Below are 113,181 nucleotides of genomic sequence, written 5' to 3' on the forward strand. Positions count from 1 at the left end.
GCGTGGCGATCCTGCCTGCGGCCGTGCCGAAGTCCATGTCGGTTACCAGGTAGCTGCCGCATTGCGGCAGCACGGTGGCGGTGGCGCTGAAGGGGAACGCGTTGCTGGCACTCTTGCGATTGGTGGCGGTCGCGTCGGTGCAGCTGCCCGGCATGGTCGGGGTCCCGAGCAATACCTCGTTGTAGGCGTAGGTCAGGGTCACGTTGCCGGTGTTGAAGGCGCTGCTGTAGCTGCCGGTGGCCAGTGTCTGGTTGGCCGGCACCTGCCCGTAGACCGTGGTGGTGACGCTGCCGCTGCCGCCCAGCAACGGCGCGGCGTAGCTCAACTGCAGGTCCTGTGCGGGCGGCGAGCCACCCTGCAGCAGCCCCCACGGCACTTGGCGGGCGGCATCGGTGTACAGCTGGAACGCCAAGGTGTCTGCGTTGGCGTTGGTCATCTGCCGGGTCGGTAGCACCGCGGTGGAGGCGCTGCCGCTGCCGATGCCCACGCACAGGCGCACCCGCACATTGGCCAGCAGGGTCAATCCGCCGGTGGTGCAGGTGATGGTCACGCCCATGTTGGCTGGCGTGGCCGAAGCGGCCATGTTGCTGATGTTGCCAAAGGCCACCGCCGACGCGGTGGCGGTGCAGGTGGTGTTCGCGCGTGCACTGCCAGGCCAGGCCAGCAGCACCAGCATCACCAGCACGCCGAGCCACGCCGCGCGGGTCAAGGTGACCCCGGTGCGGCCAGCGGCACGCAGATCACCGGACCCAGGCGCGGGATCGCGCCGGTGGCGGTCACCACCGGCAGGCTGACCCGCAGTTGGCACGGGCCTTCCGGCGTGGTCACCTGCAAGCGGCCATCGGCCGGCAGGTCCTGCAGGTACACCGCACCGTCATAGCCGACCAGCGCCTCACCCTGCTGTCCGAAGCGGACCACGCTGCCGACCGGCAAGGCGGCGCCGGCGCTGTCCTGCGCAACGAACTGCACGGCACGGCTGCGACGCAGGCCGAAGCTGACCCCCAATCCGGCACCCTGGCGGGGCGTGACCCAATCGTCGACCCGCTCGGCGGCGATGTCCGCCGGCAGCCCCATGGTGTCGATCGACAGCCGGTTGCGCTGCCAGGACAACAGCGGGCTGACCAGCAGCAGGCCGTTGCGGTCGGTGACGCCGATTTCGCGGTTTTCCAGGCGTACCGGCACCCCGGCGATGCCGCCGGTGGACACCACCGCGAACGCGTCATTGACTTCGCGCGCGGCAAACACGTGGCCGCCCATCCAGACCAGCGCCCCGCCTGCGTTGGCATAGCCATAGGTGCTGTCGCCCTCGTGCACCGCGCCCACGGAGTAGCGCCCTGTAGGGGTCAGCCAGCCGGCCTCGGCCAGCCCACCGGTGCCACGGTCGCCCTGCCGGGCCTGCACGCGCCAGCCCATGCCATTGCCGCCGCCGTCGCCGGGTACCGGCTGTGACACGTCCACGCTGTACAGCGGTTCGCTGCCGTTGCGCTGCGCGCCCACGCTGGCCTGGCGGTTGTTGCCCAGAGTGGCGGCAAGGGAGACGTAGAGGCTGCGGTCGCTGCTGTCGCCCAGGTTCTGGTTGGCCGATACATACGCCGACCAGCGCTGGGCGAAGGTGCGCGACCAGAACAGGCTGGCATAGCGGTCATCCTGGCCATCCGGCTGGCGCAGCCGCAGGTAACTGGCACTGACCGCGCCGAACCGCTCCAGGCTGACCCCGAAGGTGGCCTGTTCGGTGATGTCCGGCGGCAGGCTGTCCTGCAGGGCGCCCAGGTCGCGGTAGTCGCCGTGGCTGCGTCGGCTCAGCAGGTTCACGTTGAACCGGCGGTTGTTCCAGTTGTAGCCGACCGAATACTGGCCACCCCGCAGGTCCCCGTACTGGCTGCGTGCATAGGCGGCGGTCAGCACGCCCGCGCGGCCCGCCAGCCAACCGCCCCCGATGCCGGCCTGGCGCAGGCCGCCTCCGGCTTCGGCGTGCGCTTCGGCAGTGAACCGGTCAGTGACGCCGTGGCGCCAGGTGGCGCTGGCCAGGGTCCGGTCATCGTAGGCGAACGAGCGCACACCGTAGTCTTCGCGCAGCTGCCCCACGCCCACCGACCAGTCGGTCAACCCGCGTGCCAACAGCTGCTGGGTGCCGTAGAAATCGAAATCGACCGTGCGGCTGCGGCCGAATGCATCGGTGATGACCACCTGTGCGGTACCCATGCCGCTGATGCCGGGCTGGGTGGCCAGTTGGAACGGCCCCACCGGCACCTCGCCGCTGTACTGGCGCAACCCGTCCACGTACAGCTCCACGTTGGAAGGCACCACCGCCTGGCCGAGGAAGCTCGGCGTGGGCGACAGCACCCGATAGGGCTGCAGGCCGTAGTTGCGTCCTATCTGGATGCCGCCCATCCGCACCGGTCGGCTCCAGTCCAGGAAGCCGCTGTAGAAGTCGCCGACGTCCAGGCTGACCGCCTGTTCGGGGAAATCCAGCGTCCAGCGCGTATCCAGCCGCACGCTTTCACTGCGCCAGCGGCGCCCATCGCCATCCTGGAAGCGGCGCTGCAGCGAGAGGTTGGACAGCGTGCCGCGACCCACGCCGAACACCCGCAGTTCCGAGGTGAGCGCCAGGCTGGACTGGTTTTGGACATGGGTGGCGTACAGATCGTAGTTGAGCAGCACGCCGGGCGAGGCGCTGGCGTGGGGGAGGTCGTTGGCCCGGGCGCCGATGGTGGCGGTGGGCAGGTCCAACTGGTCCAGCGGGGCATCGATGGCCAGGGTCTGCATGCGCGCGTCGTAGCGCACCTGCACGCCGACCAGCTGGTCCAGATAGACCGGCACCTCGCCCCGGGCAGGGAAGCCCAGCTGGCGCAACACCTGGGGCAAGGCCTGCAGGCGGCCGCGCTGGTCGATGAAGGGCAGCAGGCCACGCGACGCCTGGTTCAGGGTGACTTCCAGGTACAGCGACTGGCTGGCGGTAAGCGGGGTCGGCGGTGGCAGCATCGCATCGGGCATCGCGCCGGCGGCGACCACGTCCGCCGCCTGGGCGCTGATCGGCGCGAGCCCGAGCAGGATGCGCACGGCCGCCTCAGCGAGCCGGTGGCGTCGCGGGCAGCGCGGTCTGTGCCGGTTCGCCATTGATCTTCGCCGAGAACGTGGCTGCCTCGGGCAACGAAGCGGTGTCCAGATTCCAGTGCATCACCTGGCCGGGCAGCACGTAGCCGACCAGCCCGGGGCGCAGGATACGCGGGCGCTGCGGGTCGCCGATGGCCACGTCGGCCAGCTGCGCATAGCCATCGCCTTCGTTGCGCACCTCAAGCCCCGGAACGCCGTCGGGCATCGGCAGCGCGCGGGCGGCCAGCCGCGGCTTCAGGGCATCGGCATTGGCCGGCTGCAGGAACAAGGGCACCGAGTAGCGCAACACGAACTGCATGCCGCGCGCATCCGGGTCCAGCCGTGGCAGTTCATCCACCACCACGCGGTAAGCCTGCTGGGCGGCGCCCGCGTTGGGGGCCATGCGCACCAGCCGTACCAGCTGCTGCTGACCCGCGGCGAGATCATGCACCGGTGGGCTGGGCTGGATGTCCCGGGTTTCCACCAGCTGGTCCTCGCCACCGGCCTGCTGCCAGCCAAACACCCGGATCTGCACCTTCATCGGCGCGGTACCGGTGTTGGTCAGCCAAAGGGCCTCGCTGGTCTGCGCGGGGCGCAGCTCCAAGCGGGTCGGCGCTACCTGGAGGCTGGCGGAGATGGCTGCGAAGGGAAACATCAGCGCGCACAGGGCCTGCAGGCCGATGGAGGCCCATCGGCGCTTGGTCTGGGTCATCACGGTCACCTTCTTCAGTAGGTGATCGTGGCGGTGACCGTATCCAGATAGGAACCGGCTGCTGCGTTGTTCACGCTCGGGTTGAGCACCCGGCCGTAGACGTTGTAGGGCTGCGGGGCACCGTTGCCCACCGCTGCCACGGTGTTGGTGGCAGTGGTCGCACCCCACACGTTGGTGCGTCCGGCGTCCTGGTAGAGCTGGTAGCCGACGAAGTTGTTGGTGGTCACCGCCGCATCGGTATGCCGCATCCGGCGCGTGGTCACGTCACCGGCGGTCGCGGCATTGCTGCCCGCGTTCAGCGCGATGGAGTAGGGGGTCAGTGCCGAGCACTGGGCGGTGATGGTGCCCTGAGCCAGTACAGGGGCGGTGGCAGTGGACGCAACCGTGCCGAAATCGATGTCGGTCGGCGCCGCGGCGGCGATCGTGCAGGATGTGGTGATGGCGATGCGGACGTTGAAGGTCACGCTGTCCTGCGCGAAGGCAGGGGCGGCCGCGGTGGCCAGGCAGAGCGTCAGGCCGCACAGGGCCAGACGGCGGGAACTACGTGTAGAGCGCATGGGCGGGATCTCCTTGGACCCTTCAGGGTCCTGAACCGAAACGATGCAGTCGAACGCGTTGTTACACGACGTTTATAAAGGCAAAACCGTGGTCAGAGGGTGAGGGGTGGCCGACCGCCGTCACATTTTTCGTTGTCAGGTCCTCGCCCGACCCTCAACCCGCGCTGTCGCGGATGAAACGAACCCGTTCAGCATCGGGCCCGGATCGGCGATAATGGCGGACATGAGCGTAAATCTGAAAACCCCCCAGGAAATCGAGCTGATGCGCGAGGCCGGGCGACTGGCCAGCGAAGTGCTGGACATCGTCACGCCCTTCGTCAAGCCCGGTGTCACCACCGAAGAGCTGGACCGCATCTGCCACGACCACATCGTCAACGTGCAGAAGACGATCCCCGCCAACGTCGGTTACCGCGGCTTCCCCAAGAGCGTATGCACGTCGGTCAACAACGTGATCTGCCATGGCATCCCCAGCGAGGCCAAGGTGCTCAAGGACGGCGACATCGTCAACATCGACGTCACCGTGATCAAGGACGGCTGGCACGGAGACACCAGCCGCATGTATTACGTGGGCACGCCGTCGGTGATGGCCAAGCGCCTGGTCGATGCGACCTATGAAGCGATGTGGCGCGGCATCCGTGCGGTCAAGCCGGGCGCCACCCTGGGCGATATCGGCCATGCCATCCAGAGCTACGCCGAAAGCGAGCGCTTCAGCGTGGTGCGCGAGTACTGCGGCCATGGCATCGGCAAGGTCTACCACGATGAACCGCAGGTGGTGCATTACGGCCGCCCGGGGCAGGGCCTGGTGCTGCAGCCGGGCATGACCTTCACCATCGAACCGATGATCAACGAGGGCACCCGCTACAACAAGGTGCTGCCGGACGGCTGGACCGTGGTCACCAAGGATCGCAAGTTGTCGGCGCAGTGGGAGCACATGATCGCGGTCACCGAGACCGGCGTGGACGTGCTGACCCTCTCGCCGGGCGAATCGCAGGTCGCTTGACGATGCTGCCGGCGGGTTCGTTGCTGGACACGCCGGCTTCGTCGGTGCCCGATGCCGAATGGGCTGCCGCGGCGCGCCAGGCGCTGCAGCAGGCCGACGCGCGCCTGCACCGCCGCTTCGACCAGGGCGACCGGATCGAGCGCCTGCTGGCACTGCGTGCACGTGCCGCCGATCACCTGATCCGGCTCGCCTGGCAGCGCTGCATGCCGGCCGGGCAAGGCCTTTCGTTGTTTGCCGTGGGCGGTTACGGTCGCGGCGAACTGTTCCCGCATTCGGACATCGACGTGCTGGTGCTGGGCGAAACCTCGGCCCAGCACGCCGCCGAAGCCGGGCTCTCGCGCTTGTTCGCGCTGCTGTGGGATTGCGGCCTGCCGGTCAGCCATGCGGTGCGCTCGCTGCAGCAATGCCGCGACGCCGCTGCTGACCAGACCGTACTCACCGCGCTGATCGAAGCACGTCCGCTGGTTACCGCAGACGGCGCGCGGGGTGCCCTGCGCCAGGCCACCGATGATGGATCGCTGTGGCCGCCGCGTGCCTTCTTCCAGGCCAAACTGGAGGAACTGCGCACGCGGCATGCCCGCTTCGGCGATACCGCTGACAACCTGGAGCCGGACCTGAAGGATGGCCCCGGCGGGCTGCGCGATCTCAATACGCTGGGCTGGATGGCGCTGCGTGCCTTCGGCGTGCGCGAACTGGAAGCGCTGGTCGGCCTGGGCCACCTGGGCGCCGATGAAGCAGTGGCACTGCAGCGCGAGCGCGCGGTGCTGGCCGGGCTGCGCTATGGACTGCATCTGGTCGCCGGACGTCCCGAAGAACGATTGCGCTTTGATTACCAGAAGACCCTGGCCGCACGGCTGGGGTTTGAAGACGACGCGGAAAGCCTGGGCGTCGAGAAAATGATGCAGGGCTTCTACCGCGCCGCATCGGTGGTCCGGCGGATCAGCGACCGGCTGCTGCAGCGCTTTGAAGAACAGTTCGATGGCGAGGCGGTGCCCGAACCGCTGACGGTCGGCTTCTCGCTGCGCCGGGGGTATCTGGCAGCCAATGATGCGGAGTGGCCGCGCGGGGAGATTGGCGAGGTCTTCGCCCTGTTTTCCAGCTGGGCCAACAATCCGCAGGTCCGCGGGCTGCATTCGCTCACCGCGCGCGCGCTGGCCGAAGCATTGCCGCAGCTGCCCGGATACGAGCAGGCCTCCCCGCACACCCGTCAGCAGTTCCTGTCACTGCTGCGCCAGCCGAGGCCGGTCGATACGCTGTCGCGCATGGCGCGGCTGGGCGTGCTCGGCCAGTGGGTCCCGGCCTTCGCCCAGGTCAGCGGGCGCATGCAGTTCGATCTGTTCCATGTCTATACCGTGGACCAGCACACCCTGATGGTGCTGCGGAACATGGGCGAGTTTTCCAGCAGCAGGGCCGCCGAACGTTTCTCCATCGCCCATGAGGTATGGCCGCGCCTGCGCAAGCCCGAACTGCTGCTGCTTGCCGGGCTGTTCCATGACATCGCCAAGGGGCGTGGTGGCGATCATTCCGAGCTTGGCGCGGTCGACGCGCGCGCCTTCTGCCAGACCCTGGAGATGAGTGCCGCCGACACCGACCTGGTGGCCTGGCTGGTGGAACAGCACCTGCGCATGTCGGTGACCGCGCAGAAGCAGGACATCTCCGATCCGGCGGTGATCCATCGCTTCGCCACGCTGGTTGCCAGCCGCGAGCGGCTGGACTACCTGTACCTGCTGACCTGCGCCGACATCGCCGGCACCAGTCCCAAGTTGTGGAATGCGTGGAAAGACCGTCTGCTGGCCGACCTGTATTTCGCCACCCGCCGCGCTCTGCGCGAAGGCCTCGAGCCGCCGCTGCCGGCCGCCGAACGGGTGATCGAGGCGCGCGAATACGTGCGCCAGCTGGTGCGAGAGCAGGGCTATGACGATGCCACGATCAACCGCCAGTTCGCGGTGATGCCCGATGAAGGGTTCATCCGCCTTCGCCCGGAGCAGCTGGCGTGGCAGGCGGGTGCACTGGTGCCGGTACGCCAGGGCCACACGCTGGTGAAAGTACGCCCGATCAGCCCGGATGACCCGGCGCTGGAAGTGTTCGTGCATTCGCCCGACCGCGATGGCCTGTTCGCCGCGATCGTGATGACGCTGGACCGCAAAGGCTACGGCATCCACCGGGCGCGCGTGCTGGATGGACCCTCCGACACCATCTTCGATACCTTCGAAGTGAACCCAGCCGACAGCTTCGCCGATGGCGACCCGCTGCGGCTCGAGGCCGCCCTGCGCGAGGCACTGTCCGGCGACCTGGCACGGCTGCGACCCTCGCGGCGCGCGATCCCGCGCCAGCTGCGGCACTTCCGCTTCGCCCCGCGCCTCGAATTCCGCGATGAAGCGGGCGATGCCGCCGGCACCCGCTTCAGCCTGGTCGCGCCCGACCGCCCCGGCCTGCTGGCCGACGTGGCGCACGTGCTGCGCAACCAGCGGCTGCGCGTGCACGACGCACGCATCGCCACGTTCGGCGAACGCGCCGAAGATACTTTCGTGATCACTGACGAACACGACCTCCCCCTGGATGAAACCGCCAGGCAACAGTTGCAGGACGCCATGCTGTGCTGCCTGGACCCAGACCGAAACGCCGGAGATACCCGCTGATGGCCACCAAGCCGACCAAGAGAACCGCCGCTGCCAAGACCGCGGCAACCAAAAAGAGCACCGCTGGCAAGGCCGTGGCGGTCAAGCAGGCCGTAAAAAAGGCCGCGGCCAAGTCGACCATCGCGAAGAAATCGTCCGCCAGCAAGGCCGTCGCGAAGAAGGTGCCGGCGGAGAAGGCCCGCGCGGAGAACATCGCCCGCAAGTCGCTGCGCAAGCCGCCGGCGGTGGGCGTGGAAGAGTTGAAGTTCGGCATCGAAAGCGCCTTCGAGCGCCGTGCCACCTTGACCCTGCATGAGCTGGAAGGCTCCACCAAGCCGCTGGTCGGCCGGGTCATCGATGGCCTGGAAAGCGGTGAATTCCGCGTTGCCGAGCCGGACGGGCACGGCGGCTGGAAGGTCAACGAATGGCTGAAGAAGGCGGTGCTGCTGTACTTCCGCGTCAATGACATGGCGGTGGTCGATGCGCGCCCGGCACCGTTCTGGGACAAGGTCGAATCGCGCTTCGCCGGCCATGACGAAGCGAAGTTCCGCCGCGCCGGCGTACGCGTGGTGCCCGGTGCGATCGCGCGCCGCGGCACGTATTTCGGCAAGGACGTGGTGTTGATGCCGAGCTTCACCAACATCGGTGCGTACGTCGGCGAAGGCACCATGGTCGACACCTGGGCCACCGTCGGTTCCTGCGCGCAGATCGGCCAGCACTGCCACCTGTCCGGTGGTGCCGGCATCGGTGGCGTGCTGGAGCCGCTGCAGGCCAGCCCGACCATCATCGAAGACCATTGCTTCATCGGCGCGCGTTCGGAAGTGGTGGAGGGCGTTGTCGTTGGCCATCACAGCGTGATCGGCATGGGCGTGTTCCTCAGCCAGAGCACCCGCATCTACAACCGCGCCACCGGCGAGATCAGCTACGGCTACATCCCGCCGTACAGCGTGGTGGTGTCCGGTTCGCTGCCTTCGGCCGACGGCACCCATTCGCTGTACTGCGCGGTGATCGTCAAGCAGGTGGACGCGCGTACCCGCAGCAAGACCAGCGTCAACGACCTGCTGCGCGGCCTGGCTGACTGACCGCGATGACCACCACCGTGCACGGGTTGAAGAACTGCGATACCTGCAGGAAGGCCACCAGGTGGCTGGACCGTTTCCAGGTACCGTACACCTTCGTTGATTATCGCGAGAACACGCCGTCGCCCGAGACGCTCATCGACTGGGCCAGCCAGGCCGGTGGCTTCCCTGCGCTGGTCAATAAATCCTCCACCACGTGGCGGCAACTGCCGGACAACCGCAAGGCGGCCGCTTCGGACGCCGAGTGGAAGCTGCTGCTGCGCGAATACCCGCAGTTGATCAAGCGGCCGGTGGTGGTGACCGCCGATGGCAAGGTCAGCCAGGGCTTCTCGGACAACGGCTTCAAGCAGCGCTTCGGAGTGGGCGCGTGAGTGCGGTGCTCGACCTGGCCTGCGACCTGATCGCACGGCCGTCGATCACCCCCGATGATGCGGGCTGCCAGCAGCTGCTGGCCACCCGGCTGCAGGCTGCCGGCTTCCAGTGCGAGCACCTGCGGCTGGGCGAGGTTGACAATCTGTGGGCCACCCACGGCAGCGATGGGCCGGTGCTGGTACTGCTCGGCCACACCGATGTGGTGCCGACCGGGCCGGTGGCGGACTGGACCAGCGATCCATTCGTGCCGACCGTGCGCGATGGCGTGCTGTACGGGCGCGGGGCGGCCGACATGAAGGGCAGCGTGGCCGCCTTCGTGATCGCAGCCGAGCAGTTCGTTGCCGCGCACCCGGATCATCCGGGCACGCTGGCGGTGCTGTTGACCAGCGACGAGGAAGGCGATGCGATCGATGGCGTGCGCCATGTCGCGCGGCTGTTCGCCGAGCGTGGCGAGCGTATCGACTGGTGCATCACCGGTGAGCCGTCATCGACTGCCCGGCTGGGCGACCTGTTGCGGGTGGGTCGGCGCGGCAGCCTGTCGGCGCGCCTGCTGGTGCAGGGCGTGCAGGGCCATGTCGCGTATCCGGACAAGGCCCGCAACCCGATCCACCAGGCTGCACCTGCGCTGGCCGAACTGGTCGCCCGGCGCTGGGACGAGGGCTTTGAAAGCTTCCCGCCGACCAGCCTGCAGGTGTCCAACATCCATGCCGGCACTGGTGCCAACAACGTGATTCCCGGACAGCTGCAGGTCGATTTCAACCTGCGTTACAACCCGCATTGGAACGCAGACAAGCTGGAAACGGAGATCGCTGCACTGCTGGACCGGCACGGGCTGGAGTACGCCGTGAAGTGGCATCGCAGCGGCGAGCCGTTCCATACCCCGGAAGGCACGCTGCGACGCGTGGCACGCGAGGTGCTCGGCGAGTTCGCGGGTGCACCGCCGGAAGAAAGCACCGGTGGCGGAACCTCGGACGCGCGTTTCATTGCGCCGTTGGGCGCGCAATGCATCGAAGTAGGTCCGGTCAATGCGAGCATCCACCAGGTGGACGAGAACGTGCGCGTGGACGAGCTTGAGCGGCTGCCGGCGCTGTACCAGCGCTTGATCGAACGCCTGCTGGCGTGAGGCGTGGTAGCGCCGAGCCATGCTCGGCGGCTCCCTGCAAACGGGCGTGCGGATGGACTTCGCCGAGCATGGCTCGGCGCTACCGCGGGTCGCGGCTAGGCCACCACCAGGCCGAACGCGGCCAGCGCTGCGGCCGCCTGGCGCTGCGAAATCACCGCCTTCCGGAACAGCTTGGCCTCCATCACGTTGAGCCCGCTGATGTCGGTCCCGCGCAGGTCCGCGCCTTCGAAGCGGGTCAGCCGGGTCTGTGCGTTGCGCAGGCTGCCGCCGTTGAACACCGCATCGCGGAAGTCGCAGCCGGAAAGATCCGCATCGGAGAAATCCATGCCCTGCAACTGGGCCTTGCGGAACGAAAGGCCGCGCAGGTCGGCGCTGACCATCAGGCAGTCGCGGAACTCCAGTGCCCACCCGCCTGCCTCCTGCAGGTGCGCGCCGGTCAGCTTGCAATCCAGGAACTGCACCGAGGACAACGTGGCGCGCCGCCAGTGGCTGTTGTTGAGATCGCAGTGCGAAAAGCGCGCGTCGCTCAGCAGGGCCGAACTGAAGTCGCAGGCCGCACCGCGGCACTTGTTCCACTGGCTTTCCTCCAGCGAAGCCGCCAACCAGTTCGCACCCGCCAGCGAACACTGGTTGAACTGGAAGCCGTCCATGTCCAGCCGCGAAAAGTCGCCATGATCGAAGCTGCAGCCTTCGAATATCGCCGCGCGGGGGTGCGCGGCGATGATCGCCTGCATGCGTTCGCGGGTGAGGGTTTCAGCGCGGAAAACGGCGGTCGTCATGCTGCCATTCTGGGCGATGTAGACCGCTCACAATAGACTTGAGCATTGCGCTGGAGTGTGTACGAAGCCAGCGTAACGCCGTTACTCGAACGTCCAGAATGGCGGTGCGATCGCTTCGCGCCAGTATGATTCGGCCGCCATGTAGAAGCCCTGTGCCTCGGCCAGGGCGAACCATGCCGCCGCCGCATCCACGTCCTTGGCCAGCCCGTCGCCACCGCGGCCCACGGCCAGCCCGGCCAGGTACTGGCCATACACGTTGCCCTGCCTGCCGGCACGTTCGTACCAGCGCAATGCTTCGGCCTTGTCCTGCACCACGCCGATGCCGGCTTCGTGCAGTGCGCCCAGGTCGACCTGGGCCTCGGCATCGCCGCGCGCGGCGCGGCGCTGGATGCCGGCGATGACCGGGTTCGGCGCCGGGCCGGGATCGATCGGCTGGCCATGCGGTGCCGAGCCGCTGGTTGCCTCGCGCAGCGGCTTCAGCTTGTACAGCTCGCGCAGGTACACCGCCGAACGCAGCCGCCAGCGCAGCGCGCCGGTCATGTCGCCGCGACCTTCGTACCAGCGCTCCAGGTCGTGCATCGCATAGGGCGAGCCGTGGTAGGCCGCACTCTGGAACCAGCGGAAGGCCTTGCGTGGTGACGGCTTCATGACCACCTCGGCGGGCTTCTGTGGGCCCTCGCCACTGTCCAGACGGCCACGCGCGTACAGCGTTCCGAGCGTTTCCTCGGCGCTGGTGCTGTGGTGCGTGCGCGGGGTCGTGGCGGCAGCGCGCGCATACCAGTCCAGCGCCCGCGGATCATTCCAGGCCTGGTACATCCGGGCCACGCGCAGCGCCGAGTCGAAACGGCCATCGGCGGCCGCGGCGAGCGCATCGCGCTCGGTGTCGCTGGGCGGGCGGGTAGGCGTGCTGGCACAACCGGCCAGGGCAAGCAGTGCCAGCGCATGCAACAGTGCGCGGCGGGGGAAGGGAATCATCCGTGAAGTCCTCAAGGGGGCGGGAGATTATCCGTGACGTCGACCGCGTGGCGGCTGAACGTCGGCGCAGGAACGGTTGCCATCGCAACAGTTGCGCCGCCGCCGGAACCCGGTTACGGTCGATCCATGTCCTTGCTCCCCGCCACCGCCGTCCGCAATACCAACCGCAATAACCTGCGCGCGAATAATCGTGCGCGGCCGATGCGGGACTGCGCCCTGGGTAGCTAAGACACTACACACCCGGACACCAGAAAACCCGCATCGACCGATGCGGGTTTTTTTTGTGCCCGGGAAACCTCCCGGGCCAGGCTGGCCGGTCGAACACCCCTACCGCGTATAGACCCCAAACAGGAGCTTCCCCCATGTGTTCGATCTTCGGAATATTCGGCCTGCAGGCCGGTGACGACCTCCCCGCGCTGCGCCGGCACGCATTGGAATCCTCGCAGCGCCAGCGCCACCGCGGCCCGGACTGGAGCGGTGTCTACCTCGACGACGGGGCGCTGCTGGTGCACGAGCGGTTGGCCATCGTCGATCCCGCCGGTGGCTCGCAGCCGCTGCTGTCCGAAGATGGTGGCCTTGCCCTGGCGGTCAACGGCGAGATCTACAACCACCAGCAGCTGAAGGCCGGATTGAGCCAGCCGTACGCGTTCCAGACCGGCTCGGACTGCGAGGTGATCAACGCGCTGTACCGCCAGGGTGAGCCGTCGCAGTGGCTGGAACGGCTCAACGGCATCTTTGCTTTTGCGTTGTGGGACAAGGTGGCTGCGCGGGTGCTGGTGGCGCGTGATCCGATCGGCGTGGTGCCGCTGTACTGGGGCCACGATGCGCAGGGGCGCCTGCGCGTGGCGTCCGAACTGAAGGCGCTGGTGGATAGCTGCGCCGATGCCGCGCAGTTCCCGCCGGGGCATTACTACGACAGCGCAACCGGTGAGCTGGTGCGTTACTACCAGCAGCCCTGGCGCGAGTACGACGCCGTGCAGGGCGAGCCGGTGGACCTGGCCGAACTGCGCGAGGCGTTCGAGCGCGCGGTGGAGCGCCAGCTGATGAGCGATGTGCCTTACGGCGTGCTGCTGTCCGGTGGCCTGGATTCCTCGCTGGTGGCCGCGGTGGCCGCCCGCTATGCGCGCCGGCGCATCGAAGACGGCGGCGAGAGTGAAGCATGGTGGCCGCGGCTGCATTCGTTTGCCATCGGCCTGAAGGGCTCGCCCGATCTCGCTGCCGCGGCCATTGCCGCCGAATCGCTGGGCACGGTGCACCACGGGTTCGAATACACCTTCGAAGAAGGCCTGGACGTGCTGCCGGAAGTGATCCGCCATATCGAAACCTACGACGTCACCACCATCCGCGCCTCCACCCCGATGTTCCTGCTGGCGCGGCGGATCAAGGCGATGGGCGTGAAGATGGTGCTGTCCGGCGAGGGCAGCGACGAGATCTTCGGTGGCTACCTGTACTTCCACAAGGCGCCGGATGCACGTGAGTTCCACAGCGAACTGGTGCGCAAGCTGGATGCCCTGCACAACTACGATTGCCTGCGCGCCAACAAGTCGATGATGGCCTGGGGCGTGGAGCCGCGCGTCCCGTTCCTGGACCGCGAGTTCCTGGACGTGGCGATGCGCTTCGATGCCGCGCACAAGATGGTCGGCAGCGAAGCCTCCGGTGGGCGCCGCGTGGAGAAGGGCGTGTTGCGTGCGGCGTTCGAAGGCTATCTGCCGGAGAGCATCCTGTGGCGGCAGAAGGAGCAGTTCAGCGATGGCGTGGGCTACGGCTGGATCGACGGGCTGAAGGCGCACGCCGAAGCGCAGGTCAGCGACCGTGTGCTGGCTGCTGCCGACAAGCGCTTCCCGCACAACCCGCCGCAGACCAAGGAGGCTTACTACTACCGCCACGTGTTCGAGCAGTACTTCCCCAGCCATGCGGCGGCGGAAACCGTGCCCGGTGGCAAGTCGATCGCCTGTTCGTCACCGGCGGCGATTGCCTGGGACGCCAGTTTCGCGGCCGCCGCGGACCCGTCCGGCCGGGCGATCGCCGGCGTGCACGAAGCAGCGTTGGCCTGACATCAGGGTGACGCACGGGTAGCGCCGAGCCGTGCTCGGCGGGATACCTCGGTGCCCGCCAACGAACCGCCGCCGAGCATGCCTATGCCGGTCGTCCTGACCGGCACCCTCCGGGCCGTCGCAAGCGACGCAGGCAGCGGCTGCTGCCGCTGCCTGCGGCGCTACCGGGAGACAGGTCAGCGGGCGGGCCGCAGGGTCAGCGTGTGCTGGCTGGGACCGGGCAGGAACGGGGTCGGACGTCCGTGCACGTAGTCCTCGTGTCCGGCCGCCCAGAACGGTGACAACGGGTGGCCGCTCTGGCCGCCCGGCATGTGGATGATGCCCTGGTCTTCGTGGCCGGGGGACACCACCATCCGCTGCGAAGCGCCGAAGCCCGGCCCCTGCACGCGCGGCATGTTGTTGTCACCGGGCAGCGGCTCGGCCGGCATGCACAGCCAGCGTTCGGCGAAGGCGGGCAGGGCACGGCTGATCGGGTGGCAGATCGCAGCGGTATTGCGCTCACCCCAGCTGCGTTCGGCCAGCGGCCCCTGCGCGGTCAGGTCCGCTTCCAGACGCTTGGCGGTGTCGGCCAGCAGCGCGTCCCAGCTTGCGTGGCCAGGCGGCAGCAGGTGCGCCGGGCGCTGGTCGACCAGCGGCCACAGCACGCCTTCGAACTGCGCCAGCCGCGGCTCCAGCCAGTCATCGCCCAGCATCTGTCTGGCCGGTGCCAGCATCGCACTGGAGACCTCGTCCAGCAGCATGCCGCGGAAGCCACGCACTACCCGATAACTCACCGAATCCACCGACGCATGGCCCTCCCAGGTGCGCGTGACAGCCTCCAGCCGCTGCAGTTGCGGGTCGTTCGAGCCCACCACCACCTTGCGCAGCAGATGCCACCAGCGTTGCAGGAACAGCGCACGGTCATCGAGCTGGATCGCCAGCAGGTCCGCTTCGCTGAAGCGCTGGCGGGCCTGCAGTGCATCGCGGATCTGGGCGCCGCGCGCGCCGAGGTCATAACCGCCGTCACCGGCGACAGCCAGTGCCTTGCCGTCCATGACACGTCCGTTGGCGGTCCACAGCCGGTGGGTTGGCGGGTCGATCAGCGAGGGCGCCGCATCACTGCGGATGCCCCATGCCGGGCAGCCATCAGCCGTGGTGGTGCGCATGTCGGTGGGCGCGCAGCCGGCAGCCCGGTCCGGGCGCGCACCCAGCACACGCCAGCCGATGCGTCCGTTGCTGTCGGCCAGCAGCAGGTTCTGCGCTGGGATGCGGGTGCGGTCGGCGACCTGCAATGCCTGGTCAAGATCGGCGACGCGTGCCAGCTCGGTCAGTGCCAGGCTGACCGCGCCGGGTTGGTGGGCGACCCAGCGCAGCGCATCGCCACTGCCATCGGCGCGCTGGTGCAGCAGCGGCCCCCATGCGCTCTCGCGCACGGTGAAATCCACCGGCGGGGCACCGGCCACCTCGATTTTTTCGTGGTACTCGGTAAGTTTCGTGCCGGCCGGCACCGGCTGGAAATCGGCGGTGTCGATGTAGCTGTTGGTGAAGCCCCACGCCACGTGTCCGTTGCTGCCGACGATGATCGCCGGCAGGCCAGGCAGCGAAAATCCACTCACGTCGACCCGCCCGCCGGGCGCCTGCGGATCGGGGTAGCGCAGGCGCACGCGGAACCAGATGTTCGGCGCGCGCAGGCCCAAGTGCATGTCGTCGGCCAGGATCGCGCGGCCATCGGCGGTCAGCGCTGCGCCGACGGCGAAGTTGTTGCTGCCTTTGACATCCGTATCGTCCACGGCAGCGGCAGGCGCGGCAGGCTGGCCACGCAGGTCCAGCACGTCGGCGCCGGGCAGCACCGCATCGCCGCGCGGTCCGCCCATCAACGGCGCATCCCAACTGCTGCCATCGTGGCTCAGCAGCGCATACAGCGCCGGCGGCACCACCGCACGCAGGCGGCTGTACGCCAACTCGCTCTGGTTGGCTGGATCCTGCAGGTCGGCATACATCGCATAGCCGGTCAGCAGGCTGTCGGCGGCCTGCCACGGCGCGGGCCGCTGGCGCAGCAGCAGGTAGGGCCAAGGCCGCACGCGCAGGCTGGCGATTCCTTCATTCACGCCTTCCACGTAAGCCTGCAGTTCGGCACTCACCGGTTCTTTCGATGCGCGGTGGCGCAGGCGATGCAGGCGCATGCGTTTGTCCACCTCCAGCGCGGCCGGCCCGAACAGCGCGGACAGCTCGCCGGCGGCACTGCGGCGCATGAGGTCCATCTCGAAGCCGCGTTCCTGTGCGTGCACCTGGCCCAGAGCGCGCATCACGTCGTGCTGGCTGGCACCTTCGATGGTGACCACGCCCAGGCCGTCGCGGCTGACGGTCACCGGGGCCTGCAGGCCACCGAGGACCTGCTCGCCGTCCAGCGGCGCAAGGCTGCCGCGCAGCAACCACCAGGCCATCAGGCCGAGTCCCAAAGCCAGTACCAGCAGCAGCCAGAACAGTCGCAACAACCATCGACGCATGGGGCGCTTCCTTGCAGGGAAAGAGTGGGGGCGAGTGTAGACAGCCGGTGTGGCAGATCGCAGACGTGACGCGACTGCGATTGATTCCGATTAGATCACGGGATTTCCGGATAGGGCACCATGGCGCCATCGAGTCAAAGGAGCATCCCCCATGAAAGGCAATCCGGACGTCATCGCCTGCCTGAAAGAACTGCTGCGCGGCGAGCTTGCTGCCCGCGACCAGTACTTCATCCATTCCCGCCGTTACGAGGACCAAGGCCTGTTCGCGCTGTATGAACGCCTGAACCACGAAATGGAAGAAGAAACCCAGCACGCCGATGCGCTGCTGCGCCGGATCCTGTTCCTGGGCGGGGACCCGGACATGCGCGCGCATGCCTTCGAACCCGGCAAGACCGTGGAAGAGATGCTGCGCAAGGACCTGGACACCGAATATGCGGTGCGCAACAACCTGGCCGCCGGCATGAAGCTGTGCGAAGCCAACGGCGACTATGTCAGTCGTGACATGTTGCTGGTGCAGTTGAAGGATACCGAAGAAGACCATGCCTGGTGGCTGGAGCAGCAGCTCGGCTTGATCCAGCGCATCGGCCTGGAGCTGTACCAGCTGAGCAAGATCGACGGAAAGGGCGCTGCCGCGCACTGACCTCGCAGCCAGCCAGCCCAGCGCCAGCCAGCAACGAAAAAGCCGGGGAGGTCCCCGGCTTTTTTTTGTTCGATTCCAGGCCATGCGTGGCGCCGGGCAGGGCCCGGCGCTACCTCCCTCATTCCACCGCAAGCCCTTCCACCTTCTGCCAGCCGCGCGGCAGCAGGTGGCCACGCGTGGCGCGCGAACCCAGGTAGGTGTCCAGCTCGCTGAACTTCAGGCCCATGGTGCGTTGGCCACTGCGTACCTGCAAAGTCTGGCCGGGGCTGATCGCCACCACCGCCACCACCCGCTCGGTGGCCAGCTTGGCTTTCGGGATCTCGATGATCTTGTTGCCCTTGCCCTTGTCCAGTTCCGGCAGGTCACTGGCGGCGATCGCCAGCAGGTTGCCCGAACTGGTCACCGCCACGATGCGGTCGGTATCCACGTTGGCCACCAGCGCCGGCTGCAGCACCGACGAGCCCGATGCCAGGTTGAGCATCGCCTTGCCGGCCTTGTTGCGGCCGATCAGGTTCTCGAAGCGGGTCACGAAGCCGTAGCCGTGGGTGGAGGCCAGCACGAAGCGGCCGTTCGGCTCGGCACTGGCCAGGGTGACGAAGCTGGTGCCCGGGGCCGGCGAGAAGCGGCCGGTAAGCGGTTCACCGTTGCCGCGTGCCGACGGCAGCGTGTGCACCGGCGTGGAATATGCGCGGCCCTCGCTGTCCAGGAAGGCGACCTGTTGGGTACTGCGCGCGCGCACCGACGCCAGCATGCTGTCGCCATCGCGGTAATTCAGCGACGACGCATCCACGTCGTGGCCCTTGGCCGCGCGGATCCAGCCCTTCTCCGACAGCACCACGGTCATCGGCTCGCTCGGCACCAGCTCGGTTTCGTCGATGGCCTGGGCGGCAGTGCGCTGCACCAGTGGCGAACGACGGGCATCGCCGAACTTCTTCGCATCGGCGGTCAGTTCGTCCTTGATCAGCTTCTTCAGCTTGGCCTTGCTGTCCAGGATGCCGAGAATCTTGTCGCGTTCCTTGGCCAGCTCGTCCTGCTCGCCGCGGATCTTCATTTCTTCCAGGCGTGCCAGCTGCTTCAGCTTGGTTTCCAGGATGTACTCGGCCTGCTCCTCGGACAGGCCGAAGCGCGCGATCAACGCGGCCTTCGGCTCGTCTTCGGTACGGATGATGTGGATCACCTCGTCCAGGTTGAGGAAGGCGACCAGCAGGCCTTCCAACAGGTGCAGGCGGCGCTCCACCTTCTGCAGGCGATGCTGCAGGCGGCGGGTCACGGTGCTGCTGCGGAACGCCAGCCACTCGCTCAGCAGGCTCTTGAGGTTCTTGACCTGCGGGCGGCCATCCAGGCCGATCACGTTGAGGTTGACCCGGTAGCTGCGTTCCATGTCCGTGGTGGCGCACAGGTGCCCCATCAGCTGGTCGGCGTCGACCCGGTTGGAGCGCGGCACCAGCACCACCCGCACCGGGTTGGCATGGTCGGATTCATCGCGCACGTCCTCGATCCACGGCAGCTTCTTGGCGCGCATCTGCGCGGCGATCTGCTCGATCACCTTGGACGGGGATACCTGGAAGGGCAGGGCGTTGACCACCACGTTGCCGTTTTCCTTGAAGAACGTCGCGCGCGCGCGGACGCTGCCATGGCCGGTCTCGTACATATGCAGCAGGTCGGCGGCCGGGGTGATGATCTCCGCGTTGGACGGATAGTCCGGGCCCTTAACGTGTTCGCACAGGTCGCGCACGCTGGCATCGGGATCTTCCAGCAGGTGCAGCAGGGCGCTGACGATCTCGTTGAGGTTGTGCGGCGGCACGTCGGTGGCCATGCCCACGGCGATGCCGGTGGTGCCGTTGAGCAGCAGGTGCGGCAGCCGCGCCGGCATCCAGGTCGGCTCCTGCATCGTGCCGTCGAAGTTCGGCGTCCAGTCGGTGGTGCCGTGGCCCAGTTCGCCCAGCAGCACTTCGGCGATCGGAGTCAGCTTGGACTCGGTGTAACGCATCGCCGCGAAGGATTTCGGGTCGTCGCTGGAACCGAAGTTGCCCTGGCCTTCGATCAGCGGATAGCGGTAAGAGAACGGCTGCGCCATCAGCACCAGCGCTTCGTAGCAGGCGCTGTCACCATGCGGGTGGTACTTGCCGATGACATCGCCGACAGTGCGGGCGGACTTCTTCGGCTTGGAGGCGGCGTTCAGCCCCAGCTCGCTCATCGCATAGATGATGCGGCGCTGCACCGGCTTGAGGCCGTCGCCGAGGAAAGGCAGCGCACGGTCCAGCACGACGTACATCGAGTAGTCGAGGTAGGCGCGCTCGGCATACTCGCGCAGCGGCAGTTGTTCGAAGCCGTGGAAGACGGGGCGGGCAAGATCGGTCATGCGGGGTTGTTACCTGTGTTCGGAGGCGGCGACGGCCATCGCCCTCGCAATGCGTTGATTATCCGGATGCGGCCGGAGAAGCCAAGCCACGCGGTGGATCCAGTCCGTGCGCGGCACGGGCCAGATAGCGTCCGGGCGGCACCCCGAAATGGTGGCGGAACACGGTGACGAAGGCGCTGGAGCTGCTGAAGCCCAGTGCGTGGGCGATATCGGCCACCGCGCGGCCCTCGCTGAGCTGGCGCAGCGCCTCGGCCAGCCGCGCCTGCTGGCGCCAGTGGGCGAAGCTCAGCGTGGTCTCTTCGCGGAAATGGCGGGTCAGCGAACGGGTCGACAGGCCCGCCCAGGCCGCCCACTGCGCCAGGCTGCGGTCATCGGCCGGTTCGGCCAGCAGCTGCGAGGCGATCTTCAGCAGGCGCCGGTCGCGCGGCATCGGCAGGTGCATGCGCTGGCGCGGGGCGGCACGGATCTCGTCCAGCAGCACCTCGATCAGGTGCTGCTGGGGTGCGCTGGCGGCATCGGCGATCGGCCAGTCGCAGACCCGCAATGCCACCGCCTGCAGCAACGGGGAGATGCCGATCACGCAGGGATCAGCCGGCAGATCGCGGCACAGCGTTGGCGCCAGCACCATGCCCCAGCCGCGCAGCGGCCCATCAATGGCCACCGTGTGCGGTTCGGCGGCGGGCATCCAGCCGGCCGATCCAGGCGCCAGCGACCAGGTCCCGTGACGGGTGCGGGTGGTGAGCAGGCCACTTTCCACGCAGATCAGCTGGGCACGGCCGTGGGTGTGCCAGTCCACCTCGTTGGCCAGGCCGGTCGGGCTGTCGATGCGGAAGCCCACCACTGGCAGCCCATCCTCGCGTTCGAACCACTCCAGCGCACTCTCGCGCAGGACCTGCCGGCCCGCCTCGATGTCGGGGCCTTGGCGGACGTGAGCGGGCGAGGTTGGCTGGAAACTGTCATTCATTGGCTGGATTGTACTACCGGGCCAATGACGCGCGCTATTAACGTGGCGGCCTCCGATCACGCCATTGCTGCAACACAGCATTCCTAGCCAGATCGAAATATTTCCATTGAGAAATATATTTTTTGGAAGAGAATGCTACCCCATGATCTGTCCTTCCGACTCACCCCCCAGCTTCGGGCTGCTGCTGCGCCAGGTGCGCGACGGCCTGGTCCGCCAACTGGATGCCTCGATGGCCGAAGAAGACCTTGGCCTCAACTTCACCCACTACATCGGCCTGAAGGTGCTTGCGCGGATGGCGCCGTGCACCGCCAACGAGCTGGCCAAGGCGATCGACCAGGTGCCCAGCGCGGTAACCCGCCTGCTGGACAAGCTCGAGGCGCTGGGCTGCGTTCGCCGCGAAGCACATGCGCAGGACCGGCGCGCGCTGCAGATCGTACTGACCGAAGAAGGCCGCGCGCTGTGGCTGCGGCTGCAGAAACGTGGCGAAGACGTGATCGATTACGCCTCCCGTGAGCTCAGCGCCGACGAACGCGCGCAGCTGCTCTCCCTCTTGACCCGAATCCGCGACTCCCTGGCGACTCCATGACTCCCATCTCTCTCTCTTCCATCCGGCGGCACGGCCGGCCGTTGCTGCTGGCGAGCCTCGCGCTGGCGCTGGCAGCGTGCGCCAGCAGCCGTGGCCTGCAGCCGCAGGGCGCGCTGCGCGATGTCGATTCCCTGCACAGCGAGCGCACGCTGGCCGATGCTTCGCTGGGTGCGGCCGGTTTCCCCGCGCGCGACTGGTGGACCGCGCTGGGCGACCCGCAGCTGGATGCGCTGATCAGCGAAGGGCTGGCCAGCCACCCCAGCCTGGAAGCGGCTGACGCACGCCTGCGCCAGGCCCGTTCGCAGGTCGGCGGTGCACGTGCGGATCAGCTGCCGAACCTGTCTGTTTCCGGTGGGTACACCGGCCTGCGCCTGCCCGAGTCGATGCTCGGCGAGGAGACCGGTGGCCATTACGCCGGCAGTGGGCAGGTCGCCTTCAATTTCAGCTACGGCGTGGACCTGTGGGGCGGCAAGCGCGCGACCTGGGAAGCGGCGGTGGACAGCGCCCATGCGGCGGCCATCGATGCGCAGGCCGCTCGACTGAACCTGTCGGCCAACATCACCCAGGCCTATGCCGGGCTGGCCTATGCGTGGCAACTGCACGACGTGGCGGCCGAAGAACTGGCGCGCTCGCAGAAGGCGCTGCAGCTGACCCGCCAGCGCCGCGCGGCCGGCATCGACAGCGACCTGCAGGTGCGCCAGGCCGAATCCCGCGTGCCGGCGGCGCAGCAGCAGTTGCAGGCCGCCCAGCAGCAGATCGACGAAGGCCGCACCGCATTGGCCGCGCTGGTCGGGCAGGGGCCGGATCGTGGCCTGCGGATCGAACGCCCCCGTGCGCTTGATCCGATGGCGCTGCAGCTGCCGGGCGTGCTGCCCAGCGCGCTGCTGGGCCGTCGTCCGGACATCGTGGCGGCGCGCTGGCGGGTGGAAGCGGCCGGCAAGCAGATCGATGCAGCCAAGGCGACGTTCTATCCCAGCCTCAACCTCACCGCGCTGGCCGGGGTGGTCGCCCCGAATGTTGGCGACCTGTTGCAGAGCAGCTCCACCTTCGCCTACCTCGGCCCTGCGCTGAGCCTGCCGATCTTCGACGGCGGCCGGCTGCGCGCAGGACTGGACAGCAAGGACGCCGATTACGACCTGGCGGTGGCCACCTACAACCAGCGGCTGGTGGATGCGCTGCACGAGGTGGCCGATCAGGTCAACGCCGTGCGCTCGCTGCAGCAGCAGGCGCAGTCGCAGCAGCAGGCGGTGGATACCGCGCGCGCTGCGCATGGCCTGGCCGAACAGCGCTACCGCGCCGGCATCGGCGGCTACCTCGACGTGCTGACCGCGCAGTCCACCTTGTTGCAGGCACAGCAGCGCTTGGCCGGGCTGCAGTCGCAGCAGGTGCTGTCCTCGGTGCGCCTCAGCCAGGCGCTGGGCGGGGGTTTCGAGCCCACTGCCGATGACAGCCGCCGCGCCGCCTCCCTTTCCGATTCGCATTCCTGAAGAAGCCTCCCATGAGCCAGACTCCCAATTCCGCGGCCCCCGCCGCTCCCAGCCGCCGCGGCAAGCTGCTGCGCGGACTGCTTGTCATCGTGCTGCTGCTGATCGCCGCCGCTGCCCTGTGGTACTTCATGTTCGGCCGTTGGTTCGAAGAAACCGACGATGCCTATGTCGGTGGCAACCAGGTGCAGATCACCTCGATGATCACCGGCACGGTGGTCGGCATCGCGGCCGACGACGGCATGCGCGTGGAGCGCGGCCAGGTGCTGGTGCAGCTGGATCCGTCCGATACCGAAGTCGCCCTGCAGCAGGCCGAAGCCAAGCTGGCCGGTACCGTGCGCCAGGTACGCGGTCTGTACCGCAGCGTGGAAGGGGCGCAGGCCGAACTCAATGCCCGCCAGGTCACCCTGAAGCGCGCCCGTGATGACTTCGCACGCCGCAAGGACCTGGCGGCCACCGGCGCCATTTCCAATGAAGAGCTGGCGCATGCACGCGATGAACTGGCTGCTGCCGAAGCGGCCGTGGCCGGTTCGCGCGAGACCTTCGAGCGCAGCCGGGCATTGGTGGATGACACCGTGATCGCCACGCAGCCGGACGTGCAGGCCGCCGCAGCGCAGCTGCGCCAGGCGTGGCTCAACAATGCGCGTGCCGGCATCGTTTCGCCGGTCACCGGCTACGTGGCGCGTCGTTCGGTGCAGGTGGGCCAGCGCGTGCAGCCGGGCAATGCGCTGATGGCGGTGGTGCCGACCGAACAGATGTGGGTGGAAGCCAATTTCAAGGAAACCCAGTTGCGGCACATGCGCCTGGGCCAGGAAGTGGAGCTGCGTTCGGACCTGTACGGTGGCGACGTGCGCTATACCGGCCACCTGACCAGCCTGGGGATGGGCACCGGTTCAGCGTTCTCGCTGCTGCCGGCGCAGAATGCCAGCGGCAACTGGATCAAGATCGTGCAGCGGGTGCCGGTGCGCATCGCCATCGATGCCAAGCAGCTGGCCGAACACCCGCTGCGCATCGGCCTGTCGATGAAGGCCGAGGTGAGCCTGCGTGACCAGAAGGGCGAAGTGCTGCCCAGCCAGGTCGCTACCGGTTCGGTGTTCGACACCGATGTGTATTCCAAGCAGATGCACGACGCCGACGAGGCGATCCACGGCATCATCCAGGGCAACCTGCCGCAGCGCGCCGATGCGGCCGCAGCGGCCAGCCCGAAGGCGACCGCCGCGGTGGGCCAGCAGCCGACCACGCCGCCCCACGTCTCCAAGGCAGGCTGAGTTTCCATGTCTTCCCAAGCCCCTGCCGTGCCCGCTGCGCCGGGCCCGCCGGCCGCCCCGGCGACCGGTTTCCTGCCGCCCAACATCGCCCTGTGCACCGCCGGCCTGGCGATGGCCTCGTTCATGCAGGTGCTGGACACCACCATCGCCAACGTGTCCCTGCCGACCATCGCCGGCAACCTGGGCGCCAGTTCGCAGCAGGCCACCTGGGTCATCACCTCCTTCGCCGTCAGCACCGCCATCGCGCTGCCGCTGACCGGCTGGCTCAGCCGGCGGGTCGGTGAGACCAAGCTGTTCGTGTGGGCCACGCTGGCCTTCACCATCGCCTCGCTGCTGTGCGGGCTGGCCCAGAGCATGGGCATGCTGGTGGTGTCGCGCGCGCTGCAGGGCTTCGTTGCCGGGCCGATGTATCCCATCACCCAGTCGCTGCTGGTGTCGATCTACCCGCGTGAGAAACGCGGGCAGGCGCTGGCGCTGCTGGCGATGATCACCGTGGTGGCGCCGATCTGCGGGCCGATCCTGGGGGGCTGGATCACCGACAACTACAGTTGGGAATGGATCTTCCTGATCAACGTGCCGCTGGGCATCTTCGCAGCCCTGGTGGTGGGCAACCAGATGAAGGGCCGCCCGGAGCAGATCGAAAAGCCCAAGATGGATTACGTCGGCCTGGTCACCCTGGTGATCGGCGTCGGCGCGCTGCAGTTGGTGCTCGATCTGGGCAACGACGAAGACTGGTTCAGTTCGCCGATGATCGTCGCGCTGTCCTGCGTTTCGGTGGTCGCGCTGGCGGTGTTCCTGATCTGGGAACTGACCGACAAGGATCCCATCGTCGACCTGCGCCTGTTCCGTCACCGCAACTTCCGGGCAGGCACGATGGCGATGGTGGTGGCCTACGCGGCGTTCTTCAGCGTGTCGCTGCTGATCCCGCAATGGCTGCAGCGTGACATGGGCTACACCGCGATCTGGGCCGGCCTGGCCACCGCGCCGATCGGCATCCTGCCGGTGATCATGACCCCCTTCGTGGGCAAGTACGCATCGCGCTTCGACATGCGCATGCTGGCTTCGGTGGCGTTCGTGTTCCTGTCCTTCACCAGCTTCCTGCGTTCCGGGTTCAACCTGCAGGTGGACTTCCAGCACGTGGCCGGCGTGCAGTTGCTGATGGGCGTCGGCGTGGCGCTGTTCTTCATGCCGGTGCTGCAGATCCTGCTGTCCGACCTGGACGGGCGCGAGATCGCCGCCGGCTCCGGCCTGGCCACGTTCCTGCGCACGTTGGGCGGCAGCTTTGCCGCTTCGTTGACTACCTGGCTGTGGTCACGGCGCACCCAGGTGCACCATGCCGACATCACCGAGCACATATCGGTGTACCAGCCGGGCATCCAGGAGCAGGTGACCGCGATGGGGCAGGGCGACCTGCAGCATGGCGCGGCGGCGCTCAATACGATGATCAACCATCAGGCATCGCAGATGGGATTCAACGACATCTTCTTCCTGCTGGGCTGGATCTTCCTGGCCATCATCGCGTTCCTGTGGCTGGCCAAGCCACCCTTCGGCGCAGGCGCGGGAAGTGCGGCGGCCGCGGGCGGGCATTGATCTGCACCCAAAAGCGCCGAGCATTGCTCGGCGTTTTTCTTTGCACGGCGCCCTGGATCCCGAACGCCAGGCATGAAAAAACCCGCTTGCGCGGGTTTGATCATTTTCCGAGTCGTGGTGCCCAGGAGAGGACTCGAACCTCCACGAAGTTGCCCCCGCTAGCACCTGAAGCTAGTGCGTCTACCAATTCCGCCACCTGGGCGACTCAGGAGGAGAATTATGGGGAACGAATTAATTTGTGTCAACAACATTTCTGCATGCGGATGATGTGAACTGCTCAGTCGTCCACTGCGTGCCCGCCGAGGTGCAGCAGCAGGCTCTGCATCGAGCGTGAAAGGCCGTTCCAACGGACGAAGCACAGGCTCAGCTGGCGGCGCGCCCAGGCATCTTCCAGCGCGATGGCATGGAAGCCGTAACGGCGGCGATGCTGCCGGCAGATCGAGCGCGGCACGATGCCGATGCCGATCCCGTGGCCGACCATCTCGCACACGCCCTCGAAGGTCTTCATGCGGATGCGCGGTGAAAGCGTGCGGCCGAGCGCACGCGCGTTTTCTTCGATGTGTTCCTGCAGTGCGTTGCCATCGGCGAGGGCGACGAAGGTATCGCCCAGCACCTCTGCGAAGGTTGCCGACGTACGGGTCGCAAGCCGGTGCGTGGCCGGCACGATCAGCAGCAGCGGATCATCGGCCACCGGCTGCAGCTGCAGCGGGGCGCTGTCCACGGCATCGGAGGTGATGCCGGCCTCGGCCTGTCCGCCGCGTACTGCGCGCACGATCTCCTTGCTGGTACGTTCCTTCAGGTCCACGTGCAGGCGCGGTCTCGCGGCCATCCAGGGTGCCAGCCGGCCCGGCAGGAAGGTAGTGAGTGCGCCGGTGTTGGCATACAGGTGCAGGGTGCCACGCGCACCGCTGGCGAACTCCTGCAGTTCTTCGCGCAGCAGCGACTGCTGGCGCAGCATCAGCCGTGCATGGTGGGCGAGGGCTTCACCGGCCTCGGTGGTGGTGACCCCGCGCGGGTGGCGGGTCAGCAGGGTGATGCCCGCTTCGGCCTCCATCGTGCGCAGCCGTTCGCTGGTCGAGGCCAGTGCAAGGTGCGCGCGTTCGGCGCCCGCCGTGATGCTGCCGGCTTCAACCACCATCAGGAACAGGCGCAGGTCCGCCAGGTCCATTCGCATATCCGCTGCTCCCTGCCTTCGGCCCAGCCGAAGGCTCGCTCATCCAGGCCGCATTGTGCCGCAGGCGGCTGGCAGGTCCTAATGGCGCCATGAACGATTCGCTCTACTTCTATTTCCTGTTGGTGGTGGTGTTCGTGTTGGCGGGCGTGGTCAAGGGCGTGACCGGCATGGGCCTGCCCACTGTCGCGATGGGCCTGCTGGGCAGCGCGCTTTCACCGGTGGCCGCCGCCTCGATGCTGTTCGTGCCGACCCTGGTCACCAACGCGTGGCAGATCCTGGCCGGGCCGTCGATCGGGCGCATCGTGCGCCGGCTGTGGCCGATGATGCTGGGCGTGGTGGTCGCCACCGTGGCCGGCGCGGCGCTGCTGGTGCGGGTGCAGGCGCGCTGGTCCGGCCTGGCACTGGGCGCGGCGCTGATCGTGTATGCCCTGTACTCGGCGTTCGCGCCGGCCTTCCGCGTGCCGCCGCGGAAGGAGCGCTGGCTGTCGCCGCTGGTCGGTGCGGCATCCGGCCTGGTCACCGGTGCCACCGGGGTGTTCGTGATGCCGGCCGTGCCGTACCTGCAATCGCTCGGGCTGGATCGCGATGAGCTGGTGCAGGCGCTGGGCCTGGCGTTCACCGTATCCACGATCTCGCTGACCACCGGGCTGCTGGTGCACGGGGCGTTCGGTGTGCAGCAGCTGGGGCTGAGCGCGCTGGCGATCGTGCCGGCGCTGGCGGGGATGTGGCTGGGCCAGAAGATCCGCGGGCGGATCAGCGCGCGTGCGTTCCGGCTGTGCTTCCTCGGCTTCCTGCTGTTGCTGGGAATCGAGCTGGTGGTGCGTCCCTGGATCGGATGAAAAGGCAAAAAAAAACCCCGCATCAGCGGGGTTTTTTTTATCGATGGTGCCCAGGAGAGGACTCGAACCTCCACGAAGTTGCCCCCGCTAGCACCTGAAGCTAGTGCGTCTACCAATTCCGCCACCTGGGCATCGAGGGAGCGAATTATGCAGAGGCGTGAAGAGGCTGTCAACCCTGTTTTCCAAGCGTTTTATCACGCCCAACAAAAAACCCCCGCTTGCGCGAGGGTTGTTTGTTTGGTGCCCAGAAGAGGACTCGAACCTCCACGAAGTTGCCCCCGCTAGCACCTGAAGCTAGTGCGTCTACCAATTCCGCCATCTGGGCTTGCAGAGCGGGCGATTTTGAAGACGCGAGAGGCGGTTGTCAACGGTTTTCTTGAAATAAGGGCCGCCATTCATTTACGCCGGGCCATGACCCGTTCTGCACGCCCGCAGCGGCTACCATGGAGGGCGATGAACACCAAAAAACCAAGCAAGGGCGGGAAGAGCTCCCGCACATCGCCGCCCCAGGGCGCCCCCGCCGGATCGCCGAAGGGCGCGAAGAAGAAGAGTCTTCCGCCGTGGATGCCGGAAACCCTGACCGGTGGAAGCGCCGGTGCGGCTGCCGCGCCGCGTGGCGCAGGCCGCCGCGGCCCGCCCCCGTCCGGCCCGCGCGGTCGCCGTCCGTTGCCGCCGCTGGGCGCCCCGGTGGATGATCCGCACGCCGCCCGCGAAGCGGAGAAATACGAGCAGCCCATCGCCAGCCGCGAGGCCATCCTGGCCTTGCTGGAACGCTGCGAAGGGCCGCAGACCGCCGAGGAAGTCGGTGCCCGCCTGGGCCTGACCGCACCGGATCGCGCCGAAGCGCTGTCGCGCCGGCTGGGTGCCATGGTCCGAGACGGCCAGCTGGTGCAGAACCGCCGCGGTGGTTTCGCCCCGATCCAGGCGCTGAACCTGGTGACCGGCGTGGTGATCGCCAATCCGGAAGGCTTCGGCTTCCTGCGCCCGGTGGAAGGCGGCGACGACCTGTTCCTGCCACCTTATGAAATGCGCAAGGTCATGCACGGTGACAAGGTGCTGGCCAACGTGACCGGCATCGACCACCGCGGTCGCCGCGAGGGCAGCATCGCCCGCGTGCTCGAGCGCGGCATGACCCGCCTGATCGGTCGCTTCAGCGTGGAGATGGGCATCAATTACGTGGTGCCCGATGACAAGCGCATCCAGCGCAATGTGCAGGTACCGCCGGACCACACCGGGGGCGCGCGCGATGGACAGCTGGTGGTGTGCGAACTGACCCAGGCCCCGGACAGCCGCCGTCCGCCGATCGGCCGCATCATCGCCGTGCTCGGCGACAAGCTGACCGCTTCGCTGGTGGTGGAAACGGCCATCCACGGGCACGAACTGCCGTTCGAATTCCCGCAGGAAGTGCTCGATGAAGCCGCCTCGGTTCCGCTGGTGGTCGAACCGGCGATGATCGGCAACCGCGTGGACCTGCGCAGCACCCCACTGGTCACCATCGATGGCGAGGATGCCAAGGACTTCGACGACGCGGTCTATTGCGAACCCAATGCCAACGGCTTCCGGCTGGTGGTGGCCATCGCCGATGTCTCCAACTACGTGCGTCCCGGCACGCCGCTGGATGACGAAGCGCAGAAGCGCGCCACCTCGGTGTATTTCCCGGGCTTCGTGGTGCCGATGCTGCCGGAGACGCTGTCCAACGGCATCTGCTCGCTGATGCCCAAGGTCGACCGCATGTGCTTTGTCTGCGACATGCAGGTGGATCGCGATGGCCAGGTCAGCAGCTCGAAATTCTACGAAGCGGTGATGAACTCGCACGCGCGCCTGACCTACACCCAGGTGTGGCAGGCGGTGGGCGAGGACGACGCCGGCGCCAAGGCGGTGATCGGTCCGCTGATGCCGCAGGTGGAGCGCCTGTACCAGCTGTACCACGTGCTGGCCAAGGCTCGCAGCAAGCGCGGCGCGATCGAGTTCGAATCCAGCGAAGTCCGCTTCGTGCTGGACAACACCGGTGAGGTTACCCAGGCCGGCATGCTGGTGCGCAACGATGCGCACAAGCTGATCGAAGAATGCATGATCGCCGCCAACGTGGAGGCCGCGCGCTACCTGCTCGGCCACGGCGTGCCGGCACCGTATCGCGTGCATGAAAAGCCGCCGGAGACCAAGTTCGCCGACCTGCTGGAGTTCCTCAAGGAGTTCAAGCTGAGCCTGCCGCCGTGGTCGAAGGTGGTGCCGGGCGACTACACCAAGCTGCTGAAGAAGATCCGTGATCGCCCCGATGCCGCCCTGCTGGAATCGGTGCTGCTGCGCAGCCAGAGCCTGGCCGTGTACAGCCCGGACAACAACGGTCACTTCGGCCTGGCGCTGGAGGCGTACGCACACTTCACCTCGCCGATCCGTCGTTACCCCGACCTGCTGGTGCACCGTGCGATCAAGCACGCGCTGACCGGTGCACGCGTCGACAAGTACACCTACACCGCGCGCGAGATGGCCGCGCTGGCGCTGCAGTGTTCCGAGCGTGAGCGCCGTGCCGACGAGGCCGAGCGCGAAGTGGACGAGCGTTACCGCGCCGCGTGGATGGAAAAGCACGTCGGCGGCCAGTTCGAAGGCGTGATCAGCGGCGTCACCAGCTTCGGTCTGTTCGTTGAACTGACCGATTCCAAGGTGCAGGGCCTGGTGCATGTCACCCAGCTGCCGCATGACTATTACAAGTTCGATGCGGTGCGTAAGACGCTCGGTGGCGAGCGTCGCGGCACCAGCTACCGCTTGGGCGACAGCGTGCGCGTGCTGGTGCTGAAGGCAAGCATGGAAGAGCGCAAGATCGACTTCCGCCTGGTCGAGCACAAGGGCGAGGAAGAAGAAGCACCGCGCGCGGCACCACTGCCCGAGCACGGCAAGCCGGCCAAGCGCACCAAGAAGAAGTACTGAGAAGACGCGGGTAGCGCCGGGTCCTGCCCGGCGTCCGCTGCAGAGGGAGGCGAACATCATGCAGGGCCAACCCGAACACAGCGGCGGCTGCCAGTGCGGCGCCGTCCGCTTCGAAGTCCGAGGTGAGCTGAAGGACAGCTCGATATGCCACTGCCGGATGTGCCAGAAAGCCTTCGGTGCTTATTACGCGCCGTTGGTTTCAGTGCGCGGCGCGCAGTTCAGCTGGACCCGTGGCCAGCCCAGCCATTACCAGTCGTCCAACCTGGTGCGGCGCGGCTTCTGCAACCAGTGTGGCACCCCGCTCACCTACGAAGCGCCGGACGGAATGGCCATCGCCGCCGGGGCCTTCGACCAGCCTGCGCGGCTGCCGCCGGTGCGCCAGTACGGCATGGAAGCGCGGCTGCCGTTCATTGATGCGCTGGGCGCATTGCCGTCCTCACGTACCGAGCAGGACGTGGAGGCGCTGGAATTCCTCGCCCGGCTGGTCTCCCACCAGCATCCGGACCACGACACCCCGCACTGGCCCCCGCAGAGTCGCTGAGGCGCCTGCGCCGGCGCGGCCGATGCTCTACCATACCCACCCCCCTTACCGGTCACGCCGAGCATGAGCAGCAAGAGCAGCCAGTGGATTGTCGGCGTCAACGCCGTCGCTTCCTCCATCGAGAACGATGCCGAGAACGTCCGCGAGGTGCTGGTCGAAGCTGGCGCGAAGAACCCGCGGCTGGTCGAGATCGAGGAAAATGCCCGCCGCAAGGGCATCGACGTGCGCAAGGTGAACAGCCAGGCGCTGGACGGTGTCGGCGGATCGGTGCGCCACCAGGGCGTTGCCGCGCGTTATGCCGCTGCGCGCACCTACAACGAAAACGAGCTGGAAGCGCTGGTGGAGGCTGCCGAGGGCAGGGCGCTGCTGCTGGTGCTGGATGAGGTGCAGGATCCGCACAACCTCGGTGCCTGCCTGCGCAGTGCGGCCGCTGCCGGTGCCACGGCGGTGATCATCCCGAAGGACAAGTCGGCGACGGTGAACGCCACCGTGCGCAAGACCTCGGCCGGCGCCGCCGACCGTATCCCGGTGGTCGCGGTGACCAACCTGTCGCGCTGCCTGAAGGACCTGCAGAAGCAGGGTGTGTGGATCTACGGCCTGGCCGGTGAAGCGACCGCCTCGCTGTACGACCTGGACCTGAAGGGCAACATCGCGCTGGTACTGGGCGGCGAGGCGGACGGCCTGCGCCGGCTGACCCGCGAAAACTGCGATGGGCTGGTCAAGATCCCGATGCCCGGCGAGATAGAAAGCCTGAACGTGTCCGTTGCCACCGGCGTGAGCCTGTTCGAAGTGGTGCGCCAGCGCGGCTGAGCTGCCGTACCCGGTAGCGCTGCAGGCAGCGGCAGGAGCCGCTGCCAACGTCGCTTGCGACGGCCCGGAGGGTGCCGGTCAGGACGACCGGCATAGCCATGCTCGGCGAGCGCAGCGGAGACGCAGCAACAGCGTGACGACCAACGGTCGTCACCCACCAGGGCGGAAAGCGTGACGGCCAGCGGCCGTCACCCACCAAGGCGAAAAGCCTGACGGCCAGCGGCCGTCACTACCGGCGGCAGGAGGACGGCCAGCGGCCGTCACTACCTGGCTGCGCTGCCTCCCAGCGCTTTGAACAATGTGACGTCATTGGCCAGCTGGCTCTGCCGCACGCGCGCCAATGACAGCTCGGCCTGGCGCCGGGTCTGCTGCGCCAGCAGCCAATCGCGCAGGTCGGTCGCACCGACCCGGTAACGCACTTCTTCGGCCCGCTCCACCGCCACCGCCTCGTTGAACGAGGCTTGCGATGCGGCCACCTGGATGGCCAGCTGGTCACGCGCGGACAGCGCGTTGTCCACTTCGGACAGCGCGGTATACAACGTCTTGCGGAACGTGGTGGCGGCGATCTGGTAGTCCGTGCCGGCCACATCCGTGTCCAGCTGCGCACGCTGCAGGTTGAGGAAGGGCAGGGCCAAGCCTGCGCCCAGCGTGGCCACCGGATTGCGCAGCACATCGCCCAGGCTCGGACCGCTGGTGCCGATGCCACCGTTCAGGCTCAGCGTCGGGTAGTAACCGGTGGCAGTCACGTGGATCTGCTTGAGGCTGTTGCGCAGGCGCAGTTCGGCCGCGCGCAGGTCCGGCCGGCGCGCCAGCAGCTCGGCTGGCAGGCCGGCCTGCAGCGACGGGCTGCTGGCGCCGGCCAGGCTTTGCGGCTCCTCCGCCTGCGGCCACGGCTGGCCATCCAGCAGCACGGTCAGTGCGTTGCGTGCCTCCACCCGCTGCTGTTCCAGCGCGGATTGCGCCGCACGTTGGGCCTCAAGGCTTTGCCGGGCCTGGCGCACTTCCATGCCCGATGCCGCGCCGGCATCCAGCCGCGCCCGTACCAGTTCCAGGGTGCGCTGCAGGCGCGTGAGGTCCTTCGCGCCCGCAGCGATGGACTGGTTGAGATAGGCCAGGTTCCAGTAGTAGTTGATCGCATCGCCGATGGCGATCAGCGCGGTGTTCTGCCGGTCTTCCTCGCTGGCCTGCGCCGACCACACCGCGATGTCACGCTGGGTGCGCAGTCTGCCCCACAGATCCACTTCCCACTGCAGCGAAACGCCGGTGCTGTAATCGCCCGTACGCTGCCAGTCCGCACTGCGGTCGATCGGTCGCGCCGTGCTGGTGCTGACGCCGGACAGGGACGGATCCGGCCACAGCGCATTGCGCGCCAGCCCCGCTTGCAGGCGGGCGCGCTGTACGTTCAGGCCAGCCACGGCGAGATCATTGTTGGCGTCCAGTACGCGGCTTACCAGGCGGTCCAGCCCGGCATCACCGAAGCCGATCCACCAGGCATCGGCGCGTACATCCGGGCGGGGCTGGTCCAGTCCGCTCCGCGGTGCTGTATCGGCAATGCCAAGGCTGGTGCTGTGGCTGCCATAGCGGGCGGGAACCGCGGCGTCCTGCACCGGGTAACGGCCCGCCGTGGCGCAGCCGGCCAGCGCGGCGAGCAGGGAACCGGCCAGCAGCAGGCGCGAAGGCATCGAATGGAAACGGGTCATGGGGATCCTCATTCGCGGGCCAGCGCGTCGACCGGATCCAGCTGCGCGGCACTGCGCGCGGGCAGGAAGCCGAAGGCCACGCCGATCAGGGTGGAACAGGCAAAGGCAGCAATGATGGACCCGGTGGAGAACACCATCTGGAAATCGTTGGAGAACCGGCCGAACGCCCAGCCCAGCGCCAGCGCGAGGCTGACGCCGATAAGCCCGCCCAGCAGGCAGACCAGCACTGCTTCGATCAGGAACTGCTGGCGGATGTCACTCTGGCGCGCCCCCACGGCCATTCGCACGCCGATCTCGCGGGTGCGCTCGGTCACCGACACCAGCATGATGTTCATCACCCCGATGCCGCCGACCAGCAGCGCAATGGCGGCAATCGCACCGATCAGCAGGGTCATCGTGCGCGTGGTCTGCTCGATGGTCTCACGGATTTCCGCACTGTTGCTCAGGAAGAAGTCCTCGGTGCCGTGGCGCATCGTCAGCACGTTGGTGATCGCTGCCTGGGCGGCGTCCATCGGCGTATCGTCCTTCACCCGCACGGTGATGCTTGACACATGGTTCTGGCCCAGCATGCGCGACATCGCCGTGGTGTGCGGCACCCAGACACTCAGGCTGGTGCTGCCGCCAAAGCCGAAACTCTGCCGCTTTGCCACCCCGACCACGCGCGCCGGTACGTTGCCGAGCAGGATCACCTGGCCGATCGGGTCGCTGTCCGGGAAGAACTGGGTCCTGGTGTTTTCGTCGATCACCGCGACCTGCGCCAGTGACTTCACCGCGTCGGTATCGAAGAAGCTGCCATTGACCAGGCTCACGCCTTTCACCCGGAAGAACTGCTCGCCGACCCCGGTCACCGAAGCGGTGGCAGACAGGTTGCGGTAGCGCGCGGTCACCGAGGTGGAGACGCTCGGCGTGGCACTGTCCACGTAGCTCTGCCCGGCCAGCGCATCGGCGTCGCTGGCCTTGAGCGTCTGCACCCGTGCCGAACGCATGTCACCGAAACCACGTCCCGGATAGACATCGATGGTGTTGGTGCCGAGCGAACTGATGTTCTGCAGGATCTGCTGTTGCGAGCCATTGCCCAGGGCCACCACCGACACCACCGAGGCGATGCCGATGATGATGCCGAGCATGGTCAGGAAGGTGCGCAGGCGGTGCGCGTTCATCGCCAGCAGGGCCATGCGGAAGGCTTCGGTGAAGCGGTCGCGGGCCGCGCGCCAGCTGTTGCCCTTGCCGGCATCGATGCTCGGTGCGCGCTGCGCACGGTAGGCGGGCGCCTTCTCGTTGACGCGGTCGGCGATGATCTCGCCATCGCGGATTTCGATGATGCGCTGGGCGTGCTCGGCCACGCTCATGTCGTGGGTCACGATGATGATGGTGTGGCCCTCGGCATGCAGCTCGCCCAGGATGCCCATCACCTCTTCGCCGGAACGCGTATCCAGCGCGCCGGTGGGTTCGTCGGCCAGGATCACCTCGCCGCCGTTCATCAGCGCACGCGCGATCGACACGCGTTGCTGCTGGCCGCCGGACAGCTGTCCCGGCTTGTGCTGCATGCGATCACCCAGCCCCAGGCGTTGCAGCAGCTGCACCGCACGCGCGCTGCGCTGCTCGCTCGGGTTGCCGGCATAGATGGCCGGCACTTCCACGTTGCCACGCGCATCCAGGTCGCCGAGCAGGTGGTAGCGCTGGAAGATGAAGCCGAAGTGCTCGCGGCGCAGTTCCGCCAGTTCATCCGGGTCCATGCGGCCGGTCTCGCGGCCGGCCACCTGGTAACTGCCGCGGGTAGGGCGGTCCAGGCAGCCCAGGATGTTCATCAGCGTCGACTTGCCGGAGCCGGATTGGCCGACGATGGCAACCATCTCACCGGCATGGATGTCCAGGTTGACGTCGCGCAGCACGGGGATGGTGTCCTCGCCGGCCGGAAATTCGCGGCGCAGGTCGCGCAGCCGCAACAGCACGTTGGAAGCGCCCGGGGTGCTCATCGGCGCGGTCCGCCGCCGCCCATGCCCGGCCCCATGCGCATGCCGGGGGCACGGTTGGACGAGGCCGAGGCGCTGGCCGAGCCGCCTTCGCCGACCACCACGCGCTCGCCTTCGGCCAGGCCGGACAGGATCTCGGCATTGGCACCGTTGTTGATACCGACCTTGACCCGGCGCGGCTGCGGCTGGCCGTCTTCGCCGACCACGCGCACCACCTGCTGGCCATCACGGGTCTTCTGCCCCAGCGCTACCGAAGGCACGGTCAGCGCGCCCTTGGCCTGCTTCAGCAGTACCGACACCTGCGCGGTCATGTCGATGCGCAGGGTGCCATCGGGGTTTTCAACGTCGAACAGCGCGTTGTAGTAGACCGCCGTGCTGGAGCTCGAACTGGATGAACTGCTGGAGCTGGACGAGCTCTCATTGGCGATCGATGCCGGCGCCGGATTCACCTGGCGCAGCGTGGCGTGGTACCTGCGGTCGGGTTCGCCCAGCGTGGTGAAGTACACCGGCATGCCGGGCTTGATCTTGACCACGTCGGCTTCGGATATCTCGGCATTGACCGTCACCAGGTCGAGCCGCGCCAGCATCACGATGGTCGGTGCGGTCTGGTTGGCGTTCACGGTGCGGCCTTCTTCGGTCACCACCGCCACCACCGTCCCGTCCATCGGCGCGGTGATGCGGGTGTAGGCCAGGTCGGCACGCGCGGTGGCGACTTCGGTTTCGCTGCCCTTGATCTGCGCCTGGTTGGCCTGGATCTGCGCGCGGGCAGTCTTCAGCGCGGCTTCGGCGGCGTCGTATTCCTGCCGCGAGGTGGCTTCAGCGGCGAGCATCTGCTGCTGGCGGGCGAAGTCCAGTTCGGCCTGGCGCAGGCTGGCCTGCTGCACCGCCAACTGCGCGCGCTGCTGCTGCAGGGTGGCTTCGGCCTTGAGCACGGTGTTCTGCTGGGTGGTGGCGTCGATCTCGGCGATCAGCTCGCCTTCCTTGACCGTATCGCCGAGCTGGACCTTCAGCGAGCGCACCTGGCCGGAGGCCTGCGCACCCACGCTGACCAGCCGGTAGGCGTCGATGACCCCGGTGGCATCCACCGTCTGCTCCACGTCGGCGCGGATCACCGGGGACGTGGCCAGCGTCGGTGCAGCGGGCTTGCGCAGCAGCCACCACGCGATGGTCGCGAGCAGCACGATGAGCAGCAGTGACAGCAACAGGCGACCGCGGCGGGTCTTGGGCAGCAGGCGGAAGATCACGGTGGGATGTACTCGGCAGGCCGTCCAGCGGCATCGCGTTCATTGTGCGAACCGTTTGCCTGCCGGCTCAATCCTCGGTGTGTGTCTGTGTGTAACATGGCGGCATCAAGCGTGTTTCAACGTGTATCGGGTAGGCCACTGGATACACTGCAACGCATGGGCCCGCGTGCGGTTCAGCTGCCGACAGGGGATGATGCCGCCATGGAGACCACCCACCCGATGCACCGCCTGCTCATCGTCGATGACGACAACGACATCCGCAGCCTGCTCGCCGAGCAGCTCGGTCGCGCCGGCTACCAGGTCAGTACCGCCGCCGATGGCGCGGGCATGCGCCAGGTGCTGGAGCGCGAGCATGTGGACCTGATCGTGCTGGACCTGAACCTTCCGCGCGAGGATGGGCTGACCCTCTGCCGCGACCTGCGCGCACGCTCGGCCACACCGGTGATCATGCTTACCGCACGCGCCGAACCCATCGATCGCGTACTGGGGCTGGAAATGGGAGCCGACGATTACCTGGCCAAGCCGTTCGAACCGCGCGAGCTGCTGGCGCGCATCCGCAACGTGCTGCGCAGGACCGAAGCATTGCCGGCCAATCTGGAGCCGCTGGCGATCCGCCGTGCGCGCTTCTCGCGCTGGATCTTCGACCTCGAACACCGCCACCTGGTTGATCCCGATGGTCGCGTGGTGGTGCTGTCCGGTGCTGAGTTCCGCCTGCTGCGGGTGTTCGTCGGGCATGCCAACAAGGTGCTGTCGCGCGAACAGCTGGTCGCCCTCAGTACCGGGCGCAACTACGAATCGCAGGACCGCGCCATCGACCTGCAGGTCAGTCGCCTGCGCAACAAGCTGGCCGATGACGGTGGCCCTGATGGCCTGATCAAGACCGTGCGCAACGAAGGCTATGTGCTGGCCACGGCGGTGACGCTGGAATGAGCCGGCTGCGCCGCTTCCTGTCTTCGATGGTGGGTCGGCTGTTCGTGATCCTGCTGCTGGGCATGGGCGTGGCGGCGATCGGCGCGACCTTGCTGGCCGGCGCCAAACGCCAGCAGGAGTTCGAACGGCAGAACCTGACCCGCATCGCCGACCGCCTGCAGGGCTACGTGAACCTGCTGGACGGCAATCCGGAACTGCGCGAGCGACTGCTGGCGGCGGGCGGGCCCAGCGTGCGCGTGCTGCTGCCCGGTGCCCGCCAAGGCAGGGCGGACAGCGCGTTGATGGACGTGCTGGCGGCGCGCCCCGGTCCGGTGGCCAGTGCGTCGGTGCATTTCACCTCCTTCCGGGCCTGCCTGCCGCGCATGGAAGACCTGCTGCCGCCGCCGGACAAGGACAAGCACCGCAACCGGCCGCCGCGCGAGCGCGATCCGGCTTTCATCCCACCGCGTTGCCGCGCGGTGCAGTTGACCCTGTCCGACGGCACCACGCTGGCGCTGGCGCTGGAATCGCCTGCGGTGGCGAACAATGGCGCGCTGGCGGTGGATCCGCTGTTCCTCAGCTTGCTGGTGCTCGCCATCGCCGTGCTGGCGTATGCCGTCGCGCGGATGGCCAGTGCGCCGCTGCAGCGGTTGGCCGGCGCCGCGCAGGAGCTGGGACAGGACCTGCACCGCGAGCCGATGCCGGTCACCGGCCCGCTGGAAGTCCAGCGCGCCGCCGAGGCCTTCAATGCCATGCAGCAGCAACTGCAGCGGCACCTGGCCGAGCGCACCCACATGCTGGCGGCGATCACCCATGACCTGCAGACGCCGGTCACGCGCCTGCGCCTGCGGCTTGAGAACGTGGAAGACGAAGCCCTGCGCGAGCGCCTGATCGCTGACCTGGCGGCCATGCAGGCGCTGATCCGCGAGGGGCTGGAGCTGGCGCGCAGCGCCGAAAGCGCCGAACAGCGGGCGCCGCTGGACCTGGATTCGTTGCTGGAAAGCCTGGTGGAAGATGCCGTGGAAGCTGGCGCCGACGCCCGCTTCGATGGCGGCTGTGGCGCGGTGCTGATGTTGCGGCCGCTGGCCATGCGCCGCCTTTTCAGCAACCTGCTGGACAACGCGCTGATGTACGGGCAGTCGGCCAGTGTGCGGGCCGAACGGGATGGCAAGGGCGTGCGGGTGCGCATCAGCGATCAGGGCCCCGGGCTGGCCGACGACGAGCTGCGCAGCGTGTTCGATCCCTTCGTGCGGCTGGAAACCTCGCGTTCGCGGGAAACCGGCGGGGCCGGACTGGGCCTGACCATCGCCCGCGCCCTGGCCGGCAAGGACGGCGCCCGGGTGAGCCTGGAGAACCGCCCAGGCGGCGGTCTGGATGCAGTCGTTTACTGGCCGGCGCCCGTGCTGGCCGTCTCGCGCGGCGGGGCTTGACACAGGCGGGCGCGGATTTGCCTATGATGCGCATCTCTTCCCAGCGTCAACCCGATGAACCAGATCGATCCCGCCCCTGCCCGCAAGGGCGCATGGCGCACTTGCGTGCGCGTGCGTCGGTGCCATCGTATGCCGGGAGCTGACGCGCTGCGATGAGACACCGCGGGATTCAAGCCATTGCGCGGCGACGCGATGGAGACGCGGGCGGCTTGCGGCGCATGGCGCTGTACGTGCTGCTGGGGCTGCTGATGCTGGCGGGCTGGCTGCCGGCGTCCGCGCACGGCGGTGGTGCGCCGCCGCTGCGCGACTATGCCATCGATGTATGGACCTCGCGCAATGGCCTGCCGCACAACTCGCTGCGCGACATCGCCCAGACCCCCGAAGGCCACCTGTGGTTCGCCACCTGGGAAGGCCTGGTGCGTTACAACGGCCTGGATTTCACCGTCTTCGACCGCAGCACGCGCCCCGGCCTGCGCGACAACGGCGTGGGCTCGCTGCTGGTGGACCGGCAGGGCGGGCTGTGGATCAGCGATTCGCGCGGCAACATCACCCGGCGTTCGACCGATGGCCAGTGGGACGTGTGGCAACGCCAGCAACACACTCCACAGGTGCTGATCCAGGCGATGCAGATGGACAGCCATGGCCGCCTGTGGCTGTTGTTCGAAGGCAAGGGGATCGGCTATCTGGGGCCGGACGGGAAGATGGTCTACGAGGCGCCACCGAAGGATCTGCCGTTCGCGCTCAACTTCACCAAGCTGGTGGTCGATGCGCAGGACCGGGTCTGGATCGGGACCCTGGACGGCCTGTTGCTGCGCGATACCGATGGCACGCTGAAGCGGGCGCCGGCCGCCTGGGGCGTGGGGAGCGGGCTGGTATGGCCCTACCGCGCGCCCGATGGGGTGCTGTGGATCGTCGGCGGGGAGAGTCTGTACCGGTTGCAGGACGACACGCCGCACCTGGTCCATCGCCTGCCCGGGCAGATCCACCTGACCGCCATGCTGCAGGATCGCCACGGCGACCTGTGGCTGGGTACGGAGAACCAGGGCCTGCTGCGCATTTCACAGCACGGATTGGAACGCCTGCCGGCGGGCCTGAACCTGCCCGGTGGGCGGGTGGTGAGCCTGCGCGAGGACGCCGAGGGCAGCATCTGGGTCGGCGCCAATGGCGGGCTGTACCGGCTGCGCGAAACCCTGTTCGCCAGCTACACCGAGCGTGACGGCCTGAGCGGTGACTACGTGCGTACGGTGCTGGAAGATGCGCAGCGAACGCTGTGGGTCGGCAGCGCCAGTGGCCTGGACCGGCGCGGCGCAGACGGTCGTTTCGCACCGGTCATCCTGCATAACCGGGGCGGCAAGCCCCCATCGGTGCTGAGCCTGGCGCAGGGCAGGGACCGCGATGTATGGGTGGGGACCTTCGGTGACGGGGTGATGCGGCTGGACGAAAACGGGCATCCCGAACGCACCTATGACAGCGTCGACGGCGTGCCGATCGGCAACATCCGCGCGATCAGCATCGATGCGCAGGGCGTGGTGTGGGCCGGTACCCAGAGGGGCGTAGCACGCATCGATGAGAAGGGTGCCAGCCTGCCGCGCATGGAAGGCATGCCGACCGCATTGATCACCGCGTTGGCCCACGATGCCGCCGGCAACCTGTGGATCGGCACCATCGAAGGCATCCGCGTGCTGCGCGGCGACACCGTGCAGTACATCGACCTGGCCGGACTGGGCGGGGGGCGCAGCGTGTTCGGCTTCCAGCAGATCGGCGATGCGATGTGGATCAGCAGCGACCGCGGTCTCTATCGGTACCAGCAGGGCGTGCTTTCGCGCGTCGGGCTGGAGCAGGGCATGCCGGTGGACACGGTGTTCCAGCTGGTGCCGGACAAAGTGGGCAACGTCTGGATCAGCAGCAACCGCGGCGTGCTGCGTACCGACATGGGCATGCTCAACGAAGTGGCCGACGGCCGCGCCGCGCGCCTGGACGTGGAGCGTTACAACGAAATCGACGGGATGGCGAACTCGCAGGCCAACGGCAGTTCCGGGCCGGCGGCGCTGTTGCGCCAGGACGGCACCTACTGGGTGGTGACCGCCGGTGGCCTGAGCATGGTTGATCCGCTGCGGCTGCAGCGCTTCCGCGAGCGGCTGGCGCCGCCGGCGGCGATCGAGAACGTGCAGGTGGACGGCGCACCGATCCATTGGGAAGGCAGCGAGCTCAATCGGATCGAAGGCGGGCGACGGCTGGCGGTCAGCTTTGTCGGGTTGAGCTACCTGATGTCCGAACGGATCCGCTACCGCACCCGGTTGGACGGACTGGACAGTGGCTGGGTGGAGCGCGGGCAGCAACGCAGCGTGGAGTTCATCGGCCTGCCGCCAGGCGATTACACCCTGCATGTATCGGCGGCGCATCCAGGCGGCGCCTGGAGTGACAGTGAAGCGGTGTGGTCGTTCACCATCGAGCCGTTCTGGTGGCAGCGGCACAGCGTGCAGGCGGTGGCGGCGCTGCTGCTGCTGGCCGCGCTGATCGCCCTGTACCGTTTCCTGATCAACCGCTACAAGACCTCCAATATCCGCCTGGCGCGCATGGTGGACGAGGCCACGCGCGACCTGCAGGCGCAGACCGTGCACCTGCAGGCGTTGAATTCAGAAAAGAGCGACCTGGTGGACCGGCTGGCACTGCAGTCCGAGGCGTTCGAACGCCAGGCCCGCGAAGATGCACTGACCGGCCTGCCGAACCGCCGCGCCTTCGACGAAACGATGGCGCGTGACTTCGCCCGTTCGCAGCGCAGTGGGCATCCGCTGTGCCTGGTGGTGCTTGACGTGGATCACTTCAAGAACGTCAACGACCGCCATTCGCACAGCGTGGGCGACGCGGTGCTGGTCGAGGTGGCGCAGGTGCTGGCCTCCGCCTGCCGCGATTCGGACCTGCCTGCGCGCACCGGCGGCGAAGAGTTCGCCCTGTTGCTCAACGACACCCGGCTGGAGGAAGCGGCGCAGGTCTGCGCGCGCCTGCACGGGCTGTTCCACGACCATCCGGACTGGGCCGGGATCCCGGACCTGCGGGTGACCTTCAGCGCCGGCCTGGTGGAGCTGGACCCGGCCGACCGCACGCCCAAGCTGCTGTACCAGCGCGCCGACCGCGCGCTTTACCGGGCAAAGAGCGACGGCCGCGACAGAACGAGCATCGGCTGACCCGTTCGGGTCAGCCGATGCTCGTCCATGCATTCCACCTTATCCCCGCGCCTGTCGGCGCGCCCCCTTGAACAACAAGGGGGCTGCTCTCCAGACACATTACGGGTGGGAAGCCTGCGCACTGTCGGACTGCAAGCCCCCTTTGTTAAGGGGGCGCGCCGAAGGCGCGGGGATAGGAAGCAGACAAGGTGGGGTCCATTGCCTGCGACGCAGGCGATGGGGCGTAAGCGCGCTCGCGCTTAAGCACCGCCTGCCAATGCCTGACCGCGCTCAGCGCGGCCAGGCGTTGGCGATCGTGCAGAACAGCTTTGCCGTCTGCTCGGTGTCATACACCGCGCTGTGCGCCTCTTCGGCATCCCAGCCCAGCCCGGCGGCAGTGGCGGCGCGGGCCAGTACGGTCTGGCCGTAGGCGATGCCGGCCATGGTCACCGTGTCGAACACGCTGAAGGGATGGAACGGGTTGCGTTTGTGGCCCACGCGCTCGACCGCGGCGTTGACGAAGCCCAGGTCGAAATGCGCGTTATGGCCGACCAGGATCGCACGCTGGCAACCGTACTTCTTCATCGCCGCACGCACCGGGGTGAAGATGTGGTCCAGCGCGTGCTTCTCTTCCTTGGCCAGCCGGAACGGGTGGTCCAGGATGATGCCGGTGATCTCCAGCGACTTCGGATCGATCTCCAGGCCTTCGGCCGGCACCACGTGCGCGCTGGCCGTCTGGCCCGGGTACAGCAGGCCGTTGTCGTCCATTTCGATGGGAACCGCCGCGATTTCCAGCAGGGCATTGCGTCGGCAGTCGAAGCCGCCGGTTTCCACGTCCACCACCACCGGCAGGAAGCCGCGGAAGCGCTGCGACATCGCACGGTGCGTGGCAGGAGGCGGGGCAGGGGCGTCGACGGGCGAGGGCAGCGGGGTGTCAGTCATACCCGAATTCTAACAGAGGCCGCCGGTCGGCCCCTCCAGCGGCCATGAACGAGGAAAGCCGAGCAGGGCCCGGCTTCCGGGCACTGCCGCGCCGGGGATCACTCCGCGGCGCTGGAGGTCTCGTCGCGCTTCTCGCGCGGCGGCAGCGGCTGTTCGCCATGCACCAGGAACCAGACGTTCTCGGCGATGTTGGTGGCGTGGTCGCCAACCCGTTCCAGGTTCTTGGCCATGAACAGCAGGTGGGTGCAGGGGGTGATGTTGCGCGGGTCTTCCATCATGTAGGTCAGCAGCTCGCGGAACAGCGCGGTGTACTGCGCATCCAGGCGGGCGTCGTCCTCGCGCAGCGCCAGCGCCGCTTCCACGTCGTTGTCCCGGTAGGCCTCGATGGCCCGGCGCACCTGCACCGCGGCCAGCCGGCCGAGTGCCCGCAGGCCCTGGATCTGCGGCAGCGGCGGCACCTTGCCCAGCGCGATGGAGCGCTTGGCCACGTTGGCGGCATAGTCGCCGATGCGTTCGATGTCGGCCGGGATGCGCAGGCCGGCGAGGATCTCGCGCAGGTCGCGTGCCATCGGCCCACGCAGCGACAGGCGCATGACGTCGTGGCTGATCTGCTGTTCCAGCGCGTCGATGGCTTCGTCATTGGCGATGATGCGGCGGGCGGCATTCTCGTCGCGCTTCTCGATCACGTCCATCGACGCTTCGAGCTGCGCCACGGCCATCTCGCCCATGCGCACGATTTCGGCGACCAGGCGCTGCTGCTCTTCGTCGTAACTCTTGACGATGTGGTCGTTGGGAAGGTTCATGTCTATGCTCTCGAAAAAGGGCGTGCGGCGGATCAGCCGAAGCGGCCGGTGATGTAGTCTTCGGTCTGCTGCTTGCTGGGCTGCGAGAAGATCACTTCGGTCCGGTCGTGCTCGATCAGGTCGCCCAGGTACATGAAGGCGGTGTAGTCGGAAACACGCGCGGCCTGCTGCATGTTGTGGGTCACGATGACGATGGTGTAATCGTGCTTGAGCTCCTCCACCAGCTGCTCGATGCGGCTGGTGGAGATCGGATCCAGCGCGGAGGTCGGTTCGTCCAGCAGCAGCACGTCCGGGCGCAGGGCGACGGCGCGTGCGATGCACAGGCGCTGCTGCTGGCCACCGGACAGGCCCAGCGCGCTCTGGCCCAGCTTGTCCTTCACTTCGTCCCATAGCGCGCCCTGGCGCAGCGCATGTTCGACGCGGTCGTTCATGTCCGCCTTGGACAGTTTTTCGTGATGGCGGATGCCGTACGCCACGTTCTCGAAAATGGTCATCGGGAACGGCACCGGCTTCTGGAACACCATGCCGACCTTGCTGCGCAGGCGGTTCATCGGGTACTTCGGCGAGAGGATGTTCTCGCCGTCCAGCAGCACCTCACCACGCGCTTCCAGCTTCGGGTACAGCGCGTAGATGCGGTTGAAGATGCGCAGCAGGGTCGACTTGCCGCAGCCGGAAGGGCCGATCAGCGCAGTGACGCGCTTCTCCGGCACTTCGATGTCGATGCTCTTCAGGGCATGGAACTTGTCGTAGTAGAAGTCCAGTCCACGCGCGGCCAGCTTGACCGGCGCCGGAGTGGCAAGCGATTCATGCGAGGCCGGGACCACGATGCGCTGCATCGGCACGGCGTTGGAAAGATCGTTCATGGCAGTGTCCGCGGAAAGGTCAGTCATGGGAGATACGGTTGCGCAGCAGGATGCCGCGTGCGCTCAGGCTGATAAGGAGCACGAAGACGGTCAGCACCAGCGCGCCGGCCCAGGCCAGCACCTGCCAGGATTCGTACGGGCTGCCGGCGAACTGGTTCATCACCACCGGCACCGAGGCCATCGGCTGGAACACGTTGCTGCTCCAGTACTGGTTGCCGAAGGCGGTGAACAGCAGGGGAGCGGTCTCGCCGGAAATGCGCGCCAGCGCCAGCAGGATGCCGGTGACGATGCCGGCCGAGGCGCTGCGGTACAGCACCTGCACGGTGACCTTCCATTGCGGGATGCCCAGCGACAGCGCCGCTTCGCGCATCTGCGAAGGCACCAGGCGCAGCATCTCATCGGTGGTGCGTACCACCACCGGCAGCACGATGAAGGCCAGGGCCAGCGCACCGGCGAAGGCGGAGAAGCTGCCGCCGGTCTGCATCACGAACAGCGTGTAGACGAACAGGCCCAGCACGATCGACGGGGCCGACAGCAGGATGTCGTTGACGAAGCGGACCACGGTGCCGGCCTTGCGGAAGTTGCCGTACTCGGCCAGCCAGGTGCCGGCCAGTACGCCCAGCGGAGTACCGATGCCGATCGCCATGGCGCACATCACCGCGCTGCCGTAGAAGGCATTGGCCAGGCCGCCTTCCTGCATCGGCGGCGGGGTCATCTGGGTGAACAGCGCCCAGTTGATGCCTGGCAACCCCTTGGAAAACAGCGTCCACAGGATCCAGCCGAGGAAGAACAGGCCGAACAGCGCGGTGACGACGGACAGCAGGATCGCCACGACGTTGCCGATGCGGCGGCGAAGGTACAGCGATTCAGTGGCAGTGGACATCAGTTGCCCTCCTTGCGGGACAGGCGCATCAGCATCAGGCGGGCGATGGCGAGCACCACGAAGGTGACGATGAACAGCACGAAGCCAAGCAGCAGCAGGGCCGAACGGTAGGTCTCGGTGGCTTCGCCGAAATCATTGGCGATCAGCGCGGCGATGGTGGTGCCCGGCTCCAGCAGCGAAGGCGACAGGCGCACGCTGTTGCCGATCACGAAGGCCACCGCCATGGTCTCGCCCAGGGCGCGCCCCAGGCCGAGGAAGATGCCGCCGATCACCGCCGAGCGGGTGTAGGGCAGCACGATGTCCCAGCTGACTTCCCACTTGGTCGAACCCAGCGCATAGGCCGATTCCTTCAGGCGGGTCGGCACGGTCAGGAACACTTCGCGCATCACCGAAGAGATGAACGGGATGACCATGATGGCCAGCACGAAGCCGGCGGTGAGCATGCCGATGCCCAGCGGCGGACCCTGGAACATCGGGCCGATGATCGGCCATTCGCCCAGGGTTTCATTGAGGAAGGGCGTCACGTACTCGGTCATCACAGGCACCAGCACGAACAGGCCCCACATGCCGTAGATGATCGAAGGAATGCCGGCCAGCAGTTCGATGGCGGTACCGACCGGGCCGCGCATCCAGCGCGGGGCGACTTCGGTCAGGAAGAAGGCGATGCCGAAGCTCACCGGTACGGCGATGACCATCGCGATCAGCGCGGTGACCAGGGTGCCGTAGATCGGTGCCAGCGCACCGAATTTGTTCTCCACCGGATTCCATTCGGAGGAGTAGAAGAAGCTCAGGCCCTGCGCTTCCAGGGCGTGGCGTCCGCCCCACAGCATGGACAGCGCGGCGCAGGCCAGCGCGGCCAGGACGAAGATGACGGTGCCGACCAGCACCCATCGGAACAGGCGGTCATTGCGGGCGTCACGCGCATCACGCGTGGAAGGTACGGCGGCAGGCTGTGCGATGGCATTCATGGGATAGGCGACGCGGCCAGTTGGGGGCGGGGTGACGCGGTACTCGAAAGGACGGTGCCCGCGCGGGGCGGGCACCGTGCCGGCATCACTTCAGTTCAGTGCCCCAGTAGGCTTCGATCTGGGTGACCAGCTCGGCCGGCAGCGGCACGTAGTGCAGCTCGTTGGCCTGCGCCTGGCCGTTTTCGAAGGCCCACTTGAAGAACGCCAGTGCATCCTGGTTGCGCTTGGCATCCTTGGGCTGCTTCTGCATCAGCATGAAGTTGGTGGCGGTGATCGGCCAGGCCTGCTCACCCGGTGCATTGGTGATGACCAGGTTGAAGTCCTTGGCGCTGGCCCAGTCGGCGCTGGCAGCAGCGGCGGCGAAGGTTTCAGCGCTCGGCTGCACCCAGGTGCCGGCCGCGTTCTGCATCGAGGTGTACGGCATGCTGTTCTGCAGGGCGTAGGCCAATTCGACATAGCCGATCGAGCCCTTGATCTGCTTCACGTACGAAGCCACGCCTTCGTTGCCCTTGCCACCCACGCCGTCCGGCCACTGCACCGAAGTGCCTTCGCCGACCTTGCCCTTCCAGTCCGCGCTGACCTTGGACAGGTAGTTGGTGAAGTTGAAGGTGGTGCCCGAACCATCGGAGCGATGCACCAGGGTGATCTTGCCTTCCGGCAGGGTCACGCCCGGGTTGGCAGCCACGATGGCCGGGTCGTTCCAGGTCTTGATCTTGCCCAGGAAGATGTCGGCCAGCAGGGCGCCGCTCAGGCGCAGCTTGCCCGGCTCCAGGCCTTCGATGTTGACCACCGGCACCACACCGCCGATCGCCGAGGGGAACTGCGCCAGGCCGGACTGGGCCAGCTCTTCGCTGCTGAGCGGCTTGTCCGACGAACCGAAATCAACGGTGCCTGCCTTGATCTGGGCGATGCCGCCGCCGGAGCCGATCGACTGGTAGTTGATCTTGGCGCCGCTGGCCGCGTTGTAATCGGCCGACCACTTGGACACCAGCGGGAAGATGAAGGAAGCGCCGGCGCCGGAGACTTCGGCGCTGACCTTGTCACCGGCGGCCGGGGCCGCGGCAGTGGAACCGTCGGCCGGCTGCTGGGCGGTCGGCGCTTCGTTGCCGCCGCAGGCCGACAGGCCGAGGGCAATGGCCAGGGAAAGGGTGGCCAGGCCGGCTTTCTGCAGTTTCATGCGTCACTCCATAGCGGTAGGTTGCCGGTCTGTCCGGCGGTTGCGGCTATGAAATGATGTTTTTGTTACAGCCTGATGACGCGGGTCACAGAGGTGCCCCACGTCACCATCTGACGGGCCTTTCACGACTCCGTGACATCCCCGGCTGGTGCGCACACACCCCAAACTGCGCGGCTTCTGCTCCTCGCTCTGGACCCCCACCGCGCCCGCAGTCTGTCAGCAGCGGTGCCGGGTGGGGTCGTGCAGGACGCTGAGCGCATGGATGCGGCGACGCAGCCTACATGGGTGAGAGCGCATGGCATGCGAGGCACTGCCTCGCATGCGCTCGAACGCACAGCCGCCAGCGGCTGGGCCGGGCCGCGGAGCGGGACTTGCGGCGTGTCCTGCCCAGCTCCCTTCGCCCACTCGCTCGAGCGTGCACACACGAAAGACCGGGCGCAAAAAAAACGCGCAACCCTGGAAAGGTCACGCGCCCCGGAAGGGGCCGGCGGAGGGAGAGAGTCCCCGCCGGCCCCATGCCTTGATGGATCAGTACTTCAGGTTCTGCGTCCAGTACGTTTCGATCTGCTGCACCAGGCTGTCCGGCAGCGGCACGTAGTCCAGCTGCTTGGCCTGGTTGTCGCCGCTCTTGTAGATCCAGCGGAAGAAGTCCTGGGTCGCCTTCGCATTGGCCACGTTGCGCGGCTGCTTGCGCACCAGGATGAAGTTGGTGGCGGTGATCGGCCAGGCCTGGGCGCCCGGTGCATTGGTCATCACCAGGTAGAAGTCCTTGGCGTTGGCCCAGTCGGCGCTGGCGGCAGCGGCGGCGAAGGTGGTGTCCGACGGCTGCACGACATTGCCGGCGGCATTCTTCATCGAAGCGTAGGACATGCGGTTCTGCAGCGCGTAGGACAGTTCGACGTAGCCGATGCCGCCCTTGATCTGCTTCACGTAGGCAGCGACGCCTTCGTTGCCCTTGCCGCCGATGCCAGCCGGCCACTGGACCGAGGTGCCTTCACCGACCTTGGTCTTCCACTCCGGGCTGACCTTGGACAGGTAGTTGACGAAGTTGAAGGTGGTGCCCGAACCGTCGGAGCGGTGCACGATGGTGACCTTCGCCGCCGGCAGCGTCAGGCCCGGGTTCAGCGCGGCGATGGCCGGGTCGTTCCAGGTCTTGATCTTGCCCAGGAAGATGTTGGCCAGGGTGGCGCCATCCAGCTTCAGCGCGCCCGGGGCGATGCCGGCCACGTTGATCACCGGCACCACGCCGCCGATCACCGACGGGAACTGGGCCAGGCCCGCAGCAGCCAGTTCTTCCGGCTTCAGCGGAGCATCGGAGGAACCGAAGTCGACCGTGGCGGCCTTGATCTGCGCGATGCCACCGCCGGAACCGATGGACTGGTAATTGACCTTCTTGCCGGTGGCGACGGTGTAATCGGCCGACCACTTGGACATCACGGGGAAGATGAAGGACGCGCCGGCGCCGGTCACATCAGCGGCGTTGGCGGCGAAGACGGACGACGCGGCCAGGATGGCGACGGCGGCGCGCGACTTGAAGGCGTGGATCACGGGGATGGCTCCTGGGTGGTGGACGGGTGAGTACCCGTCGTGTCGCTGCACATTCCATAACGATTGCGTGACACCAGCGCGACTTTCACATGACGCATCCATGACAGCGCCCGGATGACCGATTTCCAACAGTTGCCCGGGTGGTGCAGGCGTATACCTGCAGTGGCGCCCATCCGGCGCATGACAGCAAGGAGACGATGATGGACGTACTGGTCCTGCATGACCTTGAAGAGCGCATCTCCGCCATCAGCGAAGAAGACGCGATGTACGTGGCAGGGGAAGAGATCGACCTGGACTGACCCGGCCGGGGAGCAGGGCATGCCCTGCTCCCCTTCTTTACGTGGAGGATCCGATGGTCCCGATCAAACCCCTGCTCAAGCGCTCGCACCATGTACTCGTTTCCGAACAAGGTGACGTGTGCATCGGAGAGATTCCCGGCACGGCGAAAATACTCACCGCACCACCGGAGTGGGCCACGGTGGTGCTGTCGCTGCTGGATGGCCAGCACACCGTTCCACGCATCCAGAAGGAACTGGCTGCGCGCCAGATCAGCTTCGTGCCGCAGGATGTTCAGGCGTTGATCGAGCAGCTCGGGAACCACCGGCTGCTGGAAGAGGGGGCTTACGCTTCGGCCGTGCTCAGCGCAGCGGAGATTGAGCGCTACGACCGGCAGATACTGCAGTTCGCACTGCTCGACCAGGCCAGGCAGCCGCATGGTACCTGCTATCAGGAGCGGCTTAAGCAGAAGCGTGTGCTGGTGCTGGGCATGGGCGGCTGGGGCACGTGGTGCTGCCTCAACCTGGCGCGGTTGGGAATCGGCACCCTGCGCATCGTGGACGGCGACTGCGTGGAGCTTTCAAACCTCAACAGACAGGTCCTCTACGACGCAGACGATGTGGGCGCCAGCAAGGCCGTGGCCGCGGCCGCGTCGCTGCGCCGGCACAACCCCCATCTGAACGTGGAAGCGGTGGCCGAATTCGCCAGTACCGGCGATGAGCACCTGCGAGCGCTGCTCGAGGGGGTCGACCTGGTGGTGCTGGCGTGGGCCAGCCTGGGCTACTACCGCATCCGGAGCGTGGAGCGTCGCCTGCACCGGCTCGCCGGGACGCTGGCCATACCCGTGATCGAGCTGGGTGGCGACCCGCTACAGATATCGGTGGGACCTGTCTACCTCAACGATGGGTCGCATCCGGGATTCGACCAGTTGCGTGAGGCGGCGCAGCGGTCGTTTTACAGCAGCAGTCCACAGATCCGTGCGTTCCAGCGCGCGCGCATGCGCAATGCCTTCAACGACGGCGGGCGCCTGGTCAACGCCTGGCAGAGCGCGCCCTCGCTGAGCATCATGGGCGGGCTGGTCGCTGACCAAGTGATCAAGCTGCTCAACGGCTACGACGCCTGCAACCTGGTGGGCAAGCGGCTGCATTTCTCGTTGCAGACCTATCAAAGTCACCAGGAGGTGGTCTTTGAGCATGCCTGACGCACTTGCGCGCACCTTCCGTGATCACGGCCATGTGCATTTCAACGTGCTCCCTTGGCTGCCGGAGCTGGACGGCATCAGCGGCGGGCTGGAGCACCTTCCGGAGCAGGCGTGGAGCTACATCATCAGGAACCGTGACGGCGAGTTCGAGTTTCCTGCCAGGCAGCGTCGCCTTGCGCGGGTACAGCAGCGCAAGGCAGTGCGTGATCGCACTGCCGGAACGTTCGCATTCTCATTCCGGCGCATCGATGGCGCGTCGCAGAATCTTCATGTTCCCGCACTCGCCGACGCGCGGCGCCTGATGGATGGGCCCGCCCTGCGATCGCTCCTGCACACAGTCACCGGCCGCGTGCCGTTGGCGATCCGGCAATTTTACGTAAGCCGCTTCGATGAGGGCGACTTCCTGTCCACGCATTGCGATCCTGGCCAGAGCTTCGGTGTAGTGATCAACCTGACCCGCGAATGGGACCCCAATCACGGTGGTCTGACCATGCTCTTGAGCGAGGACCGCAGCCGGGTGCGCTCGTGCCTGTTGCCGGTCAGATTCCAGTTGCTGGTGTTTGACACCAGCAAGCGCCTCATTCCACATTTCGTTTCCACCGTTGGTGCACACGGGGCGTACAAGCGCTTGGCATTAGTGGTCCGTTACGACGCAGCGTTCGTCGATGGCCATTCCCCGGACTGACGTGCGCGGCGGCGCTGCCGCGCTTGCCGTGGTAGTGATATGGGCTGCGAGCTTTTCCTTCGCGCGGCAGGCCATCGAGCATCTTGGGCCCTGGATGTTCCGGTTCTACAGCGTCTCGCTCGGTCTGTTGCCGCTGCTGGGCGGTATCGCCGGCACCCTTGCGGCGCTGCGGCGGCTTGACCGGCGATCACGGTGGCAGATCCTCGTTGCGGTGACGGTGAACGGCAGCCTTGTGGCGACGATGAACATCGTGGCGTTGTCCTGGTTCCCTGCGTCCACGGTGCTTGCCTTGATCTACACCATGCCGGCGTTCACCAGCCTGATCGACGCTGCACACTCCCGCCGCTGGACGTTGTTGGGTGCCGCAGCGCCTGCAGCCGCATTGGCCGGCGTGCTGCTCTTCGCAGGAGGGAGTGCAACGCCACTGGGCGCAGGCGGCCTGCTGGTGGTGGCCAACGCGCTGGCGTGGGCATTCGGCACGTGGTTGGCAGGCCAGCCGACCCAGCGCCTGCCCGCGCGATCTATGGTCACCCTGCAGATGCTGTTGGCGCTGCTGACGTCCCTGCCGATGGTGGGCTGGGTAGTGCTGCAGCCGGGCGCCCTTGCCCAGCCCAGCGCGGCCGACCTGCTGGGAATCGGCTGGGCGGGCCTGCTCAATGGCAGCGTGGTGTTCGGTCTTTGGTACTACGCGATCAACCTGCTCGGTGCAGTCCGCGCATCATGGTTCACCTTGCTGGTGCCTGTGCTGGGCAGTGCGGTGGCAGTGCTGTTCTTCGCTGAAACCCTGGCGACGTGGCAGCGGATCGGGATTGGGCTGGTCAGCGTGGGGATCGCGCTGCATTCCCTGTCCCGGCGTCGCCAGCAGGTCCCGCGCGGGCTCTGAAGGCAGCGTCCTGCAACAACGCAGAAGGGCACGGCGCAATGCCGTGCCCTTGCTGATCAGCGTGTTGCAACTGCAGGTCTTACCAGAAGAACTGCAGGCGTGCTTCCAGGATGTTCGGGTCGTCATTGACGAAGCCACGCGCGCTGGAGCTGTACTTCTGGCTGTCCACCATCACGTAGTTCAGGGCGAACTTGGTGTTGGAGCGCCAGTAGTAGTTCACGCCCACGGTCCAGATATCCATCTTGCCGCCGAGCACGCCGTCCACGATCGGCGGACGACCGGCGACCGGGTTGGCGCTCAGGTTGCCGTCGTTGAGGTCCATGTGGTCATAGCGTGCGCCAAGCTGCCACATGCCGCTGGCGGGGTTGTCCGGCAGGCCGGTGCCCGGCACGCCGCCCTTGTAGCCCCAGGTCTCACCGGTGATGTTCCACAGGCCGCTGACATAGAAACCATCGCTGGTGTAGTTGTCGTTGGCCATGCGCTTGGCCTTGCTGCTGTAGTACTCACCCTGCGCCTTGAACGGGCCACCGATGTACATCGCTTCCACGCCCAGGGTGGTGACGTTGTCGGTGTCGACCATGTTGCCGCTGTCGATCAGGCGCACGGTGGCCAGGTCGGCATTCGGACGGGCACGCACGCGCAGGGTGTCCGCGTCGGTGTCATAGGCCACGTAGCTCAGGCCGAAATGCAGCACCTGGCCCTTTTCGTTGATCGGGGCGAAGGTGCCGCGCGCGCCGTAGCCACTGCCGTGGGCCAGGTTGCGGGTCAGTTCGCGGCCGAAGGCGCTGGCGGTCACCGACCAGTCGTCCTGGCCGTAGCCCCAGGCGCCGCCGAGGCGACGCGCCACCGCGTAGGTGTTGGTCACTGCGGCCTTGGAGATGAAGTCGTTGTTCTTGGTGCTGGACAGTTCTTCCAGGCTGTTGGGCTGCTTGTACTGGCCCAGCTGGATGAAGTGGCTGCTGTTGCCGCCCAGCTTGTACTTGATGTTGGTGTCGAGGAACTTGTCGGCCTTGGCGTCGTAGCCGACCACCCATTCCACGTTGCCCGGGCCCTTGCCCTTGAGTACCAGTTCGGCACGGCGCAGCTCGAACTCGCTGTCCTTGCCGTTGGCTGCATCGCCGCCGTTGAGGTCGGCTACATCGTTGTCGAACCAGTTGCCATCGGCCTGGACCAGGCCTTCGAAGGTGATCTCCGAACCGCCGATCACATCGATGGCCACTTCAGCGTGGGCGGCCGGGACGAACAGCGCAGCCGCAACGGCCGCAGTGAGAAGTTGGCGATGCAGTTTCATGGAGAAAGTAGCCTTGCAGGCAGGTGGGAAGATGCGCGCAGGCTAGATCGTGAAGATTGCGTAAATATGACAGTTTGCGAACGCGTGTCGGCCGCCAGGGCCTTTGCCGTGGCGCAGGGCCCTTATCAGGCCCGATCCATATGACGGCACGATTGCGTCGGGATGGCAGGCGCGCGGTGACTTCAGGCGGTTTGCGTCTTGTCCTTAAAGCGGCACAGATCGCGGATCACGCACTGCGGGCAGTCGGGCCTGCGCGCCTTGCACACATAGCGCCCGTGCAGGATCAACCAGTGGTGCGCATCGAGCAGGAACTCCCCGGGAACAGCCTTCATCAGCCCATCCTCAACGGCGCGCACATCTTTGCCCGGTGCCAGCCCGGTACGGTTGGATACCCGGAAAATATGCGTGTCCACCGCCATGGTCGGCTGCCCGAAGGCGGTGTTGAGCACCACGTTGGCGGTCTTGCGGCCCACGCCGGGCAGGGCCTCCAGCGCGGCGCGGTCTTCCGGCACCACGCTGCCGTGCTGCTCCACCAGGAGGCGGCAGGCGGCGATCACGTTCTTCGCCTTGGCGTTGAACAGACCGATGGTGGAGATATAGCGCTTCAGGCCTTCCTCGCCCAGGTCCAGGATCGCCTGCGGCGTGTTGGCCACCGGAAACAGCTTGCGCGTGGCCTTGTTGACACCCACGTCGGTGGCCTGCGCCGAAAGCGCCACGGCCACCAGCAGCTCGAACGGCGAGCTGTACTCCAGTTCGGTCTTCGGATGCGGATTGAGCTCGCGCAATCGGGTGAACATCTCCACCACGTCGGTGCGCGGCATCTTCGCGGTACGCCGCGCAGGTGCGCGTGCGGTCTTGCCGGCGGTAGCCATCAGCTTCCTTTTGGGGCGGCCGCCCGCGCCTTGGCGCGCGCCAGGATCGCCGCGGCGGCAGAGGGCAGGGCGGGCTTCTGGTCGGGGGCCGGCGGCGGTGCGCGGCGCGCGTCGCGCTCGGCATCCCGGCGCGCCAGGCGTACCGCACGTGCCCGGTAGCGCTCCCGTGCCGCCCAAGCCTGGCGCAGCTGGTGCTGGGCCTGCAGCAACCGCTGCGGCAGATCCGGATGCCCAGGCACCCGGCTGGCATCGGCCCCAGCGGGCGCGTACTCCATCAGGCCAGCCTGCACCGCGCCATCCAGGTCGTCGGCCAACAGCCGTTCCAACAGCACTGCAGGGTCGATCTCACGTGCCATGGTTCAGCGGTTCTGGAACACGGCAGGGCGGCGTTCGAGGAAGGCGCTGGTGCCTTCACGCATGTCCTGGGTGGCAAACAGCAGCCCGAACTGCGCACTCTCGTATTCCAGCCCCGATTCCAGGCTGCATTCGCCGCCTACATGCACCGCATCGAGCAGCGCCCGCAGGGCCAGCGGCGCCGCGTTTGCGAGGCGTTCGGCATGCGCGGCCACGCGCGCGTCCAGCGCGTCGGCGCCGGCGACCTCGTTGACCAGGCCCAGTTGCAGCGCACGTGCGGCATCGATGGGGGTGCCCAGCAGGCACAGTTCCAGCGTGGCGGCGCGCCCGCACAGGCGCAGCAGCCGCTGGCTGCCGCCGAAACCGGGAATCAGCCCGAGGGTGATCTCCGGCTGGCCCAGCCGGGCGGTATCGACGGCGATACGCAGGTGGCAGGCCATGGCCAGCTCCAGCCCGCCGCCCAGTGCGAACCCGTTCACGCGTGCGATGACCGGCTTGGGCATCCGCTCGATCTGACGCATAAGGCGCTGTCCCAGAAGGGAAAAGTCGCGTCCCTCGACGGCCGACAGGGCGTTCATCTCACTGATGTCAGCCCCTGCAACGAAGGCTTTCGGCCCGGCGCCGGTCAGGATCACGACGCGCACGGCCGGGTCCCGGGCGGCGTCCTCGAAGGCCACAGCCAGCGCGCGCAGGGTTTCCCCGTTGAGTGCATTGAGTTTCTCCGGCCGCTGCACCGTCACGGTGCGGATGGCACCGTGGTCCATTACGGCAACGGGGGCGGCAATCGGGGCGTCGGCCACGCGGAATCTCCAGGAACGTTAAAAAACAGTGATGTTGAACTCTTGAAACGCAATCAGGTCAAAGCCTGCGTTGTCAGTAGCGGAACCCCCCTCGCGGCCGCTATCCTAACCCGTCGCCTCAGGGCGGCGAAAACGCCCCCTGAGTTACCACCCCTGGAGAATTGTTTGATGAAGTTGCGTTCTATCGCGGTCGCCGTCGCGGCCCTGGCCCTGACGGGCAATGCCTTCGCCCAGGACGTTGCGTCCGAAAAGGGCAAGCTCAGCTATTACTTCGGTTATGACTACGGCAACAACCTTGCCGAGCTGACCGGTCGCGGTGAGCAGCTGGACATCAACTCGGTGGTGAAGGGCCTGCAGGATGCCTACGCCAAGAAGCAGCCGGCCATTACCGCCGACCAGCTGAAGCCGGCCGTTGAAGCGTTCCAGAAGCGCGAGCAGGGTCGTGCGCAGGCCGCCAAGGCCGAGTACGACAAGGCTGCTGCTGAAAACAAGACCAAGAGCACCCAGTTCCTGGCCACCAACAAGGCCAAGGCCGGCGTGCAGACCCTGGCCAGCGGCGTGCAGTACCGCGTGATCGAAGCCGGCAAGGGCGCCAAGCCGACGCAGGCCAGCACCGTGCAGCTGGAAGTGGCCGGTCCGTTCCCGTACGGCACCCGTCCGGCTGAAGCACGCCCCGCCCAGCAGATTCCTGCGATGAAGCTGAGCGAAGTGGAAATGAAGGCCATGCGCGAGACCCTGCTGCAGATGCCGGCCGGTTCGAAGTGGGAAGTGACCCTGCCGCCGGAACAGGCCTATGGTGCCGACCCGCGTACCCCGTTCCCGCCGAACGTGGCCGTGCAGTTCGAAATCAAGCTGGTCAGCGTCAAGTAATCAGTAACACGGTTCGACCCGACGCGCCGGTGGTTTCCACCGGCGCGTTTTTATTTGCGCCGGGTGCCGGCCGCGGTCCATTCGCGGTAATGTACGGCGGTGCAAACCACGGAAAAACCCGCACGTGCCGTGCCCAGTCCCTGCATTGGAAAATGCGAACTCGACCCGCATCGGTCGTGCACCGGCTGCCTGCGCAGCCTCGACGAAATCGCGCGGTGGTCGTCGATGAGCGCGCGCGAACGGCAGCACGTCATGCACCATCGCCTGCCGCTGCGCGAGCAGCTCCGAGCTTCATTGGAAGGCTCGCTGGCCGATCATCAACGCCTGATGCGCGCGCTGCATCCGCTGGATGCGCCGCCGCTGGGGGATGGCTGGAACCGCAGCGAGCTGGAGGATCTGCTGCCGCCCGGACCGCTTGTCGAAGCAGCGGTGCTGGCCGGTATCGTGCCGCGTGCCACCGGCGCGCAGGTGATCCTGACGCGCCGCACCGAAGCGCTGCGCCAGCATGGGGGGCAGGTGGGTTTCCCCGGTGGCCGCACCGAAGCCGACGACGCCGATGCGATGGCTGCGGCGCTGCGCGAAAGCAACGAAGAGATCGCGCTGGCGGCCGGCCAGGTGCAGGCCCTGGGTTACCTGGACCCGTTCGTGACCATAACCGGCTACCGCGTGACGCCGGTGGTGGCGGTGATTGATCCAGGTTTCAAGCCGGTGCCCTCGCCTGACGAAGTGGCCGACGTGTTCGAGGTGCCGCTGGACTTCCTGATGTCAGCGGACAACCTGCGCCACGTGGAAATCGTCCATCGTGGACGCGTGCGCCACGTCCTGGAATACAGCTGGCCCGGCCAGCGCATATGGGGCGCAACCGCGGCCATCCTGTACAACCTGCGCCGTCGCCTGGAGGAAGTGTCATGAACGCCAACGATGCAAGCTGGACCCCGCTTGTCGATGCGGCATCATTGGCCGCGATGCTCGATGCCGATGTGCTCCGCGTGGTGGACGCGCGCGCCACGGCAAGCACCGCAGTGCGCGTGGTCGATGCGCGTTTTTCGCTGGCTGATGCCCAGGCCGGGGCAGCACAGTACGCCGCCGGGCACATTCCCGGTGCGGTGTATGCCGACCTCGACCACGATCTATCGGACAAGCGCAGCGTGGGCCACGGCCGGCATCCGCTGCCGGACAGCGCGACCTTCGCTGCCACCGTGGGTCGCTGGGGTATCGGCCCGGACACGCAGGTGGTGGTGTACGACGCGGCCGAAGGCAGCATGGCGGCCGCGCGCCTGTGGTGGCTGCTGCGCTTGATGGGTCACCGCCAGGTGGCCGTGCTCGATGGTGGCTTCGCGGCGTGGCAGCAGGCAGGTCTTCCGGTTGCCACCGAGGCCGTCCAACCTGCCGCCCTGCCACCGTATCCCGGCCACCTCGATGCCCGTCAGGTGGCCAGCGTGGATGAAGTGGCAATGCGGCTGAAACACGCATCCGGCTGGCTGGTCGATGCACGCGCCAACGAACGTTTCCGCGGCGAAGTGGAGCCGCTGGATCCGGTGGCCGGCCACGTACCTGGCGCCGTGAACCGCCCGTTCGGCTTGAACGTGGTGGGCGGCAGGATGCGCCCGGCCGATGAACTGCGCGCCGAACTGCAGCAGGTGATCGGCGCGCATGATCCCGCGCAGGTGGTGCTGATGTGTGGATCCGGCGTTACCGCCTGCCATCTGCTGCTGGCGATGGAAACGGCCGGCCTGCACGGCGCACGCATCTATGCCGATTCGTGGAGCGGCTGGGTCAGTGACGGCAGCCGGCCGGTGGCGACCGGCGCATAGCACCCCTCGTCCGTAGTAGCGAGCTTGCTCGCTACGCGGCGGCGAGCAAGCTCGCCACTACACAGCCGCTTTGTTCACGGCACGGCGTGCTGCAGCGGCACGGCGGCCTGCACCTCGCGCCACGGAAACAACGGACCGGGATCGCGTTTGCGCGCCACCTTGATCGCGGCATCGTCACTGGCCGGGATCTGCTCCAGGTCCAGCTCGTCGTGGCCCACGATGTGGCGCAATGACGGATACCGCGCCGCCAATGCCTGGACCAGGCGCACCAGCGCGGCGATCTGTGCTTCGGGATAGGGCTCCGACATGGCCTGGCAACGGCTGTCGAACCAGTCCGGATAGCGGCCCGTATTGACCAGCTCGATGCCGATGGACGTCTCGTTCATGCCCCGCACGTGGTGGGCGATGCGCTCGGTGGCCACGTACTGGTACACACTGCCATCGCGGTCGATATAGAAGTGCCCGCTGTTGCCGGTCCCGCTTTCGTAGAGCGGCTTCTCACCGTACTGTCGTGCCATGCCCAGGTCGGGCAGTTCGGTGCAATGCACCACCACTGTCTGCAGCGTGTCCGTCGCGCGCAGTGGCAGCAGGTCGTGGTAGGGCAGCGGCTGGATCTGCAGCCCGGAAATCAGCGGATTCGGCATGTGCCGATGCTAGCATTGCGCGATGAACTGCATTCCCGAAATGACTCCTGCGTACGTTCCGCCGGTGTCCGCATGAGCCGCGGCCACTGCATCCTGTCGCATGGCTTCGAAAGCGGCCCCGATGCCATCAAGGTGACCGCACTGGCCGACGTGGCCGAGCGCCTGGGCTGGACCCACGAGCGGCCGGACTTCATGGACCTGGATGCCAAGGCGGACGTAAGCCGGCTCGGCGATGTGCCGGCACGGCTGCATCGGCTGATCGAGCGGGCCACGTCGGCCGTGGCACGCGGCCCGGTGGTGCTGGCAGGTTCCAGCCTGGGCGCCTACATCTCCGCCATCGCCTCGCTGCACGTGCCGGTGGCCGGCCTGTTCCTGATGGTGCCGCCAACCACCATGGGCCCCATGCCGGCCCTGGATGCGGCCGCTGTCCCCACCAGCGTGGTCCACGCTTGGCATGACGAACTGATCCCTGCGGCCGGGGTCATCGAGTGGGCGCGCAAGCGCTCGGCATCGCTGCTGATGGTGAACGACGGCCACCGCTTGAACGACCACGTGGCCGAATCCGCGGCCGCCTTCGAGGCCCTGCTGCGCCGGCTCTAAGGCGTGGCGACCAACGGTCGCCACCCACCGAGGCCTGAAGGTGGGTGACGACCTTTCCCCACAGTGGGTGACGACCGTTGGTCGTCACGCTCTTGTCCGAACCCCCGCCACCCTTCAGGGCGGGCCGGCCCGCCAGCGATTACAATGGTGCCCCCGTGCCGCCGGCATGGGCGCGGGCCTGTTGCCAGGGCCTGCCCGATCCTGCGCCGCGCAAGCGGCCGCCCCACCTGCGAAACCGATCCCGTGAATTTCTTCGTCTCCTGCGCCAAGGGCCTGGAATACCTGCTTGCCGACGAGCTGTCGGCCCTGGGCCTTGCTAAGGCGACCGCCACCATTGCCGGCGCCAACGCCGAAGGCGACCTGGCCCAGGCGCAGCGCGTGGTGCTGTGGTCACGCCTGGCCAGCCGCGTGCTGTGGCCGCTGGCCGAGTTCGAATGCCCCGACGAACAGGCCCTGTATGACGGCGTGCACATGATGCCGTGGCAGGACCACATGAAGCCGGAGATGACCCTGGCCGTGGATGCCCACGTGTCCGGCGACAAGATCACCCATGCGCGTTTTGCCGCGCAGCGGATCAAGGACGCGGTGGTCGACCGCATGCGCAGCGAGGGGCTGGAGCGCCCGTCGGTGAATACCGATCTACCCGACATCCGCATCAACCTGTCCCTGCGCAAAGGCCGGGCCACGATCTCCATCGACCTCGGTGGCGGCCCGCTGCACCGCCGCGGTTGGCGTGGCGCCGCGCATGATGCGCCGCTGCGCGAGAATCTGGCCGCCGCCGTGCTGCTGCGTGGCCAGTGGCCGCGCCTGCATGCTGCCGGGGGTGGCCTGCTGGACCCGATGTGCGGCAGTGGCACGCTGCTGATCGAGGGCGCCCTGATGGCCGCCGACGTCGCGCCCGGCCTGATGCGCCACGGCAGCCTGCCGCCGAGCCGCTGGCTGGGCTTTGACAAGGATAGCTGGAAGGCTCTGTTGACCGAGGCGCGCGAGCGCGAGACCGCCGGCCTGGCCGCACTGAAGCCGGTGGTGTTCGGCAGCGATATCGATCCGCTGGCGATCGCCGCGGCGCGCGAGAATGCCGAAGTAGCCGGCGTCGCGCATGCGATTACCTTCACCCGCGCCGATATCGATGACCTGCCGGCGCCGCCGCTGGAGATCGGCACGGTGGTCTGCAATCCGCCCTACGATGAGCGGCTGGCGGCCGATCCGGCGCTGTATCGCCGCCTCGGCGATGCCCTGCAGAAGGCGGTACCGCAATGGCGCGCCAGCCTGCTGTGTGGCGATGACGAACTGGCCTTCGCCACCGGCCTGCGTGCCGGCAAGAAGTACCAGATGTTCAACGGTGCGCTGGAGTGCGCGCTGATCGTCTGTGATCCGATCGCCGTGCCCAAGCGCGACCCGGCGGTGCCGCGCGAGCTCAGCGAAGGCGCGCAGATGGTGGCCAACCGCATCCGCAAGAACCTGAAGAAGTTCAAGACCTGGCGTGCGCGCGAGCAGGTGACCTGCTTCCGTGCCTACGATGCCGACCTGCCCGAATACGCGGCGGCCATCGACGTGTACCAGGAAGACGGCGGCAAGGGCCGCACCTTCCTGCACGTGCAGGAATACGCCCCGCCGGCGACCATCCCCGAAAACGACGTACGCCGCCGCCGCAACGAACTACTGTCGGCCGCGCGCGAGGTGTTCCAGGTGCCGCCGGAGCAGGTGGCGCTGAAGTCGCGCGAGCGCGGCAAGGGCGGCAGCAAGTACGGTCGCTTCGAGCGGCGCGATGAGTTCCTCATCGTGCGCGAGAACAACGCGCTGCTGCGGGTGAACCTGTTCGATTACCTGGATACCGGCCTGTTCCTGGACCACCGTCCGCTGCGCCGGACGATGGCCGAAGAGATACGCGGCAAGCATTTCCTCAACCTGTTCTGCTACACCGGCGTGGCCAGTGTGCAGGCGGCGGTGGCGGGGGCGGCCAGCACCACCAGCGTGGACCTGTCGGCGACCTACCTGCAGTGGTGCTACGACAACCTGGCCTTGAACGGGCAGGGCGGCAACCAGCACCTGCTGGTGCAGGCCGATGCGATGGCCTGGCTGGAGGCCGACGAAGGCCTGTACGACGTGATCTTCTGCGATCCGCCGACCTTCTCCAACTCCGCGCGTGCTGAAGATTTCGACGTGCAGCGCGAGCAGCTGCGGCTGTTGCGCGCGGCCGTGGCCCGGCTTGCACCGGGCGGCGTGCTGTACTTCTCCAACAACTTCCGCCGCTTCAAGCTGGAAGAAAACGCGATCGCCGGGTTCGCCACTTGCCGCGAGATCAGCCCACGCACCATCGGGCCGGATTTCGAACGCAACGCGCGCATCCATCGCGCATGGGAACTGCGCGCGCTGTGATGGCATCGGGTAGTCGCGCCCCGCGCGACCGAGGTAGTGACGGCCGCTGGCCGTCCTGCTTTTCGCACCCCGCCGAGCATGGCTCGGCGCTACCAACGCGCCCGCCGTTCCCCGGTAGCGCCGAGCCATGCTCGGCGAGCGCAGCGGTAGAAGCGTGACGGCCAGCGGCCATCGCTACCTCACACCAACGCGGCAACCAGTCCCAGCGCGGGCAACGCCAGCGCCAGCGGCGCGATCCAGCGTGGCTTCCATGGGTACAGCCCGAAGGCCAGCAGCAGCCCGGCGATGGTCATCGTGCCCAGCCACAGCACCGGTCCCATCGCCCAGCCGTGGTCGACCACGCTCAGCCCGAATGCCGCGCCCAGCAACACCCAGCCCAGCACCGACCACTGCCGGCGCCGCGACACCGGCGCGGCCTGCTTTCCGTGCAGGTCCAGCTGGTGCTTTTCCATCGCCAGCGACAACGCAGTGAACGCGCTGAAGGACACGCCCAAGGCCAGCAGCATCATGCCTTCGCCTCCACCGCCACCGCGCTGCCTGCGGCAGCAGCCGCTGCTCGCTTTTTCTTGTCCGCCGCGCTCAACGGCGGCGTCCAGCGCTGCATCCGCCAGCCGCACATCGCCAGCATCGCGCCGAAGGCCAGCATCACCAGATCGAAGCCGGCCAGCACCCAGTCGCCGGCTGGAACGGTCACGCCCAGATGGGCCTGGGTGGTCAGCGCATTGAGCAGCGGCAACAACGCGAACAGGGCCGCGCCGAGGTACAGCTGCCAGGTCCACATCAGCCGCTTGGGCCAGACGAACGCGGCCAGCAGGGCTGCGCCCCAGGCATAGAAGAACACGCTTACCTCCGCATCGGCACGTTCGGGAACCTGTAGCGGCAGCAGCCGGTTGGCCCAGAAGTAGGATGCGAAGGCGATCGGCAGGCCGGCCACCGCGCCGATGTTCAGTGCGTCCACCAAGCGCAGGCCGAAGCCGATCCGGCCGCTCTTGGCATGCTTGGGCCGCTCCTTCACCGCCCACAGCACCACGCCGCTGGCCACCATCAGGCAGCCGGTCAGGCCGGACAGGAAGAACAGCGCACGCAGTCCCCAGTCAGCGAAGCGGGCCAGGTGCAGCCCATACATCACCCCACGGGTAGCGGTAGCCGCGCCGGCGGCCGGTGATTCCATCAGCAGCTTGCCGGTCACCATGTCGTAGCGCAGCGCCGGCGTATCGATGGACAGGCGGCGGCCGTCGCGTTGGCGGATGTCGATCACCGCATTGCCTGCGCCCGGGCGGGTGACGCTGAAACCGGACACATCCACACCTTTCCAGTGCGCGCGCGCACTGTCCAGCAACTGCTGGATCGGCAGCGGCGCAGCGCGCCCTTCGGCCGGTTCGCTGACCTCCGGCATGCCGCCGAACGCTTCGTTGAAGAACGCATCTTCATCGCTCGGGTAGGCCGCCTTGATGCCCCACGGCAGGTACATCACCATCAGGGTGACGATGCCGGTGTAGGTGATCATCGCGTGGTACGGCAGCGCCATCACCGCGCTGACGTTGTGGAAATCCAGCCAGGAACGCAGGCCCTTGTCCTTGCGGAAGGTGAAGAAGTCCTTGAAGATCTTCTTGTGGGTGATGACCCCGGTGATGATCGCCACCAGCATGAACATCGCGCAGAAGCCCACCAGGTAACGCGCCCACAGCACCGGGATGTAGTGCAGGTCGAAGTGCAGGCGGTAGAAGAACTCACCGCCGCGGGTTTCGCGGGCTTCCAGCTTGTCGCCGGTGTTCGGATCGACCGTGGCCTCGCCGAAGCGTCCGCCCCCGCGGCGGCGGCGCTCGCCTTCCACCGGCGGCTTTACCATCGATTCGGGATTGCGCCAGAACATACGCATGGCCGGGTTGCGCGGGTCGGGCAGGGTGACGAACCAGGTTTCGGCTTGGCCAGCGTGTTCCTGCAGGTAGTGCACCGCGCGCTCGGCGGCGACATCGGTGCTGACCGTGGTTGCCGGCAGTTCCGGGCGCATCCAGCGGCTGATTTCCTCGCGGTAATAGCTGGCGGTCCCGGCCATGAAGATCAGCAGCAACAGCCAGCCCACCAGCAGGCCGGTCCAGGTATGCAGCCAGGCCATCGACTGGCGGAATCCGTTCTTCATGCCCACGCTCCCAGTGCCCGTGCAACCGCAGCCATCACCATGGTGGGCAGCAGGATGCCGATCCACGCGCGCAACGCCGTGCGCGTGGCGAAGGCCCACAGCGCCGCGCAGGCACACACCACGATCGCCAGCAGCATGCCGGTCAGCACGGTCTGTCCACGCGCGCCGGGCAACGCCAGCGCGCAGAACACGCTGGTCACCGCGGCCAGCGCGTAGCCACCGAAGATGGCGGCCATGCTGCGCGAGAACACCCCCCAGCCGGGGCGGGCGAAGAAGGTGGCCAGGCGGGCGCTGGCGGTCGTGTTGGCAGTAGAAGGCGAGCGGTCCACGGTGATCCTGCAGTTGCGGTTGATGGCATCGCTGCCGGTGGAAAAGGTGGCCGTCCGTGGCCGGCCGCCGGCACATCGCCGACGGCATCCATCAGATCCTCAGAGCTTCCAGCGCAGTGTCATGGTGACGTTGCGCGGTTCGCCCCAGTACACGCCCTGGTAGAAGCCGACGTTGTTGTAGTACGCCTTGTCCAGCAGGTTGTTGACGTTGAGCTGGGCACTGAAGTTTTCGTTGAAGCGGTAGCCGGCCGACAGGTTCACCAGGTAGAACGCGTCCTGTTGGATGCGCGCACTTTCGGTGCGGCCGCTGCTGAGGTAATCCGCACGCGGCTTGATGCTGTTGTTCCAGATGCTGCTCTGCCATGTCGCACCACCGCCCAGCCAGAACCGGCCGTCGATGCCGCCCGGGCGCCAGCTGGCGTTGAGCCGGAAGGTGTCCTGCGGGTTGGTGGTCTTCTGCAGCACGCCGGCACGGTTGCGGATGGTGGTGTGGGCAAAGCCGGCAGAGAGGTTCCAGTGCTCGCCGATGCTGCCCTGGGTTTCCAGCTCCCAGCCTTTCACCTTGTTGCCCTTGCCGGTGGAACGGTAGGCCTGGCTGCCATCGGGCAGCGACGACGGCGGCACCGAATCATCGATCTCCGCCACGTTGTCCTGCTCGCCTTCGAAGATCGCCGCGGAGGCATTGAGCAGGCCGCCGAAGAACTCGGCCTTCAGGCCGCCTTCCCACATCGTGCCGACCACCGGCTCCAGGTAATCGCCATTGCGGTCGCGGTAATTCTGCGGCTGGAAGATATCGGCGTAGCTGACGTAGCCGCTGAAGATCGCGTTGAAGTCGTACACCAGACCCAGGTACGGCGTCAGCGAATCATCGGGCTTGTAGCCGGTGCGGGTAGTGGCGGTCAGGTTGCCGGCGGTGTCATGGGTATAGCGCCAGGTCCTGGTTTCCCAGCTGCCATAACGGGCACCGACCACGGCCAGCAGCGGATCAGCCAACTGCAGCCGTGCGGCCAGGTAGGCGGCGCTCTGCTTCAGCTCGTTTTCCGATGCCAGGTAGCCCAGCCGGGTGACGGGCAAGCGCGGCACGTCGCCTGACCAGTTGCGCCAGTCCGGCACCACCGTATAGGCGGCGGTGTAGTCGAAATCGAGCGCATCCGATTCCCCCTTGCGCACCGACTGGCCCAGCCCGAACACCAGTTCGTGGTCGCGCCCGAACAGCTTGAACGGACCGCTGGCGTTGAGGTCGAACACCTCCATCGTGCTCTGTTCGTTGAAGTGCGAAACGTACGCCGAGACGCCGGTGCCGTCCTCGCGCGGATAGCCCTGGGCGCCGTACCACACGCTGCCATCGGTATCGCGGTCGGCGTGGGTCAGGCTGGCCTTGGCCGACCAGCCGTTGCCGAGCTGCTGCTCCAGGCGTACGAAGCGGGTCTTCTCGATGATCGGCCAGGTACTCCACGAGGCTGACAGGTTGGTCGAGCGCGGCAGGTTGGCCGGCTTGCCATCGGCGCCCCAGTAGGGCACCACGCCCCAGGTCACCCCGGAGGTATGCGGCGACTGGTATTCATAGCCCAGTTCCAGCAGGGTGCTGTCGGTGACGTCGGCCTGCACGATGCCGTAGAACACGTCCTTGTCCAGTTGGTACACATCGCGGAAGGAATCACTCTGCTGCTTGGCCGCCACCACGCGCGCCCGGATGCGCCCATCCAGCGCCACCGGACCGCCGAGGTCGGCTTCCAGGCGCTGGTTGCCCCAGCGGCCCACGGTCAGGTTGGCGCCCGCCTGGAAGGTATCGGTGGGGCGCTTGCGCACGAAGCTGATGGTGCCCGACGGATCGCCGGCACCGGTGGTCAGGCCGGTGGCGCCGCGGATCACTTCGATACGCTCGTAGATCACGCTGTCGGTGTTGGTCTTGATCGACCCACCGAAGGTGTTCAGCATGCCATCGACGTGGAAATTGGTGATGTTGTAGCCGCGCGACACATAGTTGATGCGCTCGCTGTCGGTCACCGACACGTGCACGCCGGTGACCTGGCCCATGACATCGGACAGTGCGAACAGGCCCATGTCGTCCAGCCGCTGGCGAGTGACCACGGTGACCGACTGCGGCGTCTCGCGCAGCGACAGGTCCAGCTTGGTGGCGGTGCTGGCGTGCTTGACCGTATAGCCGTTGCTGATTTCACCATCGGCGGTGACCTGCACTGCGTCCAGGGTACGCGCGGAGGCATTGGCCGCGGTGTCGGCGTGGGCGCTGGAAGCGAGCAACAGGCTGCCGATGGCAAGCGCGAGCAGCGAACGGGGGGGAGCGTTGAACAGCGACGACATGAGGGGTGCGATTCCATGCAGGTAGAAAAGCCGGCGATGGAAACGGCCGCGCAGGCGCGCGGGCCCAGCGCCAGGATGCAGCGCCCGTTCCCATCGTCGCCGCACCAGGCTGGGGCGGCGAACGTTAGCTGGTACACGGGGCGGCAACGGCGGAAGGGGTCCGCGACTGACTGGCTGGGCGTACGTGGTTGACTAAATGATAAGTATTCGCATTTAGGTAAGCAAGCGTTTTCAGTGGGTCACACGTGCGACCGCACGGGCTTTCAGCGCACCGCGCAGGCGCGGTGGATTTCCTGGTCGATGCGGGCAGGAGCGCTGCGGCCGGTGAACACTTCGGCCATCTCCTTGCGCAGGCGGGCGTCTTCGCAGGATTGCGGATCGACCACGTTGTCGATCACCGTGCCGCGCACGTCGGGCTGGTCGTAGCCTGCGCCCTGACGCACCCAGCGGCGCGCCTGCGATGATTCCTGCGCCACGCGCACGCGGTCGGCGCTGGTCAGGTTCGGATCGCGCACGACCGGCCGGCTGATGCCGGTGTCCTGCTCCTTCGGGCAGGGCACCGACTGATAGGCCACCTGCTTGCCATCGCTGCACTTGTACACGCGTTGCGCGTGCGCCTGCGTGGCCAGCGCACACAGCGCCAGCGTCATCAACATCCTGGTCATTGATCCCCCCGGCGCACCGCCTTGGCGCGCGATGCGCGGGAGAATACCCGATTCAGGGAGCGTCAACACCTATGTTGGTGTAGAAATCCGAACAGTAGCGCCTGCCATCACGGCTGAGGTTGAAGCGCTGGCAGTTGGTGTCGTAACTGGTGCCTGTAGCGGTGATCAGGTAGCTGGACAGGGTCACACCATTCAGATGGTGCTGGCTGCCGTTGGACTTCAGGGACCAATGTTCGTGCGGGCCGGTAGAGGACCCTCCATCGCACAAGGCCTGGTTCCGGGTATTGGCCGGGTTGGCAATGGCATCGTTGGCCGCCACCATGGCGCCCGTCGCGGGGCGGATGTTCATCAGATGGTAATAGGTGGTGGACCAGCCACCTTCGTGCACGATCTCGGCCATGCAGGAGGAGTGACGCTTGAAACGTCCCGACGCCGATGCCGATACCCAGTAGTTGCTCTGGTTGCTGCCCCACCAACCGCCCACCGACATGTCCAGCGAAGACATCGGGAACCGGCCGCTGCCGGAGTGGGTGTGGGCGCCGCCGATATGCCACTTCGCCTTGAGCGGATAAGGAAACTGCAACAGGTTGGTCGGCGGCACAACGGCTTGTGGCCGCGCCTCGCCACCGCGTTGCGCCGTAGCTGGGCTGCTTCCGAACAGGCGGCGGTAGACATCATTGAAGCCAGCGTCGGCCAGCGCGGTCGCACGCACAGTGTCCATGCCTGACAGCGCGTACAGGGTGCGCAGCGGGTTGTCGGCAGACAGCGCCACCGGCCCCATCGTGCGGGTGTCATCGGCGTCGTACATCGCATCACGCAGCGTTTCGGCCACTTCGCGCAACTGCGGGCCGAAGCCGGTTTTGGTGACCAGCGTGCCGAAGGGCCGTTCCAGGGTCCCGGCCGCCGCATCCTGATTGCCCACCACGCCGGTCTGCAGTTCCATCAGGGCAAGCAGCACGCGCGGACTGATGCCGCTGTAGCCCGCCCAATGGGAGAGTACTTCGGCATGGGGGCTGAGCTGTGGCGCATGCTCGGACAGCCAGGCGGCGATATCGAAATCAAACATTTCCTCGTACTGGTACACGAGGTCCTGGCTCTGCACGGCAGGTTCGCTGGCTTGTGCCGTTCCCAGCGTGGATGCCGCACAGAGCACGGCCAGCAGTGCGGGTCTCATCAATCGGCGCGTATGGATGGTCATCGTTCGGATTCCAGATTGGATCTGAGCGGCGTGGTGTATTCAGGCCGCAACCTTCCCTGGACCCTGCGGAAGGGACCACGTCGAGATGTCGGGGCTGGCTCGCTGCTGCCGCTATTGGCGGGCGGGCAGGACTAATGCTAGGTACGTGGGACAACGCCGGGTTTGTCGGCAATCACAAAGTTACCGGCGTTGGAAAGATCCATCGGAGGCGGCATTGATGGCTATGGCCATCAATGGGACAGCACGCCCTCACGCCCGCACTCACATCGGCAGCAGCGTGGTGGCCGCGTGCAGCAACAGTCCGATCAGGCCACCGACCAGCGTGCCATTGAAGCGGATGAACTGCAGGTCGCGGCCTACGCTCAGTTCCAGCTGTTCCACCAGGTGGCGTTCGTCCCACCCTTTCACCGTCTGCGCGATATGCGCGGTGACGCCATCGCGCAGGCGCGAGGTCAGCCGCTGCGCACCCTCCAGCAGGTGCAGGTTGAGTGCATCGCGCAGCGCCGGGTCCGAAGACAGGCTGCGGCCCAGCGCGGCCATGCTGCGCTCCAGGTGCCCGGCCAGCGCGGAGTCCTCACTCTGCAGGTCCGCACGCAGGCTGGCGTGGATGCGCGACCACAGGCCCTGCACGTATTCCTGAAGGGCAGGGTGGTCGATCATTTCCTGCTTCAGCTGTTCAATGCGGGTAGCCAGCGCAGGGTCCTCGCGCAGGCGCTGCACGTAGCTGCCGAGCCACTGTTCGTAGTCCTGCCGCAACGGGTGCAGCGGGTCGGCCAGCACCTGCTGCATTTCCTCCAGCACCGCCCCGGCCAGGCGCTCGGCCAGGCTGTCGCCGATCTCGTCGATCGGCTTGATCCAGTTCACCGTGCTGGAAAGCGTGGGCCACTCGCGCTGGATGTAGCGCACGATCAGCTGCGAGGCCCGCTGCTTGACCTCCGGCTGTTCCAACCAGCGCCCCAGCCGCTGCAGGCCTTCGTCCAGCACGCGCTGGTGGCGGCCATCGGCGGTCAGCAGGGCCAGCAGTTCACCGGCGGTGGAGGCCGCGTTCCACTGCCGCAGCTGCTGCACCACGAAGCCGTGCAGCTGCCTGCGCACGGCCGCTTCGTCGAAGAAATCCAGCGCCTGCAAGGCCCAGCCGCGCGCCATGTCGGCCAGCATGCGCACCTGCTCGGGCGCGGACAGCCAGCTGCCCAGGCGGGCAGCTGGATCGAACACTTTCAGTCGCGCCAGCAGCATGTCCGGCGCCAGGAACTGGTCGCGCACGAAGACCGCCAGGCTGTCGCCGATGCGTTCTTTGCTGCGCGGGATGATCGCCGTATGCGGGATGGGCAGGCCCATCGGCCGGCGGAACAGCGCCACCACCGCGAACCAGTCGGCCATGGCGCCCACCGCCGCGGCTTCGCAGAACGCGGCGACCCAGGCCCAGATACCGCGCTCGCCCTGCCAGTGGCTCACCGCGAAACCGGCCAGCATCACCAGCAGCATGCCGAAGGCGATGGCTTTCAGGCGCCGCAGCTGGGCGCGGCGCGGATCATCGGGAGTCGTGGTCATGCGGGCAGTCTACCGGGGCCGGTGTTGGGCCCCGTTGACGGGAAAGTGCATGCGGTAGCGCCGAGCCATGCTCGGCGAGCGCAGCGGCAGCGTGATGCATGCCGCCCCACCCCCGCATTACGCGCTGAGCTGCGCGCGCAGCGCCGCCAGCTGCTGGCGCAGCGCATCGTTCTCGCGGGTCAGGGTGACGATGCGGGCGCGCAGCGCCGGGGCGCCTTCGCCCAGCTGTTCCAGGGCATGCATCACCTCGGCATCGCGCAGCGCCTGCTCGTCCTCGCTGACCTCTTCCGCCTGCACCGCCACGTCCGGCTTGGCCGCACGCGGCTTGCGGTTGGCTTCACGGGCCCGCTTGGCGGCCTGCTTCAGTTCGTCCTTGCCACCGGTGGCGGCCGCGCGCTGCTCGTCTGCCGGCAGCGATGCCACCGCCGCCGCCGCGCTGATCGACAGCTGACCATTCTTCACCGCCTCCACCACTTCCGGCGCCGCCTGCGCACGGATGCGTTCGATCATGCTGATCTGGTTGCTGCTCAGCTTCGCCTCACGGGCCAGTTCGGCGCGGCTGAAGCTGGGTGCCGGATCCCACGGCGGACTGTCCTGGTCCTCGTCCTGGCCGTCGGCGGTGCCGTCGCTTTCGCGCTGCAGCTTTTCCTGCTCGATGCGCTTGCGCTCGGCCAGGATCTCGCGCTTGCGCAGCGCCAGTTCGCCACGCTGGAAGTCAGACACGCTGCGCCGGCCCAGGTGCTGTTCGATCATCCACAGGTGGACATCGTCCATGCTCTGGAAGCGGGTGTTCTGCACCGTGTTGAACGGCAGATCATGCTTCTGGCAGATGCCATACCGGTTGTGTCCGTCCACCAGCACATCGCCCCACAACACCAGCGCATCGCGGCAGCCTTCGGCCAGGATGCTGCGCTCCAGCGCTTCGTATTCGTCCGCGGTGAGCGGGTCGATGTAGGCCTTCAGTTCTTCTTTGACGACGATGTTCATGGGCAACGGGCAGTCGTGGAGCGGAACCGCCCATTGTACCGGCTCGGGCTGGCGCGTCCCGGCTCAGGCGGTGGCGCGGATCATCGCGCCGAGAACGTCGGCGATCTGGTCGATCTGCGCCGGTTCCACGATCAGCGGCGGCGACAACGCGATGGTGTCGCCGGTCTGCCGCACCAGCAGGTTGCCGTCGTGGAAGCAGCGCCGGAACACCTCATAGCCGCGGCTGCCCGGGGCATCGCGGCGCGGTGCCAGCTCCACCGCGCCGACCAGCCCGAAGTTGCGGATGTCCACCACGTTGGTCAGGCCCTGCAGGCTGTGCAGGGCACGCTGCCAGTGCTCGCCCAGTTCGATGGCGCGCTCGAACAGGCGCTCTTCGGCATACACGTCCAATGTAGCCAGCGCGGCCGCGCAGGCCAGCGGGTGGCCGGAACAGGTATAGCCGTGGAACAGGTCGATGGACTGCGCCGGCCCCTGCTTCAGGCTGGAATGGATGGCATCGCTGACCAGCACCCCGCCCAGCGGCACCGCGCCGTTGCTGGCGCCCTTGGCGAAGGTGATCAGGTCCGGGTTGACGCCGAAACGCTGCGCGGCGAAGGGCATGCCGACGCGGCCGAAGCCGGTGATGACCTCATCGAACACCAGCACGATGCCGTGGTGATCGCAGATTTCGCGCAGGCGCTGCAGGTAGCCTGGCGCCGGCAGGATGACCCCGGCCGAGCCGGCGATGGGTTCCACGAACACCGCCGCGATGGTGGACGCATCGTGCAGCGCGATCAGCCACTCCAGTGCATCGGCCAACTCTGCCCCGTGCCGCGGCAGGCCCTGGCCGAAGGCATTGCGCTGCAAATCCAGCGTATGCGGAAGGTGCGCACTGCCGCCCAACTGCAGGCCGAACTGGCGCCGGTTGTTGGGCAGGCCGCCGATCGCCATGCCACCGAAGCCGACGCCGTGGTAGGCCTTCTCGCGCCCTATGAAACGCGTACGCTGGCCTTCGCCGCGGGAGCGATGATGCGCCAGCACGATCTTCATCGCCGTATCCACCGCCTCGGAACCGGAGTTGGTGAAGAACACATGGTTCAGCCCCGCCGGGGCCAGCGCGGCCAAGCGCTGCGCCAGCACGAACGGCAGCGGCGAGCCCATCTGGAAAGTGGGCGCGAAATCCAGCGTGCCGGCCTGTTCGGCGATGGCCTGCACGATCTTTTTGCGGCCATGACCGGCATTGCAGCACCACAGCCCGGCGGTGCCATCGAGGATCTGCCGGCCTTCCACGTCCTCGTAGTACATGCCCTGCGCACGGACCAATAGGCGCCGCCGCGACAAACCGCGCGCTTCAACGGCAGCTCGCGCTGACCTGATGTATCGCATCCCGCAGCGCCTGCCGATCCCGCTCGTCCACCGCATCCTGGAAGTACTGCAGGTCCTGCTTGCCCAGTCCGCAGGGGTCATCGGTATAGCCGGGCGGCCACAATCCAAGGAACTGCGCCACCCCGGCGATGATCTGCTGCGGACTCATCTGCGGGCGCATGCGGAAGTAGCGCGGTCGTTCCTGGAAGGCCGCATGCACGGCGCGGCGTCCGATCAGTTTCGGGGCGAGGGTGGCGGCGGCGATGCCGTCACCGCCGCTGACGGCATCGCCGCGCAGGTGCAGGTCCAGTGGCGCACGCGCAACGGGCTCGGCGATGTCCACCAGGTTGGCCGTATCAGGTGCGGCAATGACGGGCTGTAGCGGGCTGACCATGCGGCGGTTGCGTTGCATGGGCGAAACATCAGGGCTGCTGGGCAGCGCGATGGGCTGCGCTGCAGGCGGTGGCGCCGGCAACCAGCGCACGCTCATGCGATGGGCATCGCTGCGCGTCAGGGTGGCGCGGGTGGTGGTCAGCAGCCACCAGCCGATCAGGGCATGCACGGCGATCACCAGCGCCCACGCGATGACGTGGGGGGCGGCGGGGAAGGGGAGTGATGGGCGGGGTAGGGCCAGAGTCGACATCGGCGGTGCATCCATGCGGTTACCTTCGGGGTGAGAGTAGGCGTGAGGGCGGAAAGTTTCGTTGGGGGGTCCAAGGGCGGCCGCTTCGCTCGCCGAGCATGGCTCGGCGCTACCAGAATCGAGCATGGCTGGGCGCTACCAGAAGCGGGCGTGGCCTGGCGTTACCGGGCGGTGTCGGCTGAAACCAATCTGCCCCCCGTCGGGAGGGGCGTGGCAGAATCCGGAACGCTCTCTGCTTGTTGATCCTGCCCATGTCGTCCACTGCTGCACCCGCCTCGATCCCGTCCGCGCCGGCCAATTCGCCGCAGCGCGTGCTGCTGGCCAGCCTGATCGGCACCACCATCGAGTTCTTCGACTTCTACATCTACGCCACCGCGGCGGTGCTGGTGTTCCCGCACCTGTTCTTCCCGGAGAGCAGTGACAAGGCGGCGATGCTGCAGTCGCTGGCGACCTTCGCGGTGGCGTTCATCGCACGGCCGGTGGGGTCGGCGGTGTTCGGGCACTTCGGCGACCGCATCGGGCGCAAGGCCACGCTGGTGGCGGCGCTGCTGACGATGGGTCTGTCCACGGTGTTGATCGGCCTGCTGCCCACGCATGCGCAGATCGGCCTGTGGGCGCCGGCCCTGCTGGCGCTGTGCCGTTTCGGGCAGGGTCTTGGGTTGGGCGGGGAATGGGGCGGTGCCGTGCTGCTGGCCACCGAGAACGCACCGCCGGGCAAGCGTGCCTGGTACGGCATGTTCCCGCAGCTGGGCGCGCCGCTGGGCTTCCTGCTGTCGGCCGGTATCTTCCTGATCCTGGGCCGCCTGCTCAGCGCCGATGACTTCCTGCAGTGGGGCTGGCGCATCCCGTTCGTCGCCAGTGCGCTGCTGGTCGGCCTGGGCCTGTGGGTGCGCTTGAACATCCATGAGACGCCTGCCTTCCAGAAGGCGCTGGACGCGCATGCGCGGGTCAAGCTGCCGATGCTGACCGTGCTGCGCGACCACGCCGTGCCGATGCTGCTGGGCACGCTGGGCGCGTTTGCCACCTTCGTGCTGTTTTACCTGATGACCGTGTTCGCGCTCGGCCATGGCACGGCGGTGCTGGGCTACAGCCGCGAGCAGTTCCTGCTGCTGCAGATGGTCGGCATCCTGTTCTTCGCCGCCGGTATTCCCATTTCGGCGCGCTACGGCGACCGCTGGGGCACGCGCCGCACGATGATCATCGCCAGTGGCCTGATCGTCGCTTTTGGCGTGCTGCTGGCGCCGATGTTCCAGGCCGGAAGCCCGTGGATGGTGCTGGGGTTCCTGTCGCTGGGGTTGTTCCTGATGGGCCTCACCTACGGTCCGTGTGGCACCTTCCTGGCAGAGATCTACCCGGTGGAGGTGCGCTACACCGGCGCTTCGTTGTCGTTCAACCTGGCCGGCATCCTCGGCGCGGCGCCGGCACCGTACCTGGCGACATGGCTGGCCGAACGCTTCGGGCTGGTGGCGGTCGGCTATTACCTGTGCATCGCCGCGCTGGTGACCATCTGCGCGCTGCTGGCGTTGCAGCGCCGGGTGCGCTGATCAGCCGAAGAACCGCTTCAGCGTGCGTCCCAGCCAGCTGCCGCCCTGGTGTTCGCGGGTGAACTGGTTGAGGTGGTGCTTGACCGATTCGGCGTAGGCCTTGTCATCGCCGCGGATGTGGTTGAACAGCCAGCGCGAGAGCATGGTGCGCAGTTCGTCGGTCACGTCTTCGCCGGCCTGGAAGCGCAGGCGGTAGTCGGACACGCGCTTGCCGAAGATCTCGTGCACGCGCTTGTGCGCGGCGCAGAACGGGTAGCCGGCTTCTTCCATCAGCTCTTCTTCGAAGGCGAAGTGGGACATGGTGTAGTCGACCAGTTCGTCGATCACATCAGCCACGGCCAGCTGCTGCAGTCCCTGCTGGGCGACGTGCAGATGGTTGAGCATCTCCACGATCCGCTTGTGCTGGTTGTCGATGACCTCGATGCCGATGTTGAGATCGTCCTGCCAGACCAGTAAGGCCATCTGCGTGCTCCCTGTGTGCGATGGGAGCGAGTCTGGGCATGCGTGCCGATTGCGACACTGATCTGGATCAAAGCGGGTGGCAGCGTGACCGGTAGCACCGAGCCATGCTCGGCGGAATGTTCCAGGTGTCGCAGCCCGCGCCGGAAGGCCGCCGAGCATGGCTCGGCGCTACCGAAAGCCTGTCTCAGGCGGGGGTGGCGCTCAGTGCGGCGCTGCAGACGCGGTTGCGGCCGCCGGCCTTGGCCAGGTACAGCTGGCGGTCGGCTTCGGTGATCAGTTCGTGCAGGCTGTCATGCTGGGGGCGGATGCAGCACAGGCCGATGCTGACGGTCATGCGCAGCGCGGTGCCGGCGATGGGAACCTGCAGCGCGGCGATGCTCTGGCGCAGGGTTTCGAAGTAATCCACCGCTTCGTCCGGCGCCAGCCCAGGCACCATCAGGCAGAACTCTTCGCCCCCGAAACGGGCTACCAGGTCGCCGCTGCGGGCGTGCGTGGCCACGGTATCGGCGCAGGCGCGCAGCGCATCGTCGCCGCCGTCGTGGCCGAAGGTGTCGTTGATGTGCTTGAAGTGGTCGATGTCCACCATCGCCACCGCGATCCAGTCGTCCTGCTGCTGCACGCCGTGCAACTGGCGCTGGCTGTGTTCCAGGAAGCAGCGGCGATTGGGCAGGCCGGTCAGGAAATCGCGGGTGGCCAGGTCCTGCAGGGTGCCGATCAGTTCCAACTGGTCCACGTTCTGCGAGACGCGGCAGAAGAATTCTTCGCGCGAAAACGGCTTGCGCAGGAAGTCGTTGGCGCCGTTCTTCAGGAAACGGGGAATCAGCGAGGCATCGGTATTGCCGGACAGGCCGATCACCGCCACCTTGTCGCGCGAACGCTGCATGCGCAGCCGTCGGGTGAATTCCACGCCCTGCATGCCGGGCATTTCCTGGTCCACCACGGCCAGCCGGATGGACGGATGCGCATCGATCGCCGCCAGCCCTTTTTCGCCGTCGGCCGCCTCATACACCGGGTGGCCGTACATGCGCAGCAGGGCCGCTGCATAGGCACGCGCGGACGGCGAATCATCCACCACCAGCGCGGCGATGCGGCGGTTGCGGTCCAGCCGCTGCACCAGCCACACCAGGTAATCCACGCTGCCGGGAGTGTTCTTCAGCACGTAATCGATGACTTTCTGTTCCAGCACGCGGCGGCGCACGTCTTCGTCATACACCCCGCTGACCACCACCGTCGGCAGGCCGCGGGAAACGAAGTAATCCACCACGGCTTCGCGGTCGCCATCGGCCAGCACCAGGCCGGTCATTACCAGGAACCAGCCCTGTTCCTCTTCCAGCAGGCGGCCGGCTTCGGCCAGGCTCGAAGCCACTGTCACCTTCAGCTCCAGGCGCTGTTCGATGGCTTCACGCACCAGGGTGGTGAAGGTTCGCGAATTCTCCACCAGCAGGATGCGCTGGGGCAGGGGATCAACACCGGGGTCGCTTACGAAAGCGCCCTGCAGCAAGGCGGGCATGAGGCGTGCGCTCGGAACGGGCTGGGTCTTCAAGGCTATCGGCCGTTCCTCTGAAAACTTGAACTGCGTCACCAAATTAGATTGCGCAGCTTTACAAATGCCATCGTGGCGACCAGCAACGGCGTGCGCAGGAGACGTCCGCCGGGGAAGGGCCGGTGCGGCAGCCGCTCGAATACCTCCAGCCGGCCGGCCTGGCCGGCGATGGCCTCGGCGATGACCTGCCCGGCCAGGTTGGCCGAGGCCACCCCATGCCCGGAAAAGCCCTGCGCGAAGTAGATGTCCGGGGTCAGCCGGCCCCAGTGCGGGGCGCGGCTGGGAGTGATATCCACGTAGCCGCCCCACAGGTAGTCCAGCGGCACGCCATGCAGCTGCGGGAACACCTGCCACAGGCGCCGCTGCATCACGCTGTCCAGGCCGGCAGGCGGCCGCGAGGAGTAACTGGCGCCGCCGCCGAACAGCACGCGGTGGTCGTGGCTGAGCCGGAAGTAGTCCAGCACCAGCCCGGTATCGGACACCGCCATGTCGTTGCGGATCAGCGCCCGCGCGCGCGCTTCGCCCAGCACCGGGGTGGCACCGACATAGGTACCGACCGGCATCACGTGGCGCTCCAGTTCCGGGGCGATGCCTTCCAGCCAGGCATTGCCGGCCAGCAGCACGTGGGCGGCGTGCACGGTGCCGGTGGCGGTGCGCAGGGCAGGGCGCGGCGTGCGCTGCAGTTCCAGCACGGGCGTGTGTTCGTGGATCACCGCGCCGGCGGCGATCGCGGCATCGGCCAGGCCTTGGGCATAGGCCAGTGGATGCAGGTGGCCGCTCAGCGGATCGAACATCGCGCCCTGATAGCGCGGGCTGTCCAGCTGTGCGCGCAGGGTGGCGCGGTCCCACCACTGCATGGGGTAGTCGTACTGGGTGGTCAGCCGCTCCACGTCGCGCTGCAGCGCCTGCGACTGGCGCGTGGTGATCGGCACGTTGGCATGGCCGGACACCCAGTGGCAGTCGATCCGGTGCTGATCAATGCGATCGCGCAGCAGCTGCACGCCTTGGCGGGAGTAGTCGAACAGGGTGCGTGCGTCTTCGGCGCCGACCTGCTTTTCCAGCACATCCACTTCGCAGCCATAGCCGACCAGAGCCTGGCCGCCATTGCGCCCGGAGGCTCCCCAGCCGATCCGGCAGGCGTCCAGCACCACCACGCGCAGGCCGCGGCGCGCCAGTTCCAGGGCCGCCGAAAGCCCGGTGTAGCCGGCGCCGAGGATCGCCACGTCAACGTGGACATCGCCGTCCAGCGGCGGCAGCGGGGCGCGGGGTCGTACACTGGCGGCATACCAGCTGGGTGGCAGGGCAGGGTCTTCGCGCAGGGCGTGCGTGGGGTCCATGGGCATAGTCTGGCGCAGTTGCCACGGTGATGGTGTGACTGGCAATAAAGTTGCTGCTGTCATCTGCCGGGGTTACCGTGGTGACAGCGCCGAGGACCTTCGCATGCGCCTTCCGCCCCTCGTGGGATTGCCGACCGACAGCACGTTGCAGGGCCATCATCGTTTCGCGATGGCCGGCGAGAAGTATGTGCGTGCGCTGGTGGATGCTGCTGCGGTGACCCCGGTGCTGCTGCCCTCGCTGCAGCCGCCGCTGCCCGCCGGCGGCTGGCTGGCGCAGTGGCACGGTGCGCGTTCTGCCGTGGTCAGTCCGGTACACGCCCGCAGCCGCGGGCATTCCTTCGTGCTCGGCGTGCAGTGGCATCCGGAGTGGCGCGTCACCCACAATCCCTTCTATCACGCTGTGTTGCATGCGTTCGGCCAAGCTTGCCGGCAGCGCCAACGACTTCAACAGGATTCCACATGAGTACCGACAGCCGCACGCGCAGGATGCCAACGGAGGAAGATGCGCAGGAAAGCAGCCTGCTGCGCTGGCTGAAGGACCGCCGCATCACCGAAGTGGAGTGCCTGGTACCGGACATCACCGGCATCGCGCGCGGCAAGATCATCCCGGCCGACAAGTTCTCCCACGATTACGGCACGCGCCTGCCGGAGGGTATCTTCGCCACCACTGTCACCGGTGACTATCCGGATGATTACTACGAACTGACTTCGCCTTCGGATTCGGACATGGTGCTGCGCCCGGATCCGGAAACGGTGCGCATGGTGCCGTGGGCCACCGATCCCACCGCGCAGATCATCCACGACTGCTACACCAAGAACGGCCAGCCGCACGAACTGGCGCCGCGCAACGTGCTGCGCCGCGTGCTCGATGCCTACACCGAACTGGGCCTGCGCCCGGTGGTGGCACCGGAGCTGGAGTTCTTCCTGGTGCAGAAGAACACCGATCCGGACTTCCCGCTGCTGCCGCCGGCCGGTCGCTCGGGCCGTCCGGAGACCGCGCGGCAGTCCTATTCCATCGATGCGGTGAACGAGTTCGATCCGATCCTGGACTTGATGTACGACTACGCCGATGCGATGAAGCTGGACGTGGACACGCTGATCCACGAATCCGGCGCGGCGCAGCTGGAAGTCAATTTCACCCATGCCGATGCGATGAACCTGGCCGACCAGGTGTTCCTGTTCAAGCGCACCATGCGCGAGGCGGCCATGCGTCACGGGGTGTATGCCACCTTCCTGGCCAAGCCGATGGAAAACGAGCCGGGCAGCGCCATGCACATCCACCAGAGCCTGCTGCGGATCAGCGACGGGGCCAATGTGTTCGCCGGCGATGGCGATGGGGAAGGGGAGTTCAGTCCCGTGTTCGGGCATTACCTGGGCGGGCTGCAGAAGTTCGCGCCGCAGGCGATGGCGTTCTTCGCGCCCAACGTGAACTCCTACCGCCGGCTGGTATTCGGCGAGGTGTCTCCGAGCAACGTGCACTGGGGCTTCGACAACCGCACCTGCGGCCTGCGCGTGCCGATGGATACGCCGGACAACATGCGGGTGGAAAGCCGCTTTGCCGGTTCAGATGCCAACCCGTACCTGGCGATGGCGGCCACCCTGGCCTGTGGGCTGCTGGGCCTGCGTGGGCAGCTGGCGCCGGATGCGCCGATCAGCGGCAGCGCCAAGGAACTGGGCTACGACCTGCCGCGTTCGCTGGGCGAGGCGCTGGATGGGCTGGAGCAGTGCGCCGAACTGCAGGCGCTGCTCGGCGAGCGCTTCTGCAGGGCCTATATTTCGGTGAAACGCAAGGAATACGAGACCTTCTTCCGGGTCATCAGTTCGTGGGAACGCGAGTTCCTGCTGCTGAATGTCTAGACATTCCGCCGAGCATGGATCGGCGCTACCAGTTCCGGCGCTGCGGCGTTAGGCTGGCAGCCGTCTGCAGGCCGGCATCGGCCCCCACCCCGCTATGGAGCCCCCTCCCATGAAGCTGCGCACCCTGACCCTCGGCCTTTCCGCCGCCTTGCTTGCCGCCTGTGGCGGTGGTGGCAACGGCGCCGCGCAGGACGGCAAGGTCCTCAACGTCTACAACTACAGCGATTACATCGCCGAAGACACCATCCCGGCGTTCGAAAAGCAGAGCGGGATCAAGGTCACCTACGATGTGTTCGACAGTGACGAAATGGTGGAAACCAAGCTGCTGGCCGGCAACAGCGGCTACGACGTGGTGGTGCCGACGCTGAACTTCTTCGGCCGGCAGATCCAGGCCGGCGTGTTCCTGCCGCTGGACAAGGCCAGAATCCCCAACCTGGCCAAGCTGGACCCGAAGGTGATGGAGCGCATCGCCACCCAGGACCCGGGCAACAAGTACGGCGTGCCGTACATGATCGGCACCACCGGCATTGGCTACAACGTGGACATGCTGAAGGAACGTTTCGGTGGCAGCGCCGACATCGCCAACAGCTGGGACCTGGTGTTCAAGCCGGAAAACATCGCCAGGATGAAGGACTGCGGCGTGACCATCCTGGACACTCCGGCCGACATGATTCCGGTGGCCATGCACTACCTGGGCCTGGATCCGCACAGCAACAACCCGGCCGACATCCAGAAGGCCGGCGCGCTGCTGAAGTCGATCCGCCCTTACGTGCAGAACTTCCACTCCTCGCAGTACGTGGGCTCGCTGGCCAACGGCGGCACCTGCCTGGTGGTGGGCTGGTCGGGCGACATCATCCAGGCGCGTGACCGCGCCGAAGAAGCGGCCAACGGCGTGCACGTGGCCTATTCGATCCCGCGCGAAGGGGCGCCGCAGTGGTTCGACATGCTGGCCATCCCGAAAGATGCCAAGAACCCGGAAGCGGCCTACCAGTTCATCAATTACCTGCTGGAACCGAAGGTCGCCGCGGCCAACACCAACTTCATCCACTACGCCAACCCGGTAAGCGAGGCGACGCCGCTGGTGGACGAGGCGATCCGTACCGACCCGACCATCTACCCGCCGGCGGACGTGGCCGAAAAGATGTTCACCTATTCGATCAACACCCCGGAAACCGACAAGCTGTACACCCGCTTGTGGACGGAGATCAAAACCGGCCGTTGATCGGGGCGGTCAGCCAGCCAGATCCCCGCCTTTGGGCGGGGACATGGCAGTGCCGGGGCAGGCGCCGGAGTTGGACGTGCTGTCCCAGTTGCGGATCTGCGGGCCCTGCCAGTGCACGAACGTCATGTCCGGCCTGCTGAAGCTTGTATAGACCATGCATGTGTTCCAGTTCTGTACGTGCACGACGTTGGCGAGCACCACTTTCTCCGGGTTGAATGCTACCCAGGTGAGCTTGTGGATGCCTTTACCCATGGGCGTGTACGCGTACTCCACGGTGTTGTTGTTGCCGATTGCATCGCCGCTGACTCCCCAGAAGCTGGCCGTACAGCCGTCGTCATGGAAGCGGATGAGGAAGGCGCCGGTGTCGAAGTCCGACAGCATGGTCTGGCCGGTTCCGGGGTAGCCGGTGGGGCTGCAGGCCCAGGCACCCAGCGGTGCGCAGGCGAGGATCAGGGCGACGAGGGGGCGGAGGGTGCGCATGGAAGGGTCTCGGCTTCGGGGACTGCGGTGCAGGTCCTGGGATGAGCGTGCCCGGCCACCGTGCCCAAAGTAAGAGCGGGCCGCGACGCGCCGCAGCGGTGCGCCGCCGGCCGCCAACTGCCGTCATGTCGCTTCGGCACGGGCATGGCTAGAATGGCGCCGCTGTCCACCATCCGCTCCCGGAGCCCCCCATGCCCGCTGAAGCCCTGCCGGAAGCCGTCGTCGCCGATACCCACGGCGAGCCCGGCTACCTGTCCATCCGTGAGCTGCGCAAGGAATTCGACGGTTTCGTCGCGGTCGACGACGTCAACCTGGACGTGCGCAAGGGCGAGATCTTCGCCCTGCTGGGTGGCTCGGGCAGTGGCAAATCCACGCTGCTGCGTTGCCTGGGCGGGTTCGAAACGCCCACCAAGGGCAGCATCGTGCTCGATGGCCAGCCGCTGGTGGCGCTGCCGCCGTACAAGCGTCCGGTCAACATGATGTTCCAGTCCTACGCGCTGTTCCCGCACATGAGCGTGGAGCAGAACATCGCCTTCGGACTGAAGCAGGATGGGCTGGCAAGTGACGCGATACACCGCCGGGTGGGTGAAATGCTCGAACTGGTGCACATGACCCAGCTGGCCAAGCGCCGGCCGCACCAGCTGTCCGGTGGCCAGCAACAGCGCGTGGCGCTGGCCCGTTCGCTGGCCAAGGGGCCCAAGCTGCTGCTGCTGGACGAACCGATGGGTGCGCTGGACAAGAAGCTGCGCTCGCAGATGCAGCTGGAGCTGGTCAACATCATCGAAACCTCCGGGGTCACCTGCGTGATGGTCACCCATGACCAGGAAGAGGCGATGACCATGGCCACCCGCGTCGCGGTGATGGATGCGGGCTGGATCCAGCAGGTGGGCAAGCCGGAGGATGTCTACGAGCAGCCGGCCAACCGCTTCGTCGCCGGCTTCATCGGCTCGGTCAATTCGTTCGAAGGAGTGATCGACGAGGACCTGCCGGAGTACGTCACCGTGCGCTCGCCGGCGTTCCCCGCGCCGATCTACATCGGCCACGGCATCACCTGCTATGAGGGCCAGCCGGTCGCCTTCGCGGTGCGTCCGGAGAAGATCATGATCGGCAAGGACGAGCCGGAAGGGCATACCAACAAGGCCCAGGGCGTTATCGAGGACATCGCCTACTTCGGCAGCCATTCGGTGTACCACGTGCGCCTGCCCAGCGGGGCCAGGGTGATGGCCAACTTCGCCAATTCGCAGCGCTGGGCCAGCGATGGCCTGACCTGGGGCGATGAGGTGTGGGTGCACTGGCGCGACAACGACGGCGTGGTGCTGACCTCATGAGCGCGGCCGTGCGCAAACGCTGGATGCCGGAACTGCGTGATGCGGTGGTCGGCGTGCCGTATCTGTGGCTGCTGCTGTTCTTCGCGGTGCCGTTCGTGATCATCCTGATGATCTCCTTCGCGCATACCCAAGTGGGTTCGCCGCCTTACACGTGGCTGCTGCAGTACGTGGATGGTGCGCTGGCGCTGAAGTTGAACCTGGAAAACTACCTGCAGCTGGTGCGCGACCAGCAGTACGTGCTGGCCTATGTCAGCTCGTTCAGGATCGCTGCCATTTCCACCGTGCTGACCCTGCTGATCGGGTATCCGATGGCTTATGCCATCGCGCGCATGAAGCCCTCCACGCGCAACATCATGATGATGCTGGTGGTGCTGCCGTCCTGGACGTCCTTCCTGATCCGGGTGTACGCGTGGATCGGCATCCTGGACCGCAACGGCCTGCTCAACCAGCTGCTGCTGAAGATCGGCCTGATCGACCAGCCGCTGCAGATCCTGTACACCCCGACCGCAGCCTACATCGGCATCGTGTACTGCTATCTGCCGTTCATGGTGCTGCCGTTGTATGCCAATCTGGTCAAGCATGACCAGCGCCTGCTGGAGGCCGCCTACGACCTCGGCGCCAAGCCGTGGCAGGCCTTCCTGCGCATCACCCTGCCGCTGTCCAGGGCCGGCATCATCGCCGGCTGCATGCTGGTGATGATCCCGGCGGTGGGCGAATTCGTGATTCCCGAAATGCTCGGCGGGCCGGATACGCTGATGATCGGCCGCGTGCTGTGGGGCGAGTTCTTCAACAACCGCAACTGGCCGGTGGCCTCGGCGGTGGCGGTGGTGATGCTGTTGCTGCTGCTGGTGCCGATCTTCCTGTTCAACCGGTCCCAGCAGCGCGTGCTGGAAGGAAAGCAGGCATGAGCACCCTGCGCGGTTACCGCTGGATGGGCTGGGGCGCATTGGCGCTCGGCTTTGCCTTCCTGTACCTGCCGATCCTGCTGCTGATGGTGTTCTCCTTCAACAGCTCGCGGCTGGCCACGGTCTGGGCCGGTTTTTCCACCCGCTGGTATGGCGAACTGTTCAACGACCGCGCCCTGATGGATGCGCTGTGGATGAGCCTGAAAGTGGCGTTCTGGACCGCCTGCGCCGCCACCGTGCTGGGCACGATGGCGGCCATGGTGATGACCCGCTTCCGGCACTTCCGTGGCAAATCCGCCTTCAGTGCGTTGATCACCGCGCCGTTGGTGATGCCGGATGTGATCCTGGGCTTTTCGCTGATGACCCTGCTGGTGTCGATGGGCGGCATTCCTGGCTTCCCGGCACGGGGCGCGGCGACCATCTGGATCGCCCATGTGACCTTCACCCTGTCCTTCGTGACGGTGGTGCTGTCTTCGCGGCTGCAGGAGCTGGACATATCCCTGGAAGAGGCAGCGATGGACCTCGGCGCCAGCCGGCTGACCGTGTTCCTGAAGATCACCCTGCCGATCATCGCCCCGGCGCTGCTGGCCGGTTGGCTGCTGGCCTTCACCCTGTCGCTGGACGACGTGGTGATCGCCAGCTTCGTGGCCGGGCCCAGCTCGACGACGTTGCCGATGAAGGTTTTTGCTTCGGTGCGCATGGGCATCAGCCCGAAGATCAACGCACTGGCCACGCTGATGGTATCAGCGGTGGCGGTGGCCGCGGTGATCGGCTGGTATGTCACCGCGCGCGGCGAAAAACGCCGCCAGCGCGACCTGCTGCTGGCGCGCCAGGACAACGGCTGATGGCATCGGGTGCCGTGCAGGTACCCGACGCCGGTGCGGCTCAGCCGGTCACAGCGGTCCGTTGTCGCGGAGCGATCCGCCCAGGTTGGTGAACTCCAGTCCTTCGCTGGTGATGTTGGTGTACACGCGGTCTTTGAACCAGTCCTGGACCTGTGCGACGGTCGCCCGATGGACCGGCTCGATCCAGTAGAGAAGGTAATGGTCCGGCGCGGTGGCGATGGCGGTGTATTCCACGGTTTCGGTTTCGCCCTCTTCAGGACCGCGTATACCGACATAGGTCATGGTGCGGCCATCTCTTTCAAACCGCAGTTCGTAGGCATTCTCACCGAAATCCAGCTCCACGACCCTGCCGATGCCGGGGTACGGGTGGTCCGGATGGGTCTGCGGTGGGGGACTGGCCAGGGCGGCGGCGGCGCTGAACCCCAGCAGTGTGCTCATGATGATCTTCTTGTACACGACGTTTCCTTTTAGGCCTGTTTGAAGGCCGTGGATGGCGCTGGCGTGAGGGCTCGCGCAGAGGAAGTTTCATCGCCTGGGCCCGGCGCCGTAAGAGGGAAGCCGGTCGGGAATTGACGGCTGCTGTCGACTAGCCCGTCTTGCCCCAGGGCGGTAGATGGGAGCGACATCCGGTCGCACCGTCGGGCGCCCAAGGGACCCGCTCCGGCAACATCCGGCTCACGTTGGGCGGCGCAGAATGGATGCCTGACTTACAGGAGCCCTCCATGACCGTCGAGATCGTCAACCCCACCACCGGCCGCGTGGACTATCGCCATGAGCTGCTGGACACGGCCGGGATCGAACATCGCCTGCAGGCTGCGGCCGGTGCCTTTGAGGCGTGGTCCGCCACCTCCCTGCAGGAACGCGCAAAGGTGCTGCGCGGCATTGGTGCCCAGCTGCGCGCCCGCAAGGATGACATCCAGGACGCGATGACCCGCGAGATGGGCAAACTGAAGGCCGAGGCGCTGGCGGAAGTGGAAAAATGCGCGGCGGCCTGCGAGTACTATGCCGACCATGCTGCCGACTACCTGAAGCCACAGTTGATCGATACCGAGGCGCAGCGCAGCTACGTGCGCTACGAGCCGATCGGTTGCGTGTTCGCGGTGATGCCGTGGAATTTCCCGATCTGGCAGGTATTCCGCTTCCTCGCGCCGGCGTTCATGGCCGGCAACGTAGCCCTGCTCAAGCACGCCAGCAACGTGCCGCAGTGCGCGGACCTGATCAACGAGGTAGTGCGCGCCGGTGGCCTGCCCGATGGCGTGTTCGACGTGCTGCATATCGACAACGACCAGGCCGCCGAGGTGCTGCGCGACCACCGGGTGAAAGCAGTCACCCTGACCGGCAGCGAGCGGGCAGGGCGCTCGATCGCCGCCACCGCCGGCGACGTCCTGAAGAAGTGCGTGATGGAACTGGGCGGCAGCGATGCCTTTGTCGTGCTGGATGACGCGGACCTGGACAAGACGGTCGAGGCGGCGGTGAAGTCCCGCTTCGACAACAGCGGGCAGACCTGTATCGCGGCCAAGCGGTTCATCGTGGTCGAGGCGGTGGCTGATGCCTTCACCGAACGCTTCGTTGCCGCAGCCGGCGAGCGGCGATATGGCGATCCTGCCGATGCGCGGACCACGCTGGCGCCGATGGCGCGGGCCGACCTGCGCGACGAACTGCACAAGCAGGTCCAGGCCAGCGTTGCCAAGGGTGCGCGGGTACTGGCTGGTGGTGAGCCGGTGGCCGGCAGCTACGCAGGGTATTCGGCAACCGTGCTGGACCAGGTCGGACCGGGCATGCCGGCCTATGATGAAGAGCTGTTCGGTCCGGTCGCCGCAGTGATCCGGGTGAAGGACGAGGCGGAGGCCCTCAAGGTGGCCAACGATACCCGCTTCGGGCTGGGTGGCAGCGTGTGGACCACCGATGCCGCGCGTGGCGAAGCGTTCGCGCAGCAGATGGAGTGCGGCGCGGCGTTCGTCAATTCCATCGTCAAGAGCGACGTGCGGTTGCCGTTCGGCGGCAGCAAGGAGTCCGGTTTCGGCCGCGAACTGGCCGAGCACGGCATCCATGAGTTCATGAACATCAAGACGATCTACGTCGCCTGAGCAGAACCGGTAGCGCCGAGCCATGCTCGGCGTCGCCTGACCTACAGCCAGCGCACCCGCTTGAACAGCCGGAACAGGCCCACGCAGACCGCGCCGACGCCGACGATCATCGCCGGGTAGGCCCACGGTTGGTCCAGCTCAGGCATGTGGGTGAAGTTCATGCCATACCAGCTGGTGATCAGCGTAGGGGCCGCCAGCAGAGCGGCCCAGGCGCCGAGGCGCTTGACCGTTTCGCCCTGCGCCAGCGTGACCAGTGACAGGTTGACGTTGAGCGCGGTGCCCAGCATCTCGCGCAGCGTGTCGATGACATCGCTGATCCGCACGGCATGGTCGTGCACGTCGCGGACGTACAGCTTGACCTCATCGGGCACCAGCCCGGTTTCAGCGGGATAGCGCCTCAGCGCCGACAGTACGTCCTGCAGCGGAGCCACTGCCATGCGCATCTTGTTGAGCTCGCGCTTGAGTTCGTACAGGCGCACCACGGTGCTGCGCCGGTAATTGTCAGCGAAGATGTCTTTTTCCAGCAGTTCCAGCGTGTCGCGGAAGCGGTTGGTGATCGGCAGGTAGTTGTCGACCACGAAGTCCAGCACCGCGTACAGACAGTACGAAGGCCCCATCTTCAGCAGGTGCGGCTCGCGCTCCACGCGTGCGCGCACCGGCGCGTAGGACAGCGACGCGCCATGCCGCACGGTGACCAGGAAGCGTGGACCCACGAAGGCGTGCGTTTCGCCGTACTGGATGCGCTCGTCGACCATCTGCGCGGTGGTGACCACCACGAACATCGAGTTTCCGTAGGTCTCCACCTTCGGCCGCTGGTGTGCGTTGCGCGCGTCTTCGATGGCCAGGTCGTGCAGGCCGAATTCTTCCTGCAGCTTCAACAGGACCGAATCGGCAGGATCGTACAGGCCGACCCATACGAAGCCGTTGCCGCTGGCGATCACGTCGCTGATAGCATCCAGGCTGATGTCGTGTCGCTTGCCATCATCATCGTAATGGACACAGTTGATGACGCACGCGGGGTTGTGCGGGGCGGGGCCGGTGGTATCAGGCAGGGTCATGCCACGTATCCTGCGTCAGTGTGCGTGAAGCGCCAATCGCGGCAGGCGTCGGCCCAGGACCCAGGCCAGCGCGGCGTGCACGGGCAGCAGCAGCACGATCCACTGGATGTTGTACTGCGCCTGCAGGCTGAGCCAATGCAGCACCAATCCCGCCACCGACAGCATCGCCACGCTCCACAGGGTGACGCGGAACAGGCGCCCGGGGGCGCGACGGCGCAGCAGCGCGACGGCGCCGGGCAGCAGCAGCAGGCACAGCGGCGAGAGCTGCAGCAGGTTGCGGTTGGCCCACGCGGCGTGGTGGTCGCTGAAGCCCCACAGGAACACCAGCAGGCCGCCAGCGATCGTGCTGAAGGTCCAGAACGGCAGCGCCAGCGCGGCCAGCAGGCGCGGCCGCCGACGCAGCGCGATCACCCCGGCGCCGAGGCCGAGCCCGAGCACCAGCCACGGCCACCAGGCGCGCGCGCGTTCAGCCGGTTCGGCATCGATGCGGTGGGCCAGCAGTTGTTGTTCGGACTGCACCAGCGGACGCCCTTCGCTGTTGCGTGCCTGGCGCAGCGCATCGGCCAGCCGCATCGGCACGAAGGCCTCCTGCCAACGCGACAGCGGCTGGTCTGCGAACGGGCCCAGGCCCAGGTCGAAGCCGAGCCACATCCACGGTGCGGGTGATGCCAGACGCACCGATTCGCTGCGGTAGGTGTTGCCGCGCGAGCGGCCGGAAAGCTGCGCGTGCAGGCCGCCGTCCAGCGCCTTGTCCAGCGTGTCGCGCACCATCGTGGCGCAGTTGGCGGTGTAGTAATCGTAGCGGTAGCGCGCGTTCTCCGGCTTGGCACGTTCGGCCAGGTCGGCGGCCAGTGCACGCGCCTGCGCCGGGTCCAGGTCGAGCCACTGCACGCTGGCGCCGCGGCCGGCCTCGTCGTAGTAGCCCAGGTCCTGCTCCAGCGGCAACGCGACCAGGTAATACATCATTTCGCCACGCACGAAGCGGCTGACGAAATCAGGCTCACCGGGGTCGAAGTAGCCGAAGTTGTACGAGGTGGCGGCGCCGCTGACCGGGTCGACCACTACGATCGCATCATGGCCGAAGCGCTCGAAGAAGATCGTGCCCGGTTGCATGGTGACCACGCCAATGCGCGGTACCGCGGGGTCGGCTTCCGCGCTGGCTGCTGCGCTGGCAACCGGGTCGGCAGCGGGCTGCTGCGCCAGCGCCTGCAGGGGCAGGCCCAGCAGGCCGGCCAACAGCAGTACCGCCAGCCAACAGCTCAGCAGCGTTCCAGTGCGAAGGTTCAAGCGTTTTCCTGCTCGTCCGCCGGCAGCACGGTCACGTGGAAGGCCTGCACGCGACGTGCGTCGGCGCGGGCAACACGGAACATGAAGCGGTCCAGGGCCAGCTCGTCGCCGATTTCCGGCAGGTGGCCGATGGCTTCGGTGACCAGTCCGCCGATGGTGTCGTAGTCGTCATCGGGGAAGGTGGCGCCGAAGCGCTCGTTGAAATCGCCGATGGCAGTCAGCGCATCCACCACGTACTGGCCGTCGGCCTGGATGGCGATGCCGGCGGTCGGATCTTCGGCTTCGTCGTGCTCGTCGTCGATCTCGCCGACGATCTGTTCCAGCACGTCCTCGATGGTGACCAGCCCGGCGACACCGCCGTACTCGTCGACCACGATCGCCATGTGGTTGCGCGAAAGGCGGAATTCCTTCAGCAGCACGTTCAGGCGCTTGGCTTCGGGGATCAGTACCGCCGGCCGCAGCAGCTCGCGGATGTTGCCCGGACCGTTGTCGGCGACCACCCCGCGCAGCAGGTCCTTGGCCAGCAGCACGCCGAGGATGTCGTCCTTGTTGTCGCCGTGCACCGGGAAGCGCGAATGGCCGGATTCGACCACCTGCTGCATCAGCTCCAGGAACGGGGCCTCCACCGGCAGCGACACCATCTGCGAACGCGAGATCATGACGTCACCCACGGTCAGGTCGGCGACCGAAATGGCACCTTCCATCATGCGCAGGGTGTCGGCCGCGATCAGGCCGTCTTCGTGTGCTGTGTGCAGCACCGCAACGAGCTGGTCGCGCGTATGCGGTTCACCGGAAAACGCAGCACCCAGGCGTTCAAGCCAGCTGCGTCTCTTCTCACTGTGCTCCTGTGCGGAGCTTGTACTGTCGTCTTCAGACATCTCGGGAAAAAAGGCACCCGGCAGGCCGGGCGATGGACGCAGTCTAGCAGGATGGCGCGACCTGCAACGCGTCTGCCGCCGACGCCCGGGGCAGGGCCCGAAGGCCGTGTTCAGCCCTCTGCAGACGCCGTCGGGGCGGGGGCGGTCGCTTCTTCCGCCGGCAGGTCCAGGCTGTAAGTGCAGCCCGCCAGGGTCTGCCCAGGATGGCTGCGGACGGTGGACACGCTGAGGATGATCGATTCGATCATCGGCTCACCGGTCCTCGGATCGGTGGTGTCGCGGCTGACGACTTCACGCCCGGCCATGAACTTGCCGTCGGCGTCGTAGGCGGTCTCCAGCTTCAATTCACCGGCCAACGGCCGCGGATCGGCCAGATCGAGCACGGCCATGACGCTGGCGCCGGCCAGCGCGATGTGGTCGGTCTGCCGGCCGAACACCGTGGCGGGGTTGGCCAGGCGGAATTCGGTCATGAACTGGTTCTGCTGTGGCATCGGCTGCAGGCCGAGTGCGACTGCCCTCAACGGATCGGCGGTGGCAGCGCCAAGGGCGGCATGCTCGGCGATTCCCTGGCGGCACTCGACCAGCGCCGGAATGTCCACGCCGGCGGCGGCGCCCGGCAGTGCAGGCAACAGGAGCAGCAGGGCGATGCGGGCGGGCAGTGTCATCGGAAATCAACGGGCGTGCGCTGGGCAGGATTCCCGATGATAGCGGCACCGCCGGTAACGACCAACGGTGTCCTGCCAGGCGTGCTGTCTGGTCAGCGCAGGCGCTGCTCGCTGCGGGTCCACCAGCGCCAGGCCGGGCCGGCGGCCAGGACAGCCCCGACGGTACCCAGTGCGGTCACCGCCATGCCGCTGTTCGGCGAGAGCGGCAGCCAGCCTGCACCGAGCGCGCAGGCCGCGCCGAGAACGAGCAGCAGGGGAGCGACGGCGGTCGGACGTTGTTCCAGCATCACAGCCTTCCTGGCATGAAATCGACGCGGGATTGAAGCACGAACGCCATGGCCTACGGAAGAGCCGTCAGCGACAGCTTCAGCGCTCGCCGGCATAGGGATCGGAAATGCCGAGCTCGGCCAGGATCCCGCGCTCCAGCTGTTCCATCGCGTCGGCTTCCTTGTCGTCCTCGTGGTCCCAGCCGAGCAGGTGCAGCACCCCGTGCACGGTAAGGTGCGCATAGTGGGCGTTGAGCGCCTTGGCCTGTTCGTCGGCTTCGCGTGCCACCACCGGCGCGCAGATCACCAGGTCGCCCAGCAGCGGGAACTTCACCCCCTTCGGCAGGCCTTCGGGCAGTTCGGCCGGGAAGCTGAGCACGTTGGTGGCGTAATCCTTGCCGCGGTAGTGGCGGTTGAGGGATTGACCTTCCTTGGCATCGACCAGCCGGATGGCAAGATCCGCCTCGCGGATGCGGCCTTTCAGCGCCGCCGCCACCCACTTCCGGAAACTCACCGCCGAGGGCAGCCCGGTGCGGGGCAGGGCGTAGCTGACCGCGACATCAAGGCGGACCGGACCCTTGGTCATGGGGTGGCTCCGGGCTGGATTTCGTGCAGGTCGCGACGGTCGTATGCGGTGACGATACGGGCCACCAGCGGATGGCGCACGACATCGCGGGCCTCCAGGAAGGTGAAGCTCACCCCTTCGACATCACGCAGCACGTCGATGGCATCGCGCAGGCCGGACTTCACATGCTTGGGCAGGTCGGTCTGGGTCAGGTCGCCGGTGACCACGGCGGTGGAGCCATAGCCCAGCCGGGTCAGGAACATCTTCATCTGTTCGATGGTGGTGTTCTGTGCTTCGTCCAGGATCACGAACGCGTCGTTGAGCGTGCGGCCGCGCATATAGGCCAGCGGCGCGATCTCGATCACGTTCTTTTCCAGCAGCTTGACGACTTTCTCCACGCCCAGCATTTCATACAACGCGTCATACAGCGGGCGCAGGTACGGGTCGACCTTCTGGGTCAGGTCGCCGGGCAGGAAGCCGAGCTTCTCGCCGGCTTCCACTGCAGGGCGCACCAGGATCAACCGCTGCACGCGCGATTCGTTCAGTGCTTCCACCGCGCTGGCCACGGCCAGGAAAGTCTTGCCGGTACCGGCCGGGCCGATGCCGAAATTGATGTCATGCGCGGCGATCTGGTGCAGGTAGCGGGCCTGGTTGGCACCGCGTCCGCGCACCGTGCCGCGCTTGACCTTGATCGCCACGTCCTGCGCCTCGTAGGCGCGTTCGGCGATGTGCTCCACGTTGGCCTGGTTCAGCCGCAGGTGGATGGCCTGGCTGTCGAAGGTGACTTCGGCGGCCTCTTCGTACAGGGCCTCGACCAGCTTCTGGGCTTCGGCGGCGGCTTCGGCCGGTCCGGTGATGCGGAACACGTGGGCGCGGTTGGCGATCTCTACGCCGAGTTTCAGTTCGATCTGGCGCAGGTGGCCATCGAAGGGGCCGCTCAGATTGGCAAGCCGTTCGGTGTCTTCCGGGGACAGGGTGAAATCGCGATGGGCAAGTGCGGTCATTGCATCAGGCGGCACCGCCGGGACGACCGTGCCGCAGGGCTTGGAATGGGACAACAGAGTAGCGCTGTCATGCACGGACCGCCACCGCATCGCGGCTCCGGCCTGCTTTCCACAGGCACTGTGGGCGGGCATGCGAAGAAGGTGTGGATAAGCCGCGCAAAGCCAGTGAGGAGAACGCTGGCGAGGTGCTGGTCATTTCCTCGCCAGCGCAGCGCCTGCCGGACCGCTCAGGCGCGCTCCACCACCCGTCCGCGCAGCGAATTGGCGTACGCCTCGGTTATCAGCACATCGACGAACTGACCTACCAGCCGCGGCGGTGCGGCGAAGTTGACCGTGCGCATGTTCTCGGTCTTGCCGCTCAGTTCGTTGGGGTCCTTGCGCGAAGGACCTTCCACCAGTACCGACTGCACCGTGCCGACCATGCGCTCGGAGATTCCGCTGGCATGCTGGTTGATGCGCGCCTGCAGGCGCGTCAGCCGGGCGTGCTTTTCCGCGTCGCTGATCGTGTCTTCCAGGTCCGCCGCCGGGGTGCCCGGACGACGCGAATAGATGAAGGAAAAACTCTGGTCGAAGCCGATGTCTTCGATCAGTTTCATGGTCTTCTCGAAGTCCGCGTCGGTCTCGCCCGGGAAGCCGACGATGAAATCCGAGCTGATCGAGATATCCGGGCGCACCGCGCGCAGCTTGCGGATCTTCGACTTGAATTCCAGCGCGGTGTAGCCGCGCTTCATCGCCGACAGCACGCGGTCGCTGCCCGCCTGCACCGGCAGGTGCAGGAAGTTGGCCAGCTGCGGTACGTCGCGGAAGGCGTCCACCAGCGAATCGCTGAACTCAAGTGGATGCGAGGTGGTGAAGCGGATGCGCCCGATGCCGTCGATTTCGGCGATGGTGCGGATCAGCAGTCCCAGGTCGGCGAACTCGCCTTCGCCGTAGGGGCCACGGTAGGCGTTGACGTTCTGGCCGAGCAGGTTGATCTCACGCACGCCCTGCGCGGCCAGTTCGGCCACTTCCACCACCACGTCCTCGAACGGGCGGCTGACTTCCGTGCCGCGGGTGTAGGGCACCACGCAGAACGAGCAGTACTTGGAGCAGCCTTCCATGATCGACACGAACGCCGACGCGCCTTCGGCACGCGGGGCGGGCAGGTTGTCGAACTTCTCGATCTCCGGGAAGCTGATGTCGACCTGCGGACGGTTCTGCTCGCGACGTGCGCGGATCAACTCCGGCAGGCGGTGCAGGGTCTGCGGCCCGAACACCAGGTCCACGTAGGGCGCGCGCTTGATGATCGCTTCACCTTCCTGCGAGGCCACGCAGCCGCCCACGCCGATGATCACGTCGCGGCCGTTGTTCTTGAACGCCTTCCAGTTGCCGAGCTGGCTGAAGACCTTCTCCTGGGCTTTTTCGCGGATGGAGCAGGTGTTGACCAGGATCACGTCGGCCTCTTCGGGCCGATCGGTCAGCTCCAGCCCGTCGCTGGCGGCGAGCACGTCGGCCATCTTGGCCGAGTCGTACTCGTTCATCTGGCACCCGTGGGTCTTGATGTACAGCTTGCCGCGCACCGTGCCGGGCTTGCACGGCCCGGTGGGCAGGGCAATCAGCGGGGTATCGCCCGCAGCGGCGGGCAGGAAGACGTCTGGCGTCCCGGTCATGGCGATCAATCCAGGCGGGTGGGGTGATGGCCCCGTAGTTTACCGGAGCCACGGCCCCGGTAGCGCCGCCCCATGGCCGGCGGGATTCCGCCGAGCACGGCTCGGCGCTACCGGTCGGCGAAGGTAGCGCCGACCCATGGTCGGCGAGCGCAGCGGGCCGTGGGCGTCCGGAATCCGCCGAGCACGGCTCGGCGCTACCGGTCGGCGAAGGTAGCGCCGACCCATGGTCGGCGAGCGCAGCGGGCCGTGGCATCGGGAATCCGCCGAGCACTGCTCGGCGCTACCGGTCGGCGAAGGTAGCGCCGACCCATGGTCGGCGAGCGCAGCGGGCCGTGGGCGTCCGGAATCCGCCGAGCACGGCTCGGCGCTACCGCGTCGGCGAAGGTAGCGCCGACCCATGGTCGGCGAGCGCAGCGGGCCGTGGGCGTCCGGATTCCGCCGAGCATGGCTCGGCGCTACCGCGTCGGCGAAGGTAGCGCCGACCCATGGTCGGCGAGCGCAGCGGGCCGTGGGCGTCCGGAATCCGCCGAGCACGGCTCGGCGCTACCCGCCGCTGGCCAGCGGGCCGTGCGCGCGGGCGTCAGGCCGCCGCAAATCCCGCGTCCAGCGCTTTTCCGCGCAGAACAGCCGGATGTGCGGCCATCCGGGCGATGTACGCCGCCGTCGCCGGACCGGGCTGCAGCAGGCCGAACCCGCTCATCCAGCCCAGCGCGCTGCCCCACAGGAAGTCCGCTGCGGACAGGCGCTCACCCAGCAGGTAATCCCCCCGCTGCAGCTGCTCTTCCACCACGGCCAGCACGGTTTCCGCATCCACATAAGGCGATATGCCGCGAGGCGCCGGATCGCGCTTCATCGCCTTGTCGACCATCGCCGGCTCGAAACACGAACCATAGAACGCCAGCCAGCGCAGGAACGGACCGCGCAGCCGATCACCTGCCGGTGGGGCCAGCCCGGCCTCCGGGTACAGCTCGGCCAGGTACTGGTAGACCGCGACCTGCTCGGTCACCAGCACGCCGTCATGCACGATCGCAGGCACCTTGCCCATGGGATTGAGGGCAAGGTAAGCCGGCGCCAGGTTGTCGCCTTCCTTCAGGCTGAGCAGTTCCAGCGCGTAATCCGCGCCGAGGGCTTCGAGCAGGACCAGCACCCCGCTCGAACGCGACGGGGAGGCGTGATACAGGGTGACGTGGCGCGTGGTCATGGTCGAGATCCAGTGGAATGAGCAGCCATGGTGGCGCACTATCGCGGACAACTTCTGACCTCGATAGCCCGCGCTATGTCGCATACCGCCCATCGCCTGTTGCGCCTGATCGCCCTGCTGCAGGCCCGGCAGCACTGGTCCGGGGGCGAGCTCGCCGAGCGCATGCAGGTAGACCAGCGCAGCATCCGCCGTGACATCCAGCGGCTGCGGGAGCTGGGCTATCCGGTGCGGGCATCTTCCGGGGTAGGCGGGGGCTACCGGATGGGCGCCGGCGGACCGTTGCTGCCGCTGCTGCTGGAAGAAGAAGAGGCCACCGCCATCGCCCTGGCCCTGCGCGCGGCGGCCTCCAGCATGGCCGGCATGGAGGACACCGCGCGTTCGGTGTTGACCAAGCTGGACCCGCTGGTGCCCAGCCGCCGGCGCCAGCAGGCCGGCGAGATCCATGCCGCCACGGCCACCCTGTCGCAGAAGCCAAGCGTCGACGGCCAGCTGCTGGGCAAGCTGGCGGTGGCCTGCCGGCAGGCCGCGCCGCTGGCCTTCGATTACCTGAGCCATGGCGGCGCAGCCACGCATCGCCGGGTCGATGCCCAGCATCTGGTGAACTACGGCCGCTGCTGGTACCTGCTGGCCTGGGACCACGGCCGGGCCGACTGGCGCACCCTGCGCGTGGACCGTATCAGTGGCCTGCAGTCGTTGCCCGGGCAGGGCATGCGTCGCGCGTTGTCGGTGCCGCCGGAAGTGGCGGTGCACCAGGCGGTCAGCCAGGCGCCCTTCGTGCTGAAGGCCCACGTGCACCTGCCCGGGTCGCTCGAACAGTTGGCCCCGCAGGTGCCACCGTGGTGCGGTGTGCTGCAGGAAGGGGGGCCGGGACACTGCATCCTGCACGTCGGGGCCGACACGCCTGCGATGCTGGCCAGCCAGATCCTCAGCCTGGGCATCCGGCCCCTGCGCATCGAGACGACGCCTGCGGCGCTGCGTGCGGAGATGGTCGCCTGCCTGGACGGGCTGGCCGCGGTGATGGCCGATGCGGGAGCTTCACGCCCGGTTTGAGTGGAACGTGCTTGGCAAGGGCCGCACAAGCTGGGACACTCGCGCCCATGAAGGGGATCTTGGGGATCGCGGCGCTCATCGTTGCTGCACTGGTTGCCGTGCCGGCCAGTGCCGGCAATCTATACAAGTGCGTCGGTGCTGACGGCGTGCCCAGCTATGTCAGCAAGCGCTTGGCCGGGGCCCAATGCAGCGTCATCAGCTACACCCGCGACAGCCGCGCGCCACGACCGGTGGTGGCCCCTGCAGCGCCGGTTGCGGTGGCCGCTCCGCGTGAAGCGCCGGCCGCCGGCGCGGTCCCGGTCGGGATGATGGGCGCGGCCACGGCGGTCGCCAGCACCACCGCCGCGGTGATCGCTTCACCTTCCGTCACCCCGGCAGCGGCCCCGGTCGCAACGCCCAAGCCGCAGAACAAGGCAGGGCGCGTGGTCAGCGGCCAGGTCTATTCCTACATGCAGGACGGCGTGCGTCATTACACCAGCGCACGTCCTTCGCGGCAGGTCGCCAGCCTGGAACAGGTGCGCACCATCCGTTACAGCTTCATCGAGCGGTGTTTCGCCTGCGGCACCCGGCCGGGTGTCAATTTCGGCTCGGTACGTCTGAACACCACCGCCTTCCAGGCGGAGATCGCCGCGGCGGCCCGCCAGTACGGCGTGGAAGAAGCCATCGTGCGCGCGATCATCCATGCCGAGTCGGCCTACAACCCGACCGCGCTCAGCCGCGCCGGCGCGCAGGGCCTGATGCAGCTGATGCCGCCGACCGCCGCACGCTTCGGCGTCACCGACTCCTATGATGCGGCGCAGAACATCCGCGGCGGGGTGCAGTACCTGTCCTGGTTGTTGAAGCGCTTCAATGGCGACCTGACGCTTGCCGCCGCCGGCTACAACGCTGGCGAAGGCGCGGTGGACCGGCATGGCGGCGTGCCGCCCTATAGTGAAACGCGCTACTACGTGCAGCGGGTAGGGCAGCTTGCCGAACGCTACCGGGGAGCGCTGGCAAGCAACCAGTAGCTGCACGGCCGGTCCAGCGGCGTCGCGCTGCTGCATTGGCACATTGACCGCGACAAACGTTTCGCTACACTCGTTTCAGATTCAAAGCAGCCTGGCCCCCACCAGGTTGCCGGCAGCCTTAAAGCTACCTAATCAATATCGGAGTGCCGGATGGCCAACGATGGGGTATACGATCCAGTGAACCATGGACGTCGCCGTTTCCTTTCTGCCACCACGGCGGTGGTCGGTGCAGTCGGCGTCGGTTTCGTCGCAGTTCCTTTCATCAAGTCCTGGAATCCCAGTGCGCGTGCCAAATTGGCCGGTGCACCGATCAGCGCTGACATCAGTGCCCTGCAGGAAGGCCAACGGCTGATCCTGGAGTGGCGCGGGCAGCCCATCTGGATCGTCAAACGGTCCAAGGCGGTGCTCGAGGCGCTGCCGGGCCTGGATGGCCGGCTGAAGGATCCCGAATCCAGCGTCCAGGACCAGCAGCCCGAGTATGTGCTGAAGGAAAACCCGGAGCTGCGCTCGATCAAGCCGGCGGTGTCGGTGCTGGTCGGGCTGTGCACGCACCTGGGGTGTTCGCCGGAAATGGTCGCCGAGATCCGCCCCGAACCGTACGACGCGCAGTGGAAGGGCGGTTATTTCTGCCCCTGCCACAAATCGCGTTTCGACATGTCCGGGCGGGTCTTCAATGATGTGCCGGCCCCGACCAACCTGCTGGTGCCGCCGCATCACTACCAGGATGACAACACCCTGATCATCGGCGTGGACCCGGAGGGAACTGCCTGATGGCCAACATCCTTGCCCGCACCGCCAGCGGTGTCGCCGAGTGGGTCAACGCGCGCGCGCCGGGGCTGATGCCGGTGTACCGCAAGCACGTCAGCGAGTACTACGCGCCGAAGAACTTCAACATCTGGTACTACTTCGGCTCGCTGGCGATGCTGATCCTGGTTAACCAGATCGTCACCGGCATCTTCCTGACGATGCACTACAAGACCAGCGCGGCCGAAGCCTTCGCTTCGGTCGAATACATCATGCGCGACGTGGAGTGGGGCTGGCTGATCCGCTACATGCACTCCACCGGTGCCTCGCTGTTCTTCATCGTGGTCTACCTGCACATGTTCCGCGGGCTGCTGTACGGCAGTTACCAGAAGCCGCGCGAACTGGTGTGGATCCTCGGCATGCTGATCTACCTGGTGCTGATGGCCGAAGCCTTCATGGGCTACGTGCTGCCGTGGGGCCAGATGTCGTTCTGGGGCGCGAAGGTGATCATTTCGTTGTTCGGCGCCATTCCGGTGATCGGCAACGGACTGACCGAATGGATCATGGGCGACTACCTGCCCAGCGACGCCACGCTCAACCGGTTCTTCGCCCTGCACGTCATCGCCCTGCCTTTGGTGCTGCTGCTGCTGGTGGTGCTGCACCTGGGCGCTCTGCACGAGGTCGGGTCGAACAATCCCGATGGCGTGGAGATCAAGAAGGGGCCGAAGGGCAACCGCTGGTCGCCGACCGCGCCCACCGATGGCATCCCGTTCCACCCGTATTACACGATGAAGGATGCGGTAGGGGCCGGATTCCTGCTGGTCATCGCCGCCTTCATCATCTTCTTCGCACCGGCCTTCGGCGGGCAGTTCCTGGAGCACGACAACTTCACCGAGGCCAACCGCCTGGTGACCCCGGAACACATCAAGCCGGTCTGGTACTACACCCCCTACTACGCGATGTTGCGGGTGATCCCGAACAAGCTGGGCGGTGTAATCGTGATGTTCTCGGCGATCGCGATCCTGTTCCTGGTGCCCTGGCTGGACAAGTGCAAGGTCAAATCGGTGCGCTACCGCGGCTGGATTTCCAAAGTGATGCTGGGCGTGCTGGTGGTGTGCTTCATCTGGCTGGGGGTGATCGGTTCCGGCCCGGGTACGGCGGTGTGGGAAACCTGGGTGGGTCGGGTGCTGACCTTCCTGTATTTCGCCTTCTTCCTCACCATGCCGATATGGACACGACTGGACAAGACCAAGCCGGTACCGGAAAGGGTGACCACGCATGACTGAGCGCTGGATGGTGCGGATGGCCCTGGTGGCCACGATGCTGCTGGCAAGCGGCCTGGTCGCTGCCGCCGAGGGCACGGCGAAGATGCTGCAGGCCGGCAACGACCTCGGTGATCGCGCGTCCCTGCAGCGCGGCGCGCAGCTGTACATGAACTACTGCTCCAGCTGCCATGCGCTGAAATACCTGCGTTACTCGCGCATGGCCGCCGACCTGGGCCTGACCGAAGAAGAGGTGATGAACAACCTCAACTTCACCGGCTCGGCGATTGGCGATCCAGTGCCGGTAGCGATGCCGAAGGCCGAAGCGGAGAAATGGTTCGGCAAGATGCCTCCAGATCTCAGCCTGATCTCGCGGGTGCGCGGGCCGGACTGGGTCTACACGTATCTGAAGTCGTTCTACCTGGACAGCAGCCGCCCGTTGGGCTGGAACAACACCGTGTTCCCCAATGCCTCCATGCCCAATCCGCTGTGGCAGATGCAGGGCCTGCAGCATGCCGTGCATGGCAAGCCGGAAGCGCCGGGGCTGGACCCGCCGGTGCTGGCATTGGAGCTGCGCGCGCCGGGCAATGTGGATCCAGGACACTACGACCAGGCCGTGCGTGACATCACCAACTTCCTGGCCTACGCCGGCGAACCCGCTGCGCTCAAGCGCCAGCAGCTGGGTGTCTGGGTGGTGCTGTTCCTGGCCTTCCTGACCTTCCTGCTGTACCTGCTGAAGAAGGATTACTGGAAGGATGTCCATTGACGGCTGCGGCATGCGCGGTCGTTTGCGTTGATGCATGGCCCAATACCCTTGGCCTATTGGCTTTTGTGAGCGTCGGTTGCACACTCGGGAAAGAGTCGACTGTCGGAAATGGTCCGGCAGCGCCGATGCGGCAGGCGGACTCCTGTCGTTGGAGAGCCTTTGATGGCGGCGAGCGTACGCATGCGTAATACCCTGACGCTGTTTTCCTCGAACGACGATGTGCTCTGTCACCGGGTACGTCTGGTCCTTGCGGCCAAGGGCGTCACCTATGACTTTGTGCCGGTGGATCCGCAACATCCACCTGAAGACCTGATCGACCTCAACCCCTATCACTCCGTGCCCACTCTGGTGGAGCGCGAGCTGGTGCTGTATGCGGCGTCGGTGGTCAGCGAATATCTTGATGAGCGCTATCCGCATCCGCCGTTGATGCCTGTCGATCCGCTGTCGCGAGCGCGCATCCGCCTTGCGATGTTGCGCATCGAGCATGACTGGGTGCCGCAGGTGCAGGCCATCCAGCTGGGCAACAAGACCCAGGCCGAAGCCGGCCGCAAACGATTGAAGGAACTGCTGACCAGCGCGGTGCCGCTGTTCAAGGCCAGCAAGTTCTTCCTGAATCCTGAAATGACCCTGGCCGACTGTGCGGTCGCGCCGATCATCTGGCGCCTGCAGGCGCTGGATGTGCCGCTGCCGAAGGACGGCAAGGCGATCGAGGATTACGGCAACCGGATCTTCCGCCATCCTGGCTTCATCCGCAGTCTGACCGAGCAGGAAAAGAAGCTGCGCGACCTGCCGGGCTGACCGCACTTCCCGACTGTTTACCCAACACTTCGCCCGCTCCCCTGCCACGCAGGGGGGCGTGCGCGTACACTTCACGCATGACTGACGAATTCTTCCGGATGACCAGCCACCGCCCGTACCTGTTGCGCGCCCTGGTGGAATGGATCAATGACAACCAGCTGACCCCGCACATCCTGGTGGATGCCGGCGTGGCTGGCGTGCAGGTGCCGCCGTCCAGCATCAAGGACGGCCGCGTGGTGTTGAACATCGCCGAACGTGCGGTGGTGGGGTTGGTGATCGACAACGAGTCGGTCAGCTTCTCGGCCCGTTTTTCCGGCGTGAGCTTTGCGGTGCAGGTGCCAATCAGCGCCGTGCTGGCCGTATACGCGCGCGAGACCGGGCAGGGCATGGCGCTGCCTGACGACATCATCGGTGCGGAGTCGGCCGAGGATGAAGTGACGCTGGAAGACGTGTCGGCCGAGGCCGACGGTACGCCGGATGACACGCCGCCGGACGGCAATCCGCCACCGCGCCCGTCCGGCCGTCCGCAGCTGCGCGTGGTGAAGTAATCCTGACGGAGGAGCGGCGATGGCCGCTTCCTTCGCGCCCTCAGACGTCTTCGGCGTCATCCACGTCGGGGCGGATCGCGCTGATCCGCGCCGCGCCGGGACCGCTGAAGGACACCAGTTCATCGCCGCGCAGGACCATTCTGCCTACATGGCGATCGATGCCGTCATACGAATATTCGAACTTGAAGGTGCGCTCGAAGCAGAGGCGGCCGTCGTCGCCGCGTGCCACTTTCAGGCCGATCGCATGCACGCTTTGGTCCAGCCACTGCACATCGGCGGCCTTGCAGGCGTTGCGCCCGAGCACGCCGGCACGCTCGGCTGCCGCGCGCGACGAATTCCAGAAGGCGTAGCCACAGGCGCCGACGATCATCAGCAGGATCAGGGTGGGCATGGTCGGCGTACTGATTGAAGTAGGAACCCACAAGATGGTGCAGTGGGTGGCGTAGTTCAAGCGTCGCGCTGCGCGCGGGCTTCGAAGCGAACGTCAACGTCAACAGCTGCAGGGCTTTGTGCTGGCGGGGCGGGGCAGCTGTGCAGGACACGCCGCAAGTACGTCCGTGTAGGCTCGCTTTTCGCATCCATGCGAAAAGACGGTCCTGCGCAGCTACCCCGCCCCGCCTTCGACAGGTCCATGGTGGCCTGGGTAGCGCCGACCCATGGTCGGCGGCTCTTTGCTGACCGCCCCGGACAGATTCCGCCGACCATGGGTCGGCGCTACCAAGCCTCATGGGCCCGTCTGGTGGAGGGAGCCCCTGAGTCAGGGGCGGCCGCGAAGCGGCGGGGTGTGGGTGTTGGTGAGACGGGGCCCGCGGTTTGCGCAGCAAGGCGTGGGAGCGGCAGCGCGAATGCGATGGCGTGTACCCGCGCCATGGATGGCGCGAAACGAGGCCCGCAGGAGCGGCTTTTGCCGTCCCCCGCCCAGCCGTGCCGCCTGGCCCACCTCCAGCTGCGGCTTCAAACAGCAGCCACCCGCGAGGGGGTATCACCCGTTCGACCCTCACTCCGTAGGCGCAGCCACCGGCATAGGCGCCTGCATCGGCGCGGCCGCCGTCAGCTTCAACAGCGCCGCCCAATCCTGCCGGTTGAAACTGCATTCCTCTTCGCGCCCCGGCGTGCACGTCGGGGCGATCCCATCCGGCTCGGCGTCGCGCCTGGTCGGCAGTTCGATGCGGCCACTGCGGTCGAGCATCAGCATGCGCATCGCTACCGTATTGAGGACGTTGCCGCCGACCAGGTACAGGGTGCGGTCGCCGCCCATGTTGGCCGACACCACGACCTCGCAATGCGACTTCCAGTGCCCCACCGAGCCGTTGCCCAGCGCCTGCACCAGGCCGGTGTAGGTCAGGGTCTGTCGGCGGTCACGCAGGAAGCACAGCAGGTCGCCGACGGCGGGTTTTTCCGCTGCCGGATCGGCAAGACGATAGGGTGATGCGCCGTTGTAGGCGGCACGGATGTAATCGATGTGGCGCGGGGAGGCGTTGAAGCCGGGAACCCCGGCGCGCACCATTACCCAGGAAATGAAGGCAGCCGACCAGGGGTTGTCGATCAGGAAGGCGCGGCAGTCGCTGTCGGTGTAGCGCGAGCCCAACGGGGCGATGCAGCTGCTGGCGCCGGGAATGGCGCCCATCGCATTCAAGGTGCCGCTGTCGCGCCAGTAACCAGAGACCCGTCGCCAGGCAATCAGGCCGTTGTCGGCAAGGTGCTCATTCTCCGCTTCGGTCACCGCCAGGCTGGCGGCGCGCCCTTCGCGGTCGATGAACGGACGGAACCACAGACGGTGTTCATTGCAGGCGGTCTGCCGGATGGACAGCGCGAGCGGACTGAGTCCATAGGGTGGCGGCACATCGCAGGCTTCGGCGGCCGCAGCGTCAGTGCTGACGCTGGACAGGCCGAGCGCGGAGAAGGGCAACAGGCAGGCAAGCAGCAACCGGCGCATGCGGTGCTCCGCAGAAGGGGGATGGGCGAAGCGTCTCAGTGTGCACGTGAAAAACGGGTGCACCTGCGGTTGACTCAGGCCCCTCTCAGCCCGGTGGCGGGCCGAGCTTCAGCGACAGGTCGATGGCCTGCACGTGCTTGGTCAGGCCGCCGATGGAAATACAGTCCACGCCATCTTCGGCAATCGCGCGCAGGCCTTCCAGGCCGACGCTGCCGGAGACTTCCAGCGCAATGCGTCCGGCGGTGATGCGTACGGCTTCGCGGCGCAGCGCGGCCGGGAAGTCATCCAGCAGGATGCGATCACAGCCGGACAGAAGTGCCTGCCGCAGCTGGTCCAGGTCTTCCACTTCCACCACCAGCGGCAGCTGCGGCCACATTGTGCGCGCCGCATCCACCGCGGCCGGCAACGAGCCAGCGGCGCGGATGTGGTTTTCCTTCAGCATCACCGTGTCGTACAGGCCGATGCGGTGGTTGTCGCCGCCGCCACAGCGCACCGCGTACTTCTGCGCCAGGCGCAGGCCGGGCAGGGTCTTGCGCGTGTCCAGGATGCGGGTGCCGGTGCCGGCTACCGCCGCGACATGGCGCGCGGTGATCGTCGCGGTGCCGGACAGCGTCTGCAGGAAATTCAGCGAGGTGCGCTCGGCGCTGACCAGCGAGCGGTTGCGCCCGTGCAGCAGCGCCAGCACGGTGCCGGAGGTCACGGCCTGGCCTTCGCTGACCTGCCAGTCGATGCGCACCTGCGGATCCAGGGCCCGATGGGTGGCATCGAACCAGGGGCGTCCGGCGATCACCGCGTCCTGCTTGCACAGCAGGTAGGCGCTGTCGGCATGGTCGGGAAGCAGCGCGGCGGTGACATCCCCGCTGCCGATATCTTCGGCCAGCGCACGCGCCACGTCGGCGGCGACCTGCGCCGGATCCGGCGCGATCAACGCGCCCGCGGCGGCCGTGCTCATGCGGAAGGGAAATCCGCGATCTGCGCGGTGGCGATGGCTTCTTCGGCCAGCAGCACCGGGATGCCGTCGTCCAGGCGGAACACCTGCTTGCGGTCGCGGGTCACCAGTGCCTGGCGCAACGGCTGGGCGAGCGGATTGCCGTCGGCCTTGTTGACGGTACCGGCACCGATGGCGCGGTTGAGGGCTTCCAGGCCCTTGGCATCCAGCAGGGACAGGGGCTGGCGGGTGTCGGGCGATACCAGCAGGTCAAGCAGCTTGCGATCCATGGTTCTTCGTCTTGCGTGGAAGACGGCTAGAATACGTCTTTAAGGCAGGTGACGGCCAATGACCCCCAACCAATCCGCGCCGCTCGTCGGCATCGTCATGGGATCCCGCTCCGACTGGGAGACCATGCAGCACGCCGCCCAGAAGCTTGAAGCGCTGGGTGTTCCGTTCGAAGTGAAGGTGGTCTCGGCCCACCGCACCCCGGACGTGTTGTTCGACTACGCCGAACAGGCCGGTCCGCGCGGCCTGCGCGCGATCATTGCCGGTGCCGGTGGCGCCGCGCACCTGCCGGGCATGATCGCCGCCAAGACCGCCGTGCCGGTACTGGGCGTGCCGGTGCAGTCCAAGGCGCTGAACGGCATGGATTCGCTGTTGTCCATCGTGCAGATGCCGGCCGGCATCCCGGTCGCCACCTTCGCCATCGGCAATGCCGGCGCCTCCAACGCGGCGCTGTTCGCCGCGGCGATGCTGGCCAGTGACCAGCCGGCCATCGGTACGGCGCTGGATGCCTTCCGCGCACGCCAGACCGAAGAGGTCATGGCCCACGACGATCCGCGTCAATGAGCACGAAGACCGTTGGCATCCTGGGCGGCGGCCAGCTGGCCCGCATGATGGTCCTGGCCGGTGCGCCGATGGGCCTGCGCTTCGAACTGTTCGATCCGGCCGCCGATGCCTGTGGCGGACCGCTGGCGCCGCTGACCGTGGCCGCGTTCGATGACCGCCAGGCCTTGGCCGCGTTTGCCGCCAAGGTGGACGTGGTCACCTTCGATTTCGAGAACGTGCCGGCAGACAGCGCGCAGTGGCTGGCCGAGCAGGTGCCGGTGTATCCGCCGCCGTCGGCACTGGCCGTGGCACAGGATCGGCTGAGCGAGAAGACGCTGTTCCAGCAGCTGGGCATTCCGCTGCCGCCGTTCGCCGACATCGCCAGCCGCGACCAGCTGGCCGAAAAAGTCGCCGCGTTCGGCTTGCCGTGCATTCTCAAAACCCGCCGACTGGGTTATGACGGCAAGGGACAGTTCCGGCTGCGCAGCGAGGCGGACATCGATGCGGCATGGGACGCGCTGGGCGCGCAGGTCGACAAGACCGGCCTGATCCTTGAGGGGTTCGTGGCCTTCCAGCGCGAAGTCAGCGTGGTGGCCGTGCGCGGCCGCGACGGCAGCTTCCAAGCGTATCCGGTCACCGGCAACTGGCATGTCGATGGCGTGCTGTCGGCCAGCATCGCGCCGGCCCGCTTGTCCGATGCCGAGCAGCAGGCGGCGATCGGCTATGCCCGTACCCTGGCCGAACACCTGCAGTACGTGGGCGTGTTCGCGCTGGAGCTGTTCTGCCGCGATGGGGAACTGCTGGCCAACGAGATGGCGCCGCGCGTGCACAACTCGGGCCACTGGACCATCGAAGGCAGCGAAACCTCGCAGTTCGAAAACCACCTGCGGGCGGTGCTGGGCCTGCCGCTGGGCGATACGCGCATGCTGGGGCATGCCTGCATGCTCAACTGGATCGGTGCGATGCCGGATGCGGCGCCGGTGCTGACGCAGTCCAGCGGCCATTGGCATGACTATGGCAAGCAACCGCGTGATGGTCGCAAGGTCGGCCATGCCACCCTGCGCGACGACGACGCATCCGCGCTCGCGTCGGCATTGGAGCGGGTAGGCGAAGCGCTGGGTCGACAGGCTCAGGTGGCCCCGGCCATCCAGGCCTTGCGCGCCTGACCGGTAGTGACGGCCGCTGGCCGTCATTCAATGGTGGGGTGACGACCGTTGGTCGTCACGGCGTGCCGCTGCCTTCGGGGCTACCCCTCATCCCGGCATCTGCTCTGCGGCGAATTCCCAGTTGACCGCCTTCCACCAAGCGTCCAGATAGCGCGCACGGTCGTTCTGGTAATCCAGGTAATACGCGTGTTCCCACAGATTGCAGGCCAGCAGCGGCATGCTGTGGCTGGTCAACGGCGTGGCGGCGTTGCGGGTGACCACCACGGCCAGGCTGCCGTCCGGATGCAGCACCAACCACGCCCAGCCGGCACCGAACAGGCCCAGCGCCGCGTCATTGAACGCCTTGCGCAGGCTGGCGGTGTCACCGAAGCAGCGCTTCACCCGATCAGCCAGCCGGCCCACCGGATCGCCACCGCCGCGCGGCCGCAGGCTCTGCCATTGGAACTGCAGGTTCCAGGCTTGGGCGGCCGCCTCGAACAGCGCGCCCTGGCTTTCGCGCACGATCTGCTCCAGCGGCGCATCCTCCCACTCGGTGCCCACGATCCGTGCATTCACCTGATCCACGCAGGCGCGCTGGTGGTGCCCATGCTGCAGCGCCACCGACCGTTCGGACAGATGGGGTTGCAGGGCGCCGGGCGAGTAGGGAAGGTCGGTCAGTTCCATGGGCAGGTGATAAGGGACGGGAAGGGGAAGCGCCGGTGGTCGGTTCCATCGGCTTACAATGACGGCTACTGTGGGAAGTCTAGCCGACCGTCGCGGTCGGATTCGCCCATCCAGGAGGCAGTGTGGTTGTGGCAGTGATGCAGCAGATCCAGGCCGAAGTCGATCGTTACCCCCTCGTGCTGTTCATGAAGGGTACGCCGCAATACCCGATGTGTGGCTTTTCCAGCCGCGCGGTGCAGGCCCTGATGGCCGCCGGGGCGGTGTCCCTGCGCACCATCAACGTACTGGAAGAGCCGGAAATACGCGCCAACCTGCCGCGCTTTTCCAACCTGCCGACGTTCCCGCAGCTGTTCATGCACGGTGAGCTGATCGGAGGCTGCGACATCGTGATGGAACTGTTCGAAGCCGGCGAGCTCAAGCGCATCGTCGAAGAAGCCTCGGTTGCATGAGCGGGGCCGCGTCGCCTGACGCCGAATCCGGCGCGCTCGAAGGCCGGGTGATCCTGGTGGTCGGCGCCGGTGGCGGGCTGGGCAGCGCCGCCTCGGTGGCCTGCGCGGCGGCCGGGGCCACGGTGATCCTGCTCGGGCGCAAGCCGCGCCGGCTTGATCGGGTCTACGCCCAGGTGCAACAGGCCGGACCGGAGCCGCTGCTCTACCCGCTGGACCTGGAAGGCGCCACCCCGGACGATTTCGCCGAACTGGCCAGCCGCGTGCAGGCCGAGCTGGGCCGCTTGGACGGCATCCTCGTCTGCGCTGCGGACTTCCCGGGTTTGACCCCGTTCGAGCTGGCCGAACCGGCTGCGTTTGCCCGCTCCCTGCATGTCACGCTGACCGCGCCCGCCCTGCTGGTACAGGCCTGCCTGCCGCTGTTGAAGCAGCGGCAGGATGCGGCGGTGGTGTTCTGCCTGGACGACCCGGCACGGGTGGGGGCCGCCTATTGGGGCGGGTACGGCGTGGCCCAGCATGGGCTGCGCGGGCTGCTGGCCAGCCTGCACGACGAGTTGAAGCAGGGACCGGTACGCATTGCAGGGCTGCAGCCGGCCCCGATGCGGACCGCGCTGCGAGCCCGCGCATGGTCATTGGACCAGGATGATGCGGCCGGCGGGCCGGGGGCGGCTGCCGCCGAGGCGATCGTGCTGCTGTCGCCGCAGGGCTTGACGTGGCGCGGAAGCGTGAAGGCCGTCAACCCTGAATAGCGTGTTTCGTGAGCCGAACCTTCACGGGGAGTGAAGGAATCGTCACGATTGGGTTGCGATAAGGCCGCCGCTGTCGCACTACCGTCACATTCGGATCGTACCGTGTTAATCTATTGTTAACCGTTGCGGCAGCTGCCGTTCACGGTTGGGAACCCCAGATAACTGTCCGAGCAGCCGCCCGCAAGGCTGCCTGGACGCGCTTTTTTGTCCGCCATCGCCAACTCCCATCGAGGCTACCCTAGATGAAACACACTCTCCGGATGTCCAAGCTCACCCTTGGCCTCTTGACCGTGCTTGCTGCCGCTCCTGCCTTTGCCCAGAACACTTCTGCCGGCGTCGCTGGTCAGGTTACGTCCTCGGTGGGCGCGCCTGTTGCCGGCGCTGAAGTCACCATCACGCACGTTGAGTCCGGTACGGTTTCTCGTGCAACCACCGATGCGTCTGGTCGTTACAACGCGCGAGGCCTGCGCGTGGGTGGTCCTTACACCATCACCATCACCAAGTCCGGTGAAGGCACCAAGACCGAGCAGAACGTGTTCCTCAGCCTGAGCCAGACCAATACGGTCAACGGCTCGCTGGGCGGCGACCTGACTGCAACCACGCTGGAAGCGGTGCAGGTCATGGCCGTTGCGGGTGGTTCGGATCTGTTCAGTGCCAACAAGATGGGCACCGGCAGCTCGGTGTCGCAGGAACAGATCGAAGCATTGCCGTCGATCAACCGCAACATCCAGGATTACGTTCGTCTGGATCCGCGCATCAGCCAGAGCGACAAGTCGCGTGGCGAGCTGACCGTTGGCGGCCAGAATCCGCGTTACAACGCCATCCGCATTGATGGTGTGAACACCAGCGACACCTTCGGTCTGGAATCCAACGGCTTCCCGACTCTGCGTCAGCCGGTTTCCATGGACGCGATCGAAGCGATCAACATCGATGTTGCCAACTACGACACCACGATCACCGGCGCAACTGGCGCTGTGATCGATGCAGTGACGAAGTCGGGCACCAACGAATTCCATGGCTCGGTCTACGGCACCTACCGTGACAAGGACATGGTAGGTGATCATCCCGATACCGATGCCAAGTTCACCGGCTTCGAGGATGAGAAGACTTTCGGCGCCACCTTCGGCGGCCCGATCATCAAGGACAAGTTGTTCTTCTTCGCCAATTACGAGAAGTTTGAGCGCAGCCGTGCAGCGTCTTCGTACGGCCCGCGCGGTTCGAACGCCGTCAACGAGATTGACATCGATCCGGCTTTCATCGCCGAAGCTCAGCAGATCGCGCAGAGCGTCTATGGTGTCGACCTCGGCACGTCCGATGCGCCGACCGAGACTAAGCAGGAAGTCGAGGAATACGCCGCCAAGATCGACTGGAACATCAACGACGACCACCGTCTGTCGGCTCGCTTCTCGAAACTGGAGCAGACCGACCCGAACCTGGGCGGCAGCAGCCTGTCCACCGGTTATTCCGGCCACGGCATGTCGACCACCGGTCCGGCCTTGGCGCTGAGCAGCCGTTGGTTTGATGTGACCAAGGAAGTCGAGACCAGCGTCGTTCAGCTGTTCAGCGATTGGAGCGACAATTTCTCGACCGAGTTCAAGGTCGGTCGTCGCACTTACGACTCCCTGAGCAGCGTGTACTCGCGCCTGCCCTCGATCGTGATCGGCAGCGGCCCGGCCAACGGCAACGTGCCGCCGCCGTACCTCGTCGCTGGCGCCGACGAATTCCGTCATGGCAACCAGATCAACACCGAGACGACCACCGCCTACGGCGCGGCGAACTGGTATGTGGGTGACCACACCATCAAGTTCGGTTTCGACTGGGAATCCAACGACATCTACAACCTGTACGCTCAGAACATCTGGGGTACCTACGGTTTCGCCAACCTGGACGATTTCCGCAACGGCCGTTACCAGGTGTATGACCTGAACGCGCCGGTTCCGGGCCAGGACCTGAGCTCGGTGGCGATGCAGTACAAGCATAAGAACGCCGGTCTGTTCGTGCAGGACACCTGGGCTGTCAACTACAACCTGAGCCTTATGTTCGGCTTGCGCGTGGACATCCCGGACCTCGACGCGGTGCCGGTGCATAACTTGCTGGTGCAGGAAATCTACGGTTACGACAACCGCGAAACGCTCGATAAGGCGCTGGTGCAGCCGCGCTTCGGTTTCAACTACACCTTCGACAGCGATCGTCCCACCCAGCTGCGCGGCGGCGTGGGCTTGTTCCAGGGTGCTGCGGCCAATGTCTGGGTTGGCAACTCGTACCAGAACAGCGGCTTCGGGCTGATCGGCTACAACGCACGTGCTGCCGGCCTCACCCCCGCCCAGCGTGAAGCGATGTGGGCGAGCCTGCCGGTCTCCCTGGATGTGGACAGCCCGACGGTTCCGTCGCCGGCCGGTGGTTACACCTCGCTGGTCAACCTGATGGACAAGGGGATCCGCCAGCCGTCGGTGTGGAAGGCCAACCTGGCCTTTGACCATGAGCTGCCGTGGTACGGCATCACCGGCTCGGTCGAGTTGCTGTATACCAAGGTCAAGGATGCGATCGCGTTCGAACGCCTGGATCTGGGCAATGTGAATGCCGTGCGCGGCCAGGATGGTCGCGACATGTACTGGAGCAATCCCTATGCTGGTACCGGTGTCCGCGCCGGTAGCAATGCCGGTGTCGCTGCCGCGGCTGATGCCATTCCGGGCTACGAGAACATCACCGGTTGGCACAACGATGGCGTGATCCTGCTGAAGAACACCGACAAGGGTCGCAGCACGCAGTTCACCGCGAGCCTGAGCAAGCCGCTGACCGACAACTGGGGCTGGTCGCTGGGTTACACCTACACCGACGCCACCGAAGTCAGCCCGCTGACCTCCTCGCGTGCCATCTCCAACTGGAACGGCGTGATCGGCGTCAACCCGAACGATGCGGTGGCCTCGACCTCGAACTACGAGATCAAGAATCGTGTCACCGGCAGTCTGCAGTTCCGCAAGGCGTTCTTCGGGGACAACGACACCACCTTCTCGCTGTTCTACGAAGGACGTTCGGGCCTGCCGTACAGCTGGCGCTTCCTGAACGATGCCAACGGCGACGGCTACAGCAACGATTCGCTCTACGTGCCGGCGGGCCGTGGCGATGTGCTGTTCACCGGTGGCGCCGCGATGGAAGATGCTTTCTTCGAGTTCCTCGACGGTGAAGTCGATCTGTCGCGTTTCGCAGGTGGCATCGCTCCGCGCAACAGCGCCCATAACAAGTGGGTCAACACCTTCGACATCCGGATCAGCCAGGAATTGCCGGCCTTCTTCGAGGGCCACAAGGCCGAGATCTGGGTGGACGTGATGAACGTCGGCAACCTGCTGAACAAGGACTGGGGCAAGGTCAGCTACGCTTCGCCGTTCAGCGGCCGCGGCGCGGTCAATTTTGCCGGCATCGACCAGGCCACCGGCAAGTACATCTACAACTACAACGCCAACAACGTCACCAAGGTCAATCTGACTGATTGGGAATCGCGTTGGTCGCTGCAGGTTGGCTTCCGCTACAAGTTCTAATGAGTAGCGGTACCTGATGTGAATGGAAACGGCCGGGGAAACCCGGCCGTTTTCTTTTTCATGGGGGCAGCGCTACAGTCGGACACCTTGAGGAAGCGAAACGTTGGACATGACCACGACGATTGAAAAGCCGGCACGTACGCTGCCGGTGCAGGACGCGCGGATCTACCCGCGCGGTGGGCTGGATGTGCTGTCCCGGGCGGAAGTCGCGCGCCTGCGCGATGCCTCCGGTGGCGGAATGCACGAACTGCTGCGCCGGTGCGCGCTGGCCGTGCTGACCAGTGGCAGCGCCTCGGACGACCCGCGCGCGGCGCGTGACCTGTACCCGGATTTCGACATCCAGGTTGCCCAGCAGGACCGCGGCGTGCGCATCGACCTGGCCAACGCGCCGGCGATGGCCTTCGTCGACGGCGAGATCATCCGTGGCGTGGCTGAGCTGCTGTTCGCGGTGGTCCGCGACCTGGCCTACATGGCCATCGAAATGGGCCCGGCCTACGCGGCCGAGCTGGAATCCTCGGACGGCATCACGAATGCGGTGTTCGGGCTGCTGCGCAATGCGCGCATCCTCAATCCGGGTGACCCGAACCTGGTGGTCTGCTGGGGCGGCCACTCGATCGGCCGTGACGAATACCTGTACACCAAGCAGGTCGGCTACGAGCTGGGCCTGCGCGGGCTGGACATCTGCACCGGCTGCGGCCCGGGCGCGATGAAGGGCCCGATGAAGGGCGCCACCATCGCCCATGCCAAGCAGCGCAAGAGCGTGTCGCGCTACATCGGTCTGACCGAACCGGGCATCATCGCGGCCGAGTCGCCGAACCCGATCGTCAATCACCTGGTGATCATGCCGGACATCGAGAAGCGGCTTGAAGCCTTCGTGCGCATCGGCCACGGCATCATCGTGTTCGCCGGTGGCGTGGGCACGGCAGAAGAGATCCTGTACCTGCTGGGCATCCTGCTGCGCGAAGAGAACAAGGACCTGCCGTTCCCGCTGATCCTGACCGGCCCGACCGTGGCCGCGCCGTACTTCGAGCAGATCGACCGCTTCATCCGCCTGACCCTGGGCGATGCGGCTGCCGAGCGCTACC

Annotated in this window: 100 protein-coding genes, 3 tRNA genes and 2 pseudogenes (2 of these 105 cut by a window edge); 48 read left to right on the forward strand and 57 right to left on the reverse strand. The window is 66.8% G+C overall.

Annotated features, from left to right (window positions below; all coding sequences use genetic code 11):
• The 4 genes in view from SOM47_RS15205 to SOM47_RS15220 are tightly spaced (at most 14 nt apart) and all read right to left on the reverse strand, a layout consistent with a single transcriptional unit that may run on beyond the window.
• Window positions 1-709: the 5' portion of a Csu type fimbrial protein gene (locus SOM47_RS15205; protein ID WP_320506059.1), read on the reverse strand. The gene continues 326 nt to the left of window position 1, outside the view; 709 of the gene's 1,035 nt are visible here — the first part of the coding sequence; its start codon is at window positions 707-709; its stop codon lies off the left edge, out of view.
• A complete protein-coding gene (locus tag SOM47_RS15210) occupies window positions 706-3,060 on the reverse strand; it encodes a fimbria/pilus outer membrane usher protein (protein WP_320506060.1) in 2,355 nt (784 codons plus the stop codon). Before SOM47_RS15210 ends, SOM47_RS15205 begins: the two co-directional genes overlap by 4 nt.
• A gap of 7 nt (window positions 3,061-3,067) precedes the next feature.
• Window positions 3,068-3,805, reverse strand: a complete 738-nt coding sequence (locus tag SOM47_RS15215; RefSeq protein WP_320506061.1) for a fimbrial biogenesis chaperone — start codon at window positions 3,803-3,805, stop codon at window positions 3,068-3,070.
• A 14-nt stretch (window positions 3,806-3,819) separates the two neighbouring features.
• Window positions 3,820-4,362, reverse strand: a complete 543-nt coding sequence (locus SOM47_RS15220; protein WP_042613844.1) for a Csu type fimbrial protein — start codon at window positions 4,360-4,362, stop codon at window positions 3,820-3,822.
• A 223-nt stretch (window positions 4,363-4,585) separates the two neighbouring features.
• On the opposite strand from SOM47_RS15220, the gene map reads away from it, so the two are divergent.
• Genes map through dapE form a run of 5 tightly spaced genes read left to right on the forward strand, consistent with a single transcriptional unit; the run spans window position 4,586 to window position 10,554 of the window.
• Window positions 4,586-5,362, forward strand: coding sequence for a type I methionyl aminopeptidase (map, locus tag SOM47_RS15225; RefSeq protein ID WP_042613845.1), 777 nt, complete (start codon window positions 4,586-4,588; stop codon window positions 5,360-5,362).
• A 2-nt stretch (window positions 5,363-5,364) separates the two neighbouring features.
• A complete protein-coding gene (locus SOM47_RS15230) occupies window positions 5,365-8,001 on the forward strand; it encodes a [protein-PII] uridylyltransferase (protein ID WP_042613846.1) in 2,637 nt (878 codons plus the stop codon).
• The gene (gene dapD, locus SOM47_RS15235) at window positions 8,001-9,062 is read left to right on the forward strand and encodes a 2,3,4,5-tetrahydropyridine-2,6-dicarboxylate N-succinyltransferase (protein ID WP_042613847.1); all 1,062 of its coding nucleotides are present in this window, start codon (window positions 8,001-8,003) and stop codon (window positions 9,060-9,062) included. The genes SOM47_RS15230 and dapD overlap by 1 nt, the downstream gene beginning before the upstream one ends.
• 5 nt (window positions 9,063-9,067) lie before the next feature.
• Window positions 9,068-9,430, forward strand: a complete 363-nt coding sequence (locus tag SOM47_RS15240; protein ID WP_320506062.1) for an arsenate reductase — start codon at window positions 9,068-9,070, stop codon at window positions 9,428-9,430.
• Window positions 9,427-10,554 carry a succinyl-diaminopimelate desuccinylase gene (gene dapE, locus SOM47_RS15245; RefSeq protein WP_320506063.1) on the forward strand — a complete coding sequence of 376 codons (1,128 nt, stop codon included), beginning with the start codon at window positions 9,427-9,429 and terminating at the stop codon, window positions 10,552-10,554. The genes SOM47_RS15240 and dapE overlap by 4 nt, the downstream gene beginning before the upstream one ends.
• Window positions 10,555-10,649: 95 nt before the next feature.
• On the opposite strand, the gene SOM47_RS15250 is transcribed toward dapE, so the two are convergent.
• Window positions 10,650-11,333 (reverse strand): pentapeptide repeat-containing protein, encoded by a 684-nt coding sequence (locus tag SOM47_RS15250; protein WP_042613850.1) that lies wholly within the window; start codon window positions 11,331-11,333, stop codon window positions 10,650-10,652.
• Window positions 11,334-11,414: 81 nt separating this feature from the next.
• Entirely contained in the window at window positions 11,415-12,308 is an 894-nt protein-coding gene (locus tag SOM47_RS15255; RefSeq protein WP_320506064.1) for a tetratricopeptide repeat protein, read from the reverse strand.
• 362 nt (window positions 12,309-12,670) lie between these two features.
• Between SOM47_RS15255 and asnB the strand changes: the two genes are divergently transcribed.
• On the forward strand, window positions 12,671-14,362 hold the full coding sequence (asnB, locus tag SOM47_RS15260) for an asparagine synthase B (RefSeq protein WP_320506065.1): 1,692 nt from the start codon (window positions 12,671-12,673) through the stop codon (window positions 14,360-14,362).
• A 176-nt stretch (window positions 14,363-14,538) separates the two neighbouring features.
• Here asnB and SOM47_RS15265 read toward each other — a convergent pair whose 3' ends face one another.
• Window positions 14,539-16,848: a penicillin acylase family protein gene (locus SOM47_RS15265; protein WP_320506066.1), complete on the reverse strand. Its 2,310-nt coding sequence runs from the start codon at window positions 16,846-16,848 to the stop codon at window positions 14,539-14,541.
• Between the two features lie 151 nt (window positions 16,849-16,999).
• Here SOM47_RS15265 and bfr point away from each other — a divergent pair, with 151 nt between their 5' ends.
• A complete protein-coding gene (bfr, locus tag SOM47_RS15270; RefSeq protein ID WP_101099965.1) occupies window positions 17,000-17,488 on the forward strand; it encodes a bacterioferritin in 489 nt (162 codons plus the stop codon).
• 118 nt (window positions 17,489-17,606) lie between these two features.
• On the opposite strand, the gene parC is transcribed toward bfr, so the two are convergent.
• Window positions 17,607-19,850: a DNA topoisomerase IV subunit A gene (parC, locus tag SOM47_RS15275; RefSeq protein ID WP_320506067.1), complete on the reverse strand. Its 2,244-nt coding sequence runs from the start codon at window positions 19,848-19,850 to the stop codon at window positions 17,607-17,609.
• A 58-nt stretch (window positions 19,851-19,908) separates the two neighbouring features.
• Window positions 19,909-20,814 (reverse strand): AraC family transcriptional regulator, encoded by a 906-nt coding sequence (locus SOM47_RS15280; RefSeq protein WP_320506068.1) that lies wholly within the window; start codon window positions 20,812-20,814, stop codon window positions 19,909-19,911.
• Window positions 20,815-20,956: 142 nt separating this feature from the next.
• Here SOM47_RS15280 and SOM47_RS15285 point away from each other — a divergent pair, with 142 nt between their 5' ends.
• From SOM47_RS15285 to SOM47_RS15300, 4 genes and pseudogenes are all read left to right on the forward strand, one after another.
• Window positions 20,957-21,400, forward strand: a complete 444-nt coding sequence (locus SOM47_RS15285) for a MarR family winged helix-turn-helix transcriptional regulator (protein ID WP_042615348.1) — start codon at window positions 20,957-20,959, stop codon at window positions 21,398-21,400.
• Window positions 21,397-22,887, forward strand: a complete 1,491-nt coding sequence (locus SOM47_RS15290; RefSeq protein WP_320506069.1) for an efflux transporter outer membrane subunit — start codon at window positions 21,397-21,399, stop codon at window positions 22,885-22,887. The genes SOM47_RS15285 and SOM47_RS15290 overlap by 4 nt, the downstream gene beginning before the upstream one ends.
• 11 nt (window positions 22,888-22,898) lie before the next feature.
• Window positions 22,899-24,062: pseudogene (gene emrA, locus SOM47_RS15295) on the forward strand (multidrug efflux MFS transporter periplasmic adaptor subunit EmrA); the annotation flags it as partial.
• 96 nt (window positions 24,063-24,158) lie between these two features.
• Window positions 24,159-25,742 (forward strand): DHA2 family efflux MFS transporter permease subunit, encoded by a 1,584-nt coding sequence (locus SOM47_RS15300; RefSeq protein WP_192083937.1) that lies wholly within the window; start codon window positions 24,159-24,161, stop codon window positions 25,740-25,742.
• A 115-nt stretch (window positions 25,743-25,857) separates the two neighbouring features.
• Here the strand turns inward: SOM47_RS15300 and SOM47_RS15305 are convergent.
• Window positions 25,858-25,944 (reverse strand) — tRNA-Leu (locus SOM47_RS15305).
• A 75-nt stretch (window positions 25,945-26,019) separates the two neighbouring features.
• On the reverse strand, window positions 26,020-26,916 hold the full coding sequence (locus SOM47_RS15310; protein ID WP_320506070.1) for a LysR family transcriptional regulator: 897 nt from the start codon (window positions 26,914-26,916) through the stop codon (window positions 26,020-26,022).
• An 89-nt stretch (window positions 26,917-27,005) separates the two neighbouring features.
• Here SOM47_RS15310 and SOM47_RS15315 point away from each other — a divergent pair, with 89 nt between their 5' ends.
• Window positions 27,006-27,755: a sulfite exporter TauE/SafE family protein gene (locus tag SOM47_RS15315; protein ID WP_320506071.1), complete on the forward strand. Its 750-nt coding sequence runs from the start codon at window positions 27,006-27,008 to the stop codon at window positions 27,753-27,755.
• Between the two features lie 44 nt (window positions 27,756-27,799).
• Here the strand turns inward: SOM47_RS15315 and SOM47_RS15320 are convergent.
• A tRNA-Leu gene (locus tag SOM47_RS15320) sits at window positions 27,800-27,886 on the reverse strand.
• A 107-nt stretch (window positions 27,887-27,993) separates the two neighbouring features.
• Window positions 27,994-28,080, reverse strand: a tRNA-Leu gene (locus SOM47_RS15325).
• Between the two features lie 128 nt (window positions 28,081-28,208).
• Here SOM47_RS15325 and rnr point away from each other — a divergent pair.
• From rnr to rlmB, 3 genes are all read left to right on the forward strand, one after another.
• Window positions 28,209-30,680, forward strand: a complete 2,472-nt coding sequence (gene rnr, locus SOM47_RS15330; protein ID WP_192083934.1) for a ribonuclease R — start codon at window positions 28,209-28,211, stop codon at window positions 30,678-30,680.
• 58 nt (window positions 30,681-30,738) lie between these two features.
• Window positions 30,739-31,221 (forward strand): GFA family protein, encoded by a 483-nt coding sequence (locus tag SOM47_RS15335; protein ID WP_320506073.1) that lies wholly within the window; start codon window positions 30,739-30,741, stop codon window positions 31,219-31,221.
• Window positions 31,222-31,284: 63 nt separating this feature from the next.
• Window positions 31,285-32,031, forward strand: a complete 747-nt coding sequence (gene rlmB / locus SOM47_RS15340) for a 23S rRNA (guanosine(2251)-2'-O)-methyltransferase RlmB (protein WP_042615355.1) — start codon at window positions 31,285-31,287, stop codon at window positions 32,029-32,031.
• A gap of 263 nt (window positions 32,032-32,294) precedes the next feature.
• On the opposite strand, the gene SOM47_RS15345 is transcribed toward rlmB, so the two are convergent.
• The 3 genes from SOM47_RS15345 to SOM47_RS15355 are packed head-to-tail and all read right to left on the reverse strand — an operon-like array spanning window position 32,295 to window position 36,948.
• A complete protein-coding gene (locus SOM47_RS15345) occupies window positions 32,295-33,731 on the reverse strand; it encodes an efflux transporter outer membrane subunit (RefSeq protein ID WP_414715818.1) in 1,437 nt (478 codons plus the stop codon).
• Window positions 33,732-33,739: 8 nt separating this feature from the next.
• Entirely contained in the window at window positions 33,740-35,707 is a 1,968-nt protein-coding gene (locus SOM47_RS15350; RefSeq protein WP_320506075.1) for a MacB family efflux pump subunit, read from the reverse strand.
• Entirely contained in the window at window positions 35,704-36,948 is a 1,245-nt protein-coding gene (locus SOM47_RS15355) for an efflux RND transporter periplasmic adaptor subunit (RefSeq protein WP_320506076.1), read from the reverse strand. Before SOM47_RS15355 ends, SOM47_RS15350 begins: the two co-directional genes overlap by 4 nt.
• Before the next feature lie 201 nt (window positions 36,949-37,149).
• Between SOM47_RS15355 and SOM47_RS15360 the strand changes: the two genes are divergently transcribed.
• From SOM47_RS15360 to SOM47_RS15370, 3 genes are all read left to right on the forward strand, one after another.
• Entirely contained in the window at window positions 37,150-37,878 is a 729-nt protein-coding gene (locus SOM47_RS15360; protein ID WP_192083930.1) for a response regulator, read from the forward strand.
• Window positions 37,875-39,287 (forward strand): ATP-binding protein, encoded by a 1,413-nt coding sequence (locus SOM47_RS15365; protein WP_320506077.1) that lies wholly within the window; start codon window positions 37,875-37,877, stop codon window positions 39,285-39,287. The genes SOM47_RS15360 and SOM47_RS15365 overlap by 4 nt, the downstream gene beginning before the upstream one ends.
• Before the next feature lie 218 nt (window positions 39,288-39,505).
• Window positions 39,506-42,472, forward strand: coding sequence for a diguanylate cyclase (locus tag SOM47_RS15370; protein WP_320506078.1), 2,967 nt, complete (start codon window positions 39,506-39,508; stop codon window positions 42,470-42,472).
• A gap of 270 nt (window positions 42,473-42,742) precedes the next feature.
• On the opposite strand, the gene rnt is transcribed toward SOM47_RS15370, so the two are convergent.
• The 7 genes from rnt to pstS (SOM47_RS15405) all read right to left on the reverse strand — a co-directional run bounded on the left by rnt (window position 42,743) and on the right by pstS (SOM47_RS15405) (window position 49,635).
• The gene (rnt, locus tag SOM47_RS15375) at window positions 42,743-43,378 is read right to left on the reverse strand and encodes a ribonuclease T (RefSeq protein ID WP_414715824.1); all 636 of its coding nucleotides are present in this window, start codon (window positions 43,376-43,378) and stop codon (window positions 42,743-42,745) included.
• Between the two features lie 113 nt (window positions 43,379-43,491).
• On the reverse strand, window positions 43,492-44,196 hold the full coding sequence (gene phoU, locus SOM47_RS15380) for a phosphate signaling complex protein PhoU (RefSeq protein WP_042614352.1): 705 nt from the start codon (window positions 44,194-44,196) through the stop codon (window positions 43,492-43,494).
• 32 nt (window positions 44,197-44,228) lie between these two features.
• Complete coding sequence (pstB, locus tag SOM47_RS15385) at window positions 44,229-45,059, reverse strand: phosphate ABC transporter ATP-binding protein PstB (RefSeq protein WP_042614353.1); 831 nt, start codon at window positions 45,057-45,059, stop codon at window positions 44,229-44,231.
• 19 nt (window positions 45,060-45,078) lie between these two features.
• Window positions 45,079-45,942 (reverse strand): phosphate ABC transporter permease PstA, encoded by an 864-nt coding sequence (pstA, locus tag SOM47_RS15390; protein WP_042614354.1) that lies wholly within the window; start codon window positions 45,940-45,942, stop codon window positions 45,079-45,081.
• Window positions 45,942-46,910 (reverse strand): phosphate ABC transporter permease subunit PstC, encoded by a 969-nt coding sequence (gene pstC / locus SOM47_RS15395; RefSeq protein ID WP_042614355.1) that lies wholly within the window; start codon window positions 46,908-46,910, stop codon window positions 45,942-45,944. Before pstC ends, pstA begins: the two co-directional genes overlap by 1 nt.
• Window positions 46,911-46,995: 85 nt before the next feature.
• Entirely contained in the window at window positions 46,996-48,087 is a 1,092-nt protein-coding gene (gene pstS, locus SOM47_RS15400) for a phosphate ABC transporter substrate-binding protein PstS (protein ID WP_042614356.1), read from the reverse strand.
• A 528-nt stretch (window positions 48,088-48,615) separates the two neighbouring features.
• Window positions 48,616-49,635 (reverse strand): phosphate ABC transporter substrate-binding protein PstS, encoded by a 1,020-nt coding sequence (gene pstS / locus SOM47_RS15405; RefSeq protein WP_042614357.1) that lies wholly within the window; start codon window positions 49,633-49,635, stop codon window positions 48,616-48,618.
• A 197-nt stretch (window positions 49,636-49,832) separates the two neighbouring features.
• Here pstS (SOM47_RS15405) and SOM47_RS15410 point away from each other — a divergent pair, with 197 nt between their 5' ends.
• Genes SOM47_RS15410 through SOM47_RS15425 form a run of 4 tightly spaced genes read left to right on the forward strand, consistent with a single transcriptional unit; the run spans window position 49,833 to window position 52,680 of the window.
• The gene (locus SOM47_RS15410; RefSeq protein WP_406846305.1) at window positions 49,833-49,934 is read left to right on the forward strand and encodes a pantocin A family RiPP; all 102 of its coding nucleotides are present in this window, start codon (window positions 49,833-49,835) and stop codon (window positions 49,932-49,934) included.
• A 53-nt stretch (window positions 49,935-49,987) separates the two neighbouring features.
• Window positions 49,988-51,112, forward strand: a complete 1,125-nt coding sequence (locus tag SOM47_RS15415; RefSeq protein ID WP_341850248.1) for a HesA/MoeB/ThiF family protein — start codon at window positions 49,988-49,990, stop codon at window positions 51,110-51,112.
• Window positions 51,105-51,797, forward strand: a complete 693-nt coding sequence (locus tag SOM47_RS15420; protein WP_320506081.1) for a 2OG-Fe(II) oxygenase — start codon at window positions 51,105-51,107, stop codon at window positions 51,795-51,797. The genes SOM47_RS15415 and SOM47_RS15420 overlap by 8 nt, the downstream gene beginning before the upstream one ends.
• Entirely contained in the window at window positions 51,778-52,680 is a 903-nt protein-coding gene (locus SOM47_RS15425; RefSeq protein ID WP_320506082.1) for a DMT family transporter, read from the forward strand. Before SOM47_RS15420 ends, SOM47_RS15425 begins: the two co-directional genes overlap by 20 nt.
• A gap of 79 nt (window positions 52,681-52,759) precedes the next feature.
• Here the strand turns inward: SOM47_RS15425 and SOM47_RS15430 are convergent, their stop codons facing one another.
• The 4 genes from SOM47_RS15430 to SOM47_RS15445 form a co-directional block, all read right to left on the reverse strand.
• The gene (locus SOM47_RS15430; RefSeq protein ID WP_320506083.1) at window positions 52,760-53,971 is read right to left on the reverse strand and encodes an OprO/OprP family phosphate-selective porin; all 1,212 of its coding nucleotides are present in this window, start codon (window positions 53,969-53,971) and stop codon (window positions 52,760-52,762) included.
• A 182-nt stretch (window positions 53,972-54,153) separates the two neighbouring features.
• Window positions 54,154-54,843: an endonuclease III gene (gene nth, locus SOM47_RS15435; RefSeq protein WP_042614360.1), complete on the reverse strand. Its 690-nt coding sequence runs from the start codon at window positions 54,841-54,843 to the stop codon at window positions 54,154-54,156.
• Window positions 54,843-55,199 carry a hypothetical protein gene (locus SOM47_RS15440; RefSeq protein ID WP_042614361.1) on the reverse strand — a complete coding sequence of 119 codons (357 nt, stop codon included), beginning with the start codon at window positions 55,197-55,199 and terminating at the stop codon, window positions 54,843-54,845. The genes nth and SOM47_RS15440 overlap by 1 nt, the downstream gene beginning before the upstream one ends.
• Before the next feature lie 3 nt (window positions 55,200-55,202).
• Window positions 55,203-55,961 (reverse strand): enoyl-CoA hydratase/isomerase family protein, encoded by a 759-nt coding sequence (locus SOM47_RS15445; protein WP_320506145.1) that lies wholly within the window; start codon window positions 55,959-55,961, stop codon window positions 55,203-55,205.
• Window positions 55,962-56,165: 204 nt separating this feature from the next.
• Between SOM47_RS15445 and SOM47_RS15450 the strand changes: the two genes are divergently transcribed.
• From SOM47_RS15450 to SOM47_RS15460, 3 genes are all read left to right on the forward strand, one after another.
• The gene (locus tag SOM47_RS15450; RefSeq protein WP_042614363.1) at window positions 56,166-56,867 is read left to right on the forward strand and encodes an FKBP-type peptidyl-prolyl cis-trans isomerase; all 702 of its coding nucleotides are present in this window, start codon (window positions 56,166-56,168) and stop codon (window positions 56,865-56,867) included.
• Window positions 56,868-56,966: 99 nt separating this feature from the next.
• Window positions 56,967-57,779, forward strand: a complete 813-nt coding sequence (locus tag SOM47_RS15455) for a CoA pyrophosphatase (RefSeq protein WP_320506084.1) — start codon at window positions 56,967-56,969, stop codon at window positions 57,777-57,779.
• Window positions 57,776-58,681, forward strand: coding sequence for a sulfurtransferase (locus SOM47_RS15460; RefSeq protein WP_320506085.1), 906 nt, complete (start codon window positions 57,776-57,778; stop codon window positions 58,679-58,681). Before SOM47_RS15455 ends, SOM47_RS15460 begins: the two co-directional genes overlap by 4 nt.
• Window positions 58,682-58,755: 74 nt before the next feature.
• Here the strand turns inward: SOM47_RS15460 and SOM47_RS15465 are convergent, their stop codons facing one another.
• Window positions 58,756-59,325 carry an N-acetylmuramoyl-L-alanine amidase gene (locus SOM47_RS15465; RefSeq protein WP_320506086.1) on the reverse strand — a complete coding sequence of 190 codons (570 nt, stop codon included), beginning with the start codon at window positions 59,323-59,325 and terminating at the stop codon, window positions 58,756-58,758.
• Window positions 59,326-59,397: 72 nt separating this feature from the next.
• Here SOM47_RS15465 and SOM47_RS15470 point away from each other — a divergent pair, with 72 nt between their 5' ends.
• Together SOM47_RS15470 and rlmKL are read left to right on the forward strand one after the other, a co-directional pair.
• On the forward strand, window positions 59,398-59,925 hold the full coding sequence (locus SOM47_RS15470) for a hypothetical protein (protein ID WP_320506087.1): 528 nt from the start codon (window positions 59,398-59,400) through the stop codon (window positions 59,923-59,925).
• A 243-nt stretch (window positions 59,926-60,168) separates the two neighbouring features.
• Window positions 60,169-62,304, forward strand: coding sequence for a bifunctional 23S rRNA (guanine(2069)-N(7))-methyltransferase RlmK/23S rRNA (guanine(2445)-N(2))-methyltransferase RlmL (gene rlmKL, locus SOM47_RS15475; protein ID WP_320506088.1), 2,136 nt, complete (start codon window positions 60,169-60,171; stop codon window positions 62,302-62,304).
• A gap of 179 nt (window positions 62,305-62,483) precedes the next feature.
• Here rlmKL and SOM47_RS15480 read toward each other — a convergent pair whose 3' ends face one another.
• From SOM47_RS15480 to SOM47_RS15525, 10 genes and pseudogenes are all read right to left on the reverse strand, one after another.
• Window positions 62,484-62,813: a DUF3325 domain-containing protein gene (locus tag SOM47_RS15480; protein WP_320506089.1), complete on the reverse strand. Its 330-nt coding sequence runs from the start codon at window positions 62,811-62,813 to the stop codon at window positions 62,484-62,486.
• On the reverse strand, window positions 62,810-64,444 hold the full coding sequence (locus SOM47_RS15485; RefSeq protein WP_320506090.1) for a PepSY-associated TM helix domain-containing protein: 1,635 nt from the start codon (window positions 64,442-64,444) through the stop codon (window positions 62,810-62,812). Before SOM47_RS15485 ends, SOM47_RS15480 begins: the two co-directional genes overlap by 4 nt.
• Complete coding sequence (locus SOM47_RS15490) at window positions 64,441-64,773, reverse strand: DUF3649 domain-containing protein (RefSeq protein ID WP_320506091.1); 333 nt, start codon at window positions 64,771-64,773, stop codon at window positions 64,441-64,443. The genes SOM47_RS15485 and SOM47_RS15490 overlap by 4 nt, the downstream gene beginning before the upstream one ends.
• Window positions 64,774-64,872: 99 nt before the next feature.
• Window positions 64,873-67,095 carry a TonB-dependent siderophore receptor gene (locus SOM47_RS15495; protein ID WP_320506092.1) on the reverse strand — a complete coding sequence of 741 codons (2,223 nt, stop codon included), beginning with the start codon at window positions 67,093-67,095 and terminating at the stop codon, window positions 64,873-64,875.
• A gap of 263 nt (window positions 67,096-67,358) precedes the next feature.
• Complete coding sequence (locus tag SOM47_RS15500) at window positions 67,359-67,760, reverse strand: DUF4124 domain-containing protein (protein ID WP_152620667.1); 402 nt, start codon at window positions 67,758-67,760, stop codon at window positions 67,359-67,361.
• 52 nt (window positions 67,761-67,812) lie between these two features.
• Window positions 67,813-68,958, reverse strand: coding sequence for a M23 family metallopeptidase (locus SOM47_RS15505; protein ID WP_320506093.1), 1,146 nt, complete (start codon window positions 68,956-68,958; stop codon window positions 67,813-67,815).
• Window positions 68,959-69,219: 261 nt separating this feature from the next.
• Window positions 69,220-70,509 (reverse strand): DUF445 domain-containing protein, encoded by a 1,290-nt coding sequence (locus SOM47_RS15510; protein WP_320506094.1) that lies wholly within the window; start codon window positions 70,507-70,509, stop codon window positions 69,220-69,222.
• 117 nt (window positions 70,510-70,626) lie between these two features.
• Window positions 70,627-71,496: a ParB N-terminal domain-containing protein gene (locus SOM47_RS15515; RefSeq protein ID WP_320506095.1), complete on the reverse strand. Its 870-nt coding sequence runs from the start codon at window positions 71,494-71,496 to the stop codon at window positions 70,627-70,629.
• A gap of 63 nt (window positions 71,497-71,559) precedes the next feature.
• Window positions 71,560-72,813: pseudogene (gene aptA, locus SOM47_RS15520) on the reverse strand (omega-aminotransferase AptA); the annotation flags it as partial.
• Between the two features lie 13 nt (window positions 72,814-72,826).
• Window positions 72,827-73,483: a hypothetical protein gene (locus SOM47_RS15525; protein ID WP_320506096.1), complete on the reverse strand. Its 657-nt coding sequence runs from the start codon at window positions 73,481-73,483 to the stop codon at window positions 72,827-72,829.
• A gap of 251 nt (window positions 73,484-73,734) precedes the next feature.
• On the opposite strand from SOM47_RS15525, the gene SOM47_RS15530 reads away from it, so the two are divergent.
• Entirely contained in the window at window positions 73,735-75,027 is a 1,293-nt protein-coding gene (locus SOM47_RS15530) for an MFS transporter (RefSeq protein WP_192083906.1), read from the forward strand.
• Here SOM47_RS15530 and SOM47_RS15535 read toward each other — a convergent pair whose 3' ends face one another.
• The 3 genes from SOM47_RS15535 to SOM47_RS15545 form a co-directional block, all read right to left on the reverse strand.
• Window positions 75,028-75,489 (reverse strand): bacteriohemerythrin, encoded by a 462-nt coding sequence (locus tag SOM47_RS15535; protein ID WP_192083905.1) that lies wholly within the window; start codon window positions 75,487-75,489, stop codon window positions 75,028-75,030.
• 184 nt (window positions 75,490-75,673) lie between these two features.
• The gene (locus SOM47_RS15540) at window positions 75,674-76,999 is read right to left on the reverse strand and encodes a GGDEF domain-containing response regulator (RefSeq protein ID WP_042614380.1); all 1,326 of its coding nucleotides are present in this window, start codon (window positions 76,997-76,999) and stop codon (window positions 75,674-75,676) included.
• A gap of 68 nt (window positions 77,000-77,067) precedes the next feature.
• The gene (locus SOM47_RS15545; protein ID WP_414715819.1) at window positions 77,068-78,375 is read right to left on the reverse strand and encodes an NAD(P)/FAD-dependent oxidoreductase; all 1,308 of its coding nucleotides are present in this window, start codon (window positions 78,373-78,375) and stop codon (window positions 77,068-77,070) included.
• A gap of 97 nt (window positions 78,376-78,472) precedes the next feature.
• Between SOM47_RS15545 and SOM47_RS15550 the strand changes: the two genes are divergently transcribed.
• From SOM47_RS15550 to SOM47_RS15560, 3 genes are all read left to right on the forward strand, one after another.
• Window positions 78,473-78,832, forward strand: a complete 360-nt coding sequence (locus SOM47_RS15550) for a gamma-glutamyl-gamma-aminobutyrate hydrolase family protein (RefSeq protein WP_320506098.1) — start codon at window positions 78,473-78,475, stop codon at window positions 78,830-78,832.
• On the forward strand, window positions 78,829-80,226 hold the full coding sequence (locus SOM47_RS15555; protein ID WP_042614383.1) for a glutamine synthetase family protein: 1,398 nt from the start codon (window positions 78,829-78,831) through the stop codon (window positions 80,224-80,226). Before SOM47_RS15550 ends, SOM47_RS15555 begins: the two co-directional genes overlap by 4 nt.
• A gap of 109 nt (window positions 80,227-80,335) precedes the next feature.
• Window positions 80,336-81,448: a polyamine ABC transporter substrate-binding protein gene (locus SOM47_RS15560; protein ID WP_320506099.1), complete on the forward strand. Its 1,113-nt coding sequence runs from the start codon at window positions 80,336-80,338 to the stop codon at window positions 81,446-81,448.
• A 9-nt stretch (window positions 81,449-81,457) separates the two neighbouring features.
• Here SOM47_RS15560 and SOM47_RS15565 read toward each other — a convergent pair whose 3' ends face one another.
• Entirely contained in the window at window positions 81,458-81,928 is a 471-nt protein-coding gene (locus SOM47_RS15565; RefSeq protein ID WP_320506100.1) for a MoaF-related domain-containing protein, read from the reverse strand.
• A 191-nt stretch (window positions 81,929-82,119) separates the two neighbouring features.
• On the opposite strand from SOM47_RS15565, the gene SOM47_RS15570 reads away from it, so the two are divergent.
• The 3 genes from SOM47_RS15570 to SOM47_RS15580 are packed head-to-tail and all read left to right on the forward strand — an operon-like array spanning window position 82,120 to window position 85,006.
• Window positions 82,120-83,256, forward strand: coding sequence for an ABC transporter ATP-binding protein (locus SOM47_RS15570; RefSeq protein WP_320506101.1), 1,137 nt, complete (start codon window positions 82,120-82,122; stop codon window positions 83,254-83,256).
• Entirely contained in the window at window positions 83,253-84,164 is a 912-nt protein-coding gene (locus tag SOM47_RS15575; RefSeq protein WP_042614387.1) for an ABC transporter permease subunit, read from the forward strand. Before SOM47_RS15570 ends, SOM47_RS15575 begins: the two co-directional genes overlap by 4 nt.
• Window positions 84,161-85,006 (forward strand): ABC transporter permease subunit, encoded by an 846-nt coding sequence (locus SOM47_RS15580; RefSeq protein WP_042614388.1) that lies wholly within the window; start codon window positions 84,161-84,163, stop codon window positions 85,004-85,006. Before SOM47_RS15575 ends, SOM47_RS15580 begins: the two co-directional genes overlap by 4 nt.
• 48 nt (window positions 85,007-85,054) lie before the next feature.
• On the opposite strand, the gene SOM47_RS15585 is transcribed toward SOM47_RS15580, so the two are convergent.
• A complete protein-coding gene (locus SOM47_RS15585; RefSeq protein ID WP_320506102.1) occupies window positions 85,055-85,444 on the reverse strand; it encodes a MoaF-related domain-containing protein in 390 nt (129 codons plus the stop codon).
• Window positions 85,445-85,728: 284 nt separating this feature from the next.
• Between SOM47_RS15585 and SOM47_RS15590 the strand changes: the two genes are divergently transcribed.
• Window positions 85,729-87,093: an NAD-dependent succinate-semialdehyde dehydrogenase gene (locus SOM47_RS15590; RefSeq protein ID WP_320506103.1), complete on the forward strand. Its 1,365-nt coding sequence runs from the start codon at window positions 85,729-85,731 to the stop codon at window positions 87,091-87,093.
• A 41-nt stretch (window positions 87,094-87,134) separates the two neighbouring features.
• Here SOM47_RS15590 and SOM47_RS15595 read toward each other — a convergent pair whose 3' ends face one another.
• The 9 genes from SOM47_RS15595 to SOM47_RS15635 form a co-directional block, all read right to left on the reverse strand.
• Complete coding sequence (locus SOM47_RS15595) at window positions 87,135-88,151, reverse strand: magnesium and cobalt transport protein CorA (RefSeq protein ID WP_042614390.1); 1,017 nt, start codon at window positions 88,149-88,151, stop codon at window positions 87,135-87,137.
• 15 nt (window positions 88,152-88,166) lie between these two features.
• On the reverse strand, window positions 88,167-89,417 hold the full coding sequence (locus SOM47_RS15600; RefSeq protein ID WP_414715825.1) for a lipoprotein N-acyltransferase Lnb domain-containing protein: 1,251 nt from the start codon (window positions 89,415-89,417) through the stop codon (window positions 88,167-88,169).
• A gap of 17 nt (window positions 89,418-89,434) precedes the next feature.
• The gene (locus SOM47_RS15605) at window positions 89,435-90,316 is read right to left on the reverse strand and encodes a CorC family transporter (RefSeq protein ID WP_320506105.1); all 882 of its coding nucleotides are present in this window, start codon (window positions 90,314-90,316) and stop codon (window positions 89,435-89,437) included.
• Window positions 90,317-90,426: 110 nt separating this feature from the next.
• Window positions 90,427-90,981: a hypothetical protein gene (locus tag SOM47_RS15610; protein WP_042614393.1), complete on the reverse strand. Its 555-nt coding sequence runs from the start codon at window positions 90,979-90,981 to the stop codon at window positions 90,427-90,429.
• A gap of 92 nt (window positions 90,982-91,073) precedes the next feature.
• Window positions 91,074-91,268 carry a hypothetical protein gene (locus SOM47_RS15615; RefSeq protein WP_042614394.1) on the reverse strand — a complete coding sequence of 65 codons (195 nt, stop codon included), beginning with the start codon at window positions 91,266-91,268 and terminating at the stop codon, window positions 91,074-91,076.
• A 79-nt stretch (window positions 91,269-91,347) separates the two neighbouring features.
• Window positions 91,348-91,833 (reverse strand): rRNA maturation RNase YbeY, encoded by a 486-nt coding sequence (gene ybeY, locus SOM47_RS15620; protein WP_320506106.1) that lies wholly within the window; start codon window positions 91,831-91,833, stop codon window positions 91,348-91,350.
• Window positions 91,830-92,816, reverse strand: coding sequence for a PhoH family protein (locus SOM47_RS15625; protein WP_192083894.1), 987 nt, complete (start codon window positions 92,814-92,816; stop codon window positions 91,830-91,832). The genes ybeY and SOM47_RS15625 overlap by 4 nt, the downstream gene beginning before the upstream one ends.
• Window positions 92,817-93,043: 227 nt before the next feature.
• Window positions 93,044-94,465: a tRNA (N6-isopentenyl adenosine(37)-C2)-methylthiotransferase MiaB gene (gene miaB, locus SOM47_RS15630; RefSeq protein ID WP_320506107.1), complete on the reverse strand. Its 1,422-nt coding sequence runs from the start codon at window positions 94,463-94,465 to the stop codon at window positions 93,044-93,046.
• Between the two features lie 580 nt (window positions 94,466-95,045).
• Complete coding sequence (locus SOM47_RS15635; RefSeq protein ID WP_320506108.1) at window positions 95,046-95,666, reverse strand: glutathione S-transferase family protein; 621 nt, start codon at window positions 95,664-95,666, stop codon at window positions 95,046-95,048.
• Window positions 95,667-95,741: 75 nt separating this feature from the next.
• Between SOM47_RS15635 and SOM47_RS15640 the strand changes: the two genes are divergently transcribed.
• The 7 genes from SOM47_RS15640 to SOM47_RS15670 all read left to right on the forward strand — a co-directional run bounded on the left by SOM47_RS15640 (window position 95,742) and on the right by SOM47_RS15670 (window position 101,841).
• Window positions 95,742-96,716: a helix-turn-helix transcriptional regulator gene (locus tag SOM47_RS15640; protein WP_320506109.1), complete on the forward strand. Its 975-nt coding sequence runs from the start codon at window positions 95,742-95,744 to the stop codon at window positions 96,714-96,716.
• Window positions 96,717-96,763: 47 nt separating this feature from the next.
• Window positions 96,764-97,723 carry a lytic transglycosylase domain-containing protein gene (locus SOM47_RS15645; RefSeq protein WP_320506110.1) on the forward strand — a complete coding sequence of 320 codons (960 nt, stop codon included), beginning with the start codon at window positions 96,764-96,766 and terminating at the stop codon, window positions 97,721-97,723.
• A 150-nt stretch (window positions 97,724-97,873) separates the two neighbouring features.
• Window positions 97,874-98,494: a ubiquinol-cytochrome c reductase iron-sulfur subunit gene (gene petA, locus SOM47_RS15650; protein WP_320506111.1), complete on the forward strand. Its 621-nt coding sequence runs from the start codon at window positions 97,874-97,876 to the stop codon at window positions 98,492-98,494.
• Entirely contained in the window at window positions 98,494-99,753 is a 1,260-nt protein-coding gene (locus SOM47_RS15655; protein WP_101100016.1) for a cytochrome b, read from the forward strand. The genes petA and SOM47_RS15655 overlap by 1 nt, the downstream gene beginning before the upstream one ends.
• Window positions 99,746-100,495 (forward strand): cytochrome c1, encoded by a 750-nt coding sequence (locus SOM47_RS15660; RefSeq protein ID WP_320506112.1) that lies wholly within the window; start codon window positions 99,746-99,748, stop codon window positions 100,493-100,495. The genes SOM47_RS15655 and SOM47_RS15660 overlap by 8 nt, the downstream gene beginning before the upstream one ends.
• Before the next feature lie 162 nt (window positions 100,496-100,657).
• Window positions 100,658-101,293: a glutathione S-transferase N-terminal domain-containing protein gene (locus tag SOM47_RS15665; protein ID WP_320506146.1), complete on the forward strand. Its 636-nt coding sequence runs from the start codon at window positions 100,658-100,660 to the stop codon at window positions 101,291-101,293.
• A 77-nt stretch (window positions 101,294-101,370) separates the two neighbouring features.
• Window positions 101,371-101,841 carry a ClpXP protease specificity-enhancing factor gene (locus SOM47_RS15670; RefSeq protein WP_192083885.1) on the forward strand — a complete coding sequence of 157 codons (471 nt, stop codon included), beginning with the start codon at window positions 101,371-101,373 and terminating at the stop codon, window positions 101,839-101,841.
• 40 nt (window positions 101,842-101,881) lie between these two features.
• Here the strand turns inward: SOM47_RS15670 and SOM47_RS15675 are convergent, their stop codons facing one another.
• From SOM47_RS15675 to SOM47_RS15690, 4 genes are all read right to left on the reverse strand, one after another.
• Window positions 101,882-102,232: a DUF3301 domain-containing protein gene (locus SOM47_RS15675; protein ID WP_182655452.1), complete on the reverse strand. Its 351-nt coding sequence runs from the start codon at window positions 102,230-102,232 to the stop codon at window positions 101,882-101,884.
• Window positions 102,233-102,838: 606 nt separating this feature from the next.
• The gene (locus tag SOM47_RS15680; protein WP_414715820.1) at window positions 102,839-103,777 is read right to left on the reverse strand and encodes a DUF2272 domain-containing protein; all 939 of its coding nucleotides are present in this window, start codon (window positions 103,775-103,777) and stop codon (window positions 102,839-102,841) included.
• A gap of 85 nt (window positions 103,778-103,862) precedes the next feature.
• Window positions 103,863-104,729, reverse strand: a complete 867-nt coding sequence (gene nadC / locus SOM47_RS15685) for a carboxylating nicotinate-nucleotide diphosphorylase (protein WP_320506113.1) — start codon at window positions 104,727-104,729, stop codon at window positions 103,863-103,865.
• On the reverse strand, window positions 104,726-104,995 hold the full coding sequence (locus SOM47_RS15690) for a Trm112 family protein (protein WP_042614172.1): 270 nt from the start codon (window positions 104,993-104,995) through the stop codon (window positions 104,726-104,728). Before SOM47_RS15690 ends, nadC begins: the two co-directional genes overlap by 4 nt.
• A 58-nt stretch (window positions 104,996-105,053) precedes the next feature.
• Here SOM47_RS15690 and purE point away from each other — a divergent pair, with 58 nt between their 5' ends.
• Complete coding sequence (purE, locus tag SOM47_RS15695) at window positions 105,054-105,557, forward strand: 5-(carboxyamino)imidazole ribonucleotide mutase (protein WP_057508690.1); 504 nt, start codon at window positions 105,054-105,056, stop codon at window positions 105,555-105,557.
• Window positions 105,554-106,702, forward strand: a complete 1,149-nt coding sequence (locus SOM47_RS15700; RefSeq protein ID WP_320506114.1) for a 5-(carboxyamino)imidazole ribonucleotide synthase — start codon at window positions 105,554-105,556, stop codon at window positions 106,700-106,702. Before purE ends, SOM47_RS15700 begins: the two co-directional genes overlap by 4 nt.
• An 87-nt stretch (window positions 106,703-106,789) precedes the next feature.
• Here SOM47_RS15700 and SOM47_RS15705 read toward each other — a convergent pair whose 3' ends face one another.
• Complete coding sequence (locus SOM47_RS15705) at window positions 106,790-107,371, reverse strand: superoxide dismutase (RefSeq protein ID WP_320506147.1); 582 nt, start codon at window positions 107,369-107,371, stop codon at window positions 106,790-106,792.
• Between the two features lie 122 nt (window positions 107,372-107,493).
• Between SOM47_RS15705 and grxD the strand changes: the two genes are divergently transcribed.
• The 4 genes from grxD to ppnN form a co-directional block, all read left to right on the forward strand.
• Window positions 107,494-107,814: a Grx4 family monothiol glutaredoxin gene (gene grxD / locus SOM47_RS15710; RefSeq protein ID WP_042614176.1), complete on the forward strand. Its 321-nt coding sequence runs from the start codon at window positions 107,494-107,496 to the stop codon at window positions 107,812-107,814.
• Entirely contained in the window at window positions 107,811-108,560 is a 750-nt protein-coding gene (locus SOM47_RS15715) for an SDR family NAD(P)-dependent oxidoreductase (protein WP_320506115.1), read from the forward strand. The genes grxD and SOM47_RS15715 overlap by 4 nt, the downstream gene beginning before the upstream one ends.
• A gap of 242 nt (window positions 108,561-108,802) precedes the next feature.
• A complete protein-coding gene (locus tag SOM47_RS15720) occupies window positions 108,803-112,096 on the forward strand; it encodes a TonB-dependent receptor (protein ID WP_320506116.1) in 3,294 nt (1,097 codons plus the stop codon).
• A gap of 109 nt (window positions 112,097-112,205) precedes the next feature.
• Window positions 112,206-113,181 carry the 5' portion of a nucleotide 5'-monophosphate nucleosidase PpnN gene (ppnN, locus tag SOM47_RS15725; RefSeq protein WP_042614179.1) on the forward strand. It continues 416 nt past the right edge of the window, so the window shows 976 of its 1,392 coding nt (coding positions 1-976); its start codon is at window positions 112,206-112,208; its stop codon lies beyond the right edge, outside the window.

The organism is Stenotrophomonas sp. CFBP8980 (genome assembly GCF_034046095.1).
GTDB lineage: Bacteria > Pseudomonadota > Gammaproteobacteria > Xanthomonadales > Xanthomonadaceae > Stenotrophomonas > Stenotrophomonas lacuserhaii.

Coding starts and splice junctions, on each gene's coding strand:
- SOM47_RS15215 (WP_320506061.1), bottom strand. CDS start 3,805: ATGACCCAGACCAAGCGCCGATGGGCCTCCATCGGCCTGCAGGCCCTG.
- SOM47_RS15220 (WP_042613844.1), bottom strand. CDS start 4,362: ATGCGCTCTACACGTAGTTCCCGCCGTCTGGCCCTGTGCGGCCTGACG.
- map (WP_042613845.1), top strand. CDS start 4,586: ATGAGCGTAAATCTGAAAACCCCCCAGGAAATCGAGCTGATGCGCGAG.
- SOM47_RS15230 (WP_042613846.1), top strand. CDS start 5,365: ATGCTGCCGGCGGGTTCGTTGCTGGACACGCCGGCTTCGTCGGTGCCC.
- dapD (WP_042613847.1), top strand. CDS start 8,001: ATGGCCACCAAGCCGACCAAGAGAACCGCCGCTGCCAAGACCGCGGCA.
- SOM47_RS15240 (WP_320506062.1), top strand. CDS start 9,068: ATGACCACCACCGTGCACGGGTTGAAGAACTGCGATACCTGCAGGAAG.
- SOM47_RS15250 (WP_042613850.1), bottom strand. CDS start 11,333: ATGACGACCGCCGTTTTCCGCGCTGAAACCCTCACCCGCGAACGCATG.
- SOM47_RS15255 (WP_320506064.1), bottom strand. CDS start 12,308: ATGATTCCCTTCCCCCGCCGCGCACTGTTGCATGCGCTGGCACTGCTT.
- asnB (WP_320506065.1), top strand. CDS start 12,671: ATGTGTTCGATCTTCGGAATATTCGGCCTGCAGGCCGGTGACGACCTC.
- SOM47_RS15265 (WP_320506066.1), bottom strand. CDS start 16,848: ATGCGTCGATGGTTGTTGCGACTGTTCTGGCTGCTGCTGGTACTGGCT.
- bfr (WP_101099965.1), top strand. CDS start 17,000: ATGAAAGGCAATCCGGACGTCATCGCCTGCCTGAAAGAACTGCTGCGC.
- parC (WP_320506067.1), bottom strand. CDS start 19,850: ATGACCGATCTTGCCCGCCCCGTCTTCCACGGCTTCGAACAACTGCCG.
- SOM47_RS15280 (WP_320506068.1), bottom strand. CDS start 20,814: ATGAATGACAGTTTCCAGCCAACCTCGCCCGCTCACGTCCGCCAAGGC.
- SOM47_RS15285 (WP_042615348.1), top strand. CDS start 20,957: ATGATCTGTCCTTCCGACTCACCCCCCAGCTTCGGGCTGCTGCTGCGC.
- SOM47_RS15290 (WP_320506069.1), top strand. CDS start 21,397: ATGACTCCCATCTCTCTCTCTTCCATCCGGCGGCACGGCCGGCCGTTG.
- SOM47_RS15300 (WP_192083937.1), top strand. CDS start 24,159: ATGTCTTCCCAAGCCCCTGCCGTGCCCGCTGCGCCGGGCCCGCCGGCC.
- SOM47_RS15310 (WP_320506070.1), bottom strand. CDS start 26,916: ATGCGAATGGACCTGGCGGACCTGCGCCTGTTCCTGATGGTGGTTGAA.
- SOM47_RS15315 (WP_320506071.1), top strand. CDS start 27,006: ATGAACGATTCGCTCTACTTCTATTTCCTGTTGGTGGTGGTGTTCGTG.
- rnr (WP_192083934.1), top strand. CDS start 28,209: ATGAACACCAAAAAACCAAGCAAGGGCGGGAAGAGCTCCCGCACATCG.
- SOM47_RS15335 (WP_320506073.1), top strand. CDS start 30,739: ATGCAGGGCCAACCCGAACACAGCGGCGGCTGCCAGTGCGGCGCCGTC.
- rlmB (WP_042615355.1), top strand. CDS start 31,285: ATGAGCAGCAAGAGCAGCCAGTGGATTGTCGGCGTCAACGCCGTCGCT.
- SOM47_RS15345 (WP_414715818.1), bottom strand. CDS start 33,731: ATGACCCGTTTCCATTCGATGCCTTCGCGCCTGCTGCTGGCCGGTTCC.
- SOM47_RS15350 (WP_320506075.1), bottom strand. CDS start 35,707: ATGAGCACCCCGGGCGCTTCCAACGTGCTGTTGCGGCTGCGCGACCTG.
- SOM47_RS15360 (WP_192083930.1), top strand. CDS start 37,150: ATGGAGACCACCCACCCGATGCACCGCCTGCTCATCGTCGATGACGAC.
- SOM47_RS15365 (WP_320506077.1), top strand. CDS start 37,875: ATGAGCCGGCTGCGCCGCTTCCTGTCTTCGATGGTGGGTCGGCTGTTC.
- SOM47_RS15370 (WP_320506078.1), top strand. CDS start 39,506: ATGGCGCTGTACGTGCTGCTGGGGCTGCTGATGCTGGCGGGCTGGCTG.
- phoU (WP_042614352.1), bottom strand. CDS start 44,196: ATGAACCTTCCCAACGACCACATCGTCAAGAGTTACGACGAAGAGCAG.
- pstB (WP_042614353.1), bottom strand. CDS start 45,059: ATGAACGATCTTTCCAACGCCGTGCCGATGCAGCGCATCGTGGTCCCG.
- pstA (WP_042614354.1), bottom strand. CDS start 45,942: ATGTCCACTGCCACTGAATCGCTGTACCTTCGCCGCCGCATCGGCAAC.
- pstC (WP_042614355.1), bottom strand. CDS start 46,910: ATGAATGCCATCGCACAGCCTGCCGCCGTACCTTCCACGCGTGATGCG.
- pstS (WP_042614356.1), bottom strand. CDS start 48,087: ATGAAACTGCAGAAAGCCGGCCTGGCCACCCTTTCCCTGGCCATTGCC.
- SOM47_RS15410 (WP_406846305.1), top strand. CDS start 49,833: ATGATGGACGTACTGGTCCTGCATGACCTTGAAGAGCGCATCTCCGCC.
- SOM47_RS15415 (WP_341850248.1), top strand. CDS start 49,988: ATGGTCCCGATCAAACCCCTGCTCAAGCGCTCGCACCATGTACTCGTT.
- SOM47_RS15420 (WP_320506081.1), top strand. CDS start 51,105: ATGCCTGACGCACTTGCGCGCACCTTCCGTGATCACGGCCATGTGCAT.
- SOM47_RS15425 (WP_320506082.1), top strand. CDS start 51,778: ATGGCCATTCCCCGGACTGACGTGCGCGGCGGCGCTGCCGCGCTTGCC.
- SOM47_RS15430 (WP_320506083.1), bottom strand. CDS start 53,971: ATGAAACTGCATCGCCAACTTCTCACTGCGGCCGTTGCGGCTGCGCTG.
- nth (WP_042614360.1), bottom strand. CDS start 54,843: ATGGCTACCGCCGGCAAGACCGCACGCGCACCTGCGCGGCGTACCGCG.
- SOM47_RS15440 (WP_042614361.1), bottom strand. CDS start 55,199: ATGGCACGTGAGATCGACCCTGCAGTGCTGTTGGAACGGCTGTTGGCC.
- SOM47_RS15445 (WP_320506145.1), bottom strand. CDS start 55,961: ATGGACCACGGTGCCATCCGCACCGTGACGGTGCAGCGGCCGGAGAAA.
- SOM47_RS15450 (WP_042614363.1), top strand. CDS start 56,166: ATGAAGTTGCGTTCTATCGCGGTCGCCGTCGCGGCCCTGGCCCTGACG.
- SOM47_RS15460 (WP_320506085.1), top strand. CDS start 57,776: ATGAACGCCAACGATGCAAGCTGGACCCCGCTTGTCGATGCGGCATCA.
- SOM47_RS15465 (WP_320506086.1), bottom strand. CDS start 59,325: ATGCCGAATCCGCTGATTTCCGGGCTGCAGATCCAGCCGCTGCCCTAC.
- SOM47_RS15470 (WP_320506087.1), top strand. CDS start 59,398: ATGAGCCGCGGCCACTGCATCCTGTCGCATGGCTTCGAAAGCGGCCCC.
- SOM47_RS15480 (WP_320506089.1), bottom strand. CDS start 62,813: ATGATGCTGCTGGCCTTGGGCGTGTCCTTCAGCGCGTTCACTGCGTTG.
- SOM47_RS15485 (WP_320506090.1), bottom strand. CDS start 64,444: ATGAAGAACGGATTCCGCCAGTCGATGGCCTGGCTGCATACCTGGACC.
- SOM47_RS15495 (WP_320506092.1), bottom strand. CDS start 67,095: ATGTCGTCGCTGTTCAACGCTCCCCCCCGTTCGCTGCTCGCGCTTGCC.
- SOM47_RS15500 (WP_152620667.1), bottom strand. CDS start 67,760: ATGACCAGGATGTTGATGACGCTGGCGCTGTGTGCGCTGGCCACGCAG.
- SOM47_RS15505 (WP_320506093.1), bottom strand. CDS start 68,958: ATGACCATCCATACGCGCCGATTGATGAGACCCGCACTGCTGGCCGTG.
- SOM47_RS15510 (WP_320506094.1), bottom strand. CDS start 70,509: ATGACCACGACTCCCGATGATCCGCGCCGCGCCCAGCTGCGGCGCCTG.
- SOM47_RS15515 (WP_320506095.1), bottom strand. CDS start 71,496: ATGAACATCGTCGTCAAAGAAGAACTGAAGGCCTACATCGACCCGCTC.
- SOM47_RS15525 (WP_320506096.1), bottom strand. CDS start 73,483: ATGTCGACTCTGGCCCTACCCCGCCCATCACTCCCCTTCCCCGCCGCC.
- SOM47_RS15530 (WP_192083906.1), top strand. CDS start 73,735: ATGTCGTCCACTGCTGCACCCGCCTCGATCCCGTCCGCGCCGGCCAAT.
- SOM47_RS15535 (WP_192083905.1), bottom strand. CDS start 75,489: ATGGCCTTACTGGTCTGGCAGGACGATCTCAACATCGGCATCGAGGTC.
- SOM47_RS15540 (WP_042614380.1), bottom strand. CDS start 76,999: ATGCCCGCCTTGCTGCAGGGCGCTTTCGTAAGCGACCCCGGTGTTGAT.
- SOM47_RS15545 (WP_414715819.1), bottom strand. CDS start 78,375: ATGCCCATGGACCCCACGCACGCCCTGCGCGAAGACCCTGCCCTGCCA.
- SOM47_RS15550 (WP_320506098.1), top strand. CDS start 78,473: ATGCGCCTTCCGCCCCTCGTGGGATTGCCGACCGACAGCACGTTGCAG.
- SOM47_RS15555 (WP_042614383.1), top strand. CDS start 78,829: ATGAGTACCGACAGCCGCACGCGCAGGATGCCAACGGAGGAAGATGCG.
- SOM47_RS15560 (WP_320506099.1), top strand. CDS start 80,336: ATGAAGCTGCGCACCCTGACCCTCGGCCTTTCCGCCGCCTTGCTTGCC.
- SOM47_RS15565 (WP_320506100.1), bottom strand. CDS start 81,928: ATGCGCACCCTCCGCCCCCTCGTCGCCCTGATCCTCGCCTGCGCACCG.
- SOM47_RS15570 (WP_320506101.1), top strand. CDS start 82,120: ATGCCCGCTGAAGCCCTGCCGGAAGCCGTCGTCGCCGATACCCACGGC.
- SOM47_RS15575 (WP_042614387.1), top strand. CDS start 83,253: ATGAGCGCGGCCGTGCGCAAACGCTGGATGCCGGAACTGCGTGATGCG.
- SOM47_RS15580 (WP_042614388.1), top strand. CDS start 84,161: ATGAGCACCCTGCGCGGTTACCGCTGGATGGGCTGGGGCGCATTGGCG.
- SOM47_RS15585 (WP_320506102.1), bottom strand. CDS start 85,444: ATGAGCACACTGCTGGGGTTCAGCGCCGCCGCCGCCCTGGCCAGTCCC.
- SOM47_RS15590 (WP_320506103.1), top strand. CDS start 85,729: ATGACCGTCGAGATCGTCAACCCCACCACCGGCCGCGTGGACTATCGC.
- SOM47_RS15595 (WP_042614390.1), bottom strand. CDS start 88,151: ATGACCCTGCCTGATACCACCGGCCCCGCCCCGCACAACCCCGCGTGC.
- SOM47_RS15605 (WP_320506105.1), bottom strand. CDS start 90,316: ATGTCTGAAGACGACAGTACAAGCTCCGCACAGGAGCACAGTGAGAAG.
- SOM47_RS15610 (WP_042614393.1), bottom strand. CDS start 90,981: ATGACACTGCCCGCCCGCATCGCCCTGCTGCTCCTGTTGCCTGCACTG.
- SOM47_RS15615 (WP_042614394.1), bottom strand. CDS start 91,268: ATGCTGGAACAACGTCCGACCGCCGTCGCTCCCCTGCTGCTCGTTCTC.
- ybeY (WP_320506106.1), bottom strand. CDS start 91,833: ATGACCAAGGGTCCGGTCCGCCTTGATGTCGCGGTCAGCTACGCCCTG.
- SOM47_RS15625 (WP_192083894.1), bottom strand. CDS start 92,816: ATGACCGCACTTGCCCATCGCGATTTCACCCTGTCCCCGGAAGACACC.
- miaB (WP_320506107.1), bottom strand. CDS start 94,465: ATGACCGGGACGCCAGACGTCTTCCTGCCCGCCGCTGCGGGCGATACC.
- SOM47_RS15635 (WP_320506108.1), bottom strand. CDS start 95,666: ATGACCACGCGCCACGTCACCCTGTATCACGCCTCCCCGTCGCGTTCG.
- SOM47_RS15640 (WP_320506109.1), top strand. CDS start 95,742: ATGTCGCATACCGCCCATCGCCTGTTGCGCCTGATCGCCCTGCTGCAG.
- SOM47_RS15645 (WP_320506110.1), top strand. CDS start 96,764: ATGAAGGGGATCTTGGGGATCGCGGCGCTCATCGTTGCTGCACTGGTT.
- petA (WP_320506111.1), top strand. CDS start 97,874: ATGGCCAACGATGGGGTATACGATCCAGTGAACCATGGACGTCGCCGT.
- SOM47_RS15655 (WP_101100016.1), top strand. CDS start 98,494: ATGGCCAACATCCTTGCCCGCACCGCCAGCGGTGTCGCCGAGTGGGTC.
- SOM47_RS15660 (WP_320506112.1), top strand. CDS start 99,746: ATGACTGAGCGCTGGATGGTGCGGATGGCCCTGGTGGCCACGATGCTG.
- SOM47_RS15665 (WP_320506146.1), top strand. CDS start 100,658: ATGGCGGCGAGCGTACGCATGCGTAATACCCTGACGCTGTTTTCCTCG.
- SOM47_RS15670 (WP_192083885.1), top strand. CDS start 101,371: ATGACTGACGAATTCTTCCGGATGACCAGCCACCGCCCGTACCTGTTG.
- SOM47_RS15675 (WP_182655452.1), bottom strand. CDS start 102,232: ATGCCCACCCTGATCCTGCTGATGATCGTCGGCGCCTGTGGCTACGCC.
- SOM47_RS15680 (WP_414715820.1), bottom strand. CDS start 103,777: ATGCGCCGGTTGCTGCTTGCCTGCCTGTTGCCCTTCTCCGCGCTCGGC.
- nadC (WP_320506113.1), bottom strand. CDS start 104,729: ATGAGCACGGCCGCCGCGGGCGCGTTGATCGCGCCGGATCCGGCGCAG.
- SOM47_RS15690 (WP_042614172.1), bottom strand. CDS start 104,995: ATGGATCGCAAGCTGCTTGACCTGCTGGTATCGCCCGACACCCGCCAG.
- purE (WP_057508690.1), top strand. CDS start 105,054: ATGACCCCCAACCAATCCGCGCCGCTCGTCGGCATCGTCATGGGATCC.
- SOM47_RS15700 (WP_320506114.1), top strand. CDS start 105,554: ATGAGCACGAAGACCGTTGGCATCCTGGGCGGCGGCCAGCTGGCCCGC.
- SOM47_RS15715 (WP_320506115.1), top strand. CDS start 107,811: ATGAGCGGGGCCGCGTCGCCTGACGCCGAATCCGGCGCGCTCGAAGGC.
- SOM47_RS15720 (WP_320506116.1), top strand. CDS start 108,803: ATGAAACACACTCTCCGGATGTCCAAGCTCACCCTTGGCCTCTTGACC.